The sequence below is a fragment of the Pseudomonas sp. DSV-1 genome, assembly GCF_035830915.1.
Classification (GTDB): domain Bacteria; phylum Pseudomonadota; class Gammaproteobacteria; order Pseudomonadales; family Pseudomonadaceae; genus Aquipseudomonas.
Map to the genome: position 1 here is coordinate 1,133,827 of NZ_JAYMYG010000001.1, position 112,400 is coordinate 1,246,226.

The following is a 112,400-nucleotide window of genomic DNA, read 5'->3' on the forward strand; positions in this document are numbered from 1 at the left end:
ACGCACCAGATCACGCTGCTGCTGGTGCTGTTGCTGTCGTCCAAAGGTGCTGCAGGCGTGACCGGTAGTGGCTTTATCGTACTGGCGGCAACCCTGTCGGCTGTAGGTCACTTGCCGGTTGCTGGTCTGGCGCTGATCCTGGGCATCGACCGCTTCATGTCCGAAGCCCGTGCCTTGACCAACCTGATCGGTAACGCGGTGGCAACCCTGGTTGTGGCCAAGTGGGTGAAAGAGCTGGACACTGACAAGCTGCAGGCAGAGCTGAACTCTGGCGGTCGCCCGCTGGACGACACGCGTCCGCAAGACGACCTGGGTGTGGCTGAAGGCCCGGCCCCGGTGTTGCTCAAGTAAGCTTGAGTGAATAAAAAACCCATCTTCGGATGGGTTTTTTTATGCCTGCTTATTCGACCCGGGTTTGGCCGCTGAAGACCAGTGTCTGGCGGCAGCGTCTGCACAGGTAACCGCGCCCCTGGTTGACCAGGGCATGGCGCTGGGCCGAGAACGCAAAGTCGCTCTGCGGACAAGGGCAGCGGTAGATGTAACGCGTGGCGCTGCGCCGCTTGATGGCGTAGGTATGGCAGCGATTGGGCGGCAATTCGTACACCCCGCGCATGATCAATTGCCATTCTTCGCCATGGGGGGCGATGCGGTCGCCAAACAGTTGGTGGGCGATCAAGTGGGCGACTTCGTGGGGGACAGTTTGCTTGAGGAAATCTTCGCTGTTTTCTCGGTACAACTGTGGGTTGAAGCGCAGCAGGTTTTCGTGCAGATGGGCGACACCGGCTTTTTGTCCGCGCAGCTTGAAGCTGACGACGGGGCGTTTAAAGGAGCGTTTGAAAAATACTTCGGCCTGTTGGAAACAGTCTTCGACGCGGGTATTGAGTGACTCGGGCATGCGGTTCGGTTCTCCAGAGCAGGCGATTATGCCGCAAGCGGTGGGGGTTCCGAAGTATCAAGGTGCCGAGTGGTCATGCGGCAAACGGTGTAGTCGCTGCCGCAGGCTGCGATGGGTTGCGAAGCGACCCGTTCTTAAAGGTCCTGCGGCCCTTATCGCAGCCTGCGTGCGCCATCTAGTTGGTGTAGACCGGCCCTACGCCCAGCCCCCAGACAATCACGGTAAACGCCATGATCGCCACCAGTACCACCAGGCCGACCGCCAGTACCGAACTTGAAAACAGAAAGCCTTCGTCAGGGTCAATGTTCATGAAGGTCGGCAGGCCCACGTAGAGTAAATACACGGTGTAGCAAATGGCTGCAGTGCCCACCATCATGCCCAGCCACATGTGCGGATAAAGCGCCGCCAGCCCCCCGATAAACAACGGTGTCGCCGTGTAGGTGGCAAAGGCCACGCAGCGCGGAAGGCTGGGTTGTGCATCGTAAGTGCGGGCCATCCAGTGAACAAACGCACCCATCACACCCACGCCCGCAAGCATTGCGACGTAGGACATCAGGGTCATCCACAACGCGCTGTCCAGGGTCAGCATCACCGGCGCGCGAGCACCGATAACCCAGCCCACCTGGGTGGTACCAATAAATGCGGAAATGGCCGGGATCGCAGCCAGAATCAATGTATGAGTGAGGTACATATGGCCGATGCTTTCTTCTGCATCGCCACGGATTTCGCGCCACTCTTTATCGGGGTGGGTGAAAAGGCCCACAACGTGATGGATCATGGCTTTCGCTCCTGTATGAGACGCATCGCCCCCAGCGGGACGCGTGCCGGTCGCGCAGCCAATACGTATCTAAGCGGTGGGAGTGCGGCCTTAAGCACCAGTATAGGGAACCTGTAGTCCCACAGAACCGGCCCTTTAGAGCATATTGTGCTGTCAGACTCAGGCTTATCGCATTGGAGTCTTTAGGCGGGCAAAGGGGTTCGTCGGCCGGGTTTTTTTGGGTAAAATCCCCGGTTTTGGTCTCGACTCGCGGAATCGAAGCGCTATGAGCACTCTTTCGGTCTTTCAAAACAAACTCCAGAAACGTCTGCGTCGATTGACCGGTGAGGCTGTAGCCGACTTCAACATGATTGAGCACGGTGACAAGGTGATGGTCTGTCTCTCTGGGGGCAAAGACAGTTACACGCTGCTCGATGTGCTGCTGCACCTGCAAAAAGTCGCGCCCATCCAGTTCCAGATCGTGGCCGTGAACATGGACCAAAAGCAGCCCGGTTTCCCCGAAGACGTGCTTCCGGCCTATCTCAAGTCCCTGGGCGTGGAGTACCACATTGTTGAAAAAGACACGTACTCGCTGGTCAAGGAACTGATCCCCGAAGGCAAGACCACCTGTTCGCTGTGCTCGCGCTTGCGCCGTGGCACTCTGTACACCTTTGCCGATCAAATCGGTGCGACCAAGATGGCCTTGGGGCATCATCGTGATGACATCGTTGAAACCTTTTTCCTGAACATGTTCTTCAACGGCACCCTGAAGGCGATGCCGCCCAAGCTGCGCTCCGATGACGGGCGTAACGTGGTGATCCGGCCCCTGGCGTACTGCAACGAGAAGGACATCCAGGCTTACTCCGACTGGCAGAAGTTCCCGATCATTCCTTGTAACCTGTGCGGTTCCCAGGAAAACCTTCAACGCCAGGTCGTCAAGGACATGCTCCAGGAGTGGGACCGCAAGACGCCGGGGCGCACCGAGAGTATCTTTCGCAGCTTGCAGAACGTGAACCTGTCGCAGTTGGCAGATCGCAATCTCTTTGATTTCGCGAGTCTGAAGATCGACGACACGGCCGCGTCGCGATTCGTTAACCTGCTAAACCTGTAATTTGCCGAGGAGAGGGCATGCGCGACTACAAATGGCTGCACGAATATTGTTTGAACCGTTTTGGTTCGTCAGCCGCACTGGAAGCCCAATTGCCCGTTCCGAGAACCCCGGAACAATTGCGCCAGATCAGCGATGATCGCTACCTGTCGACCCTGGCCCTGCGGGTTTTTCGTGCCGGGCTCAAGCACAGTGTGGTGGATGCCAAGTGGCCGGTGTTTGAAGAAGTGTTCTTTGGTTTTGACCCGGAAAAAGTGGTGCTGATGGGCGCCGAACATCTGGAGCGGTTGATGCAGGATGCGCGGATCATTCGCCATCTGGGCAAGCTTAAAAGTGTGCCGCGCAATGCGCAGATGGTGCTCGATATCGCACACGAACACGGCAGTTTTGGCGCGTTTATCGCCCAGTGGCCAGTGACCGATATCGTCGGGTTGTGGAAATACCTGGCCAAGCATGGGCATCAGTTGGGCGGTTTGTCGGCTCCACGCTTCTTGCGCATGGTTGGCAAGGACACCTTTGTGCCCAGCTATGACGTGGTGGCTGCGCTGAACGCGCAGAAGCTGGTGGACAAGGCGCCTACCAGCCTGCGGGACCTGGCGATTGTGCAAAATGCATTCAACCAGTGGCATGCCGAAAGTGGCCGGCCGATGTGCCAGCTGTCACAAATGCTGGCGTTTACGGTGAATCATTAAGCAGGTTTTGCGAGCGGCATAAAACCTGTGGGAGCGAGGCTTGCCCGCGATGGCAGCGCCTCGGTTTGACTGGCAAACCGAGTCGACTGCATCGCGAGCAAGCCCGCTCCCACACGCTCTTACGCGCCTTCACCACTCAGTCGCCGGTCCAGCTGGTAACGCCAGCGCACAAACAGCATCGCGCTGATGAACACGGCCACACTGGCGGCAATTTCCAGCAGGCCGAACACCTGGCGATTCGGATCGAACGCCGCCAACGCCCCCTTGATCAGGTACAGGTTGACCACGTAGCAGGTGAACGAATGCCCGCGCGGGCTGCCTTTGAGCATGCCCGGTACCAGAAACATCAGTGGCACCAGCTCGATCAGCAGAATCACCCAGGGACGCGCGCCATGCAGGTCAGCGAAGATCAGGTAATAAGCGCAGAGCAAGCCGATCAGGCCAAAGAAACACACCAGGCTCAAGACGCGCATCAGCCGCACTCGCGGCTCCAGCCACTCGATGGGCGGCAGCACTTTTGGCTTTTTAGCCACGGGTGGTCTCCAGTTTCAAGGCGATAGTGGCCAAGCGCTGACCCAAGGCACGGCACAGGGTGATTTCGTGTTCATCCAGCCCGCGCTTGCCGTCGGCGCCCGCGTGGTGACTCGGGCCATAGGGCGTGCCGCCAGCCGTGGTGTGCAGCAAGGACGACTCGCTGTAGGGCAGGCCGGTGACCAGCATGCCGTGGTGCATCAGCGGCAGGAGCATCGACAGCAGGGTGCTTTCCTGGCCACCGTGCAGGCTGGCGGTGGAGGTGAACACGCCCGCCGGCTTGCCGACCAGTGCGCCGGTCAGCCACAGGTTGCTGGTGCCATCCAGAAAGTATTTCAGCGGTGCAGCCATGTTGCCGAAACGGGTAGGGCTGCCCAGGGCCAGTCCCGAGCAGTTTTTCAGGTCGTCGAGGCTGGCGTACAGGGCGCCTTCTTCCGGAATGCTCGGGGCCACAGCTTCACATTCGGCGGAGATGGCCGGTACGGTGCGCAAGCGCGCCTCAAGGCCGCCTTGTTCGATACCGCGGGCGATTTGCCGGGCCATTTCGCCGGTCGAACCATTGCGGCTGTAATACAGAACCAGAATATAAGGCGCGCTCACGGCAGGATCTCCAGGACTTTTTCAGGAGGTCGGCCAATGACGGCCTTGTCGCCCACGACCAGGACCGGCCGTTCGATCAGCTTGGGATGGGCAGCCATCGCGTCGATCAACTGTGCCTCGCTGAGGCTGGCATCTGCCAGGTTGAGGGCCTTGTACTCGTCTTCGCCGCTGCGCAACAGTTGGCGTGCGCCGATGTTCAGCTTGGCCAGCAGGTCGCGAATTTGGGAGGCGTCCAGTGGCGTGTCGAGGTAGCGCACCACGGTGGGCGTCAGGCCTCGGGCTTCGAGGAGTTCGAGCGCACCGCGGGATTTCGAGCAGCGCGGGTTGTGATAAAGCGTCAGATCGGTCATGTGCGGGTCGCATCTTGCGTAAGGTGGCGGCTATTCTACCCGCCTGACGGGCGCGCCTGAACCGTATGCGGTAAATGGCCGCTCGCTGATGGCTTTTAGTATGTATTTAGCGAGAAGGATCAACACATGTTAAAGCGACTCATGGCAGTAGCTGCCGTCACGGTCACGTTATTGTTGGCCGGCTGCGGAAATGATTATGGGGTCGATCAGCACGGACAGAAGATCGCGTCGGAGCGTCTGGACAAACAATGGAAGGTCATCAACTACTGGGCTGAATGGTGCGGACCCTGCCGGATCGAGATTCCTGAGCTCAACACCCTGGAAAAACAGCTGCAGGGGCAATCCGTGGGGGTGTTCGGGGTCAACTTCGATGGTTTGCAGGGCAAGGAGCTGAGCGAAGCGAGTACCGCGCTGGGTATTACGTTTACCGTGCTGGCTCAGGATCCGGCAGAAGTGTTCGATCTGCCCCGCAGCGAGGCATTGCCGGTGACGTACATCATCGATGACAAGGGCAAGGTGCGTGCGACATTGATGGGCGAGCAGACGGCGGCCGGCGTGCTGGCCAAGATCAAGGAACTCAAGGGGGCTTGAGTCAAGGCCGTCGCGAGCAAGCCCGCTCCCACAGGCAGGGTACAAATGCTGTGGGAGCGGGCTTGCTCGCGATTCAGGCGCCGCAGCTTTTCAGCCTTCTTCAGGCCACAACCGCAACGGTTTGCCTTCAGCTGGCCAGAACCGCACCTGTTCAATCGGCGAGATGTCCCAGCTCTGTACGGTTTGCAGGGCCTCGAAGAATCGCTGCTCCTGCTCCATCAGTGCCGGGGCACAGGCTTTGCGGGTGCTGCCCACGCCACCAAAGGTCAGCGTGTTGCCGTCCAGGGTGTAAGGCGCGAACCAATGATTGCAACCGCCACTGCCATAGGCCCGGCCAGCATCGTCCAGGGTTACGGTCAGGTGGCTGTTGTCGATCAACGGTCGTTCGCCGATCCACTCCAGTACGTAGGTGTGGTTCTGCTGCAACTTGACCGGATCACCTGCGCAGCCGACCAGGCTTGCGCCCAGCAATGCCAGCAGGGCCAGGTGTTTCATGGCGCAGCCTTTTGGCATTGCGGGCACACGTGCTTGCTGCCTTCAGTGCTCCAGCCCAGCTCGGCAATACGCGCCGAGGCAGCAGGTTTTTGCGCCTTGGTGCCGAGTTTGGCGTCGACCGCGAACTCGAACTTCAACTCTTTGGCGCACGTGTCGCATTTGACCTGCCATTCATGAATCGCCAATTCGCCGAAAACCGGCCCTTTGGTGACGGCAACCCACTGGCCGCGGGGGTTGATCAGATGACGGACCTTGTCGACGGACAGGCGCATGGACAGGCTCTTGCTGCCCTTGAGGGACACAATCAGCACGTCGCCGGCTTGAATCGAGCCACCGTTACCGGTGACTTGATACAGGCCTGGCGCCAGGGCGCGGCATTCAATCAGGGTGTGCTGCGGGTTAAGCAGGCTGTAGCGAAAATCGTGTTCGACCATGGGTCCTCCAAATAAGTCGCTATGCTAGCACGCAGGCATCAAAGCCCAAGATCAACCTTCAATCAGGTTGTGCGGCGCACCGTTTTTCCAGGCCGCGATATTGCTCAATGTCGTGGACGCGATCGCACTCAGGGCTTCACGGGTCAAAAACGCCTGGTGGGCGGTGATGATCACATTGGGAAAGGTCAGCAGCCGCGCCAGCACGTCATCCTGAAGGGGCAGGTCGGAGCGGTCTTCGAAGAACAGCTGGGCCTCTTCTTCATAGACATCCAGCCCTAAATAACCCAATTGGCCATTTTTCAGCGCTTCGATCAGTGCCGGAGTATCGACCAGTGCGCCGCGCCCGGTGTTGATCAGCATGGCGCCGTGTTTGAGGGTCGCCAGGCTGGCGCTGTTGATCAGGTGCTTGTTGTCCGAGGTCAGCGGGCAGTGCAGGGAGATGATGTGCGAGCCGGCCAGCAGCTCGGGGAGGCTTACATACTGCGCGCCCAGGGCCAGCAGCTCGGCGTTTGGGTACGGGTCGAAGCACAGCAGCTTGCAGCCGAAACCGGCCATGATTTTGCCGAACGTGGCGCCGATCTGACCGGTGCCCACCACACCGACGGTTTTTCCTACCAGATCAAAACCGGTCAGCCCGTGCAGGGTGAAGTCGCCTTCGCGGGTGCGGTTGTAGGCGCGGTGCAAACGCCGGTTGAGCGCCAGAATCAAGGCCACGGCATGTTCGGCGACGGCATGGGGGGAGTACGCAGGTACGCGCACCACACTCAAGCCAAGGCGTTTGGCGGCTGGCAGGTCCACATGGTTGTAACCGGCCGAACGCAGGGCAATAAGCCGCGTGCGGCCGGCGGCCAGTTGCTCCAGGACCGGAGCGCTCAGGTCGTCATTGATAAACGGGCAGACCACTTCGTAGTCATGGGCCAGCGCTGCAGTGTCCAGGGTTAGGCGCGCTGGCTGGAAGTGCAGCTCGTTGCCGTCGGGTTGTTCGGCTGCGGTGAAACTGTCGCGGTCGTAGGTCTGGCTGCTGAAAAGAATCGTGCGCATGGGTCTTCCTTGGCTGTAACCACACATCGGCTTTTGTGGGAGCGAGCAAGCCCGCTCCCCGTTATCTATGCAGCACTGCGTGCTTCTTTGGCCAGGCGGATGATGGCCCGGTCCAGTTCGTCGAGAGCTGCGTCGGCGTTGGGGCTTGTTTGCTTGAGCAGGGTTTCGCTGCGCTGGCAGGCGGCGCGCAATTGCGGAACGCCGCAGTAACGCGTGGCCCCGTGCAAACGGTGGACCCGTTCGATCAACCCGTTGTTGTCCTTGGCGTTGCGCGCCTGCTGGATGGCTTCGCGATCAGACTCCAGCGAGGCCAGCAGCATGGCCAGCATGTCGACGGCCAGGTCAGCCTTGCCCGCCGCCAGACGCAGGCCTTCCTCATGGTCGAGTACGGGTAATTGTGCGTTTTGCCGAACGGGTTCGTGGTGGTTGTCACTGATTTGATTGCGCAAGGCCAGCCCCGTCCACTTCAACACCACCTGCGCCAATTGACGCTCGCTGATCGGCTTGGTGAGGTAGTCGTCCATCCCGCTCTGTAGCAGGGCGCGTTTTTCGTTGGCCATTGCGTGGGCTGTGAGCGCCACAATCGGCAGCGCAGTGCAGTGGCGCTCGCTTTCCCACTGGCGCAGCACTTCGGTGGTTTCGCGCCCGTCCATGCCGGGCATCTGTACATCCATCAGCACCAGATCAAAGTCTTCGGTCTTGACCGCTTCAATGGCGGCATAGCCGCTGTCCACGGCTGTCACTTTGGCGCCCATGCCCTCCAGCAGGGTTTGCACCAGCAGCAGATTGGCCGGGTTGTCATCGACACACAGCAGTCGCGGTGCGCGGCTGGCCAGCGGCTCTCCGGGTTCGGCACGGGTTTGCCGCGGGCTGATCAGGTCAGCCAGGGCCCGGCGCAATTTACGGGTACAGGCAGGTTTGGCCTGCAACTGGCCGTGGGGGTTGGCCACCACGGTATTGAACAGCCCCTGCTCGGTGGTCGGGCACAGTACCAAGACCTTGCAGCCCATGTGCTCAAGGTCCCAGATGTGCTGGTTGAGGCGCTCGGGTGGCGTGTCGTTGGCCGTGACCCCGAGGACTGCCAGATCTATGGCCTGAGAGGTCTGATGGGCGCCGGTCACGCAGTTGGTGAGATTCTCAAGGGTGGTACACGGCGTGACATCCAGCCCGCAGTCTTCCAGCTGATGGTGCAGGGCCTGGCGGGCCAGATCGTGTTTTTCCAGAATCGCTACGCGACGGCCCAGCAAAGGGGCGCAGGGCAAGTCCTCGACGTCATCGCGGGCTTTGGGCAGTTTGACACTGATCCAGAACACCGAGCCTTCGCCGGGGGTGCTTTCTACACCGATTTCGCCACCCATCTGTTCCACCAGTCGTTTGGAAATCACCAGCCCCAGTCCGGTGCCCCCGGGTTGGCGTGACAATGAGTTGTCCGCCTGGCTGAAGGCCTGGAACAGGGCCCGGATATCCTGGGACGTCAGGCCGATGCCGGTGTCCTGCACGCTGATGCGCAGTTGTACGCTGCCATCGGTTTCGTTTTCGTCCTGGTCTTCCAGCATGGCGCGCACGGCAATGGTGCCTTCGCGGGTGAACTTGATGGCGTTGTTGACCAGGTTGGTGAGGATTTGCTTGAGTCGCAGTGGGTCTCCAACCAGTGACAGCGGTGTATCGCGGTACACCAGGCTGACCAGCTCCAGCCCTTTGTCATGGGCCGAAGGCCCGAGGATGGTCAGGGTGTCCTGCAACAGATCGCGCAGATTGAACGGGATATTGTCGAGCACCAGCTTGCCGGCCTCGATTTTGGAAAAGTCGAGAATCTCGTTGATGATTCCGAGCAGGTTGTCGGCCGATTTTTCGATGGTGTTCAGGTAGTCGAACTGGCGTGGGGTCAGCTCGCTTTTCTGAAGCAAGTGGGTAAAGCCGAGAATGCCATTGAGCGGGGTGCGGATTTCGTGGCTCATGTTGGCCAGAAACTCTGACTTTATCCGGCTGGCTTCCAGGGCTTCCTTGCGGGCCAGGTCGAGTTCCAGGTTCTGGATCTCAATGGTTTCGAGGTTTTGGCGCACATCTTCAGTGGCTTGATCGACGCTGTGTTGCAGCTCTTCCTGGGCATTGTGCAGGGTTTCGGCCATGCGATTGATGCCCGAGGCCAGTTCGTCCAGCTCTTGGCTGCCCAGTGGCGGCAATCGGGTTTCCAGATGCCCGTCCTTGAGTTGCGCCACGGCCTGTTTGATTTGGCCAAGAGGGGCATTGATCGTACGGCTCATGCGCAGCGCCAGCAGGGTGGTCAGCACCAGGCCGGTAACAATCAGCAGCAAGCTGGCAAACAGGTTGCGGTAGCTGCGCAGCAGCATGCCGTTGTGGGAGAGCTCAAGCTCGACCCAGCCCAGCAGGCGGTGGGCCTCGTTGGGAATCACATCACCGGCCAGATTGCGATGGCGGCCAAACACCGGCAGTAAATAACGGGTGGCATCGTTGTCAGTTCGTTGTTGCAGCTGGGTGCTGCTGCCCAGGGGGGCCTGGTTGAGCATGATCGGCCCGGCGTGGGCGAGGGGTTCGTGGTTGGCGTTGAGGAACGCTACGGCCCGCACATCCTGTTGCTCAAGGGATTCGGTGGCGATCCGCGCCAGAAGCGCGGTGTCATGGCGGCCCATTGCGGGGGCCACCAGCGGGGCGAGTTGTTCGGCGATCATTTCTCCGCGCTGCAATAGCTGCGATTGCAGCTCGGACTGTTGCAGCCAGGTGAAGTAGCCACCCAGTACGGTTGCCATCAAGCTGACGGGCAACAGCGTAAGCAGCAATACGCGGCCTTTGATACCGAGGTTTTTAAGCACGCAACTCTCCAGCCCTGCATTTTTAAGAGTGACCCGTGCATCCCGCCCAGGCCAGAACGCAGTGTAGCCACATGGTGACCGGCAAATCTTTGAAAATTTGCCATCAATTTCCGATTATCGGCGCCGCTAAAGCCCATGCCGGTTGCCCGTAGTGGCTCAATCTTGAATAATCAATGATTGAGAATTACTTGCAGACGCTAATGAATCCCGTAGCTGTTAGCCCTTCACGCCTTCTGACCATTGAAGATGACCCCGTCCTGGGTGCCTACCTGCACGAGCAGTTAGTGCGCTGCGGGTTTGACGTTATCTGGTGTCAGAACGGTCAGGAGGGTTTGGCCCGTGCCCGGCAAGAGCACTTTGATGTTGTCTTGATGGATATCCTGTTGCCCGGCATGAATGGTTTGCAGGTGCTCACGCAATTGCGCCAGACCCACGCCTTGCCGGTGATCCTGATGTCCGCGCTGGGCGCCGAGGCTGACCGAATCAGCGGGTTCCAGCTGGGGGCCGATGATTACTTGCCCAAGCCATTCAGCATGGCCGAGCTGCGGGTGCGGATCCAGGCCATCCTGCGCCGCGTGGCCCTGGACCGCATGCCGGATGCCCGCCTGGCGCAGGACCCCGCACCTGCCGAGAGCGGATTGCTGTTCGACGAAGACACGTGTGACGTGCGTCATGGCGAACAATGGGCGGGGTTGACCCGCAGCGAGTTCCGTTTGCTCGATACCCTGCAGCGCAATGCCGACGAGGTTTTGAGCAAGGCCTTTCTTTATCAGCAGGTGCTGCAACGGGGCTATGCGGCCCATGACAGAAGCCTGGACATGCATATCAGCCAGATCCGGCGAAAACTCAAAACGGTCGGCTACCACCAGCGCGAAGTGCGCACGGTGTGGGGCAAGGGTTATGTCTTGAGCGCCAGCGATGCCCTGTAAAGTGCCCGGCAAGAACTCTGTCTTCTGGAAACTGGCCTGTTTGCTGGTGGTGTTCTGTTTACTGATGATCTGGCTCAGTTGGTCCTGGGGCCGCTACATGGACAAACGCACCGGATTTCTCTCCGAGCAGGCCCACGGTACGCTGGTGCGCTACGCCGGTGAGGCCGAGCGCGCCTGGGAGACCGGGCAGCAAACAGCTGTCGACCAATGGCTGCAAGCAATGGGCAGCAGGGAGCCCGGCTGGGTCGGGGTGATCGGGCAGGACTTACAATCACTGAGCAGCTATCCGCTGAACGATCGCGAGACTGAGCGCCTGACCTTTCTGCGTGGCCTGGACTGGCCCATTAGCCATATCAAGACGGCGCGCCCGTGGATCAAGGTGCCATTTCCCAAGGATCCTGCTGCGGGCAGCCTGGTGATCGAACTGCCGCAACGTTTTATGCCGGGGCGCTCGCAGGTGATCTGGCGCATTGTCACCAATGGCGTAATCCCGGGTTTGCTGACCTTGCTGTTGTGCGTGGGTCTGTACCGCGTGCTGATCGTGCCGTTGAATCATTTGCGCGAGCAGGCCAACGCCTGGCGTGCCGATCAACTGGGTGCCCGGCTGTCGAGACAGACTACCGGCCGTCAGGACGAACTGGGTGAACTGGCCCGGGCCTTCGACCAAATGTCCGAGCGCCTGCAAAGCACGGTCTTGCAACAACAGCAATTGCTCCGTGACCTGTCCCATGAACTGCGCACTCCCTTGAGCCGCCTGCGGGTGGCGTGCGACAGCGAACAGGGGGTCGAGGCCTTGCGCGAACGCTTGAGCCGGGAAGTGGATGGCATGCAGCGGCTGGTCGAGGACACCCTGCAGCTGGCCTGGCTGGATGCCGAGCGCGGGCCGTTGCCGGTGGAAGACATCCAGGTACAGGCGTTGTGGGAGATGCTCACCGAAAACGCCCGCTTTGAAAGCGGCTGGCCGCAATCACGGTTGCCTTGCCTGGTGGATGAGCATTGCTGGGTGCGCGGGCACCTCAATAGTCTGGCCCAGGCGCTGGAGAACATTCTGCGTAATGCCATTCGCCACTCGCCGCCCGATGGCGTTGTCAGCCTGAGCGGGCACCGTGAAGGCGACGAATGGCATCTATGGCTCGACGACCAGGGTGGGGGTGTGGCGCCTGAAGAGCTTGAACGGATTTTTGCGCCTTTTACCCGGCTGGACGGTTCAAGGCCTGGCGACGGGGGCTTCGGTCTGGGCCTGAGCATTGCGCGCAATGCCCTGCGGTTACAGGGCGGCAGCTTGTGGGCCGAGAACCATGGGGGTGGATTGCGGGTGCATATCCGCTTACCAGCCAAATAGACTGCTCGTCAGCTGCTACGGGTTCGAGTGTGCCTCAAACCCTGGCTTATAGCCTTTAGCCATAAGCACCGCACTTTGCGTGATATGGGCTGTCCGCGTTTGTCGGTATGATGTGCGGCCCCGCGGTCTGGATTGCGAATACGCCATGACATTGCAGTACCCAACTATCGCCGATTGCGTCGGCAACACTCCTCTGGTGCGCTTGCAGCGCCTGGCTGGAAATTCCACCAACACCTTGTTGCTCAAGCTCGAAGGGAATAACCCTGCAGGCTCGGTCAAGGACCGTCCGGCACTGTCGATGATTGCCCGTGCCGAAGCGCGCGGCCAGATCCAGGCTGGCGATACCCTGATCGAAGCCACCTCGGGCAATACCGGTATTGCACTGGCGATGGCCGCTGCGATCAAGGGCTACAAGATGATCCTGATCATGCCCGACAACTCCAGCGCCGAACGCAAGGCGGCCATGACCGCCTATGGCGCGGAGCTGATTCTGGTCTCTCAGGAAGAGGGCATGGAAGGCGCCCGTGACCTGGCCGACAAGATGCAGGCCCAGGGCCTGGGCAAGGTGCTCGATCAGTTCGCCAACGGTGACAATCCCGAGGCTCATTACACCGGCACCGGTCCTGAGATTTGGCGCCAGACCAACGGTACGATCACTCACTTCATCAGTTCGATGGGCACCACCGGTACCATCATGGGTGTGTCGCGCTACCTCAAGGAGCAGAACCCGGGCGTGCAGATCGTCGGCTTGCAGCCGATGGAAGGCGCAGCCATTCCGGGTATCCGTCGCTGGCCGACCGAGTACCTGCCGAAAATTTACCAGGCTGACCGCGTTGACCGCATCGTCGACATGGCCCAGCGCGAAGCCGAAGACGTCACCCGTCGCCTGGCCCGCGAAGAAGGCATTTTCTGTGGTGTGTCCTCGGGCGGGGCGGTAGCTGCCATGTTGCGCTTGAATCAGGAAGTCGAAAACGCGGTGATGGTCGCGATCATTTGTGACCGCGGCGACCGTTACTTGTCGACCGGCATTTACGATGCGCCCAACTGATGGCTAAGCAAGAGAGAGGCCTGCGCTTCCAGCCTGCTGGCGGCACCAAGGCCCCGCAAGTGCCTGCGGGCAAGAAACAGCGTTTGAACATCGAGCGTTTGGCCAACGACGGCCGGGGTATTGCCTTTATTGAAGGGCGTACCTGGTTTGTGTCGGGAGCCCTGGCCGGTGAAGAAGTTGAAGCCCGGGTGCTGGGCGCTCACGGCAAAATCGTTGAAGCCCGTACCGAGCGCGTGTTCAAGGCCAGCGACATCCGCCGCGTGGCGCCCTGTGCCCACGCGGGCAAGTGTGGCGGTTGCAGCGTGCAGCATTTGCCCCATGAGGAGCAGCTTGCACTGAAACAGCGCATGTTGACCGAGCAACTGTCCCGTGTGGCCGGTGTCGAACCTGAAGAGTGGGCGCCCCCCCTCGCAGGTCCGGAATTTGGCTATCGCCGCCGTGCACGCATCGCCGTGCGCTGGGATGCGCGGGCCAAGCGTCTGGAGGTAGGTTTTCGAGCGGCCGGTAGTCAGGACATCGTCGCCATTGATCACTGTTTGGTCCTGGTACAGGCTTTGCAACCTATCATGACGGGGCTGCCCGCCATGTTGCGCCAGTTGAGCAATCCCAAGGCCCTTGGCCATGTCGAGTTGTTCAGCGGTTCGGCAATTGCGGTGTTGCTGCGTCACATGGCGCCGCTCAACGATGGGGACATGAAAATCCTGCAGGATTTCTGCCTCACCCATGACGCCCAGTTGTGGCTGCACGGTGAAGGTGAACCTCAACCGGTCGATTTGACCCGGACCCTGGGCTACCGTTTGGAACAGTGGGATCTGGAGCTGGCGTATCGTCCCGGTGATTTTGTCCAGGTCAATGCTGGCGTCAATGAAGCCATGGTGGCTCAAGCAATAAAGTGGCTTGCTCCACAAGCTGACGAACGGATTCTTGACTTGTTCTGTGGGCTGGGTAACTTCGCGTTACCACTGGCGCAAAAAGTCCGCGAAGTGGTGGCAGTTGAAGGTGTTGCGACCATGGTCGAACGCGCAGCGCAAAACGCGGTCAGTAACAACCTGCAAAATGCAGTGTTTTTTCAGGCTGACTTGTCACAGCCGCTGGTGGATGCAGCCTGGGCCAAGGATGGGTTTTGTGCCGTGCTGCTCGACCCGCCCCGTGACGGCGCCTATGAAGTGGTACGCAAGCTGTCTGGCCTGGGAGCCAGGCGTTTGGTGTATGTGTCGTGTAACCCGGCCACGCTGGCACGGGATACGGTTGAATTGATGAAACAGGGTTACCGGTTAAAACGTGCCGCAATCCTCGACATGTTTCCGCAAACAGCGCATGTCGAGGCGATGGCGTTATTTGAAGCAGACTAGGACGGTCTGTCTATTTCGACGGGCCCGCAACCCGCGCAGTGATGCCCTGTAGCGCGCGGTTGGGATTAGGGCCTGTGATTTCGGCGCATTGAATCTGCGCTGTAGGGAAGGTAAGCAAGATGGTACAGGTCAGAGCACACCAGCCGATCAACACCGACGGCAGTCTCAACCTCGAGGCATGGCTCGATCATGCGGTGAGTGTCGATGTGGCGCTGGACCGTGAAGCCTTGAAAGAAGCGTGCGAGTTTGCGCGCGAGGCCGAGCAGCAAGCCAACGCGGCGAAAAACCTGTGGGCCGAGGGCACGTCGAGCTTTCGCACAGGGTTGGAAATCGCCGAAATACTGGCCGATCTGAAACTGGATCAAGACTCTCTGGTTGCCGCGATTCTCTATCGCTGCGTGCGCGAAGGGCAGGTCTTGTTGCCTGCTGTCAGCCAGCGCTTCGGTCCGGTGGTGGCCAAGCTGATTGATGGCGTGCTGCGCATGGCGGCCATCAGCGCCAGCCTCAGCCCCCGCCAATCCATGGTTCTGGGTACCCAGGGCCAGGTCGAAAACCTGCGCAAGATGCTGGTCGCGATGGTTGATGACGTGCGCGTTGCACTGATCAAACTGGCCGAACGTACCTGCGCGATTCGTGCTGTCAAAAATGCCCCGGACGAGAAGCGCAACCGCGTCGCCCGTGAGGTATTCGATATTTATGCGCCATTGGCGCACCGCCTGGGTATCGGTCATATCAAGTGGGAGCTGGAGGACTTGTCCTTCCGCTACCTGGAGCCCGAGCAGTACAAACAGATTGCCACCTTGCTGCATGAGCGCCGCCTCGATCGTGAGCGCTTTATCAGTGATGTGATGAACCAGCTGCGAACCGAGCTGGTGGCCACCGGCGTTGATGCCGATATCAGCGGCCGGGCCAAGCACATCTATTCCATCTGGCGAAAAATGCAGCGCAAGGGCCTTGCCTTCAGCCAGATCTATGACGTGCGTGCGGTACGGGTACTGGTCCCGGAAATGCGCGACTGCTATACCGCGCTGGGGATTGTCCACACCCTGTGGCGGCACATTCCCAAAGAGTTCGACGATTACATCGCCAACCCCAAGGAAAACGGCTACCGCTCGCTGCACACTGCCGTGATCGGGCCTGAAGGCAAGGTGCTGGAGGTGCAGATCCGCACCCACGCCATGCATGAAGAGGCCGAGCTGGGGGTGTGTGCGCACTGGCGTTACAAGGGGACCGACGTCAAGGCAGGTTCCAACCAGTACGAAGAGAAAATCTCGTGGCTGCGCCAGGTACTGGAATGGCACGAAGAACTGGGTGATATCGGCGGTCTGGCCGATCAGCTGCGGGTCGATATCGAGCCGGACCGGGTGTACATCTTTACGCCGGACGGTCATGCCATCGACCTGCCCAAGGGCGCAACACCGCTGGACTTTGCGTACCGGGTGCACACCGAAATCGGCCATAACTGCCGCGGTGCCAAGATCAACGGGCGCATCGTGCCGCTCAACTACAGCCTGCAAACCGGTGAACAGGTCGAGATCATCACCAGCAAGCACGGCACGCCGAGCCGTGACTGGCTGAACCCGAACCTGGGCTACATCACCACCTCGCGGGCGCGGGCGAAGATCGTTCACTGGTTCAAGTTGCAGGCGCGTGATCAGAACGTGGCTGCCGGCAAAACCATGCTCGAACGTGAGCTGGGTCGCTTGGGCCTGCCAGCGGTGGACTACGAGAAGCTCGCCGACAAAGCCAACATGAGAACCGCCGAGGACATGTATGCGGCGCTCGGTGCCGGTGACTTGCGCCTGGCGCAGCTGATCAATCTGGCGCAGCAGCAGGTCGAGCCGGAGCGCGGCAGCGAACAGATGGAGCTGATTCCGCGCAAGGCCACGGGCTACAAGCCGGGCAAGCGCGGGGACATCCAGATCGAAGGCGTCGGCAACCTGCTGACCCAGATGGCCGGGTGCTGCCAGCCGCTGCCGGGTGATGCGATTGTCGGTTACATCACCCAGGGTCGCGGGGTGAGTATTCACCGTCAGGACTGCGCCTCGGTACTGCAACTGGGCAGCCGTGAGCCGGAGCGGATGATTCAGGTCAACTGGGGACCGATCCCAGTCTCGACATATCCTGTCGACATCGAGATTCGTGCCTACGACCGTTCGGGCCTGCTGCGTGACGTCTCCCAGGTTCTGCTCAACGAGCGGATCAACGTGCTGGCAGTCAATACTCGCTCGAACAAGGAAAACAACACCGCGTTGATGACCTTGACCATCGAGATCCCGGGTCTAGACGCGCTGGGACGTTTATTGGGACGCATCTCGCAACTGCCGAACATCATCGAAACCCGTCGGATCGGGCGTAGCGAAGCAAGATAACCTGTAGTCGCTGACGAGGTACGAGGCTGCGATAAGGGCCGAAGGACCTTCGCTTTGTAAAGCGGGGTCTCTACGCAACCCATCGCAGCCTGCGGCAGCGACTACAGGTTTCGGCCAAAGGATTACAGATGTACAACCTCGACGACCTGCTACACCTCATGACCCGTCTGCGTGACCCGCAGTACGGCTGTCCGTGGGACATCAAGCAAACCTGGGCCACCATCGTGCCCTACACCCTTGAGGAAGCCTACGAAGTCGCTGATGCCATTGAGCAAGGGGACTTTGAGCACCTACAAGGTGAACTAGGCGACTTGCTGTTCCAGGTGGTTTATTACAGCCAGCTGGCCCGCGAAGAAGGCCGGTTTGAATTTGCCGGGGTGATCGACAGCATCACCCGCAAGCTGATCCGCCGACATCCCCACGTGTTCCCCACGGGCGACCTGTATGCGCCGCTGGACATACCGCGCCTGAGCGAAGAGCAGGTCAAGTTGCGCTGGGATGAAATCAAGGCGCAGGAGCGCGCAGAAAAGTCCGTTGTTCCCCAGCAGCTCTCCTTGCTGGATGACGTGCCGGTGGCGCTGCCAGCCCTGTCCCGTGCCGCCAAATTGCAAAAGCGTGCCGCTCAGGTCGGCTTTGACTGGCCAGCGGCATTGTCGGTGCTGGACAAGGTCCGAGAAGAACTGGACGAGGTGCTGGAAGCGATGGCCGACAATGATTCGGCGGCCATCCATGATGAAATCGGCGACCTGCTGTTTTCGGTGGTCAACCTGGCCCGCCATCTTAAAGTGGACCCTGAAACCGCCTTGCGTGGGGCCAATGCAAAATTTGATCGACGTTTCCGGTTTATTGAGCAGGCATTGCGCGATACCCTGCGTCCCATTGAAAGTTGCACCCTTGAAGACCTGGACGCCCTGTGGGGCGAAGCCAAGCGTCAGGAAAAGAATTTGCCCAGCTGCGGCTGAGTTTGCCTAAGTGAGTAAGTAGATGAGCATTTCCCTACGCGACCAGTTGCTCAAAGCCGGACTGGTCAACGAGAAGCAGGCCAAGCAGGCCGGCAAAGAAAAGCAGAAGCAGCAACGTCTGGCCCACAAGGGGCAGATCGAGCTGGACGACACCCAGCAGCGTCTGGCTGCCGAAGCCAAGGCCGAGAAGGTCAAGCGCGACCAGGAGCTGAACCGTCAGCAACAGGAGAAAGTCGAGCAAAAGGCCCGCGCCGCCCAGATCAAGCAATTGATCGAAGTGTCGCGTCTGCCCAAGCTGACGACCGAGGATTACTACAACTTTGTTGACGATAAAAAGGTCAAGCGCCTGTCGGTCAACACGTTGATGCGCAACAAGCTGGCCAATGGCTCCTTGGCGATCGTGCAGCATCAGGGCGGCTACGAAGTCATCCCGCGAGAGGCTGCGCTGAAGATCCAGGAGCGGGATCCGCGCCGGATTGTGCAGTTGAACATCCTGGTCGAGCCGAAAACTCCGGAAGAAGATGATCCGTACGCGGCCTATCAGATCCCTGATGACCTGATGTGGTAACACCCGCTCCCACAGGGTTTTGCAGCAGGGCATACACGACAAACCCCGCTTCGGCGGGGTTTGTATTTTTCAAGTCTGTAGTCTCTGTCGTTCAGGCCTGGCGTTTCTGCGCTTCCAGCTTTTCCAGCTCAGCCTTGTAGCTGTGAGCGTCGCTTTCGCGGTGGAACATGCCAACCAGTATGTCTTCTTGATGCACATCCCACAGGTGAACACCGTGGGCTACCAGCTGGTGGAACATACGTGAATCGTCGCGCTCAGTTACTTTGATAGTCATCTGCTTGCTCCAAATTCTGATGAGGTCCTGCGGCAAGGCGTCGCAGGACTTCTTTATAGAATCTGTTAGCTTCCTAAGTAAATAGCTGATTGTCGCGCTGTCATGTTGTTAAAAACTTAAAAACTCTGGAGCCCTTGTAATACGGGGTGTTTACAGTTTTGTTCATAAGTTTTATGAATAAAGTTTCATGTTTGTATCGTTCAGCGGGCCAAAAAAAACCTCGCCGAAGCGAGGTTTTTTGACGCTTACGGTTTAGTTGCCCTTGACCGTTTTGCCATTCACCGTGCCGTCCAGCAGCATGATGTTGTATTCCTTGCCGTCTTTTTCGACCTGACGCAGTTTGACCAGCAGCGAATCCCAGTTCTTGGCGAACCACATTTCCGTGATGCGCTTGTTCTGAGTTGGATCGCGTACGCGCTCAACCTTGATTGCGTCTACCTTGCCAGCCTTGGTTTCGACCACTTCAGGGCCGATCACGCGAAAGTCATAGGTGTCGACGTCGTTACCATCAACCACCTGGTAGCTCATGGATTTTTTACCGGCTTCTACGTCACGCTGAAGCGCGAGCTGATAGGTGGACTTGTCGAGCATGCCAGTCAGCAACGGCACTTTGACTGCGTCGCCCTGGTCGGTGCCGGTGACCATTTTGGTCGCCCAGTCGAAATCCAGATCAATCTTTTTCGCTTTGCCCAGGCCGCCACGTTCAAAGTGGTAGGTCAGCGGGATCAGCGTGTTTTTATCGATCTTGAGGGTGCTTTCCTCGTTCAGGCTGGCCACCAGCATCGACGCCTTGAAGTTCAAGGTCCAGATACCGTTGTCGCTCTTGGTCAGGCTGCGCTCGGCGGAACCGCTCATGGGCAGCTGTTTCCAGTCTGCGGTGTAGCTGGCCTTGAAAGGCTGGAGTTCGGCCGCCTGCACTGCTGGGATAGCCAGCAGGCTGAGGGCGAGAAGCAGGGCACGACGCATATATTCTCCTAGGTTCGTATCAAGTGGCCGCTGGCCGCGAGTAATTGACCGTCCAATAATGCGCCTTGCTCGTCAAGAGACAAGCGACCTTCGGCAAACCAGCGCACTGCAAGCGGATAAATCCGGTGTTCCTGGACGTGGACCCGTTGCGCCAGAGCGTGCGCAGAGTCGTCGGACTCTACCGGTATCACTGCCTGTACGACCAGAGGGCCGCCGTCGAGTTCCTCGGTCACAAAGTGAACGCTACAGCCGTGTTCGCGATCTCCTGCTTCCAGCGCGCGCTGATGCGTGTGCAAACCTTTGTATTTAGGCAGCAGCGAAGGGTGGATGTTAAGCAGGCGACCCTGATAGTGACGCACGAAATCGGCGCTGAGAATGCGCATGAAGCCGGCCAGTACCACCAGTTGCGGTTTGAATTCGTCGATGATCTTGATCAGTGCAGCATCGAAGGCCTCGCGGCCCTCGAATGCTTTGTGATCCAGTACGCGGGTATCGATACCCGCGTCTTTGGCGCGTTGCAAGCCGTAGGCATCTGCGCGGTTGGAGATAACCGCGCGGATGTTTGCCGGGCTGTCCTTGACGTCATTGCTGTCGATCAAGGCCTGCAAGTTGCTGCCGGTGCCGGAAAGCAGCACCACTACATCACAGGTATCAGGCATTAGTGCGCCTTGAGGTTTTGCAGCTCAACTTGTGGAGCGCCTTCGGCGGCCGTTGCGATCTGGCCGATGACCCACGGTTGCTCGCCTGCTTCACGCAGTACGTTCAGCGCGGTTTCAACGTCAGCCTGAGCCACGCAGATCACCATGCCAACGCCGCAGTTCAGCACGCGGTGCATTTCGTTTTCGTCCACGTTGCCTTTTTCTTGCAACCAGTCGAATACAGCAGGGCGCTGCCAGCTGGCAACGTCAACAACTGCCTGGGCGCCTTTTGGCAGAACACGCGGGATGTTGTCGAGCAGGCCACCACCGGTGATGTGGGCCATGGCTTTGACAACGCCGGTTTCCTTGATCAGCTTGAGCAACGGCTTGACGTAGATGCGGGTTGGCGCCATCAGCAGGTCGGTCAGCGGCTTGCCGTCGAGCTGGATGTTTTCGATGTCGGCACCGGACACTTCGATGATCTTGCGGATCAGCGAGTAGCCGTTGGAGTGCGGGCCCGAGGACGGCAGGGCGAGCAGGGCGTCGCCGGCAGCAACCTTGGAGCCGTCGATTATTTCGGATTTTTCGACAACACCCACGCAGAAGCCGGCCAGGTCGTAGTCTTCGCCTTCGTACATGCCAGGCATTTCAGCGGTTTCGCCGCCTACCAGCGAGCAGCCCGACAGTTCGCAGCCAGCGCCGATACCGGTAACCACTTGGGTCGCGGTTTCTACGTTGAGCTTGCCGGTGGCGTAGTAGTCGAGGAAGAACAGAGGCTCGGCGCCGCATACGATCAGGTCGTTGACGCACATGGCAACCAGGTCGATACCGATGCTGTCGTGCTTGTTCAGGTTCAGTGCCAGGCGCAGCTTGGTGCCAACGCCGTCAGTGCCGGAAACCAGAACAGGCTGCTTGTAGCCAGCCGGGATTTCGCAGAGGGCGCCAAAACCGCCGAGGCCGCCCATCACTTCCGGGCGTGCAGTGCGCTTGGCCACGCTCTTGATGCGTTCGACCAATGCTTCACCGGCGTCGATGTCTACACCGGCGTCTTTGTAGCTCAGGGATGGTTGCTTGCTCATAATCCAGGCCTTTAGGGGGGATTCGGGGGTATCGACCGAGTTCAGGGGGCAGGCTTGCAAGTGCTCATCGAGTGCGTCAGAGCATTTGCAGGGTGCCCGGCTGTTGCCGGTCTGCGAAGGCGCGCGATTTTATCAGGCTTGAAGGGCAGCGGCCATCCTCGGGCCGACAGGCAGGGTTATATCTGTCGAAAAAAACCTTTTTTAGTCGTACTTGGGTCTGTGCGCGGGCCTGTATAAGGTATAGCGAATTACTTTTGAGTTTTTATGACCGAATGAAAACTGCGATACAGACGTGAATGATTTGGCTGTCGCCGTGTCAGAAGTCTGTTCGAGTGTTTTTATGGCGTCCTTTTAGGCTGCTTTTTGTGATCGGGAATCTTTCATGCGTCTGAGCCAATTTTTAGCCGTGGGCTGTTTGTCTTTTTTTAGCCTGGCGAGTCATGCCGAAATCCTGACCGGCCTTTATCAAGTGCGTGAACCGGTGGCCAGCCAGTCACCCGATGAACGTACCCAGGCCACGCAAAAGGCACTGGAAACCCTGGTGCTGCGTTTGACCGGGGACCCCAAGGCGATCCAAAACCCCGGGCTTGAGGCGATTCGCAAGGATCCCCAGCAGATCATCAGCCGGTACGGTTATGACGCTGGCCCGCCGGAAAGCCTGCAGGTGGATTTCGATCCGGTGAGCACTGACCGGGCGTTGCGCCAGGCCGGTTTGTCGATGTGGGGCAGTAATCGTCCCGCCTTGCTCGGCTGGTGGCTGAACGATTCGGTGGATGGTTCAAGCCTGGTGGGCGACGGTCAATCCGTGGCAGAGCCCCTGCGCCGTGCCGCGCAGCACCGCGGGTTGCCATTGCGTTTGCCGCTGGCAGACCTGAGCGAACAGTTGGTAGGCACGGCTGAAAACCTTGAGGGCAGCAATCCTGCTCCTTTGAAGGATGCTTCCGAGCGTTACGGCGCCGATGCCTTGCTGGCCGTACATGCCCGTGAAGAGGATGGGCAGTGGAGCGCCAAGTGGCGGTTGTGGGTTGGCGATCAGCAGGAGCAGGGCAGTGCTCAGGCACCGGATCAGGCGGCGCTGGCCGATGCCGTGATGCTTGCAGTGAGCCAGCGTCTGGCGCCGCGTTATACGGTCAAACCCGGGGTCTCGACGGAGCAGTTGCTTGAAGTGCAGGGCATGACGCTACCGCGCTATGCGCAATTGTGGCATTTGCTCGAACCTTTCGGCGCGCAACTAAAGAGCGTCGACGGTGATCGTAGTGTGTATCAGGTAAATGGCAGCGCCGAGCAGCTGCGCTCGCAACTCGGGTTGGCGCAACTGCAGGAAGTACCGGCAGAACAGGTACCCGCAGTGACAAGTGCAGGCCAGGCGCCCGGTGTTGCTTCAGCGCCGGCGGCTCAGCTTCGGTTTCGCTGGTAGGTTGTTGTCTTCTTTATATAGGGATGGGGTGGCTCATGGCTGATTCGCGACGGTGGGTGTGGTGGGGCGTAGGGCTGGGGTTCGCCCTGTTTGTGTATTTTCTGCATCCGATACTCACGCCTTTTCTGGTCGCAATCGTCCTGGCCTATATGTTCGACCCTGTGGTTGATCGGTTGGAAAGAGCCGGGCTTTCAAGAACCTGGGGTACGGTCGCGGTCTTCGGGCTGTTAACTGTCATTATGATGACGCTGCTCCTGGTGTTGGTGCCGTTGCTGGCCAAACAGCTGTTGAAGCTTTATCAGTTGGCACCGCTGGTGCTGGACTGGTTGCAGCACACGGCCATGCCGTGGGTGCAGGCCAAGCTCGGCTTGAGTGACAGCTTCTGGAAGTTTGACAAGATCAAGGCGGCAATCACCGAGCACATGGGGCAGGCCACTGACATTGTCGGCATCGTCCTGTCCCAGGCAACGGCATCCAGCCTGGCCCTGATCGGCTTTCTGGCCAATCTGGTGCTGATTCCCGTAGTGGCGTTTTACCTGCTGAGAGACTGGAACATCATGATGGCCAAGATTCGCGGCTTGTTGCCGCGGGCTCGGGCCGATCAGATTGTGTCGCTGGCCAAGGAGTGTCACGACGTGCTCGGCGCGTTTGTGCGTGGCCAGTTGCTGGTGATGCTGGCGCTGGGGGTGATCTACTCGGCGGGCCTGATGTTTGTCGGCCTCGAGTTGGGGCTGTTGATCGGCCTGATGGCGGGGGTGGCGGCCATCGTGCCGTATATGGGCTTTATTGTCGGCATTGGTGCGGCGTTGATCGCCGGGCTGTTCCAGTTTGGCGGGGATCTGTACCCGATGCTCGGGATCGTGGCGGTGTTTATGGTCGGTCAGGCGCTCGAGGGTACGGTCCTTACACCCTTGCTGGTGGGGGACAAGATCGGTATGCATCCGGTGGCTGTGATCTTCGCGATTCTTGCGGGTGGCGAGCTGTTTGGCTTTACCGGTGTGTTGCTGGCACTGCCGGTGGCGGCGGTGATCATGGTGCTGGTGCGTCACTTGCAGGATATGTACAAGGACTCCCATGCCTATAAAGGCAGCGAAGACCCGGAGCTGTAACGTCCAGGCACTGTGAAGGGCGGGCTCACCGGGCAGGTGGTCCCGCCTTTTTCATGTGCGTCAGCAGCACCTTAATCGTCAGGAAAAGATCAAACAATCCAAGACCTTAACGCAAACCTTTGATTTTGCTCGTGGTCTGTTACATTGTGTGCCCGGTTACACGGGTATAAACTTTTAGAACTTTACACAGAGGCCACTAACAGTTCGCTTGAACTGTTCAGTCAGCATGAAACCGATTCAGCTGCCCCTAGGTGTGCGTCTGCGTGATGACGCAACCTTCATAAATTACTATCCAGGCGCCAATGCCGCTGCACTCGGCTATGTCGAGCGACTGTGCGAAGCCGACGCCGGCTGGACTGAAAGCCTGATCTATCTCTGGGGCAAGCAGGGCGTAGGCCGCACACACCTGCTACAGGCTGCCTGCCTGCGTTTTGAGCAGATGGGTGAGCCCGCGGTGTACTTGCCTCTGGCCGAGTTGCTGGATCGCGGCATTGAAATCCTCGATAACCTTGAGCAGTACGAACTGGTTTGTCTGGATGATCTCCAGGCGGTGGCCGGACGTGCCGACTGGGAAGAGGCACTGTTTCATCTGTTCAATCGCCTGCGTGACAGTGGGCGTCGCCTGCTGATTGCAGCGTCTACCTCGCCCCGTGAATTGCCCATCAAGCTGGCTGACCTCAAGTCCCGACTGACCCTGGCGCTGGTTTTTCAGATGCGTCCCTTGTCTGATGAAGACAAGTTGCGTGCCTTGCAATTGCGCGCATCGCGTCGCGGCCTGCACCTGACCGACGAAGTCGGGCATTTTATTCTCACGCGAGGCACTCGCAGCATGAGTGCGTTGTTTGATTTGCTCGAACGGCTCGATCAGGCATCCCTGCAAGCGCAACGCAAGTTGACGATCCCTTTCTTGAAAGAAACCCTGGGCTGGTAGCTCACCCCTTTAAAACTGCGGTCTGCAGCCTTTTTCGGCAGTTTTCAGGCGCCAGAAACCCTGCGCGGCTCAAGAGCTTTGTGCGCAAAATCTATTGTCAGGGGTGTAAAGCCTTAGATGTCACGACAAAACCATCAAGTCACATTTTGATCGATTGAATTTGCAAATGAGGATCATAGAGGGCATAGTCGCGGCTACTTTTCTTACAAGCCACGGTCGTGCCCATGCTAAAGCGCTTCGCACCCCTCGTGCCTCTCGCACTCGTTACCCTGTTGTTTGGCTGCGCTGCCCACACGCCAGTGTCGCAGCAAGTTGTCGATCATCAGGTTCAAAAGTCATCCTCGGTATCGCAATCTTCCGCTCTTTATCAGGAAGAACTGGCCACCGAAAAAGAACTGGCTGAATTTTCCGCCAACAGCAAGCCTTACCAGTTGCCCGCCCTGGCTGACAGCATCCTCGAGCGCGGTATGTCCCTGATCGGTACGCGTTACCGTTTTGGCGGCACCTCTGAGGCAGGCTTCGATTGCAGTGGCTTCATTGGTTATCTCTTCAAGGAAGAAGCCGGCATGCAATTGCCGCGCTCAACCCGCGAAATGATCAACGTAAAAGCACCGTTGGTCGCACGAAACAACCTCAAACCCGGTGATTTGCTGTTCTTCAGCACCAATGGTCGTGGCCGTGTAAGCCATGCCGGGATTTACCTGGGTGATGACCAGTTTATCCACTCCAGCAGCCGCCGCAGCGGTGGTGTTCGGATCGATAACCTGGGTGACAGCTACTGGAGCAAGACCTTTATTGAGGCCAAGCGCGCCCTGGCGATGGCTCCTGCGAGCGTAGTAGCCCGCAAGTAAAGTTAATGTCTTACTTGAAGTTTGGCTGCTAAGGGCTAGAATTCAGTCGCATTGTTAAATCCTTGAAGCCGCGAAGGTGTCCCCTCTCGCGGCTTCAGGTTTCGCGGCCAGAGTTGCCGTATCCAGAATCAGGAACATTCTGTTTATGTCGACCATGGCCCGCGTTGCCCTCTTGACCTTAGCAGCACTGCTCAGTGCCTGCGCCAGCCACCCGCCACCTGTTGCGGTGGTCAAAAAACCAGTCGTGTTTGCCAACCCTTATGAAGAAACCTCGCCGATTGCCGCCGACGTGCTTTTTCGTGCCTTGGGTCTGGTCGGCACGCCTTATCGCTGGGGTGGCAATACTCCGGATTCAGGTTTTGATTGCAGTGGTCTGATCAAGTACGTGTACAACGACGCAGCGGGCATTTCGTTGCCGCGCACGACCCGTGAAATGATCGTGATGCAGGCGCAGAATGTTGGCCAGGACAAGCTGCAAACCGGTGACTTGCTGTTTTTCGCCACCAACGGTGGTTCCCAGGTCAGCCATGCCGGGATCTACGTCGGTGAAGGCCGTTTTGTGCATGCACCGGCCACTGGCGGTACGGTCAAGCTGGACAGTCTCAATAAAGCCTATTGGCAAAAAGCCTATCTGAATGCCAAGCGCGTTTTGCCGACCGAGCAGCATCTGGCGCGTCTGCCGTAAACCCGAACCTGCAGTGGGAGCGGGCTTGCTCGCGATGGATACAGCGCGGTGTAACTGCCACGCCGCGGTGATCCAATCGCGAGCAAGCCCGCTCCCACTGTTTCATTTGCTGGTTGGCTTTGCCGACACCCGCCAAACCTTGTTGCCGACATCATCGGCCACCAGTAAATCTCCCTGTTTATCGATCACCACGCCCACGGGTCTGCCCATGGCTTTCTCGTCAGCGTTGAGAAAGCCGGTCAGTACATCAACCGGCATACCGGCGGGTTTTCCGTCGGCAAAGGGTACAAAAATCACTTTGTAGCCACTGTGCGGCTTGCGGTTCCAGGAACCGTGCTGGCCAATAAACGCGCCTTGGGTAAAGTCGGGCAGTTTGCTGCCTTCGGCAAAACTCAGCCCCAGGGATGCAGTGTGCGGGCCGACGGCATAGTCCGGTGCAATGGCTTTGGCGACCAGTTCCGGATTTTGCGGGTTGACCCGTACATCCACGTGCTGGCCGTAATAGCTGTAGGGCCAGCCATAGAAGCCGCCATCCTGAACTGAAGTGATGTAGTCGGGCACCAGGTCGCTGCCGATTTCGTCGCGCTCGTTTACCGCTGTCCAGAGCTTGCCGGTTTTGGGTTCCCAGTCCATGCCATTGGGGTTGCGCAGGCCCGAGGCGAAAATACGGTGGTTGCCGGTGGCGCGATCAACTTCCCAGATCGCGGCGCGGCCTCCTTCCTTGTCCATGCCGTTCTCGCCCACGTTGCTGTTGGAACCGACGGTGACATACAGCTTGGTGCCGTCAGGGCTGGCGATGACGTTTTTGGTCCAGTGATGGTTCAGTGGGCCGCCCGGTAAGTCGAGCACCTTGACCGGATTGGCTTTGATGCTGTTTTCGCCCGCCTGATAGGGGACGCGTAAAAGCTTGTCGGCGTCAGCGATATACAACTCGTCGCCCACCAGGGCCATGCCAAAAGGCGAGTTCAGATTGTCGAGAAAGACCGTGCGGGTTTCGGCCACGCCATCGTGGTCTGCATCGCGCAACAGGGTGATCCGGTTCGCGCTTGGCACTGCGGCCCCGGCGCGGGCCATCACCTTGTCTGCGATCCAGCCTTTGATCCCCTTGCTGTCATCCGGTTTGGGCGGTGCGTTGGTTTCTGCGACCAGCACATCGCCGTTGGGCAAGACATAGAGCCAGCGCGGATGATCCAGGCCTTCGGCGAAGGCGGCGACCTCCAGGCCTTGGGCGGCAATGGGCGTGGTGCCATCAGCCCAACCGACCGCCGGGGCGATATTGACGGTGGGTATCAGGGTTTTGTTCGGTTCGGGTAATTTGGGCGAGGGGCCGGTGCCATCACTTACTTGCAGGGTCGACGACTCGCCGCAGGCAGCCAATCCTGCCGCAAGTACGATGACAATAGCGTGCTGGCGCTTGAGCATGTGAATCTCCATGAGGTTTTGGTCTTGTAAGTCATAGAGAAGCTTAGCGGGTTAAAGGTTCAGGCTGAATATCATGTCGCCAAGGCTGGCGGGGTATTAGTTTTTGATATCCGCGAGATAACCCGAACTCGTTGGGCATTATTGCCGACGGAGTTCATAAACCCTTCAAATGCAGCTATGAGGAGGGTAAGTCATGTTCCATTCAGCTAGAGGGAAAGTGATAGATAAAACAATTTTCAAACAGGTAGGGCAGTCAGTATCTGAGCGCGCTTTGCTTCATGACAGCGAAGGAACGCTGGATTGGTTCAGTTGGCAAATGCTGGCTGATCTGGATCTTTGGAGAATACCGGTGAGTTGTGAACTCGGTGGGTTGGGTGGAACCTGGGTCGAGTGTGCTGAGTGCCTGGATGAGGTGGCAAGGGAGTGTGAAGATCTAGGTTTCTTGATCACGAGCCTTGGTCATATTGGTTCCTTGCGACTGCTCTGCGATTACGGCACTGACGAGCAAAAACAGCGTTGGCTACCCCGGTTGTTGAGGGGGGATATTGCAGTCACCGCCATGACGGAAGCCAGTGGTGGGTCTGACCTGTCGAAAATGCAATTGGCTGCGGTCAAAGTGGGAAGCGGTTATCGGTTAAATGGCAAGAAAACCCATATTACGAATGCCCCTGTTGCAACAATGGGGCTTCTGGCGGGGCGTATTCCTGCCCTGGGAGTGAAAAAAGACATCACTCTATTTTTTATGGATCTGGATGTGCCAGGTGCCCGTATTGGTCCGGCAGAAAAAAATCTTGGACTTCGCACAAGTCCAACGGCAGATATTGAAATCGGCAATGTCAGCATTGAAACAGGCAATATCATTGGTGCTCCAGGTGCGGGTTTAAAGATTCTGCATGTGATTATTTCTTTTGAGCGGGCACTGTATGGAATTATTGCCGCCGGTCTTATCGACAGCATGACTCGATCAGCCATGCAGCGCAGTCTTTCCAGGCAGGCGTTTGGCCGTAATATTAGTCATTTCCAATACGTGCAGAGCAAGCTGGTGGGGATGAAGATGTCTTCGATTATCTGTCGAAGTTTGACCTATGAGGCCTTGCGGATGCTTGAAGAAAAAGAACCTGATGGGTCTTCTGTGTGTTCGTGCGTCAAATACCAAGCGGCAGAGCGTTTGATGGAGTCTGCGGATAGCCTGATGCAGATTTACGGTCACCTGGGTTATTCAGATCCGAAAATAGGAAAGTGCGTGCGCGATGCTGCCGGTATGAAGATAGCGGGTGGAACCAATGACATACAAAAGGTGAATATATTCAATCAAATGTTAAGCCTATACACCGTCAGATAATACGTGTTCCCGCGCGGTAGGCGGTTGCGATGGCGAATGCCAACCTGGTTAGTCGTGCATCTGCGTGTTCGGGGAGTTTTATGAAAAGTTTGGACGACGGCAGGGGAGGCAGTTGTTCATTGGTGATCATGTAGAGCCCTTGTGCAATAGCATGGGTCGGCATCACGCCTATGCCCTTGCCAGAGGCAATGAAGTCTGAGAGCACGTTGTGCTCAATGGCCGAGCAGATAACGGTTGAGGCGTGATCGCGGGCGCCGAATGCCTGTTGCGCGATCAACCGGATATGACTGCCTTCAGGAGGGAGGGCGAGAGCAATGGACGTGCCTTGATAGACAACGGTTCCGATTGCGGACACCCAGCTCAAGGGAACCGCTGCAATCTCAATACAGTCCGCAAGTTCTGTATGAAGAATAAAAGCCATATCCAGCTGACGCTGGTCGATCAGTTTTGACGCCTGATCCGACAGGACGCTCACAAAGTCATAATGGGTGGAAGCAATTGCAGTGTTGACGATTATCGTGCTGATCAAGTGTGGGTCGTAATGTTCAGGCAGACTTATTTTTAGCGCGTGCGGAGGAATGTCGCAGGTGAACAAGTTAACCAGGTCATCATTGAGTGTGAGTATTTTTAACGCGTATTCATAGACTTTCAACCCGGCAGGCGTTAAGCGGATTTCTTTGCCGCGCTCCAAAAGTTGAGTGTTGGTGAATTGTTCGAGTTTTTTTATTTGCAGGCTGATCGCAGATTGTGTTCGAAATAGTTGTTGTGCTGCTTTTGTGAACCCTTGTGCGTTGCTGACGTAAACCAGAGCTCGTAATAGATCGATGTCTATGTTGGTGAGTTTCATGGCTGCTTGCTACTGTTGGAAGATGAGTTCCTATTTTTTGTAAAGAAAGATTAGCGCGCAAGTAAGTGCTGTCTGCTTCCAGTGTAGGGCGCTTCTCGTCTCGTTTATAAGGTCAACTTGCAGGCTAAATCACGGGAACAGAGCACTGCTGATAGCCGTTGAGGCTATCAGTGCAGTTCGACTCAAGGCCTTGTGCGTTGCCTGCTCAGGTTTAACGAGCTTGTAAAAATAGCCAAAAGAACGATTGCCATGCCTGTCAATTCAACGGCCGTTAGCGTTTCATTAAGTAATGACCATGAAAGTACAGTCGCGATGATCGGCTGCAGGAGCAACACAATTGAACTGAAAGAGGCGGACAGCCCTTTTAGCGAGACAGCGACAAGCAGTTGACCAAAGACCTGCCCGCATAGAACCAGAGTCAACAGCAAGCCCCAAGTGCTCAATGTCGAAGGCCAGGGAGCACCTGACAAAATGAATGCGGGCAGCAAAATCAGGCTGCACCCCGTGGTGATAGACAGCATGATTACGGACGATGGGCAGTTATAAACGCGTACTTTTTTGATGGTTACTATGTAGGCCGCGTAAAAAAACGCGGCCAGCAAGGACAGTGCCTCTCCCCAAAAGTCGCGGTTGACGGGTTTGTCCAGCAGGCAAAGTACATACATGCCGCTCATGGCCAACAACAAGCATCCCACCTCCTGCAACTTGGGCTTTTCAACAATGCCGGCCAATCCCATCAGTACGATGAAGAAGGGGGCGCAGTTAGTCAGCAGTGTTGCAATAGCCACGTCTGTGCGCCGGATGGCGAAGTGCATGACGGTCAGGTCAGCGGAGAAAAATACAATCGCCAACAGGATCAACCAACCAAAGCGTTTGTCCTTGGGGCGCAGCGAGATTTTTCCATGTTTGAAAAAGCAAAGCATTGCCATGAACGGTATTGCCAGAAGCACTCGGTAAAATGCAGAAACCTCAGCGTCAAAGGGCAGGGCTTTGACGGTCACCGGTGCGATGCCCAATAAAGAAGCCCCCGTCACCAATACTATGATCAGTGAGCCTTTCTCGGGCAGTGCATAGGTGCCCCTCATGTATGTCTCCCGGCAATCTTGTTACAGATACGTTTTTCAAAAAAAGTGCGATCAACAATCGCCCTCGTGTGTGTGCCCTCCAAAATGGATTCAGTGCCATCTGTGGCCTGAATATCAAACACGATGCGTTTTGTCGTGGCGCTTACGACTGTGGCGCAGATGTGCACAGTGAAACCCTCCGGGGTCGGGGCCAGGTGCCTGTTGTTGTGTGCTGTGCCCAGGGTCATGCAGGCAGGGTCGATAAGCCCCTCCAGAGCTTTCATTGCAGCCAGTTCTGCCAGCCACAAGAGAATGGGCGTAGCCAATACTGGCGTGTCATTTTTCCAATGCGAGGCCAGATCTGTTGGCAACACGGTATGCACAATGACACCGGATTTTCCGATCAGGTCAGGCATAGACCGACGCCTTTTTTAAAACGTCAGGAGCGCTGTAAACGACCTCATTCAATAATGACAACATTTCATCCAGGGCATCCGCGGGGGTATTGAGCGGGGCCGCAAATATCAATGCATCACCGTGTTCGGAGGCTGCGAATCCGCTACTGGGATAGAGGTTCAGCCCTTTTGAAAATGCATGGTTCACGAGCCTTTGTGCGATTGCCGACGTTTTCTCAAAGGTCTTCTTCCCGGTTTTCTCTTTGACAATTTCCATGCCCCAGAACATACCCTTGCCACGTATGTCGGCTATCAAGGGGGAGTTAGCCAAGTAGTTGCGCAAATGCGGCTCAATGATCAATTCGCGCTCTGCGGATAACGTCACTAACGCCTCGTTCTCAATGACATCCAGTACCGCGTTGGCCACTGCCGCACCAATGGGATGGTTTGAGTGGGTATGGCCATGGGAGAAAATGCCGGAGCCCGATTCAATGGCCTCTTTGATGGCGGGGCAAACGAGTACGCCGCAAATCGGGAAGTAACTTGCATTCAAGCCTTTGCCCACAATGCAGATATCGGCCTGGACGTTGCCATGTTCAATGGCCAGCCATTTACCCGTTCTACCCATTGCTGTGAGTACTTCATCGGCAATCAGCAGGATGTTGTGGCGGTTGCAGATTGCGCGAATTGCTTCGAGGTAGCCCGCAGGGGGGACAATGGCCGCACCGGAAGCACCAGTGATGGGCTCTATCAGCACCGCTGCAATATGGTCGCTGCCTACTTCGCCCAGTTGCGTTTGCAGAGCATGGGCGCAGGCGAGTTGGCAGGTGTCAGGCGTTTTGCCATAGGGGCATCGATAGCAATAAGGCGTTGGCAGTGTAGGACGCTCTGCCGGGCTGCAAACACCCCGGCGGCGAGGCCAGTGGCCGGAAAGAGACAGAGTCGCTTTTGTTGAGCCGTGATAACTGATAGTCCTGCTCAAAATATGCTTTTTTTGCCCCAGCCCTTTTTCATCCCAGTATTGAACTGCCATGCGACACGCGGTTTCCACGGCTTCTGAGCCGCTGTTGACCAAGAAAGCACCGCCATAGCCCAGTTTATCGCACAGGCGGGCGGCAAGTTGCTCTGCCTGGACGTTGAGAAACTGTGTGCGATAGGTCGCGCTCAGTTGCTGTGCCTGTACGAGCATTTTGTCGATGATATGGGGGTGGCCGTAACCAAGAGAGCAGGAGATGGCTCCTGAACAGGCATCAAGTATTCGTCTGCCGTCATCGGTATAAATCACACAGCCTTCGCCACGACTTGCCATCGGCAACACACGGCGCACATCAGGTTTTATCAGGTGCATGGCCTTAACCTGTTTTTATTATTGGGTCTATGGAGTATTCACGGCCGTGTCTCGCCGTAAAATGAGTTTTTCTTGTGGGATGATTGGAAGTAATCATCGCGCTTTTTGGCGTGAACACTGACGGGCTTTAATTGACGCTCCCCCCCCAACCCTCTAACCTTCGCGGCTTGTTTCAGGTGCTCGGCAACGTAACGTTGGTCGAGTGAAACAGGGAAGCCGGTGAGGGCGTGTTTGTCCTGCACAACCGCCATGATCCCGGCGCTGCCCCCGCAACGGTAAACGAGTCAATGCCACGCCAACTGCCACTGTGATTGCTCACGGGAAGGCGCGTGGACAAGGGCGCCCTGTACAGGGCCGTCCGCTTGTGAGCCCGGAGACCGGCCTGATCCATCCACCACTCTCGCGGCGGGCGATGCAGTGTGTTTTTTATGAATTCCCCCCCGCCTCCCGTTTGCATCATTGAGCCCCAACGGAGAGCTGCCATGAACGAATCCCCCGAACGCGACGAACGTCATCAGGCGCGCATGCTGCGCAAAAAAGCCGTCATGGATGAGCGCATTGCCAGCTCGCCCAATGAGTGCGGGCTACTGCTGGTGTTGACCGGCAATGGCAAAGGCAAGAGCAGTTCCGCTTTTGGCATGCTGGCACGGGCCATGGGCCACGGCATGCAGTGCGGCGTGGTGCAGTTCATCAAAGGTCGCAACAGCACCGGCGAGGAGATCTTCTTCCGCCGCTTCCCCGAGCAGGTGCGTTATCACGTGATGGGTGAAGGCTTTACCTGGGAAACCCAGGATCGCCAACGCGATATCGCGGCCGCCGAAGCCGCCTGGGAAGTATCCCGCGAGATGCTGCGTGACCCGTCCATCGGGCTGGTTGTACTGGATGAGCTGAACATCGCGCTCAAACACGGCTACCTCGACCTTGAGCAGGTGCTCGCCGACCTGCAAGCCCGTCCGCCAATGCAGCATGTGCTGGTCACCGGGCGTGGCGCCAAACCTGAACTGATAGACCTGGCCGATACCGTGACTGAAATGGGTGTGGTCAAACACGCATTCCAAGCCGGGATCAAAGCCCAGAAAGGCATCGAATTGTGAGTGTTCAAGCATGAGAGAGTCGCGTCATTGCCCCGCGGTGTTGATCGCCGCACCGGCCTCCGGTCAGGGCAAGACCACCGTTACCGCCGCCTTGGCCCGATTGCATCGCAATCAGGGGCGCAAGGTGCGGGTGTTTAAATGTGGACCGGATTTTCTGGACCCGATGATTCTGGAGCGCGCCAGCGGTGCGCCGGTTTATCAGGTGGATTTGTGGATGGTGGGCGCGGATGAAAGTCGCCGCCTGCTGTGGGAAGCCGCTGGTGAAGCGGACCTGATCCTGATCGAAGGCGTGATGGGTCTGTTCGACGGTACACCTTCCAGCGCCGACCTAGCGCGCCATTTTGGGGTACCGGTGCTGGGTGTGATTGATGGCACCGCAATGGCCCAGACCTTTGGTGCGCTGGCCCTGGGCCTGGCCCGCTATCAACCGGACCTCCCGTTTGCCGGGGTGCTGGCCAACCGGGTTGGCACAGTGCGTCATGCACAGTTGCTCGAAGGCAGCCTGACCGAAGGCCTGCGCTGGTACGGCGCGTTGTCTCGCGAGACCGGGATCGAGTTGCCGAGTCGACACTTGGGGCTGGTTCAGGCGAGTGAGCTGAACGACCTGGATGCGCGTCTCGACGCGGCAGCCAATGCCCTGGCCAGCACCTGTGAGGTAGCGCTGCCACCCGCCGTTGAATTTGCAGCGCCCGAGCCTGTGCTGGTCGAGCCATTGTTGGCCGGGGTTCGGATTGCCGTGGCCCGGGATGAAGCCTTTGCCTTCACCTATGGTGCGAGTCTGGATCTGCTGCGGGCGATGGGAGCCGAGCTGGTGTTTTTCTCGCCGATTCGCCATGTCCGCCTGCCAGAAGCTGACAGCCTTTATTTGCCGGGCGGTTATCCCGAGTTGCATCACCTTGAGCTGTCGCGCAATACACCGATGCTGGAGGCGATTCGCGCCCATCACGCAGCCGGTAAACCGTTGCTGGCCGAATGTGGCGGCATGCTTTATCTGCTCGACGCCTTGACCGATGTCGACGGTCAGCGTGCCGAGCTGGTGGGTTTGCTGACGGGGGAGGCGACGATGCAAAAGCGTCTGGCCGCGTTGGCATTGCAATCGGTGGACATGCCCGAGGGGCTGCTGCGTGGTCACACTTACCATCACTCGCTGACCAGCACTGAGCTTGAACCTGTTGCCCGTGGCCTGAGCCCCAATGGCGGGCGCGGTGCCGAAGCGGTGTATCGCGAAGGGCGGATGACCGCCTCTTACGTGCACTTCTACTTTCCGTCCAATCCTCAGGCGATTGCTGCGCTGTTTGCGCCGTGCGCTGTGACGGCGCCATGACCGATAACGCCTTTAGTCCTGAAGAACGCGCAGCGGTGTACCGCGCCATCGCCGAGCGCCGCGATATGCGGCACTTCAGCGGTGGCAGTGTGGCACCTGAACTGTTGTCGCGTTTGCTTGAGGCGGCGCATCAGGCCCCGAGTGTGGGGCTGATGCAGCCGTGGCGGTTTATCCGCATCACTGACCGGGAACTGCGAGGCAGGATTCAGGGCCTGGTCGAGGCCGAGCGGGTACGGACCGCCGAGGCGCTGGGCCAGCGCTCCGATGAATTCATGACGCTCAAGGTTGAAGGCATACAGGACTGTGCCGAGGTGCTGGTGGCGGCGTTGATGGATGACCGTGAAAAGCATATTTTTGGTCGACGTACCCTGCCGGAAATGGACATGGCGTCGTTGTCGTGTGCCATTCAAAACCTGTGGCTGGCAGCACGTGTAGAAGGCTTGGGCATGGGGTGGGTGTCGTTGTTCGAGCCTGAGGCGCTGGCGAGCTTGCTGGGGTTGCCCCCGGGAGCCAAACCTCTGGCAGTGTTGTGCCTGGGCCCGGTCGAGGCTTTTTATCCCGCGCCCATGCTGGTGCTGGAAGGGTGGGCGCAAGCACGCCCACTGAGTGAACTGGTGTATGAGAATTATTGGGGAGTGAGTCCATGAGTGTGGCGTTGTTGTGCGTCGCCGGAGTGGCGCTGGATGCGCTGTTTGGCGAGCCCAAGCGCTGGCATCCGCTGGTTGCGTTTGGCCGAATGGCCGAGCGTATCGAACAGCGGTTCAATTCCGGCGGACGTGGCTGGCGCAGTCATGGTGTGACGGCCTGGGTGCTGGCAGTGTTGCCGCTGACGATCCTTGCAACGGCGCTTTCATGGCTGCCGTATATCGGCTGGCTGGTGGAAATTCTGGCGCTGTATTGTGCGCTGGGCATGCGCAGTCTCGGTGAGCACGTGCAGCCGGTTGCCGAGGCATTGCGTGCCAACGATCTGGAAGAGGCACGGACCCGGGTCGGCTATCTGGTCAGTCGCCAAACCAGCGAGCTGGACCCCACTGAAGTTGCCCGTGCGGCCACTGAATCTGTGCTGGAAAACGGCAGTGATGCTGTCTTTGCCACTATTTTCTGGTTTGTCGTGGCGGGAGCGCCGGGCGTGGTGCTCTATCGTTTGAGCAATACGCTGGACGCGATGTGGGGCTATCGCAACGAACGCTTTGAGCGCTTTGGCTGGGCTGCTGCCCGTATCGACGATGTTCTTAACTATATTCCGGCAAGGCTGGTTGCGTTGACCTACGCCGTATTGGGTAAAACCCGACTGGCCTTGAAATGCTGGCGCAAGCAGGCACCTCAGTGGGACAGTCCCAACGCAGGCCCGGTCATGGCCGCAGGCGCAGGGGCCCTGGGTGTGGAACTGGGTGGGCCGGCGATTTATCACGGCGAACTGCATGAGCGTGCGCAATTGGGCGAAGGCGTTCCAGCGGATGCGGACTCGATTGGTCGTGGCTGGCAACTGGTGCAACGTGGCGTATGGCTGTGGCTATTGATTCTGTGTGCGTGGAGTGAATTCTATGCTTGAACACGGCGGGCGTTTACGCAAAGCGGCGTTGCACTACGGCATTGACGAGGCTGACTGGCTGGATTTGTCCACTGGCCTTGCGCCCTGGCCTTTTGATATCCCGCAGATACCCGAGCGTGTCTGGGCGCGTTTGCCTGAAACCGACGATGGCCTTGAGCAAGCTGCCTGCGCCTATTACGGCGCATTGAGTGTGTTGCCGGTCCCGGGCTCGCAGTGCGCAATCCAGTTGCTGCCGCGCCTGCGCCGCAGTGGCAAGGTCGGTGTGCTGTCGCCGTGTTACGCCGAGCATGCGCATGCCTGGAGGCAAAGCGGGCACATCGTGCGTGAAATCATGGAGCAGGAAGTCGATTTCTACCTCGACACCCTGGATGTGCTGGTGGTGGTCAACCCCAACAACCCTACCGGGGTTAGGCACACGCCAGAGCGTCTGCTTGAATGGCATGCGCGGCTTGTGCAACGCGGTGGCTGGCTGGTGGTGGACGAAGCCTTCATGGACAACACACCCGCGTTCGGCCTGGCCGGGCACACCCAGCGTACCGGGTTGATCGTGTTGCGTTCATTCGGCAAGTTTTTTGGTCTGGCCGGGGTGCGGCTGGGTTTTGTGCTGGCCGAGCAAAAATTGCTCAAGTTGCTGGCCGAGCAAGTCGGGCCCTGGGCGGTGAGCGGACCGACACGCATTGTCGGCCAGGCCTGCCTGCTGGACACCGAAGGCCATGCTCGCCAGCGCGAGCGCAGTGAACTGGCCAGCGGGCGGCTGGAGCGATTGCTGGGGCTGCATGATGTGCCGCCCCAGGGCGGCTGCGCGTTGTTCCAGTGGTTGATCACGCCCCACGCCGACCGCCTTTACGAATTCATGGCGCACCGCGGCATTTTGCTGCGCCTGTTTGCCCACAACAGCAGCGTGCGTTTTGGCCTGCCCGCCGATGAGGCTGACTGGCAGCGGCTCGAGCTGGCGCTGGCGGCGTACACCAAGGAAACCACATGAGTACGTTGATGGTGCAGGGCACCACTTCCGATGCCGGCAAAAGCACGCTGGTGACGGCCCTGTGTCGCTGGCTGACCCGCCAGGGTGTAGCGGTGGTGCCGTTCAAGCCACAGAACATGGCGCTCAACAGTGCGGTGACTGCCGAGGGTGGCGAGATTGGCCGCGCTCAGGCGGTGCAGGCCCAGGCCGCCGGATTGGCGCCGCACACGGACATGAATCCGGTGCTGCTCAAGCCCAATAGCGACACCGGTGCCCAAGTGATCATTCATGGTCGTGCCGTCACCAGCATGAATGCGGTGGCGTATCACGACTACAAGGCCATTGCCATGCAAGCGGTATTGGCCTCCCATCAGCGTTTGAGTGCCGCGTATCCGGTGGTGATGGTCGAGGGTGCGGGCTCGCCTGCCGAGATCAATCTGCGGGCCGGTGATATTGCCAACATGGGCTTTGCCGAAGCGGTTGACTGCCCGGTGGTGTTGATTGCCGATATCAATCGCGGCGGGGTGTTTGCCCATCTGGTCGGTACCCTGGAGTTGCTGTCCGAGACCGAGCAGGCACGGGTCAAGGGTTTCATCATCAACCGCTTTCGCGGTGATATCGCCTTGCTACAGCCTGGCCTCGACTGGCTGGAGCAGCGTACCGGCAAACCGGTGATCGGCGTGTTGCCCTATGTGATGGACCTGCATCTTGAGGCCGAGGACGGCATCGATCAGCGTCAGACCGACAAGGTCGAGCAAGTGCTCAAAGTGGTGGTGCCGGTACTGCCGCGTATCAGTAATCACACCGACTTCGACCCGCTGCGCCTGCATCCGCAAGTTGACCTGCAATTTGTGGGGCCGGGGCAACCGATTCCTCCTGCAGACTTGATCATCCTGCCGGGCTCCAAGAGCGTGCGCAGCGACCTGGCCTACTTGCGTGCCAATGGCTGGGAAGGGGCCATCAGCCGACATCTGCGTTACGGCGGAAAGCTGCTGGGGATTTGCGGCGGCTTGCAGATGCTCGGCGAGCAGGTTCACGACCCGCTGGGCCTTGAAGGCGCAGCGGGTTCCAGTGCCGGATTGGGCTTGCTGGCGTTTAGCACCGAGCTTGCAGCCGAGAAACAGCTGCGCAATGTGCGCGGGCATCTGGTCCTGGAAAACGCGCCAGTCAGCGGCTACGAAATCCACGCGGGCGTAACCACGGGGGCGGCTCTGGAGCAGCCTGTGGTGCACCTGGATGACGGGCGCTGTGATGGCGCGCAAAGTGCGGACGGGCAAATTCTCGGCACCTACCTGCATGGTGTGTTCGAGTCGCCTGCGGCTTGCAGCGCGTTGCTGCGTTGGGCCGGTTTGCAGGATGTGCAAGAAGTGGACTACCACGCTCTTCGCGAACGGGATATCGAGCGGCTGGCGGATCTGGTGGAAAACCATCTGGATACCGCCTGCCTGCGAGCGTTGTGCGGGATTTGAGATTCATGGCGTCAATGGCCGCTAGAGGTTTAACACCATGCTGCAACTGATTCTGGGCGGTGCCCGCTCGGGTAAAAGTCGTCTGGCTGAAAAGCTGGCGGCCGAGTCCGGCTGTGCCGTCACCTACATAGCCACCAGTCAGCCGCTGGACAGTGAGATGAACGAGCGCGTGCGCCATCATCGCGAACGCCGTCCAGAACATTGGGCGCTTATCGAAGAGCCGATTGAACTGGCCCGCGTGCTGCGTGAAAACGCTCGCGCCGATACTTGTCTGTTGGTGGACTGCCTGACCCTGTGGCTGACCAACCTGCTGATGCTTGAAGATCTGCAGCGCCTGAATACCGAGCGCGATGCGCTGCTGGAATGCCTGGCTGATTTGCCGGGCGAAATTGTGTTTGTCAGCAACGAAACCGGAATGGGTGTCGTGCCGCTGGGCGAATTGACTCGCCGCTATGTCGATGAAGCCGGTTGGTTGCATCAAGCCCTGGCCGAGCGCTGTCAGCGAGTCGTGCTGACAGTGGCGGGCCTGCCCCTGACGTTGAAAGGAACTGCACTATGAGCACCCCTTGGTGGCTGAACCCCTGCAAGCCCGTTGACCGTGACATGCAAGCGGCCGCGGCCGAGCGTCAGCAGCAACTGACCAAACCCGCAGGCTCCCTGGGCCAGCTTGAGGCCCTGGCGGTGCAACTGGCCGGTTTGCAAGGGCGGCTCAAACCCCGTGTCGATCAGTTGTGGATCGGGATTTTTGCAGGTGATCACGGTGTGGTCGCCGAAGGTGTGTCGGCCTATCCGCAAGCGGTCACCGGGCAAATGCTGCACAACTTTGTCAGTGGGGGGGCGGCAATCAGCGTGTTGGCCCGCCAATTGGGCGCGCAGCTGGATGTGGTGGACCTGGGCACGGTGACGCCGATGCTGGATCTGGCGGGGGTACGGCACTTGCAGTTGGGTGCGGGTACAGCCAATTTTGCGACGGGCCCTGCGATGTCCGACGCTCAGGGTCTGAAAGCCCTGCAGGCCGGGCGCGACAGCGTGTTGCGGGCGCAGGCGGCGGGCAGCGAGGTGTTTATCGGCGGTGAAATGGGCATTGGCAACACGGCGTCTGCCAGTGCCGTGGCCAGTGCGCTGCTGGATTGCCTTGCCTCGCAATTGACCGGGCCAGGCACTGGTCTGGATGCAGCCGGTGTCAGCCACAAGGCGGGGGTGATTGACCGTGCACTGGCGTTGCATGCCGGTCACCTCGACGATCCATTGCAGACACTGTTTCGCCTGGGTGGCTTTGAAATTGCCGCCTTGGTCGGCGCCTATGTGGCCTGCGCACAGGAAGGCGTGGTGGCGGTGGTGGATGGCTTTATCTGCACGGTGGCGGCCATGGTCGCGGTGCGTATGAATCCTGACTGCCGCGCGTGGCTGATCTTCAGTCATCGCGGAGCTGAGCAGGGTCATCGCCATGTGTTGGAAAGCTTGCAGGCCGAGCCGTTGCTGGACCTGGGCCTGCGTCTGGGCGAGGGCAGCGGTGCTGCGTTGGCGGTGCCGTTGATGCGTCTGGCGTGTGATCTGCACGGGCAGATGGCGACCTTTGCCGAAGCCGCCGTGGCAGATCGTCCGGCATGACCGTGCAGCTCGATTTGCTGCGTCACGGCGAGACTGAGCTGGGTGGCGGTTTGCGCGGCAGCATCGACGATGCCTTGACGGCGCTGGGCTGGGCGCAAATGCGTGATGCCGTGAAAGGCCAGGGGCCGTGGGATCGCATCGTCAGCTCACCGTTGCAACGTTGCGCATTGTTTGCCCGAGAACTGAGTGAGCAGCTCGATCTTCCGGTGTCTATGGACAAGGATCTGCAGGAACTTCATTTTGGTGCGTGGGAAGGGCAGAGCGCGGCAGCGCTGATGGAGGTTGATGAGCAGGCCTTGGGCTTGTTCTGGGCCGACCCCTACGCCTTTACCCCTCCCGACGGTGAGCCAGTGCTTGAGTTCTCGGCGCGGGTGCTGTCAGCCGTCAGCCGTTTGCAGCAGGACTTCGCAGGGCAGCGGGTGCTGGTGGTATGCCATGGCGGGGTGATGAAACTGCTGCTGGCTCAGGCCCGTGGCTTGCCTCGCGAGCAGTTGCTGCAAGTGCCGGTGATCCACGGCGCACTGTTCGGGCTGCAGGTCGACGCCGATGGGCAGCTCACCGAGGCCAACAGGTGATGCTGCCTTTCTGGATTGCATTGCAGTTTTTAAGCAGCTTGCCGATTCGATTGCCGGGTATGCCGCAGCCTCAGGAACTGGGGCGTTCCCTGCTGTTTTATCCGCTGGTGGGTTTGCTGTTTGGCGGGCTGTTGTGGGGCCTGAGTGCGCTGCTGGCCGGTGCACCGCTGATGTTGCACGCGGCGTTGCTGCTGACGGTATGGGTGTTGCTCAGTGGCGGGCTGCATCTGGATGGCCTGGCTGACAGTGCAGATGCCTGGCTGGGGGGCTTTGGCGACCGCGAGCGCACCCTGACCATCATGAAAGACCCCCGCAGCGGACCGATCGCGGTGGTGACGCTGGTATTGGTGCTGTTGCTCAAGTTCTGCGCGCTGCTCGCACTGATTGAGCAGCAAAACAGCGCGGTGCTTCTGGTCGCGCCGTTGATCGGGCGCAGCGCTTTGCTGGCCGTATTCCTGACGACCCCGTACGTACGGGCCGGTGGATTGGGTCAGGCGCTGGCCGATCATTTGCCACGCAGGGCGGGATGGTGGGTGTTGGGGCTCAGTGCCCTGGGGTGTGTGGTGTTGGCCGGGTATGCCGGGTTATGGGCCCTGGTGCTGGCAACAGCGGGGTTTGTATGGCTGCGCCGGGTGGTGATGCGCCGTCTGGGGGGCACTACGGGCGATACCGCCGGTGCGCTGCTGGAGTTGCTGGAAGTGCTGGTGCTGGTGGGGCTGGCGTTGATCGTTGCTTGACCAGTTGCCAGTTTCACCAAGGTTGATCGCTCCGAGATAAATCTTGATTCTGTTTTATTGCGGGTATATACATACAAAATGTTACCAACTCAGTGTTTATGCACCAATCTGCGACGTGCTGCGCGTGGCGTGAGCAGGCATTACGACGGCGCTCTCGACGGCTTCGGGATCAACGTCGCCCAGTATTCTTTGCTGTGTAATCTCAAGCGGCTCGATCAACCCAGCATTTCCAGCCTGGCAGAAGCCATGGGGCTGGATCGCAGTACGTTGGGGCGTAACGTGCGGGTGCTTGAGGGCGCGGGTCTGTTGAAACTGATGGAGGGGGCTGATCAGCGTAATCGTCTGGTCTGTCTGACTCCGGCAGGGGACGAGTGTCTGAAGGCTGCCTTGCCTGCCTGGGAGGACGCTCAGCAGCGCTTGATGGATCGTTTGGGTGAAGCCAAGCGCGCACAACTGTTACAGCTATTGGATGAGTTGGCAGGCACTGACTAGAGTTCAGTCGCTCGATTATAAATGGGTATATACCCGCTCCCGGAGAACAACAATGACATCGGTGTGGCGCAACAGTGGATGGGTCCTTCTTGGCAGTGCGCTTATCCTGGCCCTGTCTTTGGGCGTAAGGCATGGGTTCGGGCTGTTTCTGCCTCCCATGAGCGCGCAATTTGGCTGGGGGCGTGAGGTGTTTGCCTTTGCCATTGCCTTGCAGAACCTGATCTGGGGCCTGGCTCAGCCTTTTACCGGGGCACTGGCAGACCGCTTTGGCGCGGCCAGGGTGGTGATCGTCGGGGGTGTGTTGTATGCGGTGGGGCTGCTGCTGATGGGGCTGTCGGATTCGCCGCTGTCACTGTCGTTGAGCGCGGGGCTGCTGATCGGGATCGGTCTGTCCGGTACTTCGTTCTCGGTAATCCTGGGTGTCGTCGGGCGCGCCTTGCCCGCAGAAAAACGCAGCATGGGCATGGGGATTGCCAGTGCGGCGGGGTCTTTTGGTCAGTTCGCGATGTTGCCAGGCACTTTGGGGCTGATTGGCTGGCTCGGCTGGTCGACCGCGCTGTTGGTCTTGGGTGTGCTGGTGGCGCTGATTGTGCCGTTGGTCAGCATGCTCAAGGATCGGCCGCTACCCAATCTGGGTGGGGAGCAAACTCTCAAGGACGCATTGCGTGAGGCGTGTTCGCACTCGGGCTTCTGGCTATTGGCGTTCGGGTTTTTTGTCTGCGGCTTTCAGGTGGTCTTCATTGGCATCCACTTGCCGGCATATCTGGTGGATCAGCATCTCCCCGCGACAGTGGGTACGACGGTGCTGGCGCTGATTGGCCTGTTCAATATTTTTGGTACCTACACCGCCGGTTGGCTCGGCGGGCGCATGTCCAAGCCCCGTTTGTTGACGGCTTTGTACCTGGCCCGGGCGGTAGTGATCGGGTTGTTCCTGTGGGCGCCAGTGACGCAGTTCAGTGCGTATCTGTTTGGCATGGTCATGGGCTTTTTGTGGCTGTCGACCGTGCCGCTGACCAATGGCACGGTGGCAACCATGTTTGGTGTGCGTAACTTGTCGATGCTGGGCGGGATCGTATTTCTGTTCCATCAGCTCGGAGCATTCCTGGGCGGCTGGATGGGAGGTGTGGTCTATGATCAGACAGGTAGTTACGATCTGATCTGGCAGGTCTCGATCTTGTTAAGTATGTTGGCGGCGGCGTTGAACTGGCCGGTGCGCGAGCGCCCGGTGGCCCGTTTGCAGGCGCAGGGGAGTATGGGGTGAATTCGACCTGGATATGGCTCGGCGCAGCCAGTACTGGAGTGTTGTTGCTGGCCCTGATCTGGTGGGGCTGGCATCAAGGCGGATTGGCGTTAATGCAGTTGGGCATGGGCGCTTGCTAGTGTGGTCTCGGGTGAGTAAGTTCTGAGCCTCCCTCTTTTTCAAGGACACCGATGATGCTTAAGCGCTGGATTGCGATGCCTGTACTGCTGTTAGCCTGCGCCGGTACGGTTTGGGCGGCGGACTGTCCACCCTTGCTGGAAGGCACGCTGCCTAAATTGCGGGCCAAGGAATCGATTGATCTGTGCCAGCGCTTTGCCGGTAAACCACTGTTGATCGTCAATACGGCGAGCTTTTGCGGCTTTGCGCCACAGTTCAAGGGGCTTGAGGCGCTGAACCAGCGCTACAAGGGCCAGGGGCTGGAGTTGATTGGTGTGCCGTCGGATGACTTCAAGCAGGAATCCAAAGATGGCGAAGAGACGGCCAAGGTGTGTTACGTCAATTACGGTGTGACTTTCACCATGATCGATCCGCAGCATGTGCGTGGGCCTGATGCGACGCACTTGTTCAAGGTGCTGGCAGAACAGAGCAGCGCGCCAAAATGGAACTTCTATAAATACGTGGTTGATCGTCAGGGCAATGTGATTGCCAGCTTCTCCAGCCTGACCAAGCCCGATAGCCCTGAATTGATAGAGGCGATCGATAAGGCGATTGCTTCAAAGCCCTGAAACGCACCCATTAAAAATCCCCGCCTCGGTAACGAGAGCGGGGATTTTTTTGATTCAGCGGGCGAGGCGGTTGGCCTCGCAGTGAATCAGAACTTGTAGGTTGCGCCTACTGCAAAGCCGTTTGCGCTGTTTTCATATTTGGAGCTGTAGTAGCTACCGATCTGAGGTTTGGCATCATCCACCTTGACCGACTCTTCCTTGAGGTAGGAGTAAGCCACGTCAATGCTCAGGTTGTCATTGACGGCATAGCCGGCGCCCAGGCTGAAAATCGTACGGTCGCCGGTAGGGATACGAGGCGAGCGATTTTCATTGTTGGTAGGCGACTGATCCCAGGTCAGGCCAGTACGCAGTACCCACTGCTTGTTCAGCTGGTACGAGGTACCGATGGCGTATGCCCAAGTATCGTGCCAGTTTTGCTCTTCTTTAATCGTGGAGAAAAGAGCTGGGGCTGCACCACCACCGGCTGCAGCAGTAACGCCCTCGTTCTGGACGGTGATGTCTTTCAGGCGGCTCCAGCGAGTCCATGTACTACCTGCATAGACCTTCCACGCATCATTGATCTCTTGAGTAACCGACAGATCCCAGGATTCAGGGGTGTCGATTTTCAGTGTGGCGTCATAGCGGTTGCTTTTCAGGCGGGCGGCAGTGAACGGGTCGCTGCTGGCTGTGACGTTAGTGTGGCCTTCGAGTTTGTATTTGACCTTGGAATGATAAGTCAAACCAACGCGCGTGGTATCAGTGGCTTGTACCAGGATGCCGGCGTTGAAACCTAGCGCGGTATCGTCACCCTTGATTTTTACATTGCTGTCGCCTGCCCCGGCCAGTGGGTTGGGGGTCAGTCTGACTTCGGACTCAAGCGTACCGGCGATGCGGTTGATGGTCGGACCGAAACCAATCGACACGCGATCATTGAAGGCATAGCTCACGGTTGGTTGCAGGGTAACAACCTTAACTTCGCTTTTGCTGCCAAAGCCGCGGCCCTGGAAGCTGCTTTCATAGTCTGTTACGAGACCGAAAGGTGCATAAACACCGAAGCCTACAGCCCACTCGTCGTTGAGCTTGTTAGTGTAAAAGCCCATAGGCACCGCAGTGAACGGAACCATGTCGCCTTTATTGGTGCCGGAGATACTGCCTCGGGCATCCTTGATGTCGGTCGAAGCGTCGATCACGGCGATACCGCCAGTCACTTGCTGGCCGCTCAGGCGGGACATACCGGCAGGGTTACCAAAAACGGTACTTGCATCGTCGGCAGAAGATGAACGACCTGCGAAACCGGTCCCCATACCGCTTACGCTTTGTTCGTTAAGTGCGAAGCCACTAGCGAAAATCTGGCTGGAAGCCAAAGTGACAGCGAGGCCAAGTGTGGTCTTGAGCATTACTTTTTTCATTATTAGAACTCCTTATGATCACCGGACGAAAACTACCAACATTTTTGTGGAAGCGCTATAGGCTAAATCGCAGAAGATAGCGATGTTTTGTAGGACAATCCGACCGGTTTCAGGCTTTTTGCAGATTATTGCAAGTGATGGAAATCTCAAGCCACTTGGTTGAGAGGTGTAACGCAGGTGCGCCAAGCATGGGCGAAATCTCGCAAACGTCCATGTGGCTCAAAGGCTTGGCGCCAAATTCTTGCCATGCCCAGCAGGTCATCTGCTGAGGGGATGGCTATTTTTTGCTGTTCGATCAGCAGCCAGGCAATGGCTGTGGCGTACCGCAAATTAACCGTGAGCTCCAGGTGAGGGCTGCACAGGAACGCATGCTGACTGGCCAGTCCACGTACCAGGCTCGCCAGGTCCGGGTCGTGGGCCAGGTACTGATCCCACAGGGCGGTATGGCGAGGTTCGCGTATGCAGTAGAGCCCGTGACCATGACGATCATGCAGGGCCGAGCCTAAATTTGACTGGCTCGCTGCAATACCCAGCAACAAAGCTTCTGCATCCGGGTTGTCCTGCCCCAGATACAGAAGCGTTGGTCGAATTACGTAACGGCTCAACTCCCTGGCGGCGATACCCATAAAGTCCTCGAGGCCCGAAATGACCAGCGATACCCCATGGCTTGGCAGCTGTGAATCGAAAGGGTTCGCTGGAAGCGGAACGTACCGCTCAAGTTGAAGTGTAGTGTCATATCTTTGCTGTAACGGCCTGTTTTTAAAACATTTAAAGCTTCGGGCCGTTGGCTATATATCCGCAAGGACTTAAGCGATGCCGAATGTTTCTTAAATAGGAGGCAACAAAAAGCCCTGCGGATCAGGCAGGGCTTGTTGTGTAACGCTCAAGCTTTCAGGCGATAAGGGCCTGACGAGTACGCTCGATCACAGCTTGCAGGGGTTCTGCGCTGGAGTATTGGTCAGGGTACAGGCGCTCGCTGTGACGCGCGATGCCGTGTTCGTTGACCAGGGTGAAGCTGAAGCATCCTTTGCGAGCGGCCATAATCAGGCAGTTCATTGGAGCAAAGGCGTTGGTTAGGGTGCGAATGGCATCCTGAGTATGGATTTGAGTAGACATAGTTATTAGGTGTTCCTACAAATGACACGGATTCAGATCCGTGCTGCGTTAAAACGTTCCAGTGACGTCGAGCCATTCTTTGGCTGGACGAAGAACCTGACTGGAACAAAGCCGCCAGTTGGAGCGCATTAATTATGTGGCGCTTGGGCTGGCAGGTAGGTACTTAGGAGGGCAGGCAATCACAACTGGAGCTAAGGTTCCGTGCTCCAGGTGAAGATCCTGATCAATTTGCAGGTTGGTTCGGTCAGAGTAAAAGAACTTCGCGATACCCTGTGCGTTTGTGCAAAGGCCGTATCGTCGCAAGTTTTACCTGGAAACCATCTAGGGGGTCGGTCCCGTTTTGTCAGCGCTGCTTTGCTTTACGCAAGGTGGCTGGGAGGATTTGTTCGGCCCGAATTGACTTTCAGCTTGGTACTAACGCTGCGGATACTAACGGCTTGAAATGTTAAACGCAAGTGTGCTAGAAAAAATACTTTCTGTAGCCTTGGTTCAAGATGGGATAAATCATCTGGCCGCAGCGTGATCAGGTAGCGTTTTTGTTTGGTAATAGTACATTTTTGGGAGTTTTCCTGGGGGCGTAAAGCTTGGATTGTTGCCCAAATATCTGCACAACATCGCTCTGTCGCGGTGCGCTGGCCGACAGGTTGTGCTCTTTAAAGGCCCGAATTCCTGCTCTGAATGTGAACTTGTGCACATTTGCAGTGCTGCGGGCAAAATCAGCGCAGATACCCGTGTGTTCGTCCTCCTAGCCTGTCTGGTAAATTTAAGTCAATGAAAAACATCGTTTTTTTTAATTGGTGAAAAAATCGACAGTTTGACCCGAGGCCCCGTAGGGTGGGCCTTTGCGGGGGTTAAACTTGGGTTGTCCACTGACTTATCCACAGGATCTGTGGATTGTCCCGAGCGCTTGCTCTAGATCAAGGGTGTAGACTTTTTTCGACTTTACCCAAAGAAAAAAAGGAGTAGAGTGGCGCGCCTTCTGTTCTGCCCACAGTGTCGTATGAAGTTCCGCACAGCTACTTCCTCTGTTACTCGCTCAAATACCTCCAATGATGCCCCCAAGCGCTTTTCTTTGCGGGTGGCTATCTGGTTGCTGGATAACCCGCGTCTGGGTGCCAACCCCAGCATCCAGCACGTTGCCGGACATTTGCTCAAACAGCCCGCGCGCCAGGGTGTCGTGCTGGCCCAGAGCCGATTGGGGCAATTGATGTGCCGTGAATGCGGCAGCGCCCGTGATCAGCGTATCGGCCATGAACTCTTGCGTCAGGCCGCCCGTGCTGGTGATCGTCTGGCACAGCAGGAACTGAACAAGACCGAAGACTGAACTGTCTTCGGTGCCGTCTGTTGAGTACCCTTGATCTTTTACCTCGCGTGGAGGGGTTATGGCCCTGGATCTGAGCAGTCTGTTGCTTGGCTTGGCAGTAGCAGGTGTGCCATTGCTGGCGCTTGTCTGGCAGTTGCAACGCCGTGCCAGCGGTCATCATGCTGAGCTTGCGTTGATCGGTGAGCGCTTGAGTACGGCTCAGTTGGCCCAGGAAGGCCTGAGTGCCCAACTGGATGCCTGTCGCGATGAGGTCAGTGATCTTGGGCATGCCAATGCAGCCAAGCAGGCAGAGCTGGCCGCGCTGCGTCGAGAGGTCGAGTTGTTGCAGGTTGAGCGCGATAACGGGCGCGATGCAGCCCACGCCTGGAACCTGGAGCGCAATCAAAAAGAAGTCGAGCTGCGTCGCCTGGATGCCCATGCGTCTGCGCTGGCTGCCGAGTTGCGCGAGCAGCAAGACAGCCATCAGCAGCGACTCAATGACCTGCAGGGTTCACGTGATGAGCTGCGGGCTCAATTTGCCGAGCTGGCGGGCAAGATCTTCGATGAGCGCGAGCAGCGTTTTGCGGAGACGAGTAATGAACGCCTTGGACAACTGCTCGATCCGCTGAAAGAGCGCATCCAGTCGTTTGAAAAGCGCGTTGAAGAGAGTTATCAGCAGGAGTCGCGAGAGCGTTTCTCCCTCGGCAAAGAGCTGGAGCGCTTGCAGCAACTGAATCTGCGATTGAGTGATGAGGCGACCAACCTGACTCGCGCCCTGAAAGGCCAGAAAACCCAGGGCAACTGGGGTGAGTTGATTCTGGAGCGGGTGCTGGAGCACGCAGGGCTTGAGAAAGGCCGTGAATATCAGACCCAGGTGAGCCTCAAGGGCCCCGACGGCGAGCGTTTCCAACCAGATGTGCTGATCATGTTGCCGGGTGACAAGCAGGTTGTAGTCGATTCCAAGGTTAGCCTGACGGCGTATCAACAATATGTAGCCGCAGATGACGACGTGATTGGGCAGGCGGCACTCAAGCAGCACGTGCTGTCGCTGCGCAATCATGTAAAGGGCCTGGCCGGCAAAGACTACAAGCGTCTGGAAGGGCTCCACAGTCTGGATTTCGTCTTGTTGTTCGTACCGATCGAGGCGGCATTTTCGGCGGCGTTGCAAGCCGAGCCGAACCTGTTCCAGGAAGCTTTTGATCGTCATATCGTGATCGTCAGCCCCACCACGCTGCTTGCCACCTTGCGAGTGATCGACAGCCTCTGGAAGCAGGAGCGTCAAGGCCAGAATGCCCGTGAAATTGCCGAGCGCGCCGGTTGGCTGTACGACAAATTCGTATTGTTTATTCAGGATCTGGATGAGGTAGGCAATCGCCTTCAGCAGTTGGACAAAGCCTACAGTTCAGCACGAAACAAGCTGACTGAAGGGCGAGGCAATCTGGTCAGCCGCAGTGAGCAGCTCAGGTTGCTGGGCGCTCGGGCCAGTAAAAGCTTGCCTGCCGACTTGCTGGAGCGAGCCATGACCGACGCTGATGGCGTGGCGCATCCTGCGGAGTAAGGCAAGCGCCCTTTCTGTCAAAGCGGCACATGCCTGCTCAGCAATGCTCTCAGAACCGCAGGCTTTACCGGCTTGGGCAGGTATTCAAGGCCTGCGGCATGCACCTCGGCAATCATCTCAGGGCGGCCATCGGCACTGATCACCACGCCGGGCACTGGTTCGCCCAATTGTGCCCGCAGCCAGCCCATCAGTTCTGTACCGACCTCGCCGTCATCCAGGTGGTAGTCAACCAATACCAGTTGCGGGCGCACGCCCTCGTTAAGCAGTGCCGCGCACTCTTCGCGGTTGCGTGCGGTCCAGACACGGCAGCCCCATCGAGTAAGCAGGCTCTGCATGCCGATCAGGATGCTGTCTTCATTATCGATACACAGCACCTGGGCGCCTGTCAGAGGTTGGCCATTCTGCTCGACGACGACGGGCTGCGGTGAGGCCTGGCTCTTTGCCATCGGCACGCGGACGCTGAACACGCTGCCAAAACCGGGCCATGAGCGCACTTGCAGGGTGTGGCCGAGCACCTGGCACAAGCCGTCGGCAATCGCCAGGCCCAGGCCCAGGCCTTTTTCGGCACGGGTCTGGTGGCTGTCGAGGCGTTTGAACTCTTCAAAAATGACCTGCAGTTTGTCTGCCGGGATGCCCGGTCCTCGGTCCCACACCTCAAGGCACAGTTCGCCGCCGCGTCGCCGTACTCCCAGCAACACAGGGCCTTTGGCGTAGCGAAAGGCGTTTGTCAGGAAGTTCTGCAAGATGCGGCGCAGTAACTTGATGTCGCTGTTGATCCGTACACGGCTGCCGCGAACTCTGAAGTTCAAGCCCTGTTCCTGTGCCTGGGCGGTGAACTCATTGCCCAGGGTTTCAAACAGATCGTTAATGGCGAAAGGCTTGATGTCGGGGGTGATCTTGCCGTTTTCCAGGCGCGAAATGTCCAGCAGGTCGCTGATCAGGTCTTCTGCGGAGCGCAATGAACTGTCCAGATGCTGCACCAGCTTCTGGGCATCCGCGCTCAAGCCATCTTCCTGATGAGAGAGGGCGGCCGAGAACAGTCGTGCGGCGTTCATCGGCTGCATCAGGTCATGGCTGACGGCAGCCAGGAACCGGGTTTTGGACTGGCTGGCAGTTTCGGCCACGCCTTTGGCTTCGGTCAGCGCCTGATTCAACTGCGACAGTTCAAATGTTCGCTCGGCCACCCTTTGCTCCAGGCCCTCATTGGCCTCGGTCAAGGCCTGTTCGGCTTCGCGGAACGCGGTGATGTCGGTAAAACTCATCACGAAACCGCCGCCCGGCATGGGGTTGCCGATCAGTTCAATCACACGGCCATTGGGAAACAGGCGTTCAGACGTGTGCGCCCGACCCTGACGCATCCAGTGCAGGCGACGGGCCACATGAACTTCAGCTTCGCCGGGGCCGCACAGGCCCCGTTCTGCATTGTGACGAATGATGTCTGCAATCGGGCGGCCTACGCTGATTAACCCGTCGGGGTAGTCGAACAGCTCAAGATAGCGGCGATTCCAGGCCACCAGTTTGAGTGACTGGTCGACTACGCTGATGCCCTGAGTAATGTTTTCAATCGCGCCCTGAAGCAGCGCGCGGTTGAACTGCAGCACTTCCGAAGCTTCATCGGCAATGCGTACCACGTCCTCCAGTTGCATTTCCCGGCCTTCAATGGCCGCTTTTACGACCGCGCGAGTAGATGACGCGCCAAGTACCCCGGCCAGAAGCCGTTCTGTGTGGGCGATCCACTCGCCGTTGGCGTTCTGGTTGGGGTTGAAGCCCTTGCCCTGACGGTACGCGAAGCGAATAAAGCTCTGGTGGGCGCGTTCTTCGCCGACAAAACGTGCCGCGAGGGCGAGCAGGTCGTTGACCTGTACCGAGAGCATGGAGCGGCCACTGGGGTGGCTGCTCAACTCCTGGCCGATAAAACGCCCGGCCTGCCAGTGCTCTGACACCCGGGTGCGCGACAGCACCGAGACCCAGGCGAACAGGGTGAAGTTGCCGGCCAACGACAGCACCACGCCTTGGGTCAGCGGGGTGATGGACAGGCCCAGCGGGTTGCTGTGCAGCCACGCCAGCCCCGGGAAGTGGCTCAGATGCCAGCCAAAGCTGTGGGCGATGATCGGCAGTACCAGGGTGTAAAACCAGATAAAGGTGCCTGTGGCCAGTCCGGCAAAAACCCCCCGGCGGTTGGCTTGCTTCCAGTACAGGGCGCCGAGCATGGCCGGGGCCAGTTGAGTGACGGCAGCGAAAGCGATCTGGCCAATGGTGGCAAGGCTGGCGGTCGAACCCAGCAAGCGGTAGCTGACATAGGCCAGCAGTAAAATCACCACAATCGATACGCGCCGGACCGAGAGCATCCAGTGGCGGAACACTTCGAACGGGCGCTCGGCGTTTTTGTGTCGCAGTAGCCACGGCAGGAGCATGTCGTTGGAGACCATGGTCGACAGCGCGACACTGGCAACGATCACCATGCCGGTAGCAGCCGATGCCCCCCCAATAAATGCCAGCAATGCCAGTGCCGGGTGAGCCTGGGCCAGCGGCAGGCTGATCACGAACGAGTCGGGCAATACTGAGCTGGGCAGCAACATTTGCCCGGACAGGGCAATCGGCACCACAAACAGGCCCGCGAGAATCAGGTAGGCCGGAAACACCCATTTGGCCAGTTGCAGGTCTTGGGGCTCGATGTTTTCAACCACCGTGACGTGGAACTGTCGGGGCAGGCAAATGATCGCCATCATGGCCACGCCGGTCTGGACCACCATCGAAGGCCAATTGATGGTTTCCTTCCAGTACTGCTCAAGTCGCGGCGCTAGCATGGCCTGGTTGAACAGGTCGTCGAAACCGTCATACAGGCCATAAGTCACAAAGGCGCCTACCGCGAGAAAGGCGAACAGTTTGACCAGCGACTCAAAGGCAATGGCCAGCACCATGCCCCGGTGGTGTTCTGTGGCGTCGAGGTTGCGCGTGCCAAACAAGATAGTGAACAGCGCCAGCACCAGCGTCACGATCAGTGCCGTGTCCTCGACCCGGGAGCCGGTGGCGTCGGCGCCAGCCCCGATCAGCAGGTTAACCCCGAGCACAATACCTTTGAGTTGCAGGGCGATATAAGGCAGCACTCCCACCAGGCAGATCAGTGCCACCACAATCGCCAGCGACTGGGATTTGCCGTAGCGGGCGGCGATAAAGTCGGCAATGGAAGTGATGTTCTCCTGCTTGCTGATCATCACCATCTTTTGCAGTACCCAGGGCGCGCATACCAGTAGCAGCACAGGTCCCAGGTAAATCGGCAAGAACGCCCAGAGCTGCTCGGCAGCCTGACCAACGGCGCCGAAGAAGGTCCAACTGGTGCAGTACACGGCCAGCGACAGGCTATACACCCACGCGCGAACCCGCGGCGGCAGCGGTTTGCTGCGCCGGTCACCATAAAAGGCAATGGCGAACATGATGGCCATATAGGCGAGGGCGACGGCGGCGATAAGCCCGCTGGACAACGACATGAACACTCCTGAACGTGTAAGACCCGAGCAATCCGGCTGCGGGAAGCTAGTCTCGCATGATGTTCGGAGCGCGTCAGTGTCGACCATGGTCTGAGCGTGGTCAGGTGTCGCAGAGGTTGAGATGGTGCAGAAAAGCTATATATAGGAAAAACAGATAACAGTTAGAGAGATTACCCGTTATATAGATATTCGATTTGGTTCTACTCTAGTCCTACCTCACTTGAGGAACAGGAGGAACCCATGACTTGCCCTAACAAAGCCAATGCCGGTTTTCGGCCATTCAGCCACTTGCAGCACCCTCGCGAAGTGATCCGCCAGTTCACTCCGAACTGGTTTGCCGCGACCATGGGTACGGGGGTGTTGGCGTTGGCCCTGGCCCAGTTGCCGGTTCATATCCCTGGCCTGCGTGCCTTTGCCGAGGGGCTATGGCTGTTCAATATCGGTTTGTTCATCCTGTTCAGCGTGCTGTATGGCGCGCGCTGGATGCTTTACTTCGACGAGGCGCGACGTATTTTCGGGCACTCCACGGTGTCGATGTTCTTCGGCACCATCCCTATGGGCCTGGCGACCATCATTAACGGCTTTCTGGTGTTCGGCGTGCCGCGCTGGGGCAGCGAGATGGTGCAGGTGGCCGAGGTGCTGTGGTGGATTGATGTGGCCATGGCGCTGGGCTGCGGCGTGCTGATCCCTTATCTGATGTTTACCCGCCAGGATCACAGCATCGACCAGATGACCGCTGTCTGGCTGTTGCCGGTAGTCGCAGCAGAGGTCGCGGCGGCCAGTGGCGGGCTGTTGGCGCCCTATCTTACGGATACCGCCGCGCAGTTCCATGTGCTGATTACCAGCTATGTGCTGTGGGCATTTTCGGTACCAGTAGCGTTCAGTATTTTGACCATTTTGATCCTGCGCATGGCGCTGCATAAGTTGCCCCACGAGAGCATGGCGGCTTCCAGCTGGCTGGCCTTGGGGCCCATTGGCACGGGCGCCCTGGGCCTGTTGCTGCTGGGGGCCGATGCTCCGGCGATTTTTGCCGCCCATGGCCTGGCGCGGATCGGTGAAATTGCGGAAGGTCTGGGGCTGATCTCCGGGGTTATTTTGTGGGGCGTTGGCTTGTGGTGGATCGTTATCGCGGCGCTGATCACGATTCGTTACTTCCGCTCGGGTATCCCGTTCAATCTGGGGTGGTGGGGCTTTACCTTCCCGCTGGGCGTGTACTCGCTGGCCACCTTGCGCCTGGGCAGCATGTTGCAGCTGACCTTCTTTGATGTGGCCGGTTGTGTGCTGGTGGTGGCGCTGGCGCTGATGTGGCTGCTGGTAGGGACTCGCACGGTGCAAGGCGCTTATCGTGGTGAGCTATTTGTGTCGCCGTGTATTGCAGGCTTGAAGAAGTGAGACTTGTGCTCGGGTTCTGTGGGGAAACGCTGAAAAAGGTGTAGCCGCAAACAGAACCCGAGCAAGGTTGTGTCCTGAGTGTTACAACGGCCCTCCAAAGAGAAAGCCTATCAGCGCAACGTGAGTACATGGACGATGAGCCACCCCTCGCAATTCAGTTTGCTAAGCAAGCGCCGCTTCCTGCCTTTCTTCGTGACCCAGTCCCTGGGCGCTCTCAATGACAACCTGTTCAAGCAATCCCTGATTCTGGCCATCCTTTATAAGTTGAACATCGAGGGTGATCGGGGAATTTGGGTCAACCTCTGTGCGCTGCTCTTCATCGTGCCGTTTTTTCTGTTCTCGGCGTTGGCTGGCCAGTTCGGTGAAAAATACCCCAAGGACCGCCTGATTCGTCTGATCAAGTTGGGTGAGATTGCGATCATGATCGTCGCGGCCATAGGGTTTGCCTTCGATCATCTGGTCCTGATGCTGATTGCCCTGTTTGCGATGGGCACACATTCGGCACTGTTCGGGCCGGTGAAGTATTCGATCCTGCCGCAAACCCTGCGTGAAGAAGAGTTGGTCGGGGGGAATGGCCTGGTCGAGATGGGCACTTTTCTGTCGATTCTGGCGGGGACCATAGGGGCCGGGATCATGCTGTCGTCGAGCAATTACACTGTGGTTGTTTCAGGGGTGATCATTGCCGTGGCGGTGCTGGGCTATGTGGCCAGCCGTGGTATTCCGGCCGTGCCGGCGGATACACCACAACTGCGGCTGAACTGGAATATCTTCAGCGAATCATGGGCGACGTTGCGCATGGGGCTAAATCAGACCCCAGCCGTGTCGCGTTCTGTAGTGGGGAACTCGTGGTTCTGGTTTGTCGGTGCGATTTACCTGACGCAGATCCCGGCCTATGCCAAAGACTGGCTGTATGGCGACGAGACCGTGGTGACGTTGATCCTCACGGTATTCTCGGTGGGCATCGCTCTGGGATCGCTGCTGTGCGAGAAACTGTCGGGGCGCAAGGTCGAGATTGGTCTGGTGCCCTTCGGCTCATTTGGCCTGACAGTCTTCGGTCTGCTGCTGTGGTGGCATTCGGGGCAGATGCCGCAAAACATTCAGGCCAACGATTGGCTGGGGGTGCTGGGGTTCAGCCAGGCCTGGTGGGTGCTGTTCGATATTCTCGGGCTGGGGGTGTTTGGTGGTTTCTATATAGTGCCGCTGTACGCACTGATTCAGTCGCGTACCTCGGAAAGTGAGCGGGCGCGGGTCATTGCCGCCAACAACATTCTCAATGCGCTGTTTATGGTGGTGTCGGCGCTCGTCACCATCCTGTTGCTCAGTGTGGCCAAGCTGACGATTCCCGAGTTGTTTCTCGTGGTGTCGTTGATGAATATCGCGGTCAACACTTACATTTTCAAAATCGTTCCTGAATTCAGCATGCGTTTCATGATCTGGCTGTTGAGCCATTCCATGTACCGCGTGCAGCACAAACATCTGGAACTGATCCCCGATGAGGGGGCGGCATTGTTGGTCTGCAACCATGTGTCATTTGTAGATGCCTTGCTGATAGGCGGGGCGGTACGTCGTCCAATTCGCTTTGTGATGTATTACAAAATCTACAATCTGCCGGTGCTCAACTTTATCTTCCGCACTGCAGGCACGATTCCCATTGCCGGGCGTGCTGAAGACGAAGCTATTTATGAGAAGGCGTTCGACAAGATTGCCCAGTATCTGAACGATGGCGAACTGGTGTGCATCTTCCCGGAGGGCAAACTCACCACGGATGGGCAGATCAATGAATTCAAGGCGGGAGTGAGGCTCATTCTGGAGCGCACGCCGGTGCCGGTAATTCCGATGGCGTTGCAGGGTTTGTGGGGCAGCTTTTTCAGTCGCGACCCGAACAAGGGTTTTTTCCATCGACTGTGGTCGCGGGTAACGCTGGTTGCCGGTACACCGATAGCGCCTGGTGACGCCACGCAAAAACTGTTGCGTGAACGGGTGATGGCGTTGCGCGGGGCGGTCAAATAGGGAACGCAAATGTGGGAGCGGGCTTGCTCGCGATGCAGGCGCTGCGGTTCTTCATTAAAACCGCGTCGATCGCCATCGCGAGCAAGTCCGCTCCCACCGTTTATTGTGTTATGCGCTGATTTTTAGACCTACCAGGCCAGCAATGATCAGTGCAACACTGGCCAGTCGGAACAGCGCCATCGATTCACCAAACAGGATGATTCCTGCGATGACCGTACCGACTGCGCCGACACCCGTCCAGATTGCGTAGGCAGTGCCCAGTGGCAGTTCTTTCATGGCCAGGCCCAGCAAGCCAAGGCTGATAATCATGGCGCCGACGGTCAGGGTTGTAGGTAGCGGGCGGGTAAAGCCTTCGGTGTATTTCAGGCCGACGGCCCAGCCAACTTCAAACAGGCCGGCGAAAAACAGAATGATCCAGGACATGGTTATCTCCATCAACTGACGGGGTCGTCCCCAGAATAATCACTCGATGAGTCGCGAGGTCGTCCTCGCAGTGCGCAGTATATTGCACATGATTATTCCGTCAGGCAACCCCGAAATTTCACTCAGTTGCAGCCTTGGCTGCTGCCAGGCGATCTTCTTTCTCGCTCATGCGACGGAAATACGTCGACAGCAACGCCCCCGAAATGTTGTGCCATACACTGAACAGCGCGCTGGGTACGGCCGCCAGCGGTGAGAAGTGTGCGCTGGCCAGTGCCGCGCCCAGCCCGGAATTCTGCATACCGACTTCCAGGGCCAGGGATTTACGCTGGGCCAGCGGCAGCTTGAACAGACGACCGGTAAAGTAGCCGAGCAAATAGCCGAAGCTGTTATGCAGCATGACCACGGCCATGATCAGCAATCCTGACTTGGCGATCTGAGCCTGACTGGCCGCTACAACGGCGGCGACGATGATCACGATGCTGACCACCGAGACCAGGGGCAGTACGTCGACGGCAAAGCGCACCCGTGCACCGAGCAGGCGTTGGGCCAGTACCCCCAGCACGATGGGTAACAGCACAACTTGCAGGATCGACCAGAACAACTCCATAAATGAAACCGGCAACCAGGCGGAAGCCAGCAACCAGATGAGCGCCGGGGTCAGCAATGGTGCGAGGAGGGTGGTCACGGCGGCAATCGCAACAGACAGTGCAAGATCGCCGCGTGCCAGCCAGGTCATGACGTTGGACGATGTGCCGCTTGGGCAGCAGCCGACCAGAATCACGCCAACGGCGATTTCGGGTGGCAAGTGGAACACTTGGCAGAGCAACCACGCCACGCCGGGCATGATCACGAAATGAGCGACCACGCCCAGTGCCACGCGCCACGGATGGCGGGCGACTTCGGCGAAGTCTTCGAGTTTGAGTGTCAGCCCCATACCGAACATCACGACACCCAACAGGGGCACGATGTAGCCTTTAAGGCCGACAAACCAGGCAGGTTCAAGAAACGCCAGCACGGCGAAAATCAGCACCCAGTAAGCAAAGGTATTACCGACAAAGCGGCTTAAAGCAGCAAGTGCGCGCATGGTGGTCCTTTTTATAGTTGTGTTGAACCTGTAGTCGCTGCCGCAGGCTGCGATGGTTGCGAAGCGACACCCCGCTTCCATTTATAGAAAGCGAAGGTCCTTCGGCCCTTTTCGCAGCCTTCGGCAACTGCTACGGGTGGCTAGTTTTTAGATCCCTTGTGGAATCTCTTCGCCGCCCAATGCTTCGAACAGCTGCGGCAAGAACTCGCCGAAGGTCAGCATCATCAGGGTGAAGCTGGCGTCCTGCTGGCCCAGGTCGTCGTCACCGCCGTCCTGTTCAGCCTGGTCTTGCAGCAAGTCTTCGAACTTGAGGCGTTTGACCACCAGTTTGTCGTCCAGCACGAACGACAGTTTGTCCTGCCACGCCAGCGACAGTTGGGTAACCACTTTACCGGTGCTCAAGTGCAGCTGGATTTCGTCGCTGGTCAGGTCCTGACGCTTGCAGCGAATGATGCCGCCGTCTTCATGGGTATCGCGCAGCTCGCATTCGTCGAGGACGAAGAAGTTGTCGGCGGCTTTTTGGGTCTTGACCCATTCGGTCATGACGGCGCTAGGTGCGATTTTGACTGCGAGAGGGCGAACGGGCAGCGAGCCGATCACTTCACGCAAGGTAGACAGCAGGTCTTCGGCGCGTTTTGGGCTTGAAGCATTGACCAGGATCAGGCCCTGCTTGGGAGCGATGGCGGCAAAGGTCGCCGAGCGGCGAATAAAGGCACGCGGCAGAAAAGCCTGGATAATTTCATCCTTGAGCTGATCGCGCTCCTTCTTGTAGACCTTGCGCATTTGCTCGGCTTCGATCTCTTCGACCTTCTCCTTCAAAGCATCACGTACAACGCTGCTTGGCAGGATACGTTCTTCTTTACGGGCGGCGATCAGCAGGAAGTCCTGGCTGACGTGAACCAGTGGCGCGTCTTCGCCTTTGCCGAACGGGGCAACGAAACCGTAGGTGGCTACTTCCTGGCTTGAACACGGGCGGGCCAATTTGGTGGCCAGTGCAGTTTCCAGCACCTGCGCATCAAAAGGCAGATCTTGGGTCAGGCGATAGATAAGCAGGTTTTTGAACCACATGGGGTGAATCACTCCTTTATACAAAGACGCATTATTCGCTTGATAGCCTTAATAGGCCAACCCTGCGCTAAGCCTTTGTCACCGTTAGAAAAATTATTTTAAAAAGTGCTTGCCAGACTATAGGTCGCTACGTAGAATGCGCGCCACACCGAGAGTGAAAGGGTGATTAGCTCAGCTGGGAGAGCATCTGCCTTACAAGCAGAGGGTCGGCGGTTCGATCCCGTCATCACCCACCATTCGCTCACAGTGTTACGCGCAGCGGTAGTTCAGTCGGTTAGAATACCGGCCTGTCACGCCGGGGGTCGCGGGTTCGAGTCCCGTCCGCTGCGCCATTTTTTGTACCACAAGCCCCTTGAACGCTTGTGGTTGGGCAAGCTCGCTGAATGCAGGCTTTCCTGAAAGGCTTCGATTTTGCAGTTCGCTGCAAAATCAAAGATGCAGGGCGTTGGAAACGGAAGTTTTTACCGGGTTTTGAAAAAAACTTGAATAAAAACAACCACTTACACAAAAAGTGTGAGAGAATGCGCCCCGCAACGAAAGTGAAGTAAAGGGTGATTAGCTCAGCTGGGAGAGCATCTGCCTTACAAGCAGAGGGTCGGCGGTTCGATCCCGTCATCACCCACCACTTACTTTCAATGTTACGCGCAGCGGTAGTTCAGTCGGTTAGAATACCGGCCTGTCACGCCGGGGGTCGCGGGTTCGAGTCCCGTCCGCTGCGCCATATTTTGAACACAAGCCCCTTGAACGCTTGTGATCAGCAAGAAGCCTGCCTAGTGCAGGCTTTTTTGTGCGCGTGTGTTTTTGTTGACGGTCAAAAACCCGTAGCAGCAGCCTCGTTCCTTCGGCAGTTGCTACGGTAACGCTTTTATCGTCTAGAAATCCCAGCGCGTTGTCACCATGACGTTGCGCGGGTCTCCGTAGTACGACGAGTTGTAAAAACCGATGTTGGTGTAATACGCCTTGTCGAACACGTTGTTGAGGTTGACGGTAGCCGAGAGGTTTTTTGAAATCTGATAGCGCGCCATCAAATCAACCAGCCAGTACGGATCCTGGGAGAATTTTTCCTCGACGCCGCCTTTGTTCCAGTTGGTCAGCACCTGCCAGCCCGTGCTTTGCCACCGAACGCCGCCGCCCAGGGTCAATTTGTCGAGATCACCGGTCAGCTTGTAGCTGGTATACAGGTTGATCTGGTCCTCAGGCTCCCATGTCGAAACCTTTTTCCCGCTCTGGTCACGCACCACCTTGTGTGTGTAGCCCGCCTGCAACTGCCAACCCGGCATCAGCTCCCCGGAGATTTCTGCTTCGTAACCCTTGGTCGTGGCTTTGATGCCTTTATAGGCGTAGTCAATGTCCGGGTTGGTTGGATTGCCGTTGTAGGCCGTATCTGCTTCAGGGCGGTTGTCCTGATGCACTTCGAAATACGCGAGGCTTGAGTTCAGGCGACCATCAAAGAATTCGCCTTTCAGCCCCAGCTCGTAGTTGGTGCCTTCATCGGGTTCAAGCATCTTGTTGTCGCGATTGCGGTAGTACGACTGTGGCAAGAAGATTTCTGTATAGCTGGTGTAGGCAGAAATAGTGTCGTTGATGTCGTAGATCAAGGCGGCATATGGGAGCACTTTGCCAGTGTCTTTGGCGTGGCTGGTACCAGTCAGTGTGTAGTTGGCCACTCGGGTGCCCAGCATCAGCTTCAAGTCGTCTGTCAGGCTGAAGCGGCCGGTCATGTAGGTGCCGACCTGGCGCGTGGTTTCATCATTGTATGAAGTCACGTTGCGCCAGTCCGGTTCCGGCGCGTCGCCTTTCCAGTTGTAGTAGTCGTAGGCGTTGTTGCCCATGTTGGCATTGGTGTAATCCTTGCCGGTCCAATGGGATCTGGATACCGAGCCGCCGACCACCAGTTCGTGCTCGCGCCCCAGCAGGCTGAAAGGGCCGGTGGCAAAAAGGTCGCCGCTGTCGCTGACGTATTCGCCGGTGTACTTGCGTGCAAGGATCGGCGCCAGGCCGGTGGTGGCGTCCGGGTCGAGCAGTGCGCCCAGTGGAGCGTTATAGCCGTTGATCTGGTGGTTGTACTGCCCTTTGACGACCCAGCCATTGTCGAAATTGTGTTCCAGGGTCGAGAACACGGTTCGGGTGTACTGCTTCCAGCTGCTCCACTTGGTACCGTTGTTGAACGAACGTGGGGTGCTGATGCGATCTCCGTTGGAGTTGAACAGCGATGCGCTGCCCGACCAGCTGGAGCCTTTTGGGTTGTTGTCCTGATAGTCGGCGCCAAGTGTCAGCAGGGTGTCAGGGCTCAGATCTACCTCAAGAATCCCGTAGTAGACCTCGCTGTCGCGCTTGTAATGGTCCATGAACGAGTGTTTGTCCTGATAGGCCGCCACAGCCCGGCCACGGACATTGCCGCTCTCGGTCAAAGGGCCGCTGACATCGATCTCGGAGCGGTAGTTGTTCCAGGAGCCAGCGCCTACGTCGATGTGTGCCTTGAATTCCCGGGTGGGTTTTTTACGCACCATATTGATCGTGCCGCCCGGCCCGCCAGCGCCGGTGAGCAGTCCGGTTGCCCCCTTGAGGATCTCGACCCGGTCATAGATCGCGGTGTCGGTCAGTGTGTGCCCGGCAGAATATTGCGGGTCTTGCAGAATCGGGATGCCATCGTATTGAAAGTTCTTGATCGCAAAGCCGCGGGAGTAATAGCTGGTGCGATCACTGTCGTAGGTGGCCACGGTGATGCCGGGGGTGTGGCGCATCACATCATCGATCGAGTTGAGGCCAAAGTCGTCCATTGCCTGGCGCGTCACTACGGAAATCGACTGCGGTGTTTCTCGCGGTGTCAGCACCATGCGTGTTGCGGTGGCGATGGAGCCTGGGGTGTAGGAACCGGAACCTTCGATAATAGTGCCCAGCTGATTGGCGCTGACCTGTGTGGCGCCCAACTCCAGCGAGCCGCCTGCAGCCGGTAGAGCGTCGAGCATATAGCCATTGGCGCTTTTAACCGCGGTGTAGCCGCTGCCACGCAACAATGCTTCGAATCCGCTTTGTTCGTTGTAGGTGCCATGCAGGCCGGGAGTCGACAGGCCTTCCAGGTTGCTTGACTGAAAAATGATTGCCACACCGGCCTGTTGCGCGAAGCGATTGAGCGCGTTGCTCAGCGGGCCGGCTGGAATGTCATAGGCTTGCACGGCCGCCGATTGTGCCTGAGCGGTCGAGGTGCAGAGCACTCCGGTCGCCGAGGCGACAATCAAGTGAATTGCCAGAGCCAGCGGCGTGCAGGTACGCGGGCCAAAGCGCCCGCGCAGGTTGGAGGAAGTCAGCATGGAAAGCGCAGTCCTTTATGAGTCGTTGTACCTACCTTGACGGCTGACTCGGGAAAAGCGGAACGAATGGGAATTATTATTTTTTAGGCGGCTGCAGCTGGCTGATCACAATGAGCCACGGGGTATAGGTCTTTATCTGCAGGGGCAGGGTTTCGGCGATCAGTTGCAGTGCCTGATCGGTATCGTCCAGAGGCAGCACGGCCGAAACGCGCAGGCTGGCCAGGGCCTCGCGATCAAACTGGAGATGGCCCCGTCGATGGCGGGAAATTTCGTCAAGAACCTGGGGCAGGGGCTGGTTTTCAACCACCAGTTGATGGCGCTCCCAGGCTTGATTGATGCTCGCGGCAGAGACCGTTCCCGAGAGCTCGACCGAGTCGCTGCGAATCAATGCCCGGGAACCGGCACCCACTTCCAGAGTTTGCTGCTCGTTTGCGCTCTGCGCCGCGACTCTCGACTGCAACATGCTCAAGACGGTGGTATCACCCTGGCGTTTGACCACGAAGCGGGTGCCCAGTGCGCGCATGCTGCCTTGAGCCGTCTGTACGAAAAAGGGGCGGGCGCTGTCGTGCGCAACGTCGACCAGTACTTCACCCTGCAGCAATTCAATACGCCGCTCTTGACCATCGAAATGCACGTTGACCGCGCTGGTGCCGTTGAGGGTAAGGGTCGAGTTGTCGGCAAGGCGCTGGGTCTTCCAGTCGTTGGGGCCGGTGCTGATATCGGCCATCCATTGTTCGGGATAAGGGCTTTTCATGACCAGCGTGACGGGGACTGCCAGGCAGCCGGCAATCAGCAGTGCGCGCAGGACCTGCTTGCGTTGGGTTGCAGGTTTGCGCCGATTGAACCCTGCGTTGAGGGCCGCTTTTGCCGGAGCCGAGTGTTCGCGCAAGGACTGCAGGCGGTTGATCACATCCTGCATGCGCAGGGCGGCGCCAGCGTGTTTCGGGCTTTGTTGCTTCCAGCGCTCGAACTCCTGGCGCAGTGATTCACTGAAGCCTTCTTCGTGCAGGCGCAAAATCCATTCGGCGGCTTGCTCGTCTATTGTCTGGCGCGGCTCTGGCATGGCGGTTTCAGGTATCCAGGCTGTGACTGCAGTGCAGCAGGGCCTGGATCAGATACTTGCGCACCGTACGATCAGATAACCCCAGTTGTCGGGCAATCTCACACTGGGTCAGGCCGTCCAGGTAATACAGCACAAACGCCTGGCGCGCCTTGTCCTGCATGCCCTCAAGGATAAACGCTATCTGCTCGAGGGCTTCCAGGGTGGCAAGGATCTGCTCGGGTGATTGAAAGTTCTCGAGTGTTTCTGCCGTGAGGGCCAGCTCCTGGAGGTAGGCGTTCTCTATTTGTTTGCGGCGCACCTGATCGATGATCAGTCGGCGTGCCGTAGTACTCAAGAAGGCGCGGGGCTCACGCAGAGTCGCCACCGACTCGCGGGCATTGAGAATTCGGGTGAAGGTGTCCTGTGCCAGATCCGCCGCATTGTGTGCGCAACCAAGCTTTCTGCGCAGCCAGCCAAACAGCCAGCCGTGATGTTCGCAGTACAGCTCAGTAATAGTTGCCTGGTAAGGGGGGTCACCCGAAGACATAGGACTTTGCCCAAACGTTATTGAGAATAATTACCAATTCTTAACGAAAGTCTGGGGTAAACGCAAGGTGGACGGCAGAAGATGTAGTCGCTGCCGCAGGCGGCGAGCTTTTGACTCAATCACCCAATCAAAAGCTCGAAGCCTTCGGCAGCGACTACGGGAAACGGATCAATTCTTGGCGATCAGATTGCCGGCATGCAGCCCGCATTCTTTCTGCGTGGCTTCTTCCCACCACCAGCGGCCTTCGCGCTCGTGCTGGTTGGGCAGGACCGGACGGGTGCAGGGCTCGCAGCCGATGCTGATAAAACCGCGCTCATGCAGGCTGTTGTATGGCAGTTCCAGCATGCGGATATAGCCCCAGACCTCTTCGCTGGTCATCTGTGCCAGCGGGTTGAACTTGTACAGGGTGCGTTCCGGCGTCGAGAACGCGCCGTCGATTTCCAGTGCTGCGACCTGGCTGCGGGTGCCCGGGCTCTGGTCGCGGCGCTGGCCGGTCGCCCAGGCTTTGACTGTCGACAGTTTGCGGCGCAGCGGCTCGATTTTGCGCACGCCACAGCATTCGCCATGCCCGTCCTTGTAGAAGCTGAACAGGCCTTTTTCCTTCACGAACGGTTCAAGCCTGGTTTGATCCGGCGAGATCAGCTCGATCTGAATCTTGTAGTGATCGCGCACTTGCTCGATGAACCGGTAGGTCTCGGGGTGCAGGCGGCCGGTGTCGAGGCTGAAAACCTTGACGTTCTTGTTGAGTTTCCAGGCCATGTCCACCAGCACCACGTCTTCGGCGCCACTGAAGGAAATCCAGAGGTCGTCACCAAAGTGTTCGAAGGCGAGTTTGAGTATGTCTTGCGGGGACTTGCTGGCGTATGTCGCGGCGAGTTCAGCGACGTCGAACGGATGGCTCATCAGGCGGCTTCCTACAGTAAATGGCGCTTGGCGCTCTCTAGTGACGCGATCTTAGCAAAAAGCGCGGGCTACAGGGTTCGCAGCGTATCGAGCAGTACCTTCACTTTGGTGATGGATTCCTGGTACTCGTCCTGCCAGTCGGAGTCGGCAACGATTCCGCCGCCGCCCCAGCAGCTGACCCGTCCGTCCTTGATCAGCAGGCTGCGGATTGCGATGGAGCTGTCCATTTCTCCGCGCACATCAAGGTACAGCAGTGAGCCGCAGTAAATGCTGCGGCGCGTGGGTTCCAGTTCATCGATGATTTGCATCGCGCGGATCTTCGGGGCCCCGGTAATCGAGCCGCCCGGGAAGCTGTCGCCGATCAGGTCCAGGGCGTTTTTGCCGTCAGCCAGCTCGCCGATGACGCTGCTCACCAGGTGGTGGACATTGGGATAGCTTTCGAGGGTAAACAGCTGCGGCACGCTCACTGAACCGGTACGGCACGTGCGCCCCAGGTCATTGCGCAACAGGTCGACGATCATCAGGTTTTCTGCTCGATCCTTGGGACTGGCGAGCAGTTCGGCGGCGTTCGCAGCATCTTCGGCGCTGTCTTTGCCCCGTGGGCGGGTGCCTTTGATCGGGCGCGTTTCCACATGATTGTGGCTGACACGCACAAAGCGTTCGGGGGACAGGCTCAAAATGGCGTTGCCGTCAGGCAGGCTCGCAAACCCGGAAAAAGGCGTCGGGCAGGCAGCGCGCAAAGCGCAATAGGCGGTCCAGGCATCGCCTTCGCACTGGGCGCTGAAACGTTGGGTGTAATTGACCTGGTAACAGTCGCCGGCCTGAATGTAGCGATGGATTCGGGCCAGGGCCTGCTCGTACTGGCTGGCGCTGATGTCAGGCTGCATCGGTGTTTTGAGCGAAAACGGGCCGTTGTGTAACGCTGCGGGCTGAGAGAACAGCTGGATCAGATGCTCACGCTCCAGCGGCTCGCAGCCTGGGTGAAACACCAGTTGGCTGGTTGATGCCTGATGGTCGCTGATCAGTGCCCAGGTATACAGGCCCAGTCGCGCATCTGGCAGGTTCAGGTCGTCAAGGGCGTGGGCGGGCAGCTGTTCGAGCTGTCGGCCAAAGTCGTAGCTCAAGTAGCCGATCAACCCGCCGGCAAAGGGCAGGTCGTATTCGGGCGGGAGTGTGGCATTGCCCATTTGTGTGAGGTTGTCACGCAGGCGCTGTAAGAAAGCGCGCCCTGATTCGCCGGGTTGCAGGGACAGTTCTGCCTGTGGCCGGGCACTCATCAGGTCGTAGCGTCCGCGGTCTGCGGTGGGGCGGCCACTGTCGAGCAGTACGGCGCCAGGCGCATGACGAATCACCGCGAAATAGTCAGCGGGATTGGCGAGATAGGGCAGCGGGTGTACAGAACAGGTCAACATGCGAAGCAAATCAGCCATCGGAGCGGGGTGCCGATTGTAGTCCTGTGCAGGACTGCAAATCTATGTGGCTTGTGGGAACTGTGGGAGCGGGCTTGTTCGCGATGGCGTCGATGCGGTCTGTCAGGCAAACCGAGTTGATAGCATCGCGAGCAAGTCCGCTCCCACAGGTTTTGAAACGCTTATTCGGGCTGGTGAATATGCCCGAACAGTTCCTGGGCAAAGCGCACGCGCTCTTCCGGGGTTTCCTTGATGCCTTTGGCTGCCAGCTCTTCGAGGTGAGCCTCGACCGCATGGGTGCGCAGGGTCAGGCCACAGTCGTTGGCGATCTGGATATTCAGGCCCGGGCGGGCGTTGAGCTCCAGAATCAGCGGGCCTTTGTCCTGGTCAAGCACCATGTCGACACCGATGTATCCCAGGCCGCACAGCTCGTAACATCCGGCCGCCAGTTTCATGAAACCGTCCCAGTTGGGCAGTTGCACGCCATCCACCGCATTGGTGGTGTCGGGGTGTTTGCTGATGATGTTGTTCAGCCAGGTACCGCGCAGGGTCAGGCCAGTGGCCAGATCCACGCCCACACCGATGGCGCCCTGGTGCAGGTTGGCCTTGCCGCCCGATTGACGGGTCGGCAAACGCAGCATGGCCATCACCGGATAGCCCATCAGTACGATGATGCGGATATCCGGCACACCTTCGTAGCTGATGCTTTTGAAGATCTGGTCCGGCGTAACACGGTACTCGATCAGTGCCCGGTCACGGTGGCCGCCCAGGGAGTAGAGGCCGGTCAGGATGCTGGAGATCTGATGCTCGATTTCTTCATGGCTGATGATCTTGCCCGAGACCGTACGAAAACGGTCTTCGAAACGATCGGCGATCACCAGAATGCCATCACCGCCCGCACCTTGTGCAGGCTTGATCACGAAGTCGCTGCGATCACCGATGATTTCATCAAGCTTGTCGATTTCTTTCTCGGTGGAAATCACGCCGTACATTTCGGGCACGTGAATGCCCGCTTTGATGGCGCGTTCCTTGGTGATGATCTTGTCATCCACAATCGGGTACAGGCTGCGTTTGTTGTACTTGAGTACGTAGTCCGCATTGCGCCGATTGATTCCCATGATGCCCTTGGCTTCCAGGGCCTTCCAGGTCTTCCAGAAGCCGAACATCAGGAGTCAGCCTTCAAGAACGCTTTGAAACGCACCAGCTCGGTCAGGCGGTAGCCGCGATAGCGACCCATTGCCAGCATAAAGCCAACCATGATCAGCAGGACTGCCGGGAAGGTAAACACGAAGTAGACCAGTTCCGGGATGCTCATCACCAGGTACGCCAGCGTGGCGGCGAACAGTGTGCCGATTGCGACTTTCATCGCATGCCCGCCACCTCGTTCTTCCCATGTGATCGACAGGCGCTCGATGGTCATTGTCAGAATCACCATCGGGAACAGTGCCACGGAAAGTCCGCGCTCCAGGCCCAGCTTGTGGCTGAACAGGCTGATGGCTGCGATCAATATCACCACGAACGTCAGCACCACTGACAGGCGCGGCAGCATTTGCAGTTTCAAGTGTTCAAGGTAGGAACGCAGCGTCAGCCCGAGTGCGGTGATCACTGTAAACAGGATGATCCCGAAGCCCAGCTGGGTTTCGCGGAAGGCCAGGGCGATCAGTACCGGGGTAAATGTACCCAGGGTTTGCAGGCCGATCAGGTTGCGCAGAATCAGGATCACCAGCACGCCAATCGGGATCATCACCATGATCATGAAGGTTTGCTGGGTCTGCAGCGGCAAGCCGTAGAGCGAGTACTCAAGGAAGTTGGCGTCGGTGTTTTCGTCTGTCAGCTTGGCCAGGCGAATGGCGTTCATTTCGCTGTTGTTCAGGCTGAAGGTGACGTTGGGTTTTTTACCGCCATCGACCGTGACCATCGGCTCGTCACCGATCCACCACAACAGGCGGTCATTCGGCAGGCCTTGCTCGCCGGTCTCGGGGTTGAAGTACAGCCAGTCGTTGCCGTTAAAGCTGCGCAGCCACAATTCCGGGCTTTGCGGCTGATCGGCCACCAGGCGGATGGTGTGGACCTTTTCCATCGGTACGTGGGCAATCGACAGCAGCAACTCGATGACCTGGGCCTTGTGTGCGGTCGACGGATCGCCAGCCAGCAGCAGCTTTACATTGTCATCATTGGGGTTGCTGACGCGTTTGATGGTCTCGCTGATAAAGGTTTCGACATCGGCAGAGTGCTGGCGGATCGGTGCGAGCAATGCTTCGGCAGCGATTTTTTCCGGGCCTTCCACGGCAATGCTGTCGCGGAATACCGGCCCTTTGATCTTGGTCTTGTCGCCCGAGTAGCGCTTGGTCAGCACCAGGCGATAGTAGAGGGTCTGCTTGCCACTGACCCGGCGTGCGGACCAGGTAACTTTGCGGTTGCCATCAACCCGGTTGACGCTCACCCCGTAGTTGTTGGAGATGAAACTCTCGTTGAGGCTGACGTAGTCGCGGTTCAGCGGCGGTACGAACATCTGGATCTTGACCGGGTCCTTGGAGCTGGCAACGAATTCGACCTTGGCGTCGATGTTCCAGAGGTCATCCGTAGCATCCTCGGTCACAGGTATGCCGAGGGCAAAAATCTGGTAGGCCGTAATCGAAATGCCCAGCACCACAAGGATGGTGATCAAGATTTTCAGGTGAAGGGTAAGAGCGCGCATTTCAATTACTCTGCGGTTTGAGCGTTAGCGGCGCAGGCAGGTTTGCCAGCAGCATATTTAAGACTTGGGTCAACCAGCGCATCAAAGCGTTTCAACGCTTCGGAGCCGATCAGCAGCGGGTATTGGAACGCACTTCTATCGGTCAAGTTCACTTCGATGGTGCGTAAAGCCTTGCCCATGCAGATTTCCAGGGAAATGACCGGGCGTGAGGTGTAGTTCTTGTCGGCCTGCGGGTCGTAGTCGCCAGAGCGGCGCTTGATCTTGCTGACCCGGGCCAGCGGGCGTTCGATGGGGTGCGAGTGAGCATCATCGATGGCCAGGTAAAAGCGTACCCAGCTCTCTCCGTCACGCTTGAAACGCTTGATGTCCCGTGCGCTGAGAGACGCGGTCTTGGCGCCGGTGTCGAGTTTGGCAGCCACCTGCAAGTTGATGCCTGCGAGTTCGGCGTATTCATTGAGGCCGTACACTGTTTTTTCGGCGCCAAGGCTCAAGCCCGGTACGCACAGCAGGCAAGCGAGGATGTAGATGGTGGGAAATTTCATAAATCGGGGCACGTCTCTTGCAATCTTCAGTTCAAGGCACTGGCAGTACAGAGCAAGTTTCCTCGTGCGGCTGCCCGGTGGATGGGGGCAGGGCTGATGCGGTCGGCATTCTAACATGATGGTTTTATGGCGCCAGCGCCGGGGTGCTTTGAACCGGGGGCAAGTCCTGTCGATTAAACCAAGGTCGTATTAGGCGATTGTCGACAATATCTATTTATTCTTTGACTCTTTGCGGCTAAATGGCTAATTTTGGCGCTATTGATTTTCAAGGTGTCGACAATATGCTGCAAGCACTGGAACCTGTCCCGATCACCCAAGACGACTCGGAAACCCTCTCCGAGAACGTGTTCCGGCGTATTCAGGCAGCTATTGTCAAAGGCGAGATCGCCCCGGGCAGCAAGATCTCCGAGCCTGAACTGGCGCGCACCTACGGCATCAGCCGTGGGCCATTACGTGAAGCCATTCATCGTCTTGAAGGCCAGCGTTTGCTGGTGCGCATACCCCATGTAGGTGCGCGGGTCGTGTCGCTGAGCCACGCCGAGCTGATCGAACTCTACGAAATTCGCGAGTCCCTTGAAGGCATGGCCTGTCGTCTGGCCGCCGAGCGCATGAGCGATGAAGACATCGCGGACTTGCGCCGGGTGCTCGAAACCCACGAGCGCGATGAAGCGTTTCAGGCGGGTGTCGGCTACTACCAGCAGGAAGGCGACTTCGATTTTCATTACAAGATCATTCAGGGCAGCGGCAACCGCACCCTGACGCAAATGCTCTGCGGCGAGTTGTATCAATTGGTGCGCATGTACCGCATCCAGTTTTCAACGACGCCCAATCGCCCGCATCAGGCGTTTGCCGAGCATCACCGCATTCTCGATGCCATTGCCGATCGCGACGGCGAACTGGCCGAGTTGTTGATGCGCCGACATATCGGCGCCTCGAAACGCAATATTGCGCGTCACTACCAAGACGACGCCCAGCAGACAGCCACTCCACGAGGTGAGTCATGAGCAATAAGAACAGTCCAGGCCAGCGTTTCCGTGATGCAGTCGCCAGCGAACATCCCTTGCAAGTGGTAGGCGCAATCAACGCCAACCATGCGTTGCTGGCCAAGCGTGCCGGCTTCAAGGCGATCTACCTGTCGGGTGGCGGCGTCGCTGCCGGGTCCTTGGGCGTACCGGATCTGGGTATTACCGGCCTGGACGATGTATTGACAGATGTTCGCCGCATTACCGATGTATGCGACCTGCCGCTGCTGGTGGATGTGGACACCGGTTTCGGCTCCTCATTCTTCAACGTGTCGCGCACCGTGAAGTCGATGATCAAGTTTGGCGCGGCGGCGATTCATATCGAAGACCAGGTTGGCGCCAAGCGTTGCGGCCATCGCCCAAACAAGGAAATCGTCTCGCTGCAAGAGATGGTCGACCGTATCAAGGCCGCCGTCGATGCCCGCACCGATGACAGCTTTGTGATCATGGCGCGTACCGATGCACTGGCCGTTGAAGGTCTGGAGTCTGCCCTGGAGCGTGCAGCGGCCTGCGTTGAAGCGGGCGCGGACATGGTGTTCCCCGAAGCCATCACCGAACTGGACATGTACAAGCTGTTCGCCAACCGGGTGAAGGCGCCGATTCTGGCCAACATCACCGAGTTCGGCGCGACACCGCTGTACACCACAGAGCAGCTGGCTGGCGCTGATGTCTCGCTGGTGCTGTATCCGCTGTCGGCATTCCGGGCGATGAACAAGGCGGCAGAAAACGTCTACACCGCCATCCGCCGCGACGGTACCCAGCAAAACGTGATCGACACCATGCAAACCCGCATGGAGCTATACGACGCCATCAACTATCACGAGTTCGAACAGAAGCTCGATGCGTTGTTTGCCTCAAAGAAATAACAAGACGCTGTGATCCTGTGGGAGCGGGCTTGCTCGCGACAGGGGCAGCGCAATGATTCAGGCAAACCGTGTTGCCTGAATCGCGAGCAAGCCCGCTCCCACCTGTACATTGAATAAAGAACTTGCCGAATCCCTAACAAATTCAAGATTGGAGAGCGCAATGGCCGAAGCAAAAGTATTGAGTGGTGCCGGATTACGCGGCCAGGTTGCCGGGCAAACAGCCCTGTCCACCGTAGGTCAAGAAGGTGCGGGCCTCACTTATCGTGGTTATGACGTACGTGAACTGGCAGCCGATGCCCGCTTCGAAGAAGTGGCTTACCTGCTGCTGTACGGCGAACTGCCAAGCCAAACCGAACTGGCTGCCTACACGGCCAAGCTGCAAAAGCTGCGTGATTTGCCTCAGGCATTGAAAGAGGTGCTGGAGCGCATCCCTGCCGACGCCCACCCGATGGACGTGATGCGCACCGGTTGCTCTTTCCTGGGCAATATCGAGCCGGAGAAGGACTTTTCCGAGCAGCACGACAAGACCGACCGTCTGCTGGCAGCCTTCCCGGCGATCATGTGCTACTGGTACCGCTTCAGCCACGACGGCAAACGCATCAACTGCGTAACCGACGAAGAGTCCATCGGCGGCCACTTCCTGCACTTGCTGCACGACAAGAAGCCGAGCGAGTTGCACGTCAAAGTGATGAACGTGTCGCTGATTCTCTATGCCGAGCACGAATTCAACGCTTCGACCTTTACCGCACGGGTGTGCGCATCGACCTTGTCCGACCTGTATTCGTGCATCACGGCGGCCATCGGCTCGCTGCGCGGCCCGTTGCACGGTGGTGCAAACGAAGCAGCGATGGAAATGATCGAGCGCTTCGGCTCGGCGCAAGAAGCGGTCGAAGGCACCCTCGGCATGCTGGCGCGCAAGGACAAGATCATGGGCTTCGGCCACGCGATCTACAAAGACAGCGACCCGCGTAACGAAGTGATCAAGGGCTGGTCGAAAAAACTGGCTGACGAAGTGGGCGACACCGTGCTGTTTCCGGTCTCCGAAGCCATCGACAAAACCATGTGGGAGCAAAAGAAGCTGTTCCCCAACGCCGATTTCTACCATGCCTCGGCGTACCACTTCATGGGAATCCCGACCAAGCTGTTCACCCCGATCTTTGTCTGCTCACGCCTGACCGGCTGGGCGGCGCATGTGTTCGAGCAGCGTGCCAATAACCGCATCATCCGTCCGAGCGCCGAGTACATCGGCGTAGAACAGCGCAAGTTCGTGCCAATCGAACGTCGCTGATCAAGCAGGCAGAGAGCCGACTGAAGGGTGGGAGCGGGCTTGCCCGCGATGGAATCAACGCGGTTTGACTGATAAACCCAGCGTCGGCATCGCGAGCAAGCCCGCTCCCACATGAGTCCTTTGCCCTTTTGTAACTACCGTGATCGAGTCCTGCGCCAATGAATACTGAATTTCGCAAAACACTACCGGGCACCCGGCTGGATTATTTCGACACCCGTGGGGCAGTCGACGCGATCAAGCCCGGTGCTTACGACACCCTGCCTTATACCTCCCGCGTACTGGCCGAAAACCTGGTTCGCCGCTGCGATCCTGCCACCCTGAATGCATCGCTGAGCCAGTTGATTGATCGCAAGCGCGATCTCGACTTTCCATGGTTCCCGGCACGTGTGGTGTGCCACGACATTCTGGGCCAGACCGCGCTGGTCGACCTTGCCGGCCTGCGTGACGCCATCGCCTTGCAGGGCGGTGATCCGGCCCAGGTCAATCCGGTCGTGCCGACCCAGCTGATCGTTGACCACTCGCTGGCTGTCGAGTGCGGTGGTTACGACCCCGAGGCGTTCGAAAAGAACCGCGCCATCGAGGACCGTCGTAACGAAGACCGTTTCCACTTTATCGAGTGGACCAAAAAAGCGTTCAAAAACGTCGATGTGATCCCGCCGGGCAACGGCATCATGCACCAGATCAACCTGGAGAAAATGTCTCCGGTGATCCAGGTGCGCGACGGTGTGGCATTCCCGGATACCTGCGTGGGCACAGACAGCCACACGCCTCATGTGGATTCACTGGGCGTAATCGCCATCGGTGTGGGCGGCCTTGAAGCCGAAAGCGTGATGCTTGGCCGTGCGTCGTGGATGCGTTTGCCGGAAATCGTCGGCGTGGAGCTGACCGGCAAGCTGCAGCCGGGCATTACCGCCACCGATATGGTGCTGGCGCTGACCGAGTTCCTGCGCAAGCAAAAAGTAGTGGGTGCCTGGCTGGAGTTCTTCGGCGAAGGCGCTGCGGCACTCACCCTGGGCGATCGCGCGACGATCTCCAACATGGCCCCGGAATACGGCGCCACGGCCGCGATGTTCTACATCGACCAGCAAACCATCGACTACCTCAAACTGACTGGCCGTGAAGACCAGCAAGTGCAGTTGGTGGAGAACTACGCCAAGGTCAGCGGCCTTTGGGCAGACAGCCTCAAGGGCGCGCAATACGAGCGCAGCCTGAGCTTTGACCTGTCATCGGTCGTGCGCAACATGGCTGGCCCGAGCAACCCTCACGCCCGTGTGGCCACCACTGACCTTGCCGCGAAGGGCATTGCCGGACAGTGGGACGAAGTGCCAGGGCAAATGCCCGACGGTGCGGTCATCATCGCGGCCATTACCAGTTGCACCAACACCAGCAACCCGCGCAACGTGATTGCGGCGGGGCTGATGGCGCGCAACGCCAACAAGCTCGGCTTGAGCCGCAAACCGTGGGTCAAGACCTCTCTGGCACCGGGCTCCAAAACCGTTGCCCTTTACCTCGATGAAGCCGGTTTGACTCACGAACTGGAAAAGTTGGGCTTTGGCGTCGTGGCGTTTGCCTGCACGACCTGCAACGGCATGTCTGGTGCGCTGGACCCTGCCATTCAGCAGGAAATCATCGACCGCGACCTGTACGCCACTGCCGTACTGTCGGGTAACCGCAATTTTGACGGGCGTATTCACCCTTACGCCAAACAGGCGTTTTTGGCCTCCCCGCCGTTGGTGGTGGCCTACGCGATTGCCGGAACCATCCGTTTTGATATCGAAAAAGATGTGCTGGGTCTGGATGCCCAAGGCAAGGAAATCCGCCTGAAAGATATCTGGCCCAGCGACGAAGAAATCGACGCGGTGGTCAAGGCAGCGGTCAAGCCCGAGCAGTTCCGTCAGGTTTACATCCCGATGTTTGCCATTCATGAAGACACCGGCCCGAAAGTCGAGCCGCTGTATGACTGGCGCCCGCAAAGTACTTACATCCGTCGTCCGCCCTATTGGGAAGGTGCATTGGCCGGTGCGCGTCCACTCAAAGGCATGCGCCCGCTGGCGGTGCTGCCGGACAACATCACCACTGACCATTTGTCGCCGTCCAACGCCATCATGCTCGACAGCGCCGCGGGTGAATACCTGGCGAAAATGGGCTTGCCGGAAGTCGACTTCAACTCCTATGCGACTCACCGTGGCGACCACCTGACCGCACAGCGGGCAACCTTCGCCAACCCGAAACTGTTCAACGAGATGGTGATCGAGGACGGCAAGGTCAAACAGGGTTCGCTGACCCGTCTCGAGCCGGAAGGCCAAGTGATGCGCATGTGGGAAGCCATCGAGACCTACATGGACCGTAAGCAGCCGCTGATCATCATCGCCGGTGCCGACTATGGCCAGGGCTCGTCCCGCGACTGGGCTGCCAAAGGTGTGCGTCTGGCGGGTGTCGAGGCCATTGCTGCCGAAGGCTTTGAGCGTATTCACCGCACCAACCTGGTGGGTATGGGTGTATTGCCGCTGGAGTTCATGCCGGGTACCAACCGTAAAACCCTGCAGATCGACGGCAGTGAAATTTACGATGTGATCGGCGAGCGCACCCCGCGAGCCACCCTGACACTGGTGATCACCCGCAAAAATGGCGAGCGCCTCGAAGTCCCCGTGACCTGCCGCCTGGATACCGCTGAAGAGGTATCGATCTATGAGGCGGGTGGCGTGTTGCAGCGCTTTGCCCAGGACTTCCTGGAATCAGCCACCGTTTGATCACTGCGCCGGGGTCACGTGCCCCGGCCTCAAGAGGACTGTGTGTTATGGCCTATGCAGCGCAAATCAGAATTCCCGCGACTTATATGCGTGGCGGCACCAGCAAGGGCGTGTTCTTCAGCCTCCTGGACCTGCCTGCCGCGGCTCAGGTGCCGGGTGCAGCCCGTGATGCCTTGCTGCTGCGAGTAATCGGCAGCCCCGACCCGTACGAAAAGCAGATCGACGGCATGGGGGCTGCCACCTCCAGTACCAGCAAGACCGTGATCGTGAGCAAAAGCCTGCACGCCGATCACGACGTGGATTACCTGTTCGGCCAGGTCGCCATCGACAAGCCATTTGTGGACTGGAGCGGCAACTGCGGCAATCTGTCGGCGGCCGTGGGTTCGTTCGCCGTCAGCAGCGGCTTGGTGGATGCGGCACGCATTCCCGATAACGGCACGGCCGTGGTGCGTATCTGGCAGGCCAATATCGGCAAGACCATCATTGCCCATGTGCCGATCACCGACGGTGCCGTGCAGGAAACCGGCGATTTCGAGCTGGATGGCGTGACCTTTCCGGCGGCTGAAGTTCAGCTGGAGTTTCTCAATCCGGCAGCGGATGAAGAGGGGGCGGGCGGCTCGATGTTCCCGACCGGCAATCTGGTGGACGACCTTGAAGTGCCGGGCGTTGGCACCTTGAACGTGACGATGATCAATGCCGGGATCCCGACGATTTTCGTTAACGCACGGGACATTGGCTATACCGGTGCGGAGCTGCAAAACGACATCAACAGTGACCCAAAAGCCCTGGCCATGTTCGAAACCATCCGCGCCCATGGTGCATTGCGCATGGGACTGATCGACACACTTGAAGACGCTGCCAAGCGTCAGCACACGCCCAAGGTCGCCTTCGTTGCGCCGCCTGCGGCGTATGTGTCGTCCAGTGGCAAGCCGGTGGCTGCGCAGGATGTGGACTTGCTGGTACGGGCCTTGTCGATGGGCAAATTGCACCACGCGATGATGGGAACCGCAGCCGTTGCCATTGGTACGGCGGCGGCGATTCCGGGCACGCTGGTCAATCTGGCGGCGGGTGGTGAATTGCGCAGTGCCGTGCGTTTCGGCCATCCGTCAGGCACCTTGCGTGTGGGGGCGCAGGCGCGCCAGGTCAACGGCGAATGGACCGTGACCAAAGCCATCATGAGCCGCAGTGCGCGGGTGTTGATGGAAGGCTGGGTGCGGGTGCCGGGCGACTCGTTCTAAACCCGGTGGGGGCGGGCCTGCCCGCTCCCACTGACTGACATCAGTATTTCAGAGCAGGCATTCAGATCTGCCATGCAACGACCCTGACCCTGAGGATGGAACACGACACCTACCCACTCTTTGGAGGCACCCCATGAGCGCCAACGTCGACCTCAACAACCGCCCCGACTATGACCGGGTTTTGCAGGGCATTGCCGATTACGTCCTGACCTACACCATCACCTCCCCCGAAGCCCTGAATACTGCGCGTAACTGCCTGATGGACACCCTGGGCTGCGGCCTGCTGGCGCTACGTTTTCCTGAATGCACCAAGCACCTGGGCCCCATCGTCGAGGGCACCGTGGTGCCGTTTGGCGCTCGCGTGCCGGGTACGTCGTATCGTCTCGACCCGGTCAAGGCAGCGTGGGACATCGGCTGCATCGTGCGTTGGCTGGATTACAACGACACCTGGCTGGCGGCTGAGTGGGGTCATCCTTCGGACAATCTGGGCGGCATCCTGGCGGTGGCCGATCACCTGTCGCAAAAGCGTATTGCTCAGGGTGAAACGCCGCTGACGGTACGGGCTGTGCTGGAAGCCATGATCATGGCTCACGAGATTCAGGGGGTGATTGCCCTGGAAAACTCCTTCAACCGTGTCGGGCTGGATCATGTGTTGCTGGTCAAGGTCGCTTCCACAGCGGTATGCGCCAAGTTGATGGGCGCCAATCGCGAACAGTTGCTGTCGGCGCTGTCCCATGCATTTGTGGATGGGCAGGCGCTGCGCACTTATCGCCATGCGCCGAATGCGGGGTCGCGAAAGTCCTGGGCGGCAGGGGATGCGTCGAGCCGTGGCGTGCGTCTTGCCGATATTGCGTTGCGTGGCGAGATGGGCGTTCCCGGCGTACTCACGGCACCGCAGTGGGGTTTTTATGATGTGCTGTTCAGCCATACCAACAAGGATCTGGCGCTCAAGCCCGAAGGTCGGCGCGAGTTCAGCCTGAGTCAGCCCTACGGCACCTATGTGATGGAAAACGTGCTGTTCAAGATCAGTTTTCCGGCTGAGTTCCATGCGCAAACCGCATGCGAAGCTGCAGTGACACTGCATCCGCAGGTCAAGGATCGGCTGCATGAAATCGAAAAAATTGTGATTACAACCCATGGATCAGCGATTCGGATCATTTCCAAGCAAGGCAAATTGGCCAACGCGGCTGATCGCGATCACTGCATTCAATACATGACTGCAGTGCCGCTGGCTTTTGGCAACCTGGTAGCGGAGCAATACGAAGATGACTTCCACGCCGCGAACCCGATCATCGATCAGTTACGGGAAAAAATGGTAGTGGTCGAAGACCCGCGCTACACACGTGAATACCTGGAGGCTGACAAGCGCTCGATTGCCAATGGGATTCAGGTGTTTTTCAGTGATGGCACCCATACCGGGCAAGTGGTGGTGGAGTACCCGATTGGCCATCGTCGGCGTCGTGCAGAAGGTATTCCGTTACTGGAAGACAAGTTCAAGGCCAATCTGGCGACGCGCTTTGCAGGCCAGCGTTGTGTCGGGATTTTTGCGCTGTGCAAGGATCAGGCAGCGCTGGAAGCAATGCCGGTTAACAAGTTTGTGGATTTACTGGTGATTTAGAGTGTTGTAGTCGCTGCCGAAGGCTGCGATAAGGGCCGAATGACCTTGAGGGTCGCTTCGCAACCCATCGCAGCCTGCGGCAGCGACTACAGGTTGATGCAGAACTTACTTGAACCGCCGCTCCACGCCTTTTTCGACCAGGATCTTGGCCGAGATTTCTTCAACCGAGAAATGCGTGGAGTTGATGTGCGGGATGTTTTCGCGCTGGAACAGGCGTTCGACTTCTCGGACTTCAAATTCGCACTGGGCAAAACTGGAGTAGCGGCTGTTGGGCTTGCGTTCGTTGCGAATGGCGGTCAAACGGTCCGGATCGATCGTCAGCCCGAACAGCTTGTGTTTGTGTTCACGCAGGGCCGCAGGCAGCTTGAGGCTTTCCATGTCGTCATCGGTCAGCGGGTAGTTGGCCGCGCGGATGCCGAATTGCATGGCCATGTACAGACATGTAGGGGTTTTGCCGCAGCGCGACACGCCCACCAGAATCAGGTCGGCCTTGTCGTATTTGTGGGTGCGGGCGCCGTCGTCGTTGTCGAGGGCGAAGTTCACCGCCTCGATACGCTCCATGTAGTTGGAGTTGTGGCCAATGGAGTGGGATTTTCCCACCGAATACGAGGAATGCTCGCCCAGTGCCTGCTCCAGCGGGGCCAGGAAGCTGGAGAAGATGTCGATCATGAAACCATTGGACGTGGCGAGGATCTCGCGAATGTCCTGATTGACGATAGTGTCGAAAATTATCGGGCTATAACCGTCTTTTTCGGCGGCGATATCGATTTGTTGTACCATTGCCCGCGCTTTGTCCACGCTGTCTATATAAGGGCGCGTGAACTTGCTGAAGGTCACATTTTCGAATTGAGCCAACAAACTTTGGCCCAGGGTTTCGGCAGTTATGCCCGTGCCATCGGAGATAAAGAAAGCAGATCGTTTCATTTGCGCCTGGGGCCTTAAGCTGGTGACGATTCTTGGATATGATAGGCGCGCTTTTGTCGCGCTACATGACAGGCAGTGTCACTTATTTTCCGGGTCCAGGCCACAATCGCTGCGATGACTCATGATGAGTATTCAGCGCCCTGAGCTTTTCCAACACAGTTAGTGGAGAGATCACCTTGGTAGAGTACGTAGTTTCCCTCGATAAGCTCGGCGTCCATGATGTAGAGCACGTAGGGGGCAAGAACGCATCCCTCGGCGAGATGATCAGTAATCTTGCAGGCGCTGGTGTTTCAGTTCCAGGTGGCTTCGCCACTACTTCTCAGGCATATCGTGATTTTCTTGAACTGAGCGGTTTGAACGACCAGATCCATGCTGCGCTGGATGCGCTCGATGTTGATGACGTTAATGCCCTGGCCAAAACCGGTGCCCAGATCCGTCAATGGATCATGGAAGCCGAGTTCCCGGAGAAGCTTAACGCCGAAATTCGTACCGCCTTCGCTGCTCTGTCCCAGGGCAATCCGGACATGGCCGTTGCCGTGCGTTCCTCGGCCACCGCCGAAGACTTGCCGGACGCGTCCTTTGCCGGTCAGCAAGAAACCTTCCTGAACATCCGTGGCGTTGAAAACGTGATTCGTGCGGCCAAGGAGGTTTTTGCCTCCCTGTTCAACGACCGTGCAATTTCCTACCGAGTGCATCAGGGCTTTGACCATAAACTGGTCGCTCTGTCGGCTGGCGTACAGCGCATGGTGCGCTCTGAAACCGGCACTGCAGGCGTGATGTTCACCCTGGATACCGAGTCGGGCTTTCGCGATGTAGTGTTCATTACCGGCGCCTACGGCCTGGGTGAAACCGTCGTACAAGGCGCGGTAAACCCGGATGAGTTCTACGTTCACAAGCAAACCCTCGAAGCTGGCCGCCCTGCGATTTTGCGTCGCAACCTGGGCAGCAAAGCCATCAAGATGATCTACGGCGACGAAGCGAAGGCCGGCAAGTCGGTCAAGGTGATCGACGTTGATAAAGCCGAGCGCGCACGCTTCTGCCTGACCGACGCTGAAGTCAGCGAACTGGCCAAGCAAGCGATGATCATCGAGAAGCACTACAAGTGTCCGATGGACATTGAGTGGGCCAAAGACGGCGATGACGGCAAGCTGTACATCGTTCAGGCCCGCCCTGAAACCGTGAAGAGCCGCAGCGCCGGCAATGTCATGGAGCGCTACCTGCTCAAGGAAACCGGTACGGTACTGGCTGAAGGCCGTGCCATTGGCCAGCGTATTGGCGCGGGCAAGGTTCGCATCATCAAGGACGTGTCGGAAATGGACAAAGTCCAGCCAGGCGACGTGCTTGTATCGGACATGACCGACCCGGACTGGGAACCCGTGATGAAGCGCGCGAGCGCCATCGTGACCAACCGTGGCGGTCGTACCTGCCATGCGGCGATCATCGCTCGCGAACTGGGTATTCCGGCCGTGGTGGGTTGCGGCAACGCCACCCAACTGCTGAAAGACGGCCAGGGCGTTACCGTGTCGTGTGCTGAAGGCGATACCGGGTTCATCTTCGAAGGCGAACTGGGCTTCGACATCAAGAAGAACTCCGTGGATGCCATGCCGGATCTGCCGTTCAAAATCATGATGAACGTCGGCAACCCGGACCGCGCCTTTGACTTCGCACAGCTGCCGAACGCCGGTGTGGGCCTGGCCCGCCTGGAGTTCATCATCAACCGCATGATCGGTGTGCACCCTAAAGCGCTGCTGAACTACGATGGCCTGCCTCAGGAAATCAAGGACAGCGTCGACAAGCGCATTGCGGGCTACAACGATCCGGTTGGCTTCTATGTAGAGAAGCTGGTTGAAGGCATCAGCACCTTGGCTGGCGCGTTCACACCGAAGAAAGTGATTGTGCGTCTGTCGGACTTCAAGTCCAACGAATACGCGAATTTGATTGGCGGCAAGCTGTACGAACCGGAAGAAGAAAACCCGATGCTGGGCTTCCGCGGTGCTTCGCGTTACATCAGCGAAAACTTCCGTGATTGCTTTGAACTCGAGTGCCGTGCGCTCAAGCGTGTGCGCAACGAGATGGGCTTTACCAACGTCGAAATCATGGTGCCGTTCGTACGTACCCTGGGTGAAGCGAGCCAGGTCATCGACCTGCTGGCTGAAAACGGCCTCAAGCGCGGCGAAAACGGCCTGCGCATCATCATGATGTGCGAACTGCCGTCCAACGCGATTCTGGCTGAAGAGTTCCTCGAGTTCTTCGACGGTTTCTCCATTGGCTCCAACGACCTGACTCAGCTCACCCTGGGCCTGGACCGCGACTCGGGTGTGATCGCGCACCTGTTTGACGAGCGCAACCCTGCCGTTAAAAAGCTGCTGTCCAACGCCATTCAGGCGTGCAACAAGGCTGGCAAATACATCGGCATTTGCGGTCAGGGCCCATCCGATCACCCGGACCTCGCGCTGTGGTTGATGGAGCAGGGCATCGAAAGCGTGTCGCTGAACCCGGACTCCGTGCTGGAAACCTGGTTCTTCCTGGCAGAAGGCCAAGCTCAGGCTTGAGTCGTTGAGCGAGGAGCAGGGTAGCCGTCAGGGCTGCCCTGCTCTTTATAGGCGGTAGGGCGAGTTCCTGTGTGAAGTCGCCCTTTTTTGTGCAAGAGCATTATGCAAAGCAGCAGTCTCCTTTTTCCCGTTGCCCTGATCAGCGCTGAGCGTCGGGGCGATCTGAGCGAAGATGTTTATCGCTTGAAGCCTGCCAACAGCCCGGATATTTCCGTTGAGCTGGTGGTCACTCGACTGGGAATGGCCGACGACACTCAGGTGCGTGGTGTGCCGGTCATTCTGTTACATGGCAGCTTTTCCAACCGGCGTTTTTGGTACTCGCCCAAAGGCGTAGGGTTGGGGGCATTTTTGGCCCGTGCCGGTTTTGATGTATGGCTGCCTGAAATGCGCGGTCATGGCCTTTCGTCGCGCAATATTGCCTGGAACAAGAACCGTGTTGCGGATTACGCCCGGTACGATTTGCCGGCCATTGCAGCGTTTGTCCGTGAACAGAGCGGGCAAGTTGCGCACTGGATCGGCCACTCCCAGGGCGCCATCAGTTTGGCGGCAGCCCTTGGCGGACAGTATCTGGACGATAAGGACGTCGCGTCGGCAGCGTTTTTCGGCTGTCAGATCAATCGTCGTTATTGGTCGCTGAAAATCCCGCCGGTGCAGTGGGGGGCTTATTTGTTGTTGAAGCGATTTGCGCAACTGTCGGGCACACGACTCAAGCGTGGCCCGGAAGACGAGCCGATCAGCATTGCCCTTGAAACACTGCGCTGGAACGGCTTTATGGGGCGCTTCAAGGACGCCGAGCGAGATTGGTGGGCCGGGCTGGCCGAAGTTCAGATCCCGTCGCTGGTGGTGGCAGCCGTGGGCGATCGGCAAACGCCGCAATGGGCTTGCCGCAAATTGTTCGATCAGTTGGGTGGCGAGCAGCGCAGGTTCGTGGCGCTTGGCCGCGAACATGGCTTCAGCTCTGACTTCAGCCATGTTGAAATGCTGGTCAGCCAGCCTGCCCAGCAGGAAGTGTGGCCGTTGGTGCGCAGTTGGTTGAACGAACTTTAGTGCTATCGTTGTTCTCTCTGCTGTGCCCACTCTGAACAGGAGCTTTCTCGTGAATCACTACATCACTCCCGATCTGTGCGATGCCTACCCTGAGCTAGTGCAAGTGCTTGAACCGATGTTCAGCAACTTTGGCGGGCGCGACTCCTTTGGTGGCGAGATCGTGACCATCAAGTGCTTCGAGGACAATTCGCGCGTCAAGGAGCAGGCCGAACTCAACGGGCAGGGCAAAGTACTGGTAGTTGATGGCGGTGGTTCTCTGCGCCATGCCTTGCTGGGCGACATGATTGCCGAGAAAGCCGCGAAAAATGGCTGGGAAGGGATCGTGATTTACGGCTGTATCCGCGATGTCGATGTGCTCGCGCAAACCGATCTGGGCGTGCAGGCTCTGGCCAGTCACCCGCTCAAGAGCATCAGGCGCGGTGTGGGGGATGTGAATGTGCCGGTCACGTTTGCCGGTGTCACGTTCCGCCCCGGAGAATTCATTTATGCCGACAACAATGGCGTTATCATTTCGCCCACGGCTCTGAAAATACCGGCCTAAAGGCAATACCACTAAGGATCACGGATGTTCGAGGACGAAAACGCTCAATGGGGGCTGGTGCATGCACTGGTATTGGATGGGGAAGGTGGTGCGCGTCCGATCGCACGTACCGAGCTGAACGATCTGCAGTTGCAGGCCCACGAAAGCATCTGGTTGCACTGGGATCGCAGTCATCCGCAGACCCAGAGCTGGTTGCGTGACTCGAGTGGTTTAAGTGATTTCAGCTGTGACTTGCTGCTTGAGGAAAACACCCGTCCGCGTTTAGTGCCTGTCCCCAACAATGAGCTGCTGCTGTTCATGCGCGGGGTCAACCTGAATCCGGGTGCAGAGCCTGAAGACATGGTTTCGCTGCGCATCTTTGGCAGCGCGCAGCGGGTGATCTCGCTGCGCATGCGTCCACTTCGGGCCACTGATGAACTGCTCGGTGAATTCTCCCAGGGCGAAGGTCCGAAAACCCCCTCTGAACTGATTCTTTATCTGGCACAGCACCTGACGTTGAAGGTGCAGGATTTGATCGGAGATCTGTCAGAAATCGTCGATGACGAAGAAGATAAGATAGATGCCGACGAACGGTATACCCCTGACCACAACTCCATTTTGCAGGTTCGACGACGGGCTGCCGCCTTGCGTCGTTTTCTGGCCCCGCAGCGGGATATTTTCGGCCAGCTCACGCGTACCAAATTACCGTGGTTCAGCGCCGATGATGCCGACTACTGGAACGAACTGAACAACAGCCTGACCCGTTATCTGGAGGAGCTTGAACTGACCCGCGAGCGCGTGGGGCTGGTGCTTGAGTCCGAAGACCGACGTTTGAACGTGCGCATGAGCCGCATCATGTATCGCTTCGGCGTACTCACCGGGATCTTTCTGCCGATCACGTTTATTACCGGTTTACTGGGGATCAATGTGGGGGGCGTTCCGTTCTCCAATGACTCTTATGGGTTTGCTGTGACGTGCGGTGTGATGCTGCTCATCGGGGTGGGGCAGTGGTGGTTTTATCGCCGACTGCAGTGGCTTTGAGTGAGCCTGATGTGACCTCGATAAATGTGCCTTCGTCTTTTACTGACTTACCGAGAGGTGCTTATGCACGATCCGTTTGAACAGTCCTTACGTGAAATGCTCAAGGCTCCTACGTCCAATCGTGACGACGACGCCTGCCTGGGTCGCGTACTGAAAACCGCCAACCGTCAGGTCGGCGCGGGAGATCTTTTCAGTCTGCTGGGGCGCTGGATGCAAGCACTGATGATTGCTTTGAATAGCGGTTCAGCTCATATTGCGCCCGTTTCGCGGCGCAAACCTGCTGCTCGCCCTGTTGATAAGGCTGATTGAACATGGAATTGAATGTCTGGACCCAGAGCCTGGTCGCGGCAATGACTGCCTTGTGGACTAAGATTGCGAACTTCATTCCCAACCTCTTCGGGGCGTTGGTGGTAGTACTGCTGGGCTTCGTGGTTGCAAAACTGCTCGATGCCCTGCTGTCCAAGCTGCTTGCCAAATTGGGCCTTGATCGCCTGATGGGTGGCACGGGCCTGACCAAAATATTGGCACGGGTCGGGATTCAAGTGCCGATCTCGACGCTGATCGGCAAGATCGTGTACTGGTTTGTGCTGCTGGTGTTCCTGGTTTCGGCGGCTCAGTCGCTGGGTCTTGATCGCGTTTCATCTGCGCTTGACCTGCTGACAGTGTATCTGCCCAAGGTGTTTGGTGCGTTGCTGGTCCTGTTGGCCGGCGTGCTGCTGGCACAGGTACTTAACGGCCTGGTTCGTGGCGCTGCCGAAAGTGTCGGTTTTGATTACGCCAGCGGGCTGGGCCGGGTGACTCAAGGCCTGGTCATTATCATCAGTATTTCGGTTGCCATCAGCCAGCTGGAGGTCAAAACCGACCTCCTGAACCATGTGATTGTGATTGTGTTGATTACCGTTGGTCTGGCCATTGCCTTGGCAATGGGGCTGGGCAGTCGGGAAATCGCGGGGCAGATACTTGCCGGCATCTATGTGCGTGAGCTGTATCAAGTTGGGCAGGAAGTCCGTGTGGGCGAGGTTGAAGGGCAGATCGAAGAGATTGGCACGGTTAAAACCACGTTGCTGACCGATGAGGGTGAGCTAGTCTCCATCTCGAATCGGATCTTGTTGGAGCAGCACGTAACCAGTCGCTGAGGCGGCAAACCCTGCTAATGTACGCCGCCGCAAAAAAGCCATGATTGATAGGCTGCGGCGGACATTGACCTGACTGCTGGCACAACTCGTTTTGAATAAAGCCCAATCGCTATCCATGCGCTACGACCCCCGCGAGCTCTCTGATGAGGAGCTGGTGGCGCGCTCGCATGATGAGTTGTTTCACGTGACGCGTGCTTATGAAGAGCTGATGCGGCGCTATCAACGTACTTTGTTCAACGTTTGTTCAAGGTATTTAGGGAACGATAGGGACGCTGATGATGTCTGTCAGGAAGTCATGCTGAAAGTGCTGTACGGTTTGAAGAATTTTGAAGGGAAGTCGAAATTCAAGACATGGCTATATAGCATCACTTACAACGAATGCATTACACAGTATCGAAAGGAACGGCGAAAGCGTCGCTTGATGGACGCATTAAGTATTGACCCCCTCGAGGAAGCGTCCGAAGAAAAGGCGCCGAAACCTGAGGAAAAGGGCGGACTTGATCGCTGGCTGGTGCATGTAAACCCGATTGATCGGGAAATTCTCGTGCTGCGTTTTGTCGCAGAACTGGAATTTCAGGAAATCGCGGACATAATGCATATGGGTTTGAGTGCGACAAAGATGCGTTACAAGCGCGCTCTAGATAAATTGCGTGAGAAATTTGCAGGTATTGCTGAAACTTAGTTCAGCGCAAATGGCTCTACGTGTAGGCAAGGTCTGATAGACTTGCCGCCGAGTTGTCCCCCGGTATGTGGGACTGCTTTACAATCACCAGATGGGGATTTAACGGATGAAACTGAAAAACACCTTGGGCATTGCCATTGGTTCCTTTGTAGCCGCAACTTCGTTCGGTGCCCTGGCACAAGGCCAAGGCGCGGTCGAGGGTGAACTGTTCTACAAAAAACAGTACAACGACAGCGTCAAGCACGTAGAAGACGGCTACAACCCAGGCGCATCGATCGGTTACTTCCTGACCGACGACGTTTCGTTGAACCTGACCTACGACAAAACCAACCACACCCGTTCGAATGACGGCACTGGCAACCAGAAAATCAAAGGCGACAACTTTGGTCTGAACGCTCAGTACCACTTCGGCACCGTAGGCGACGCTCTGCGTCCATACGTTTCCGGCGGTGTTGCTCACAAGAGCATGACCAACGTGATCGCAGACGGCCACAGCGGTCGTGACCAGTCGACTTTCCTGACTGCAGGCGCTGGTGTTAAGTGGTACATCACTGACAACCTGTTCGCCCGTGCTGGCGTTGAAGCTGACTACAAACTGGACAACGGCAAGTGGGACTACGCTCCTACCGTTGGTCTGGGTGTGAACTTCGGCGGCAACGGCGGTAAAGTCGCTCCTGCTCCAGTTCCAGCTCCAGCACCAATCGCTGAGCCAGAACCAGAAGCTCCAATCGCTGAAGTTGTTCGCGTTGAACTTGACGTGAAATTCGACTTCGACAAATCCAACGTTAAGCCGCAGTACGCAGCTGATATCAACAACGTTGCTGATTTCATGAAGCAGTACCCAGCTACTACCACCACTGTTGCTGGTTACACTGACAGCGTTGGTACCGATGCCTACAACCAGAAACTGTCGCAGCGTCGTGCTGACGCCGTTCGTGCAGCCCTGGTTAACCAAGGTGTTGCAGCTAACCGTGTAGACGCTGTCGGTCACGGTAAAGCCAACCCAGTTGCAAGCAACGCAACTGCAGAAGGCCGTGAACTGAACCGTCGCGTAGAAGCGACCGTTCAAGCAGAAGCTAAGTAATTATTTAGCTCGGCTGTTCAGAAAAACCCGGCTTAGGCCGGGTTTTTCTTTGCCTGTGATTTAGCGGTCCGCGCAGCTATAATCGCGCACTCTTCAAGTACCCCATTGAGTCCAATCAGCCCATGTATAACCTGGCCCGCCAGTTGCTCTTCAAACTCTCCCCTGAAACCTCTCACGATTTGTCCCTGGACTTGATCGGTGCGGGCGGCCGTCTTGGGCTCAACGGTTTGTTGTGCAAGGCGCCGGCAAGGCTGCCAGTGAAGGTCATGGGGCTCGATTTTCCGAACCCGGTCGGGCTGGCCGCAGGTCTGGACAAAAACGGTGCAGCCATTGATGGTTTTGCACAGTTGGGTTTTGGATTTGTCGAGATCGGCACGGTGACGCCGCGCCCTCAGCCAGGCAATCCCAAGCCACGCATTTTCCGACTGCCTGAAGCGCAGGCAATCATCAACCGCATGGGGTTTAACAACCTTGGGGTTGATCATTTGCTGACGCGGGTTCAGGCGGCCAAATACACCGGTATTCTGGGGATCAACATTGGCAAGAACTTCGACACGCCGGTAGAGCGCGCGGTCGATGACTACCTGATCTGCCTGGATAAGGTGTATGCCCACGCCAGTTATGTCACCGTAAACGTGAGTTCGCCCAATACTCCAGGCCTGCGCAGCCTGCAATTTGGCGATTCGCTCAAGCAGTTGCTTGAAGCCCTACAAGTGCGTCAGCACGAACTGACACAGCGTCACGGTAAGCGCGTACCGCTGGCAATCAAGATCGCACCTGACATGACCGACGAAGAAACCGTGCTCGTGGCTCAGGCGCTGCTTGAGACGGGTATGGACGCGGTCATTGCGACCAACACTACCCTGAGTCGCGTAGGTGTTGAGGGCATGGAACATGGCGACGAGGCTGGCGGCCTGTCGGGCGCGCCGGTGCGTGACAAGAGCACCCATACGGTCAAGGTGCTGGCAGGAGAGCTGGCAGGTCGTATGCCGATCATTGCGGCGGGCGGAATCACCGAAGGCAAGTACGCGGCTGAGAAAATCGCTGCGGGTGCGAGCCTGGTGCAGATTTACTCGGGTTTCATCTACAAGGGCCCGGCCCTGATTCGCGAATCCGTCGATGCCATTTCCGCCTTGGCGCGGTCATAAATCGGCAGGCAATAAAAAGGGCTCCCTGAGGAGCCCCTGGGCCGAAGCCCGCCGCCCGGATAGGACGGCATGGTTGAGTCATTGCATCTTCGAGGTGATGTCGGATTTGCCCAGAGTTAGCCGACGGCGTGAAGTTCGTTGAGTCTGTGGATGCCCGCAGTGCCAGTCATACCGTCCCAGTTGTCGCCGCGTCCTTCGCGCCAGCCGTTAATCCAGGCTTGGCGTACCGACGGTAGAGTAAAAGGGCAAAGCTCGCGGGATTTTCCATTAACACCGTATTGATATCCGCGTAAGAAAGCTTTTTCCAACGGATCACGCTTAAGTCTTCTCATAGGGTATTGCCCTCACTTGTTGACTGTTTTATTTAGCGTCGACCTTCTGAAGGTCGGGGCAGAGTGTTCTGCCGTTGGTGTGCTCGCTGCCGGCGTGGCGAGCAGTTCGTTATGGCCTGTGCGGCGATAACCTGAGTTGAGTTCTAACCAATGCGCCAAGGCGTGTGAATGATCGTTTTGTCATAAGCACGTAACGATATTGGTGTTATGGCCATAAGTAAGGTCGCTTTTCTGCTGCGAAATGCGACCAAAGCCTGTCAGGGCGAGTGTTTACAAATATGATGCGTTTCATTCTCCGCTGCGAATATCCCCCTGTTTTGCTGGGGCACTATTCGACGAAGGGTCTGAATATGACCAATTGTTTCTCGATGAATGACCTGCCTCTGCGTCTAAACTCTTCGTGCCTCAGGGCATGAAAAACGCATCGGTGGAACGGCACATTTTCGTGCCACACGAGCGCTCTTCAAGAAAAGCGCTTGATTGAAAACGGAGCAGGCAATGCGTTGCCTCTTCACTGATAGCTAAAAGCTCAGGAATCCCATGTCGGATCGTTACGAACTCTTCCTTACCTGCCCTAAAGGCCTTGAAGGCCTTCTCCTCGAAGAGGCCACCGGCCTTGGCCTTGAGGAAGCTCGCGAGCACACCTCGGCCATTCGTGGCATGGCAGATATGGAAACTGCCTACCGTTTGTGTCTATGGTCGCGCCTTGCCAACCGTGTGTTGCTGGTGCTCAAGCGTTTTCCGATGAAAGATGCGGAAGACCTGTACCACGGCGTTCTGGACATTGACTGGCATGACCACATGGTCCCGGATGGCACGCTGGCTGTTGAATTCAGCGGTCATGGTTCGGGTATCGACAACACGCACTTTGGTGCGTTGAAAGTAAAAGACGCAATCGTCGACAAGTTGCGTACGCCGTCTGGCGAGCGTCCGTCCATCGACAAGATCAGCCCGGACATTCGTATCCACCTGCGACTGGATCGCGGCGAAGCCATTCTGTCCCTGGACCTGTCAGGTCACAGCTTGCACCAGCGTGGCTACCGTCTGCAGCAAGGTGCTGCACCGCTGAAGGAAAACCTCGCGGCAGCCATCCTGATTCGTTCGGGCTGGCCACGTATGGCAGCCGAAGGCGCTGCCTTGGCTGACCCGATGTGTGGTGTGGGTACGTTCCTGGTTGAAGGCGCAATGATTGCTGCCGACATGGCGCCTAACCTGAACCGCATTCACTGGGGGTTCGATGCCTGGCTGGGCCATGTGCCGGCTATCTGGAAAAAACTTCATCAGGAAGCCACTGAGCGTGCAGAAGTCGGCATGGCCAAGCCGCCTCTGTGGATTCGTGGTTATGAAGCCGACCCGCGCCTGATCCAGCCTGCGCGCAATAACATCGAGCGCGCCGGTCTGAGCCACTGGATCAAGATTTACCAGGGCGAGGTTGCGACCTTCGAACCGCGTCCGGACCAGAACCAGAAAGGCCTGGTGATCTGCAACCCTCCGTACGGCGAGCGTCTGGGCGACGAGGCGAGCTTGCTCTATCTCTACCAGAACCTCGGCGAGCGTCTGCGTCAGGCTTGCTTGAACTGGGAGGCCGCGGTGTTTACCGGCGCTCCGGATCTGGGCAAGCGCATGGGGATTCGCAGCCACAAGCAGTACTCGTTCTGGAACGGCGCGTTGCCGTGCAAGCTGCTGTTGATCAAGGTTGTGCCGGATCAGTTTGTGACTGGTGAGCGACGTACGCCTGAGCAGCGTCAGATTGATCGCGAGCAGGCAGAGTCCGATCTGCCGTCGAACATCGAAGCGCCAGGTAAATACGAGAAGTTCAACAAGAACGGCAACCCGATCAAGCCAGTGCCGGTGGTGATCGAACAGCCGCGCTTGAGCGAGGGCGGGCAGATGTTTGCCAACCGCCTGCAAAAAAATCTCAAAGCGCTGAGCAAGTGGGTCAAGCGTGAAGGGATCGATTGCTATCGTGTCTACGACGCCGATATGCCGGAATATGCCATGGCGATCGACCTGTACCACGACTGGGTTCACGTTCAGGAGTATGTGGCACCGAAATCCATTGATCCGGAAAAAGCTTCGGCGCGCATGTTCGATGCCTTGGCAGCCATTCCCCAGGCGCTGAACATCGACAAGAGTCGTGTGATCGTCAAGCGTCGTGAGCGCCAGAGCGGCACCAAGCAGTACGAGCGTCAAAGTGCCCAGGGCAAGTTCACCGAGGTCAATGAAGGCGGTGTGAAGCTGCTGGTGAACCTCACGGACTATCTGGATACCGGTCTGTTCCTGGATCACCGCCCAATGCGCATGCGCATTCAGAAAGAGGCTGCAGGCAAGCGCTTCCTCAATCTGTACTGCTACACCGCGACCGCCAGCGTCCATGCTGCCAAGGGCGGTGCTCGCAGCACCACCAGCGTCGACTTGTCCAAGACTTATCTGGACTGGGCGCGCCGTAACCTGTCTCTGAACGGTTTTTCGGACAAAAACCGCCTGGAGCAGGGCGATGTGATGGTGTGGCTGGATGCCTGTCGTGAAGAGTACGACCTGATCTTTATTGATCCGCCGACCTTCTCCAACTCCAAGCGCATGGAAGGGATCTTCGATGTGCAGCGCGATCACGTGCAGTTGCTGGATCTGGCCATGGCGCGTCTGGCGCCGGGTGGGGTGCTGTATTTCTCGAACAACTTCCGCAAATTCATCCTCGATGAAAATCTGGAAGCGCGTTATGCCGTGGAAGAAATAACCGCCAGCACTATTGATCCGGACTTTGCCCGCAACAGCAAAATTCACCGTGCCTGGAAAATCATGGCCCGGTAATACCGGTGCTGTAAGGGTGGGGGCGGGCTTGTTCTCGATGGGCAGCTCGCAGTGTTGCCAGCGCGAGCAAGCCCGCCCCCATAAAAAAACGCCCCTGATCTTGCGATCAGGGGCGTTTTTTATTGCCTGGTCAACGCCTTACTGGGCTATGGAGACCGCACTGTTGGGGACTTGTGGCTGGCGATACAGATCGAGCAGCACTTGATCGAGAATGGCCGAGGCGCCCCACGGGCGAGGGTCGTTGAGGATGGCGACCACCGCCCAGGTATTGCCGTTGCTGTCGCGGCTAAATCCGGAAATGGCGCGCACTGTATTGAGTGTGCCGGTCTTGATGTGAGCCTGGCCGTTCATGGCGGTGGTTTTCAGGCGTTTGCGCATGGTGCCGTCTTTGCCGGCAATCGGCATGGAGCTGATGAATTCGGCAGCGTAGGGGCTTTGCCAGGCGGCCTGGAGCATCTGCGCCATTTCACGTGCGCTCACGCGTTCGGCCCGGGACAAGCCGGAACCGTTTTCCATGACCAGATGGGGTGCGGTGATGCCTTTTTTGGCCAGCCATTGGCGTACTACACGCTGTGCAGCTTTGGCGTCGTCACCGTCGGCGTCGTTGCGAAACTGTGCGCCCAGGCTCAGGAACAGCTGCTGGGCCATGGTGTTGTTACTGTATTTGTTGATGTCGCGAATGATTTCGGCCAGATCCGGAGAGAATGCCCGTGCCAGCAGTTTCGAGTTCTTCGGCACGCTGGCCTGGCGGTCCTGGCCTTGAATGCTGCCGCCCAGCTCTTTCCAGATGGCGCGTACAGCGCCGGCTGTGTAGGTCGCGTGATCAAGCAGGGACAAGTAGGTTTGCGAGTTGCAGCCGTCGGCCAGCTGTCCGCTCACGGTGACGAGTACCGAGCCGTCGGCTTGGGGTACCGGGTTGTAGCGCACGTCACCGGTGCATTGCTTGGCATTGACGGCCTTGACCTGATTGTCGATTTTGATGGTGGCAATCGGTGGTTCGACTGATATCAGGACTTTGCCCCCGTCGTTGCGGGCCACGAAGCGCAAGGCTTTAAGGTTGACCAGCAGCGAGTCGGGCTTGACCAGGAAGGGTTTGTTTTTATCGTTGCCGTCGTCGTTGAAGACGGGCAATTGCGGTTGATTGAAGAAGTTGCGATCAAGTATCAGGTCGCCGGTTACCTGTTGCACGCCATTGGCGCGCAGGTCGCGCATCAACAGCCATAGTTTTTCCATGTTCAGCTTGGGATCGCCGCCGCCCTTGAGGTAAAGGTTACCTTGCAGGATGCCGTTGTTCAGGGTGCCATCTGTGTAGAACTCGGTTTTCCACTGATGGGTGGGGCCGAGCATTTCCAGGGCCGCGTAAGTGGTCACCAGTTTCATGGTGGAGGCCGGGTTCATGGATGCATCGGCATTGAATACGGTTGGAATGCCCGGGCCGTTGAGCGGCAGAAGGACCAATGACAGTGCGTCGTTCTGCAGTTTATTGGTTTTGAGTGCTTGCTGAACTTTGGGCGAGAGCGTTGTGTTGACAGGGGCGGCGTTGGCGCCGAAGGCCAGTGGCAAAAGAAGACTGGCAAGAAGCAATGGCCGTAAAGATTTGATCATAAGAAGTAAAACCCTGCAGGCGAGGGAAAAAAATAAGAGGGATGATGAAAAGTTCCCTCAATGGTCTTAAAAGTGTTGGCATTATGCCCCAAGGTTGTTGGGCTTGTGCATCCACCTGTAACAGGGTTTGGCGGATTAAGTATAGAAAACGATGAACCGTTCACACGGAACCGGGCAAGCGTTGCCTTAAGCTGCTAAAGTGCCGCCCGTTATTACTTAAGAGGATTGTTCAATGGCTACTAATCGTTCCCAGCGTCTGCGCAAAAAACTGTGCGTTGATGAATTTCAGGAGTTGGGTTTTGAGCTGAACCTGGATTTCAAAGAAGACCTGTCGGAAGAGGCTATCGATGCATTCCTGGCAGACTTCCTGGCGCAAGCCATGGAAGCTAACGGCTTGGGTTATGTTGGCGGCGACGACTACGGTCTGGTTTGCCTGCAGAAGCGCGGCTCGGTCAGCGAAGAACAGCGTGCAGCTGTTGAATCCTGGTTGAAAGCGCGCCCAGAGCTGAGCAGCGTTGAAGTTAGCCCGCTGTTGGACGTGTGGTACCCGGAAAAGCCAATCAATCCGGTAGCCTGACGTCAAACGCAAAGGCGGCCCGAGCGGCTGCCTTTGTGTGTTACGCCCTCTGACCCGTCCCGGGTTTTGCAGCACATCCTTCCACTTTATTGCCCGCACTGATCTGCGTGATTTTTCGTGGGTGCCATTAACGTGTTCGGTCAGACACGTCGCGTCGCTTTTTATCGCGAGCACGCCCGCTCCCACAAGAGCGGTATTGATCACCCATTTTGGGTGCCTCAGTCGTAAATGGCTTTCTTCTTCCAGTCAGCATCCGCGTCGTCGGTTTTCAAGCCTTCAGTCAGTTCATTGACTTCACCTGTGGTCGGCTCAAGTGCGTTCAGCACCTGTGCGTTGGCGCGTGCAAGCTGGGTCTCGAAGTCCTTGATTTGTGCGTTGTACATGGCGGGTACCGGCTGCTTGCGCAAGTATTGCACCGCGCGCTCAAAAGCCAGGCGCGCCTGTGCGGGCTGATTCTTTTGCAGGGCGAGCTTGCCCAGGTTGTTGAAAAATTCGATATGCAGCACGACCAGCAAATTACGAATCTCTTTGATCCACTGCTTGGCTTCGTTGGTCGGTAAAAAACCATCCTGGGCCGCCCGGGTAATTTGCCCGTGCAGCGTTTCAAGCAAAAAGCGCACGTCTTTGGCTTTTGCTTCGCTCAGGACAGGGTTTGGCGGGTTGTTGACGGGGATAGACTCGCCTTTGGCAATCAGCCCGTTAAGCTCTGCAACTTGTGCTTTTAAAGCCGCACTGGATTTTTGCAGGAGCAGCAGGCGTTGCGTGGCATTGAGCTCAAGGCGCGTGAGCAGCAGCTTGAGGGCAGGGAACATCAACTGGCCGGGAAAGGTCTCGTTGACTTCGCTGCAGCGACGTATGCGGTCGTTGAGTTCGACCTTGAGTCGGGCTTTTTCCAGTTTGTTGTTTTCCACTACATGGTTCATGTAGACGATTGCGATCAGCAGTGCGATCCCGACGACGACAAGCAGGGCGATCATGGAGGGCGTCAACGTTAAAACCTCTTCTGAATGTGGGTGCGCTGTCTCGGTGAGGTCGGCGTGCCTGTCTATATAGAGAGGCTGGGAATAGGCGGGCAGCAATCTGCCATCACTGAGGTCGGGCCATCATAACCCCTTGTAGGGTGACGGAATATAGGCGCCAAGAGTTGGTCGACATACTGCGTAGGAAAGCGCCGAGAGAAGAGGGAAGTCATTGATTTCAATATATTTTCATATTGGGGTTGACGACTTTCAAATCCATCCCTAGAATGCGCGCCAATTGCAGCGTAAAGCGAACAGCCAAACGCATGTAACCAGTGAAGTTGTAGTGTGTCCCCTTCGTCTAGTGGCCTAGGACACCGCCCTTTCACGGCGGTAACAGGGGTTCGAGTCCCCTAGGGGACGCCATTGCGGGAATAGCTCAGTTGGTAGAGCACGACCTTGCCAAGGTCGGGGTCGCGAGTTCGAGTCTCGTTTCCCGCTCCATTTTTAAGCAGCTTCGCTTTCGGGCGGAGTTGAGTGAAAGCCAAGACATTAGCGTTAGTTAGTGATCTGGCACTGAAATGTACATGTACATTTCGGGCAACGTCCCCTTCGTCTAGTGGCCTAGGACACCGCCCTTTCACGGCGGTAACAGGGGTTCGAGTCCCCTAGGGGACGCCATTATTGCGGGAATAGCTCAGTTGGTAGAGCACGACCTTGCCAAGGTCGGGGTCGCGAGTTCGAGTCTCGTTTCCCGCTCCATTTTTAAGCAGCTTCGCTTTCGGGCGAGGTTGAGTGAAAGCCAAGACATTAGCATTAGTTAGTGATCTGGCACTGAAATGTACGTGTACATTTCGGGCAACGTCCCCTTCGTCTAGTGGCCTAGGACACCGCCCTTTCACGGCGGTAACAGGGGTTCGAGTCCCCTAGGGGACGCCATTATTGCGGGAATAGCTCAGTTGGTAGAGCACGACCTTGCCAAGGTCGGGGTCGCGAGTTCGAGTCTCGTTTCCCGCTCCAAATTTTGTTTTTTGGAGCTACGCAGTTTCAAAAAACACTCAGAAAGCAGCCCTAGGGCTGCTTTTTGCGTTTCCGGGTTTTGATTTCTGGCCCACCCCTCGCAATACATCTGCAACAAGGCTACGACCCGCATCCGTGCGAATGTTTGTGCCGCTCTCTTGAGTTCAGCAGCTACGCTGAAGACATCGCAACTCATATTTTCTCCGGCATTAAGCACTCTCGCAGGGAAGGCGACAGGCAAATTGCGTGCTCGGCGGCCCCTCCACAACCAGAGAATGCATATGTACAACCTTAAAAAGTGGCTCGTTGGATCACTGCTGGCATTTGGACTTGTCACCCAGCCAGTGTTGGCAGACAACTCGGGCGATCCCGTTCACTTTGGTGATATCACTTGGGAAAGCGGCAGCTTGATCACTGAAGTACTGCGTCTGATCACCGAAAAAGGCTACGGCGTAGCAACCGACACCTTGCCTGGCAGCACCGTAAGCCTGGAGGCTGCTCTGGCCAAGAATGATATTCAAGTGATCGGCGAAGAGTGGGCAGGGCGAAGCCCCGTGTGGATCAAGGCGGAGGCCGAAGGCAAGGTTTTCGGTCTGGGCGATATCGTCAAAAACGCTAGTGAAGGCTGGTGGGTGCCCGAGTATGTAATCAAGGGTGATCCGGAAAAAGGCATCAAGGCATTGGCTCCGGACCTGAAGTCAGTCAGCGATCTGGCCCGCTATAAAGAGGTGTTCCGTGATCAGGAGGACCCGACTCGTGGCCGCTTCCTTAATAGCCCCAGCGGTTGGACCTCCGAGACCGTCAACAGCCAAAAGCTCAAGGCCTATGGCCTGGACAAGGACTTCGTTAACTTTCGCACCGGTTCGGGCGCTGCGCTGGATGCCGAGATCAGCTCCTCGATCCGTCGTGGCAAACCGGTGCTGTTCTATTACTGGTCACCGACTCCGCTGATCGGGCGCTACAAGCTGATCAAGCTTGAAGAGCCGCCTTTTGATGCCGAAGCCTGGAAGACCCTGGCTGACGCCAATAACCCTGCTCCAAAGGGTACGCGCTCATTACCGGCAAAACTGGCCATTGGCGTATCGGCACCTTTCAAAGCCCAATACCCGCAGTTGGTCGAGTTCTATGAAAAGGTCGATTTCCCTATCGATTTACTCAACACCACCCTGGCCCGAATGAGCGAAAAACGCACCGAGCCGAGCAAGGCTGCTGAGGATTTCTTACGTGAGCAGCCGCAAATCTGGCATGCCTGGGTGACCCCGCAAGCGGCTGAAAAAGTCGATGCAGCGCTCAAATCCAAATAACTCACGGAGTACGGGCATTGCATGTTTCCTGACAATCTGACGTTTTCCATCGCAGGGTGGGTCAATGACGGGGTTGATGCACTGGTCAGCAACTACGGTGATGTGTTCCGGCATATCTCCGAGACTCTGCTGTGGGCCATCATCCACCTTGAGAACCTGCTGCGCATCACACCGTGGTGGCTGATGCTGGTCATCGTTGGGGCAATTGCCTGGCATGCCACACGCAAGATCCTCAGCACTCTGTTGATCGTCGGCCTGCTGTTTCTGGTAGGCGCAGTTGGGCTGTGGGACAAGCTGATGCAAACCCTGGCGCTGATGATGGTGGCCACGGTTATTTCGGTATTGCTGGGCATTCCCCTCGGGATTTTGGCCGCGCGCAGCAATCGACTGCGCTCGGTGTTGATGCCGCTGCTGGACATCATGCAGACCATGCCCAGTTTCGTGTACCTGATTCCTGTCCTGATGTTGTTTGGCCTGGGCAAGGTTCCGGCGATTTTTGCCACGGTCATTTATGCCGTACCGCCGCTGATCCGCTTGACCGATCTGGGTTTGCGCCAGGTTGATCGCGAGGTGATGGAGGCGATCAACGCATTCGGTGCCAACCCCTGGCAGCAACTGTTTGGCGTGCAATTGCCACTGGCCATGCCCAGCATCATGGCCGGTATTAACCAGACCACCATGATGGCATTGTCGATGGTAGTGATCGCTTCGATGATTGGTGCCCGGGGCTTGGGTGAGGATGTGCTGGTGGGTATTCAAACGCTCAATGTCGGCAAAGGCCTGGAAGCCGGACTGGCCATTGTCATTCTGGCAGTGGTGATCGATCGTATCACTCAAGCCTATGGGCGGCCTCGACGCGGAGGCCCGTAATGAGTGAGGTGGTGATCAACAAGATCGAAGTACGTCATGTATTCAAGGTGTTTGGCGGCCGTGATAAAGAAGTGATGGCCCTGATTCGTAAGGGTCGGACCAAGGACGAAGTCCTGGCAGCAACCGGTTGCGTTATCGGTATCAACGATCTGTCGCTGTCGATCCGAGCCGGTGAAGTGTTCGTCATCATGGGGTTGTCCGGCTCGGGCAAGTCCACTCTGGTGCGCCATCTGAACCGCTTGATCGACCCTACCAGCGGGCAGATTCTGGTGGATGGCGAAAACATCCTTGAATACGGCATGCCTGCCTTGCGCCAGTTTCGTCGGCAAAAAATCAGTATGGTGTTTCAAAATTTCGGCCTGTTACCCCATCGCAACGTGATCGAGAACGTGGCTTATGGTTTGAAGGTGCGGGGCGAGAGCAAGGTGCAATGCGAGGGGCGAGCCCGGCACTGGATCTCGATGGTCGGGCTGGAAGGCTATGAGCAAGCCTTTGTTCATCAACTGTCGGGGGGGATGCGTCAGCGTGTCGGGCTGGCCCGGGCGTTGGCGACGGATACCGACATCATTCTGATGGACGAAGCTTTCAGTGCCCTCGATCCGCTGATCCGTGCCGAGATGCAGGATCAGTTGCTGGAGTTGCAACGCACGCTGCAAAAAACCATCGTGTTCATCACCCATGACCTGGACGAGGCGTTACGTATCGGTAATCGCATCGCCGTGCTCAAGGACGGGCGCTTGATTCAGGTGGGCACCCCCCTGGAAATCCTGCAGTCCCCTGCGGATGACTACGTGGACCGCTTCGTCCAGCGCCGTCGCACCCGCATTTAGGCTGCTTGAATCGATCAGTTCAGATCGTAACGCACGGACAGCACGCCTTTCTTGAGGGTGACAGAAAGCACGTTGACCGCGACTAACTCGCCCAGAGAGCGAACATGGGTGCCGCCGCACGGATAGCTTGGCAAGTTTCCAAAGCCGACGGCGCGTTGACTGGATTCCAGATGAAGCTGGCGGGGTAAATCGGCATTGATCCAGTGCTCCAGTTGTTGCTGGATCGCTGGGGCTTCCAGTGGTTGGGCATCATCGCCAGGTGTGAAGCTGACCCGGCATTCGCCCGGCCAGTGATGTGCCTTGGTCGGCAGCCAGCCGGCCTGCTCACCGATCACTCCAATCAAGTGCCCGGCGCTATGCAGCCGTGCGTTGAGATGGCGGCGCGACGGGTCCACTTGCGCACGGGCAGGGCCAGGAGCAATGGCCCGGGTGACGTAATGCACGATGTTGTCTTGTTCTTGCAGCACCTTGACCACTTCACTGTCACCGATCAGGCCCAGGTCGCACGGCTGACCGCCGCCTTGCGGGTGAAAAGGGGTCGCTTGCACGGTAACGGCAAATCCGTCCTCGTGGGCGATGCAACTGATCACGTTAATGTCTGCAGTCAGTGCGTCATCGGTAAAAAAGAGGCGTTGGGTCATTGCTGTGTCCTGGTCGGTGTCTTTTTTTAGTATAGAGTTGCGCCTTGATCGTGATAATCCGCCTGAATTTCAATGGACCTGTGCGCTGTGAGCATAAATCTGCCGTTATCGTTGTTGGCCGAAATGGTGATGTTTGTGAAGGTAGTCGAGGCCGGGAGCTTCTCGGAAGTGGCGCGCCAGCTCGGCACCTCACCTTCTGCGGTCAGTCGCAGCGTATCGCGCCTGGAAAAAGCCCTGGCGATCCGCTTGCTGCAACGCACCACACGTAAATTACGTTTGAGCGATGATGGCGAAGAAGTATTCAAGCGGTGTTGTGAGGTGGCGGGTGCTGCCCAATCGGTGATGGATCTGAGCGGGCGTTTTACCCGCAGCGCCGAGGGCTTGATTCGGGTCAGTGTGCCCAAGGCCGTTGGGCGTTATGTGATTCATCCGCACATGCCCGAGTTTTTACGGCGCTACCCACAGGTCGATGTCCAGTTGATTCTGGAAGACCGCTATGTCGACCTGATTGATGACAACGTTGACCTGAGTATTCGTATCACTGACCAACCGCCACCCGGCCTGGTGGGGCGTCAACTGTTCCCGATCGAGCATGTGTTGTGTGCCACGCCAGCTTATTTGGCGGAGCACGGCACGCCGGCGCAGCCCGAGGATTTGCGTGGGCATAGCTGTATTTATCTGGGAGAGACACCTGCCGATGCACGGTGGAAATTCAAACAGGGCGCCAGGTCGGTGACCGTTGGAGTGCGTGGGCGCTATGCGGCCAACCACACCGGGGTACGGCTGGATGCGGTGTTACAGGATATCGGGATTGGTAGCCTGCCGTATTTCACGGCGCGTCAGGCTTTGGACCAAGGGCTGGTTGTTCGCGTATTGCCGGAATGGAATTTTATTGCTTCGTACCATGGCGGTGCGTGGCTGTTGCATGCCCCGTCGCGTTATTTGCCGCCAAAGATTCGTGTATTCATCGATTTTTTGGTCGAGCGACTGGCCTGGGAGCCGACCCTGGACATGTGGCGGGCACAGGATTCTGGCCACTCATAAAAAAGCCCGCCAGGTAAACCGGGCGGGCCTTGAGTATTGTACGTAGGAATCAGTGCTGTGTGCTGTCGTCGGAGACAGGCATCGCCATCAGTTGTTTTTCCTGGTTCCAGTCGAACGGTTCGTCGTTCAGTTCTGCTTCATGACGACGCTCTTCCAGCGCCTCATACATGTCCAGCTCTTCATCCGACAGGAAGTTGAAGCACGCACCGCCGAAGTACCAGAGCAGGTCACGCGGGACCAGGTGAGCGATCTGCGGGTAGCGCTCGATGACCTGGCACATGAGGTCCTGGCCCAGATACTGGCTATTGATCGGGTCAACCGGCAGCGAGCTGCGCATGTCGTCAAAGCGTTCCAGAAACAGGGCGTGGCTTTCCTCAGGGATCTGCTCAGCGTCACCGACAGCAACCAGGATGCTGCGCAGAATGTCGAGCAAGACAAGGTTGTGGTTCAGATCATTGGTGGCCATTGCGGGTGTCCTCTAGAGCAAAACGGGCGCGGGAGTATAAAGCCCCCGGCGCCCGCTGTCCCGTTATCGAATCTTTCCTTCGCTGTGGGTGAGTTCCTCTTTGGAGAAGTCATCCACATCAATCACCTTGCGTCGGGCAGCTTCAGCGGTGTGTAGCGCGTGTGCCTCGGCCGGTTGCAGTACACCGGCTTGCAGTGCGGCATCGATTGCCGATTCTCCCGCCCCCGGTTTTACCTGACCGCTTTTCAAGCCTTCATGGAGTTTTTTGTGCAGCGGACGTACTTCGTTCAGCAGGTCGCTGGCATGTTGCAGGGCGCCCACGGCGTCGTCTGGCGATTGCGGGCGATAGCAGCCCGCAAGCACTGCCTCTAGCGTTGGATCACCCTTGGCGCGACCCAAGACTGCGGCAACTTCGGCATCCAGCGCGTCCGACGGCCCGGTGTGGCGGCGGCCGAACGGGAACACGACGCCGCGCAGCAAAAAGCCCAGCGCGCGGCTCGGGAAGTTCTTCAGCAGTTCGTCCAGGGCGCGTTCGGCGTGGCCGAGGCTTTCTTCCATGGCCCATTTGAACAATGGGTTGAGGTGCTCCGGTGAATCCAGATCGTGGTAACGCTTGAGCGCGGCGCTGGCCAGGTACATATGGCTCAGCACATCACCCAGGCGCGCCGACAGGCGCTCGCGGCGTTTCAGTTCGCCGCCCAGCAGCATCATGCTCAGGTCGGCCAGCAGGGCAAAGGCTGCCGCCTGGCGGTTCAATGCCCGGAAGTAGCCCTGGCTCAGGGCATTGCCCGGCACATGCTCAAACCGCCCAAGGCCCAGGTTCAATACAAAGGTGCTGGCTTTATTGCTGATGGCAAAACCGATGTGCTTGAGCAACAGGTCGTCAAACTCCAGCAGCGCCTGATCCTTGTCTTCACGGCTGGCCAGGGCCATTTCCTTGAGTACAAAGGGGTGGCAGCGAATGGCGCCCTGACCGAAGATCATCAGGTTGCGCGACAGGATGTTCGCGCCTTCCACGGTGATGAAAATCGGCGCCCCCTGCCAGTTGCGCCCCAGGTAGTTGTTGGGCCCCATGATGATGCCCTTGCCGCCATGAACGTCCATGGCGTGGCTGATGCATTCACGGCCGCGCTCGGTCAGGTGGTACTTGAGTATCGCTGACAGTACCGAAGGTTTTTCCCCCAGGTCCACCGCGTTGGCGGTGAGCATGCGCGCGCTGTCCATCAACCAGGCGTTGCCGCCAATGCGCGCGAGTGCTTCCTGAATGCCTTCGAAGGCGGCCAGTGGCACATTGAATTGTTCGCGCACCTGGGCGTACTGCCCGGTCACCAGGCTGGTGAACTTGGCTGCGCCGGTGCCGACGGCCGGTAACGATATCGAGCGCCCGACCGACAGGCAGTTCATCAGCATCATCCAGCCCTTGCCGAGCATTTCCTGACCGCCAATCAGGTAATCCAGGGGGATAAATACGTCTTTGCCCGAGTTCGGGCCGTTCATGAACGCTGCGCCCAAAGGCAGGTGGCGGCGGCCAATCTCAACCCCGGGGGTGTCGGTGGGGATCAGCGCCAGGCTGATACCAAGGTCTTCCTTGTCGCCCAGCAGGTGTTCCGGGTCGTGGGCCTTGAATGCCAGGCCAAGCAGGGTGGCGACGGGCCCCAGGGTGATGTAGCGCTTCTCCCAGTTCAGGCGCAGACCGATCACTTCTTCGCCTTGCCACTGACCTTTGCAAATGATCCCGGTGTCGGGCATTGCCCCGGCATCGGAACCAGCCAGCGGACCTGTCAGGGCAAAGCAGGGGATGTCATCGCCACGGGCCAGGCGTGGGAGGTAGTGGTCACGTTGCTCGTCGGTGCCGTAATGCAGCAGCAGCTCGGCGGGGCCGAGGGAGTTGGGCACCATCACGGTGGAGGCGAGGTCGCCGCTGCGAGTGGCCAGCTTCATTGCGACCTGGGAGTGGGCGTACGCCGAGAAGCCCTTGCCACCGTAGGCTTTGGGGATGATCAGGGCGAAGAAACCGTGTTCCTTGATGTGCGCCCAGGCCTGCGGCGGCAAATCCATGGCTTGGCCGATCTCCCAATCGCTGACCATTGCGCACAGCTCTTCGGTGGGCCCGTCAATAAAGGCTTGTTCTTCTTCCGTGAGCTGAACTTTGGGATAGGCCAGAAGCTGGTTCCAGTCGGGGCGGCCGCTGAACAATTGGCCATCCCACCATACTGTGCCGGCGTCGATGGCATCACGCTCGGTTTGCGACATGGGGGGCAAGGTCTTCTGGAACCACTTGAACAGCGGAGCGGTAAACAGTTTGCGCCGAAGGTCTGGCAACAGCAGCAGGGCGGCAGGCGCTGCCAGCAACAGCCAAAGGATTGCCAGCAACCAGCCGGGCACATGGCCGATGACCCCCATGGCCAACAGGTAAACCGCGACAACAGCCAGGGTCGTCAGGGGGGCGATGCGGCGATGGGCCATATAGGCGATGCCAACAATCAGAACCAGTATCCACAACAACAGCATATTTAATCCTCCATGAAGCCAGGGGCGATAACTCTTGTGAGCTTAGTCGCAACTTCCGATCAAGGTTGTAAGGATAGTGACCTTGCGCTGGAGGCAGAGTTCGACATCCCGGCGTAGACTCCTTCGGCGTCTATCAACCAGGAGCCAGATCATGCTGAAAGTGTGGGGTCGCAAGAATTCGTCAAACGTGCGCAAGGCGTTGTGGTGTGTCGAAGAGTTGGCGTTGCCGTATAGCCGCGTAGAGGCGGGCGGTGCATTTGGAGTGGTCGACAGTCCTGAGTATCGATCGCTGAATCCTAACGGCCGGGTACCCATGATCGAAGAGGACGACGGCTTTGTTCTGTGGGAATCAAACGCCATCGTGCGTTACCTCACTGCCAGATATGGGTCAGACACGTCCTGGTATCCAACCGATGCCCGTGTGCGGGCTCAGGCTGACAAGTGGATGGACTGGACCAGTACCTCGTTTGCGGTCGAATTCCGTGCGGTGTTCTGGGGCGTTCTACGCACGCCTGCCGAGGAGCAGGACTGGGTGAAGATCAACGCGGCAATTAAAGCCTGCGATCAATTGCTGGCTGTTGCGGATCAGGCGCTGGCTGAAAAACCCTACCTGTCGGGTGATGAAATCGGCATGGGTGACATCCCGCTGGGATCCTTTATCTATGCCTGGTTTGAAATGCCCATCGAACGTGCGCACCTGCCGCACTTGAGTGCCTGGTATGAGCGCTTGAAGCAGCGTCCGGCCTATCGAAATGCAGTGATGACTGCGTTGACTTAATAGCCACTATTAATACGGGCGACTGTACTTGTGCGGCGAGGCCAAGCACCATACGGCCTTGTCGGACTTGCCCTACAGGTAGTTCGCCCTTACTTATACCTCCCTATTTCCCCATCTTGGTGCGTAATCCGATATGAGTTCCGCTCTGTCCATACGGCAGCTAACCAAAACCTACGGCAACGGTTTCCAGGCCCTGAGTGGTATCGATCTGGATGTTGCTGAAGGTGACTTTTTTGCCTTGCTGGGCCCTAACGGCGCCGGCAAATCCACGACCATCGGCATTCTCTCGACCCTGGTAAACAAAACCAGCGGTACGGTGAATATCTTTGGCCATGACCTTGATCGCAATCCGGCAGCCCTTAAGCGCTCGATTGGCGTGGTGCCGCAGGAGTTCAATTTCAACCAGTTTGAAAAGACCTTCGATATCGTCGTGACCCAGGCGGGTTACTACGGCATTCCGGCCAAAATCGCCAAGGAACGCGCTGAAAAGTACCTGACGCAGTTGGGGCTTTGGGATAAGCGCGACACACCTTCGCGCTCGTTGTCCGGTGGCATGAAGCGCCGCCTGATGATCGCCCGGGCCTTGGTGCACGAGCCGCGCCTGTTGATTCTCGATGAGCCTACTGCTGGCGTGGATATTGAGTTGCGTCGCTCGATGTGGAGTTTTCTCACCGAGCTGAACGAGCAGGGCACGACCATCATCCTCACCACTCACTATCTGGAGGAGGCTGAGCAGTTGTGTCGCAATATCGGGATCATCGATCACGGCACCATTGTTGAAAACACCAGCATGCGCCAGTTGCTTGGGCAACTGCATGTCGAGACCTTTTTACTCGACCTGAAGCACCCATTGCAGGCGGCCCCGAAGTTGATCGGCTATCCGAGTCAATTGCTCGACGCCAGTACGCTGGAAGTACAGGTCGACAAAGCCGTGGGTATCACCGGTCTGTTCACTCAACTGGCTGCGCAAAACATCGAAGTGGTGAGCCTGCGCAACAAAACCAATCGCCTTGAGGAGTTGTTCGTGTCGCTGGTCGAGAAAAATCTGGCAAAGGTGGCGATATGAGCTCGGAGCTGCGCCCCAATCTGATCGCGTTGAATACCATCGTTTACCGCGAAGTTCGCCGCTTCATGCGGATCTGGCCGCAGACACTACTACCGCCTGCGATCACCATGGTTCTGTACTTCGTGATCTTCGGTAATCTGATCGGTCGACAAATCGGTGATATGGGTGGTTTCACCTATATGGAGTACATCGTTCCGGGCCTGATCATGATGTCAGTGATCACCAACTCCTACGGTAACGTGGTCTCAAGCTTCTTTGGTGCCAAATTCCAACGCTCGATTGAAGAGCTGATGGTGTCACCGGTATCGCCCCACACCATTTTGATCGGCTTTACCGTGGGCGGGATTTTGCGCGGTTTGATTGTGGGCTTGATCGTGACCTTGCTGTCGCTGTTCTTCACCCAACTGCAAGTCCACCACTTGGGCCTGACCATCGTCGTCGTGGTACTGACGGCGACGATCTTCTCGTTGCTGGGGTTTATCAACGCCGTATTTGCGCGCAACTTCGACGATATTTCAATTATCCCGACTTTCGTGCTGACGCCGCTGACGTACCTGGGCGGTGTGTTTTATTCGATCACACTGCTGCCGCCGTTCTGGCAGAGCGTATCGCTGGCCAACCCTGTGCTGCACATGGTCAACGCATTCCGCTACGGCATTCTTGGGGTTTCGGACATCAAGATCAGCGTGGCCCTGACCTTTATGGTCGTGGCAACCATCGTGCTGTACTTCGGCTGTGCGAAGCTGCTGGTTAGCGGTCGAGGCATGCGTCAGTAGCATCCTGCTACTGACGAGGTACGAGGCTGCGAAATGGCCGAAGGACACTTCAGTGTCAGATAATGAAAAAGGCCCCTTTCGGGGCCTTTCTTATGAGTGCTTGTTTTTGCGTCCCTTCCATTTACGGCTGACCCACCAGCGCCAATAGAGCATGGTCAGGCAGTAGGCCAGCGCCCCAAGCACCACTCCGCACACCACAGAACCCAATAGAAAGGGCTGCCATACGGTCGACAATTGGCCGCTGATCCATTCCCAGGTCAGCTCATCCGGCAGGGTGCGTGCCGGTATGTTCATCAGCCAGGCACCCGTCTTATAGGTGATGTAAAACACCGGCGGCATCGTGATCGGATTGGTCAGCCATACCAGGCCCACTGATATCGGCATATTGGCGCGCGCGTTTACCGCCAGAAAAGCTGCAAGCAGCATTTGAAACGGCATGGGGATAAAAGCTGCAAAAATCCCTACGGCCATTGCTCGGGCCACGGAGTGACGATTGAGGTGCCAGAGGTTGGGGTCATGCAGTAAGGTCCCTAAAAATCGTAAGGACTTGTGTTCCCTGATCAGGGCCGGATCTGGCATGAAACGTTTGATTAAACGCCGTGGCATGGGCCTCTCCCTAGGTCAAGGGGGCAGTATGCCCAAATTCGACAGGATGCCTATTCAGACTTTGTGACAATTTCTTAAGCGCGGGTCCCGGATAACAACTAATCCGAGTCAAAGGGATAAGTTGAGTATAGGCATGCACACAGGGATGTTTGCGTTGGCGACGGGGCTTATTGCACTGCGGTTTTTACCCGTGTTGCCGTCGCCGGGGTGGTTGCTGCTGATGTTCATGGCGGGGCTGTTGCTGCTGGCTATTCGTGCCTGGCCGGTGGGGCTTTTTGTGCTTGGGCTGACGTGGGCTTGCGTCCAGGGACAAAGGGCGCTGGATGATCGCTTGCCCGCCGCGCTCGACGGCAGGACGCTTTGGGTCGAAGGGCATGTGGTCGGATTACCGCAGCAGACTGGCAGCGTCGTACGTTTTGAATTGCAGGATGCCCGCTCGCGCCACGGCGCATTACCCACGACCATCAGGTTGAGCTGGTATGGCGGGCCGTCGGTCAAGAGTGGGGAACGCTGGCGGCTAGCGGTCAAGCTCAAGCGCCCCAAGGGTTTGCTCAATCCTCAATCGTTTGATTACCAGGCCTGGTTGCTGGCGCATCGCATCGGTGCGACGGGCGTGGTCAAGGAGGGTCAGTTACTGGCTGCGGCGAGTCATGCCTGGCGCGATGGCTTGCGTCAGCGTCTGTTGCGTATCGATGGCAATGGCCGGGAACCGTGGCTGGCGGCGCTGGTCATGGGTGACGGTTCTGGTTTGAGCCGTGATGACTGGACGCTGCTGCAGACAACCGGAACCGTGCATCTGCTGGTGATTTCGGGGCAGCACATAGGCTTGTTTGCCGGATTGATCTACGGGGTGGTCGCCTTGCTGGCGCGCTATGGCCTGTGGCCGCGCTACTTGCCGTGGCTGCCTTGGGCTTGCGGCCTGGCGTTTGCGGGGGCCACGGGATATGGCCTGCTCGCCGGTTTTGAAGTACCGGTGCAGCGCGCGTGCGTGATGCTGGGGCTGGTGCTGATCTGGCGCTTGCGGTTTCGTCATCTGGGGGTGTGGTTGCCATTCCTGCTGGCGCTCAATGCGGTGCTGATTGTGGAGCCACTGGCGAGTTTGATGCCGGGGTTCTGGTTGTCGTTCAGCGCCGTGGCGGTACTGATTTTCACCTTCGGCGGTCGTCTTGGGGCCTGGGGGTGGAGGGCCGCGTGGCTGCGCCCCCACGGGCTGATCGCCCTGGGTTTGTTCCCGATGATGTGGATTCTCGGACTGCCCATCAGCCTGACGGGGCCGCTGGCCAATCTGGTTGCCGTGCCCTGGATCAGCCTTTTGGTGTTGCCGACGGCATTGCTGGGAACGCTGCTGCTGCCTGTGCCCTGGCTTGGGGAAAGCCTGCTGTGGCTGTCGGGTGGTTTGCTCGATCTGTTGATCAAGGGGCTGGCCCTGCTGGCCGATGTTTTCCCGCCCTGGCTGCCCCCGGTCGTGCCGATTTACATATGGCTGTTGAGCGCGCTTGGGGCGCTGATCCTGCTGCTGCCAGCCGGGATGGTGCTCAGACCGCTGGGGTGGCCACTGGTACTGCTGGCTGTCTTTGTGCCCCGCGAACAGGTCCCCCACGGCGAGGTTGAGGTGCTACAGCTGGATGTCGGGCAGGGGCTGGCGATTGTCTTGCGCACCCGTAACCACACGCTTTTGTATGACGCAGGCCCCAAGGTCCGGGATTTTGATCAGGGTGAACGAGTAGTGGTGCCTGTACTGCGTTCATTGGGGGTAGGCGAGCTGGATGTCATGCTGCTGAGCCACGCCGACTCGGATCATGCGGGCGGTGCGTTGGCGGTTCAGCGGGCAATCCGCGTTGCACGGGTGTTTGGTGGCGATGTGGCGGGGTTGCCAGAACCGTTGCGGGCGCAGCCGTGTACGAGCGGGGAGGGTTGGGAGTGGGACGGCGTGAAATTCTCACTCTGGCAGTGGCCGGGGGCGAGCAATAGCAATCAGAAGTCCTGCGTACTGCAGGTGCAAGCACGGGACGAACGGCTACTGTTGACGGGGGATATTGATACCCATGCCGAGCGGGCATTGCTGCAAAGTCCGCTGGCCGTTCCTGTCCGCTGGTTGCAATCGCCCCATCACGGCAGCAAGACGTCGTCGTCGATGGCTTTTCTCAAGGCACTGGCGCCTGAAAACGTGCTGATTTCCCGTGGGCACGGTAATAATTTTGGTCACCCGCATCCGCAGGTCATGTCGCGTTATCAAGCCTTGGGGGTGCAGGTGTGGGATAGCGCGGAGCAAGGGGCTGTGTGGTTTCGTTTGGGGGCGTCGGCACAGGTTAAGAGCATGGGTGGCCAGCGTCGGTTCTGGCGCGATTGATAGTGCTTGCGCAGGCGTTGGCCCCACAAGGTTAAGGGCAATCCTGTGGTAGAGTGGCGCACTTTTTCGAGGGGATTGTCACTGTGTGGGAACTGGTCAAATCAGGTGGCTGGATGATGCTGCCGATCATTCTGAGCTCTGTTGCCGCGCTGGGCATTATTGTCGAGCGTCTGTGGACCCTGCGTGCCAGTCGCGTAACCCCGGAACATTTGCTCGGGCAGGTCTGGGTCTGGATCAAAGACAAGCAGATGGACAAGGAAAAACTCAAATTGCTGCGCGCCGACTCGCCGCTGGGTGAGATCCTGGCCGCGGGCCTGGCCAACTCCAGGCATGGTCGCGAGATCATGAAAGAGTGCATCGAAGAGGCCGCTGCACGGGTGATTCACGAGCTAGAGCGGTATCTCAATGCGCTGGGTACGATTGCGGCAATGGCCCCGTTGCTGGGCCTGCTGGGTACCGTACTGGGCATGATCGATATTTTCAGCGCCTTCATGGGGACGGGCATGACGACCAATGCTGCCGTGCTTGCAGGCGGTATTTCCAAAGCACTGATCACTACCGCCGCCGGTCTGATGGTGGGTATTCCGGCAGTCTTCTTCCATCGCTTCCTGCAACGTCGTGTCGACGAGCTGGTGGTCGGGATGGAGCAGGAAGCGATCAAGCTGGTTGAGGTGATACAAGGCGACCGTGAAGTCGATATGGTCGGGAGCAAAGCGTGAAATTTCGCCGCAAGCCTCGGGAAACGGTTGATATCAACCTCGCGTCATTGATTGACGTGGTGTTTATCCTGCTGCTGTTTTTTGTCGTGACCACGACCTTTACCCGCGAAACCCAGTTGCGCGTTGATCTGCCAGAGGCTGCCAGCGGTTCGCCCAGCGAGGATCAAGGCGCCAGGCAACTGGACATCGCCATCAGCGCGGACGGAGTGTTTTCGGTGAACAACCAGTTGTTGCCGAAGAATGATCTGGCGAGCCTGATGGAGGCTCTGCAGAAAGAGTCTGGCGGCGATACCCGCTTGCCGCTGTCGATCAGCGCCGATGGCAAAACCCAACACCAGGCGGTCATCACCGCAATGGATGCGGCCGGGAAACTCGGTTTCAGCCATTTGCGCATGACGACTGTCGAGGCGCAGGCGGCGCCCTGATGGCCATGTCCGATCGCTTGTTGCGCGCCTGGTATGCCGGGCATCCGCTGCTGACCCTTTTGCGCCCGGTGGAGTGCCTTTACCGTCGAGTGGTTGAGCGCAAGCGGGCGCGTTTTGTGGCAGGGGAAGGCGAGATTTATCGTGCGCCGGTACCGTTGATTGTCGTGGGGAACATCACCGTGGGCGGTACCGGCAAAACGCCTTTGATCCTGTGGCTGATTGCGCATTGCCAGCAGCATGGCCTGCGGGTCGGCGTGGTCAGTCGTGGCTATGGCGCTTCCCCCCCTCAATTTCCGTGGCGCGTGAACGCTGATCAAAGTGCCGCGCAGGCGGGGGATGAGCCTTTGCTGATTGTGCAGCGCACCGGCGTACCCTTGATGATCGATCCGGATCGCAGTCGTGCGGTCAGGGCCCTGCTGGCCAGCGAGCAGCTGGACCTGATTCTGTCCGATGACGGCATGCAGCATTACCGCCTGGCCCGGGATCTTGAGCTGGTCCTGATCGACAATGCCAGAGGCCTGGGTAACGGTCGCTGCCTGCCTGCCGGGCCGCTGCGTGAGCCGGCTGAACGGCTGCAGAGCGTCGACGCGGTGCTGTATAACGGCGCTGCCAGCGACCCTCAGGGCGGTTTTGCCTTTCAGTTGCAGCCCACTGCGTTGGTCAATTTGATCAGCGGTGAGCGTCAGGCGCTGGACTATTTTCCTGCTGAACAAGCGCTGCATGCGGTCGCCGGGATCGGCAATCCGCAGCGTTTCTTCACGACCCTTGAAACGCTACACTGGCGACCAATTGCCCATGCTTTTGCCGATCACGCGCCCTACAGCGCCGAGGTGCTGAATTTTACGCCGCCCTTACCCGTGGTCATGACTGAAAAGGATGCGGTGAAGTGCCGTGACTTTGCGTCACCCGACTGGTGGTATCTGGCCGTTGACGCAGTACCCTCAGAGGCCTTTGTCCTGTGGTTTGATCAACAGTTGCTGGGTCTTTTGCCCGATCGTCTTTTGACTTGATCCATCTTTATCCAGGGGAACCCTAATGGACACCAAATTGCTCGATATCCTTGCTTGCCCTGTTTGCAAAGGCCCGCTCAAGCTCAGCGCCGACAAGACCGAGCTGATCAGCAAGGGCGCAGGTCTGGCCTACCCGATCCGCGATGGCATTCCAGTGATGCTGGAAACCGAAGCCCGTACCCTTTCTGCTGATGAGCGTCTGGATAAATGATTCCGGTTTTTACAGTCGTTATTCCGTCGCGCTTTGCCTCAACCCGTTTGCCAGGCAAGCCGCTGCAAATGATTGCCGGCAAGCCAATGGTCCAGCACGTCTGGGAGCAGGCCTGTAAAAGCAGCGCGCAGCGTGTGGTGGTTGCCACTGACGATGCGCGTATTGTCGACGCCTGCAAGGCGTTCGGCGCCGAGGTGCTGTTGACCCGTGCCGACCACGAG

Annotated in this window: 106 protein-coding genes, 10 tRNA genes and 1 riboswitch (2 of these 117 only partly in view); of the genes, 75 read left to right on the forward strand and 41 right to left on the reverse strand. The window is 58.0% G+C overall.

Annotated elements, in window-relative coordinates:
• A protein-coding gene (locus VSQ83_RS05390) for a dicarboxylate/amino acid:cation symporter (protein ID WP_019827758.1) crosses the window boundary here: on the forward strand, positions 1 to 351 show its 3' end. 984 nt of this gene lie to the left of the window's left edge; 351 of the gene's 1,335 nt are visible here — the last part of the coding sequence; its start codon lies beyond the left edge, outside the window; the stop codon is at positions 349 to 351.
• A 49-nt stretch (positions 352 to 400) separates the two neighbouring features.
• On the opposite strand, the gene VSQ83_RS05395 is transcribed toward VSQ83_RS05390, so the two are convergent.
• Together VSQ83_RS05395 and VSQ83_RS05400 are read right to left on the reverse strand one after the other, a co-directional pair.
• A complete protein-coding gene (locus tag VSQ83_RS05395) occupies positions 401 to 895 on the reverse strand; it encodes a SprT family zinc-dependent metalloprotease (RefSeq protein ID WP_133075767.1) in 495 nt (164 codons plus the stop codon).
• Between the two features lie 175 nt (positions 896 to 1,070).
• Positions 1,071 to 1,673 (reverse strand): Yip1 family protein, encoded by a 603-nt coding sequence (locus VSQ83_RS05400; RefSeq protein WP_019827754.1) that lies wholly within the window; start codon positions 1,671 to 1,673, stop codon positions 1,071 to 1,073.
• Between the two features lie 265 nt (positions 1,674 to 1,938).
• Between VSQ83_RS05400 and ttcA the strand changes: the two genes are divergently transcribed.
• A complete protein-coding gene (gene ttcA, locus VSQ83_RS05405; RefSeq protein ID WP_133075766.1) occupies positions 1,939 to 2,763 on the forward strand; it encodes a tRNA 2-thiocytidine(32) synthetase TtcA in 825 nt (274 codons plus the stop codon).
• A gap of 17 nt (positions 2,764 to 2,780) precedes the next feature.
• Complete coding sequence (locus tag VSQ83_RS05410) at positions 2,781 to 3,452, forward strand: DNA-3-methyladenine glycosylase I (RefSeq protein ID WP_219260742.1); 672 nt, start codon at positions 2,781 to 2,783, stop codon at positions 3,450 to 3,452.
• Between the two features lie 119 nt (positions 3,453 to 3,571).
• Here VSQ83_RS05410 and VSQ83_RS05415 read toward each other — a convergent pair whose 3' ends face one another.
• From VSQ83_RS05415 to arsC, 3 genes are read right to left on the reverse strand one after another with little or no spacing between them, the layout of a single operon-like run.
• Complete coding sequence (locus VSQ83_RS05415; RefSeq protein ID WP_326425603.1) at positions 3,572 to 3,985, reverse strand: DUF2069 domain-containing protein; 414 nt, start codon at positions 3,983 to 3,985, stop codon at positions 3,572 to 3,574.
• Positions 3,978 to 4,583: an NAD(P)H:quinone oxidoreductase gene (gene wrbA, locus VSQ83_RS05420; RefSeq protein WP_326425605.1), complete on the reverse strand. Its 606-nt coding sequence runs from the start codon at positions 4,581 to 4,583 to the stop codon at positions 3,978 to 3,980. Before wrbA ends, VSQ83_RS05415 begins: the two co-directional genes overlap by 8 nt.
• Positions 4,580 to 4,933: an arsenate reductase (glutaredoxin) gene (gene arsC / locus VSQ83_RS05425; protein ID WP_326425607.1), complete on the reverse strand. Its 354-nt coding sequence runs from the start codon at positions 4,931 to 4,933 to the stop codon at positions 4,580 to 4,582. The genes wrbA and arsC overlap by 4 nt, the downstream gene beginning before the upstream one ends.
• 126 nt (positions 4,934 to 5,059) lie before the next feature.
• Between arsC and VSQ83_RS05430 the strand changes: the two genes are divergently transcribed.
• Positions 5,060 to 5,524, forward strand: coding sequence for a TlpA disulfide reductase family protein (locus tag VSQ83_RS05430; RefSeq protein WP_219260739.1), 465 nt, complete (start codon positions 5,060 to 5,062; stop codon positions 5,522 to 5,524).
• Between the two features lie 90 nt (positions 5,525 to 5,614).
• Here the strand turns inward: VSQ83_RS05430 and VSQ83_RS05435 are convergent, their stop codons facing one another.
• The 4 genes from VSQ83_RS05435 to VSQ83_RS05450 form a co-directional block, all read right to left on the reverse strand.
• A complete protein-coding gene (locus VSQ83_RS05435) occupies positions 5,615 to 6,019 on the reverse strand; it encodes an META domain-containing protein (protein ID WP_133075760.1) in 405 nt (134 codons plus the stop codon).
• Positions 6,016 to 6,453, reverse strand: coding sequence for a hypothetical protein (locus VSQ83_RS05440; protein WP_326425610.1), 438 nt, complete (start codon positions 6,451 to 6,453; stop codon positions 6,016 to 6,018). Before VSQ83_RS05440 ends, VSQ83_RS05435 begins: the two co-directional genes overlap by 4 nt.
• Positions 6,454 to 6,504: 51 nt before the next feature.
• Positions 6,505 to 7,494 carry a 2-hydroxyacid dehydrogenase gene (locus VSQ83_RS05445; RefSeq protein WP_133075758.1) on the reverse strand — a complete coding sequence of 330 codons (990 nt, stop codon included), beginning with the start codon at positions 7,492 to 7,494 and terminating at the stop codon, positions 6,505 to 6,507.
• Between the two features lie 65 nt (positions 7,495 to 7,559).
• Positions 7,560 to 10,325: a response regulator gene (locus VSQ83_RS05450; RefSeq protein ID WP_326425612.1), complete on the reverse strand. Its 2,766-nt coding sequence runs from the start codon at positions 10,323 to 10,325 to the stop codon at positions 7,560 to 7,562.
• 200 nt (positions 10,326 to 10,525) lie between these two features.
• On the opposite strand from VSQ83_RS05450, the gene VSQ83_RS05455 reads away from it, so the two are divergent.
• The 7 genes from VSQ83_RS05455 (at position 10,526) to VSQ83_RS05485 (ending at position 18,898) form a co-directional block, all read left to right on the forward strand.
• Positions 10,526 to 11,254 (forward strand): response regulator transcription factor, encoded by a 729-nt coding sequence (locus VSQ83_RS05455; RefSeq protein ID WP_133075756.1) that lies wholly within the window; start codon positions 10,526 to 10,528, stop codon positions 11,252 to 11,254.
• Positions 11,244 to 12,596 carry a sensor histidine kinase gene (locus VSQ83_RS05460; RefSeq protein ID WP_133075755.1) on the forward strand — a complete coding sequence of 451 codons (1,353 nt, stop codon included), beginning with the start codon at positions 11,244 to 11,246 and terminating at the stop codon, positions 12,594 to 12,596. Before VSQ83_RS05455 ends, VSQ83_RS05460 begins: the two co-directional genes overlap by 11 nt.
• Positions 12,597 to 12,741: 145 nt before the next feature.
• Positions 12,742 to 13,644 carry a cysteine synthase CysM gene (cysM, locus tag VSQ83_RS05465; RefSeq protein WP_133075754.1) on the forward strand — a complete coding sequence of 301 codons (903 nt, stop codon included), beginning with the start codon at positions 12,742 to 12,744 and terminating at the stop codon, positions 13,642 to 13,644.
• Positions 13,644 to 14,996 carry a 23S rRNA (uracil(1939)-C(5))-methyltransferase RlmD gene (gene rlmD, locus VSQ83_RS05470; protein WP_219260737.1) on the forward strand — a complete coding sequence of 451 codons (1,353 nt, stop codon included), beginning with the start codon at positions 13,644 to 13,646 and terminating at the stop codon, positions 14,994 to 14,996. Before cysM ends, rlmD begins: the two co-directional genes overlap by 1 nt.
• Before the next feature lie 119 nt (positions 14,997 to 15,115).
• Entirely contained in the window at positions 15,116 to 17,368 is a 2,253-nt protein-coding gene (relA, locus tag VSQ83_RS05475) for a GTP diphosphokinase (protein WP_133075752.1), read from the forward strand.
• 128 nt (positions 17,369 to 17,496) lie between these two features.
• Positions 17,497 to 18,330, forward strand: coding sequence for a nucleoside triphosphate pyrophosphohydrolase (mazG, locus tag VSQ83_RS05480; RefSeq protein WP_326425614.1), 834 nt, complete (start codon positions 17,497 to 17,499; stop codon positions 18,328 to 18,330).
• 22 nt (positions 18,331 to 18,352) lie between these two features.
• The gene (locus tag VSQ83_RS05485; protein WP_019827734.1) at positions 18,353 to 18,898 is read left to right on the forward strand and encodes a DUF2058 domain-containing protein; all 546 of its coding nucleotides are present in this window, start codon (positions 18,353 to 18,355) and stop codon (positions 18,896 to 18,898) included.
• 91 nt (positions 18,899 to 18,989) lie between these two features.
• Here the strand turns inward: VSQ83_RS05485 and VSQ83_RS05490 are convergent, their stop codons facing one another.
• From VSQ83_RS05490 to purM, 4 genes are all read right to left on the reverse strand, one after another.
• Positions 18,990 to 19,172, reverse strand: coding sequence for a hypothetical protein (locus tag VSQ83_RS05490; protein WP_016779856.1), 183 nt, complete (start codon positions 19,170 to 19,172; stop codon positions 18,990 to 18,992).
• Between the two features lie 252 nt (positions 19,173 to 19,424).
• Positions 19,425 to 20,138, reverse strand: a complete 714-nt coding sequence (locus VSQ83_RS05495; RefSeq protein WP_133075750.1) for a DUF3108 domain-containing protein — start codon at positions 20,136 to 20,138, stop codon at positions 19,425 to 19,427.
• 8 nt (positions 20,139 to 20,146) lie between these two features.
• Entirely contained in the window at positions 20,147 to 20,797 is a 651-nt protein-coding gene (purN, locus tag VSQ83_RS05500; protein ID WP_133075749.1) for a phosphoribosylglycinamide formyltransferase, read from the reverse strand.
• A complete protein-coding gene (gene purM / locus VSQ83_RS05505; protein ID WP_019827729.1) occupies positions 20,797 to 21,855 on the reverse strand; it encodes a phosphoribosylformylglycinamidine cyclo-ligase in 1,059 nt (352 codons plus the stop codon). Before purM ends, purN begins: the two co-directional genes overlap by 1 nt.
• A 382-nt stretch (positions 21,856 to 22,237) precedes the next feature.
• Here purM and VSQ83_RS05510 point away from each other — a divergent pair, with 382 nt between their 5' ends.
• The 5 genes from VSQ83_RS05510 to VSQ83_RS05530 all read left to right on the forward strand — a co-directional run bounded on the left by VSQ83_RS05510 (position 22,238) and on the right by VSQ83_RS05530 (position 26,848).
• Positions 22,238 to 23,272, forward strand: a complete 1,035-nt coding sequence (locus VSQ83_RS05510) for a DUF2066 domain-containing protein (RefSeq protein WP_326425616.1) — start codon at positions 22,238 to 22,240, stop codon at positions 23,270 to 23,272.
• Positions 23,273 to 23,307: 35 nt separating this feature from the next.
• The gene (locus VSQ83_RS05515) at positions 23,308 to 24,381 is read left to right on the forward strand and encodes an AI-2E family transporter (RefSeq protein WP_133075747.1); all 1,074 of its coding nucleotides are present in this window, start codon (positions 23,308 to 23,310) and stop codon (positions 24,379 to 24,381) included.
• A 226-nt stretch (positions 24,382 to 24,607) separates the two neighbouring features.
• Positions 24,608 to 25,312, forward strand: coding sequence for a DnaA regulatory inactivator Hda (gene hda, locus VSQ83_RS05520; RefSeq protein ID WP_019827725.1), 705 nt, complete (start codon positions 24,608 to 24,610; stop codon positions 25,310 to 25,312).
• A 224-nt stretch (positions 25,313 to 25,536) separates the two neighbouring features.
• Positions 25,537 to 26,163, forward strand: a complete 627-nt coding sequence (locus tag VSQ83_RS05525; RefSeq protein ID WP_133075745.1) for a C40 family peptidase — start codon at positions 25,537 to 25,539, stop codon at positions 26,161 to 26,163.
• A gap of 145 nt (positions 26,164 to 26,308) precedes the next feature.
• A complete protein-coding gene (locus VSQ83_RS05530; protein ID WP_133075744.1) occupies positions 26,309 to 26,848 on the forward strand; it encodes a C40 family peptidase in 540 nt (179 codons plus the stop codon).
• Positions 26,849 to 26,950: 102 nt separating this feature from the next.
• On the opposite strand, the gene VSQ83_RS05535 is transcribed toward VSQ83_RS05530, so the two are convergent.
• Positions 26,951 to 28,270 carry a PQQ-dependent sugar dehydrogenase gene (locus VSQ83_RS05535; RefSeq protein ID WP_326425618.1) on the reverse strand — a complete coding sequence of 440 codons (1,320 nt, stop codon included), beginning with the start codon at positions 28,268 to 28,270 and terminating at the stop codon, positions 26,951 to 26,953.
• A 193-nt stretch (positions 28,271 to 28,463) separates the two neighbouring features.
• On the opposite strand from VSQ83_RS05535, the gene VSQ83_RS05540 reads away from it, so the two are divergent.
• The gene (locus VSQ83_RS05540) at positions 28,464 to 29,612 is read left to right on the forward strand and encodes an acyl-CoA dehydrogenase family protein (RefSeq protein ID WP_326425620.1); all 1,149 of its coding nucleotides are present in this window, start codon (positions 28,464 to 28,466) and stop codon (positions 29,610 to 29,612) included.
• On the opposite strand, the gene VSQ83_RS05545 is transcribed toward VSQ83_RS05540, so the two are convergent.
• The 4 genes from VSQ83_RS05545 to VSQ83_RS05560 form a co-directional block, all read right to left on the reverse strand.
• Complete coding sequence (locus VSQ83_RS05545) at positions 29,605 to 30,459, reverse strand: LysR family transcriptional regulator (RefSeq protein ID WP_326425622.1); 855 nt, start codon at positions 30,457 to 30,459, stop codon at positions 29,605 to 29,607. The genes VSQ83_RS05540 and VSQ83_RS05545 overlap by 8 nt on opposite strands.
• Positions 30,460 to 30,641: 182 nt before the next feature.
• Complete coding sequence (locus VSQ83_RS05550) at positions 30,642 to 31,544, reverse strand: DMT family transporter (protein ID WP_326425624.1); 903 nt, start codon at positions 31,542 to 31,544, stop codon at positions 30,642 to 30,644.
• Positions 31,541 to 31,939 carry a thioesterase family protein gene (locus VSQ83_RS05555; protein WP_219260725.1) on the reverse strand — a complete coding sequence of 133 codons (399 nt, stop codon included), beginning with the start codon at positions 31,937 to 31,939 and terminating at the stop codon, positions 31,541 to 31,543. The genes VSQ83_RS05550 and VSQ83_RS05555 overlap by 4 nt, the downstream gene beginning before the upstream one ends.
• Positions 31,932 to 33,266, reverse strand: coding sequence for an aminotransferase class III-fold pyridoxal phosphate-dependent enzyme (locus VSQ83_RS05560; protein ID WP_326425626.1), 1,335 nt, complete (start codon positions 33,264 to 33,266; stop codon positions 31,932 to 31,934). Before VSQ83_RS05560 ends, VSQ83_RS05555 begins: the two co-directional genes overlap by 8 nt.
• A 157-nt stretch (positions 33,267 to 33,423) precedes the next feature.
• Positions 33,424 to 33,666, forward strand: a riboswitch (cobalamin riboswitch).
• 82 nt (positions 33,667 to 33,748) lie between these two features.
• On the opposite strand from VSQ83_RS05560, the gene cobO reads away from it, so the two are divergent.
• The 14 genes from cobO (at position 33,749) to VSQ83_RS05630 (ending at position 45,070) form a co-directional block, all read left to right on the forward strand.
• On the forward strand, positions 33,749 to 34,360 hold the full coding sequence (cobO, locus tag VSQ83_RS05565; RefSeq protein WP_016779866.1) for a cob(I)yrinic acid a,c-diamide adenosyltransferase: 612 nt from the start codon (positions 33,749 to 33,751) through the stop codon (positions 34,358 to 34,360).
• 10 nt (positions 34,361 to 34,370) lie between these two features.
• Positions 34,371 to 35,684: a cobyrinate a,c-diamide synthase gene (locus VSQ83_RS05570; protein ID WP_326425628.1), complete on the forward strand. Its 1,314-nt coding sequence runs from the start codon at positions 34,371 to 34,373 to the stop codon at positions 35,682 to 35,684.
• On the forward strand, positions 35,681 to 36,331 hold the full coding sequence (gene bluB / locus VSQ83_RS05575; RefSeq protein WP_133075741.1) for a 5,6-dimethylbenzimidazole synthase: 651 nt from the start codon (positions 35,681 to 35,683) through the stop codon (positions 36,329 to 36,331). The genes VSQ83_RS05570 and bluB overlap by 4 nt, the downstream gene beginning before the upstream one ends.
• Positions 36,328 to 37,236 (forward strand): adenosylcobinamide-phosphate synthase CbiB, encoded by a 909-nt coding sequence (cbiB, locus tag VSQ83_RS05580; protein ID WP_219260721.1) that lies wholly within the window; start codon positions 36,328 to 36,330, stop codon positions 37,234 to 37,236. The genes bluB and cbiB overlap by 4 nt, the downstream gene beginning before the upstream one ends.
• Positions 37,229 to 38,221: a threonine-phosphate decarboxylase CobD gene (gene cobD / locus VSQ83_RS05585; protein ID WP_133075739.1), complete on the forward strand. Its 993-nt coding sequence runs from the start codon at positions 37,229 to 37,231 to the stop codon at positions 38,219 to 38,221. The genes cbiB and cobD overlap by 8 nt, the downstream gene beginning before the upstream one ends.
• On the forward strand, positions 38,218 to 39,669 hold the full coding sequence (locus VSQ83_RS05590; RefSeq protein ID WP_326425630.1) for a cobyric acid synthase: 1,452 nt from the start codon (positions 38,218 to 38,220) through the stop codon (positions 39,667 to 39,669). Before cobD ends, VSQ83_RS05590 begins: the two co-directional genes overlap by 4 nt.
• Positions 39,670 to 39,706: 37 nt before the next feature.
• A complete protein-coding gene (gene cobU, locus VSQ83_RS05595) occupies positions 39,707 to 40,228 on the forward strand; it encodes a bifunctional adenosylcobinamide kinase/adenosylcobinamide-phosphate guanylyltransferase (RefSeq protein WP_326398336.1) in 522 nt (173 codons plus the stop codon).
• Positions 40,225 to 41,280, forward strand: a complete 1,056-nt coding sequence (cobT, locus tag VSQ83_RS05600) for a nicotinate-nucleotide--dimethylbenzimidazole phosphoribosyltransferase (RefSeq protein ID WP_326425632.1) — start codon at positions 40,225 to 40,227, stop codon at positions 41,278 to 41,280. Before cobU ends, cobT begins: the two co-directional genes overlap by 4 nt.
• On the forward strand, positions 41,277 to 41,855 hold the full coding sequence (cobC, locus tag VSQ83_RS05605; protein WP_219260712.1) for an alpha-ribazole phosphatase family protein: 579 nt from the start codon (positions 41,277 to 41,279) through the stop codon (positions 41,853 to 41,855). The genes cobT and cobC overlap by 4 nt, the downstream gene beginning before the upstream one ends.
• On the forward strand, positions 41,855 to 42,592 hold the full coding sequence (locus tag VSQ83_RS05610; RefSeq protein WP_133075734.1) for an adenosylcobinamide-GDP ribazoletransferase: 738 nt from the start codon (positions 41,855 to 41,857) through the stop codon (positions 42,590 to 42,592). The genes cobC and VSQ83_RS05610 overlap by 1 nt, the downstream gene beginning before the upstream one ends.
• Before the next feature lie 78 nt (positions 42,593 to 42,670).
• Positions 42,671 to 43,084, forward strand: coding sequence for a MarR family winged helix-turn-helix transcriptional regulator (locus VSQ83_RS05615; protein WP_133075733.1), 414 nt, complete (start codon positions 42,671 to 42,673; stop codon positions 43,082 to 43,084).
• Positions 43,085 to 43,136: 52 nt separating this feature from the next.
• Complete coding sequence (locus tag VSQ83_RS05620; RefSeq protein ID WP_442800225.1) at positions 43,137 to 44,345, forward strand: MFS transporter; 1,209 nt, start codon at positions 43,137 to 43,139, stop codon at positions 44,343 to 44,345.
• The gene (locus VSQ83_RS05625) at positions 44,342 to 44,464 is read left to right on the forward strand and encodes a hypothetical protein (RefSeq protein WP_257622754.1); all 123 of its coding nucleotides are present in this window, start codon (positions 44,342 to 44,344) and stop codon (positions 44,462 to 44,464) included. The genes VSQ83_RS05620 and VSQ83_RS05625 overlap by 4 nt, the downstream gene beginning before the upstream one ends.
• Positions 44,465 to 44,518: 54 nt before the next feature.
• Positions 44,519 to 45,070, forward strand: coding sequence for a glutathione peroxidase (locus VSQ83_RS05630; protein ID WP_219260710.1), 552 nt, complete (start codon positions 44,519 to 44,521; stop codon positions 45,068 to 45,070).
• Positions 45,071 to 45,156: 86 nt separating this feature from the next.
• On the opposite strand, the gene VSQ83_RS05635 is transcribed toward VSQ83_RS05630, so the two are convergent.
• From VSQ83_RS05635 to VSQ83_RS05645, 3 genes are all read right to left on the reverse strand, one after another.
• Positions 45,157 to 46,458: an OmpP1/FadL family transporter gene (locus tag VSQ83_RS05635; protein WP_133075730.1), complete on the reverse strand. Its 1,302-nt coding sequence runs from the start codon at positions 46,456 to 46,458 to the stop codon at positions 45,157 to 45,159.
• Positions 46,459 to 46,604: 146 nt separating this feature from the next.
• Positions 46,605 to 47,084, reverse strand: a complete 480-nt coding sequence (locus VSQ83_RS05640) for a hypothetical protein (protein ID WP_133075729.1) — start codon at positions 47,082 to 47,084, stop codon at positions 46,605 to 46,607.
• Positions 47,085 to 47,349: 265 nt separating this feature from the next.
• Positions 47,350 to 47,574: a hypothetical protein gene (locus VSQ83_RS05645; RefSeq protein WP_019407963.1), complete on the reverse strand. Its 225-nt coding sequence runs from the start codon at positions 47,572 to 47,574 to the stop codon at positions 47,350 to 47,352.
• Between the two features lie 1,000 nt (positions 47,575 to 48,574).
• On the opposite strand from VSQ83_RS05645, the gene VSQ83_RS05650 reads away from it, so the two are divergent.
• The gene (locus VSQ83_RS05650) at positions 48,575 to 48,898 is read left to right on the forward strand and encodes a sel1 repeat family protein (protein WP_133075728.1); all 324 of its coding nucleotides are present in this window, start codon (positions 48,575 to 48,577) and stop codon (positions 48,896 to 48,898) included.
• A 172-nt stretch (positions 48,899 to 49,070) separates the two neighbouring features.
• Positions 49,071 to 50,435 carry a DNA recombination protein RmuC gene (gene rmuC / locus VSQ83_RS05655; protein ID WP_326427686.1) on the forward strand — a complete coding sequence of 455 codons (1,365 nt, stop codon included), beginning with the start codon at positions 49,071 to 49,073 and terminating at the stop codon, positions 50,433 to 50,435.
• Positions 50,436 to 50,452: 17 nt separating this feature from the next.
• Here rmuC and VSQ83_RS05660 read toward each other — a convergent pair whose 3' ends face one another.
• A complete protein-coding gene (locus tag VSQ83_RS05660; protein WP_326425637.1) occupies positions 50,453 to 53,923 on the reverse strand; it encodes a hybrid sensor histidine kinase/response regulator in 3,471 nt (1,156 codons plus the stop codon).
• A gap of 240 nt (positions 53,924 to 54,163) precedes the next feature.
• On the opposite strand from VSQ83_RS05660, the gene VSQ83_RS05665 reads away from it, so the two are divergent.
• Together VSQ83_RS05665 and VSQ83_RS05670 are read left to right on the forward strand one after the other, a co-directional pair.
• Positions 54,164 to 55,315: a TDT family transporter gene (locus VSQ83_RS05665; protein WP_326425639.1), complete on the forward strand. Its 1,152-nt coding sequence runs from the start codon at positions 54,164 to 54,166 to the stop codon at positions 55,313 to 55,315.
• A gap of 135 nt (positions 55,316 to 55,450) precedes the next feature.
• Positions 55,451 to 57,325: an MFS transporter gene (locus VSQ83_RS05670; protein ID WP_326425641.1), complete on the forward strand. Its 1,875-nt coding sequence runs from the start codon at positions 55,451 to 55,453 to the stop codon at positions 57,323 to 57,325.
• A gap of 108 nt (positions 57,326 to 57,433) precedes the next feature.
• Here the strand turns inward: VSQ83_RS05670 and sugE are convergent, their stop codons facing one another.
• The 3 genes from sugE to rdgC all read right to left on the reverse strand — a co-directional run bounded on the left by sugE (position 57,434) and on the right by rdgC (position 59,900).
• Positions 57,434 to 57,748, reverse strand: a complete 315-nt coding sequence (sugE, locus tag VSQ83_RS05675) for a quaternary ammonium compound efflux SMR transporter SugE (protein WP_133075723.1) — start codon at positions 57,746 to 57,748, stop codon at positions 57,434 to 57,436.
• A 118-nt stretch (positions 57,749 to 57,866) separates the two neighbouring features.
• Complete coding sequence (locus VSQ83_RS05680) at positions 57,867 to 58,832, reverse strand: bile acid:sodium symporter family protein (RefSeq protein WP_133075722.1); 966 nt, start codon at positions 58,830 to 58,832, stop codon at positions 57,867 to 57,869.
• A gap of 147 nt (positions 58,833 to 58,979) precedes the next feature.
• Entirely contained in the window at positions 58,980 to 59,900 is a 921-nt protein-coding gene (rdgC, locus tag VSQ83_RS05685) for a recombination-associated protein RdgC (RefSeq protein WP_095037579.1), read from the reverse strand.
• A 160-nt stretch (positions 59,901 to 60,060) separates the two neighbouring features.
• On the opposite strand from rdgC, the gene VSQ83_RS05690 reads away from it, so the two are divergent.
• The 4 genes from VSQ83_RS05690 to VSQ83_RS05705 all read left to right on the forward strand — a co-directional run bounded on the left by VSQ83_RS05690 (position 60,061) and on the right by VSQ83_RS05705 (position 60,621).
• Positions 60,061 to 60,136, forward strand: a tRNA-Val gene (locus tag VSQ83_RS05690).
• A gap of 19 nt (positions 60,137 to 60,155) precedes the next feature.
• A tRNA-Asp gene (locus tag VSQ83_RS05695) sits at positions 60,156 to 60,232 on the forward strand.
• Between the two features lie 217 nt (positions 60,233 to 60,449).
• A tRNA-Val gene (locus VSQ83_RS05700) sits at positions 60,450 to 60,525 on the forward strand.
• A gap of 19 nt (positions 60,526 to 60,544) precedes the next feature.
• Positions 60,545 to 60,621: transfer RNA gene (locus VSQ83_RS05705), tRNA-Asp, on the forward strand.
• Between the two features lie 151 nt (positions 60,622 to 60,772).
• On the opposite strand, the gene VSQ83_RS05710 is transcribed toward VSQ83_RS05705, so the two are convergent.
• The 8 genes from VSQ83_RS05710 to rloA form a co-directional block, all read right to left on the reverse strand.
• Positions 60,773 to 63,211, reverse strand: coding sequence for a TonB-dependent siderophore receptor (locus VSQ83_RS05710; protein WP_326425643.1), 2,439 nt, complete (start codon positions 63,209 to 63,211; stop codon positions 60,773 to 60,775).
• Between the two features lie 76 nt (positions 63,212 to 63,287).
• A complete protein-coding gene (locus tag VSQ83_RS05715) occupies positions 63,288 to 64,274 on the reverse strand; it encodes a FecR family protein (protein ID WP_326425645.1) in 987 nt (328 codons plus the stop codon).
• A gap of 7 nt (positions 64,275 to 64,281) precedes the next feature.
• Positions 64,282 to 64,800 carry a sigma-70 family RNA polymerase sigma factor gene (locus VSQ83_RS05720; RefSeq protein WP_326398327.1) on the reverse strand — a complete coding sequence of 173 codons (519 nt, stop codon included), beginning with the start codon at positions 64,798 to 64,800 and terminating at the stop codon, positions 64,282 to 64,284.
• Between the two features lie 168 nt (positions 64,801 to 64,968).
• On the reverse strand, positions 64,969 to 65,703 hold the full coding sequence (locus tag VSQ83_RS05725) for a phosphoadenylyl-sulfate reductase (protein ID WP_133075718.1): 735 nt from the start codon (positions 65,701 to 65,703) through the stop codon (positions 64,969 to 64,971).
• 68 nt (positions 65,704 to 65,771) lie between these two features.
• Positions 65,772 to 67,115, reverse strand: a complete 1,344-nt coding sequence (pabB, locus tag VSQ83_RS05730) for an aminodeoxychorismate synthase component I (protein WP_326427687.1) — start codon at positions 67,113 to 67,115, stop codon at positions 65,772 to 65,774.
• 179 nt (positions 67,116 to 67,294) lie between these two features.
• On the reverse strand, positions 67,295 to 68,278 hold the full coding sequence (locus tag VSQ83_RS05735; RefSeq protein ID WP_133075716.1) for an alpha-L-glutamate ligase-like protein: 984 nt from the start codon (positions 68,276 to 68,278) through the stop codon (positions 67,295 to 67,297).
• Positions 68,278 to 69,810, reverse strand: a complete 1,533-nt coding sequence (rloB, locus tag VSQ83_RS05740) for an osmotic stress tolerance membrane protein RloB (RefSeq protein WP_326398326.1) — start codon at positions 69,808 to 69,810, stop codon at positions 68,278 to 68,280. Before rloB ends, VSQ83_RS05735 begins: the two co-directional genes overlap by 1 nt.
• A 5-nt stretch (positions 69,811 to 69,815) precedes the next feature.
• Positions 69,816 to 70,352 carry a retropepsin-like aspartic peptidase RloA gene (rloA, locus tag VSQ83_RS05745; RefSeq protein ID WP_133075714.1) on the reverse strand — a complete coding sequence of 179 codons (537 nt, stop codon included), beginning with the start codon at positions 70,350 to 70,352 and terminating at the stop codon, positions 69,816 to 69,818.
• Positions 70,353 to 70,633: 281 nt separating this feature from the next.
• Here rloA and VSQ83_RS05750 point away from each other — a divergent pair, with 281 nt between their 5' ends.
• From VSQ83_RS05750 to prpD, 6 genes are all read left to right on the forward strand, one after another.
• Positions 70,634 to 71,356 (forward strand): GntR family transcriptional regulator, encoded by a 723-nt coding sequence (locus VSQ83_RS05750; protein WP_133075713.1) that lies wholly within the window; start codon positions 70,634 to 70,636, stop codon positions 71,354 to 71,356.
• A complete protein-coding gene (prpB, locus tag VSQ83_RS05755) occupies positions 71,353 to 72,240 on the forward strand; it encodes a methylisocitrate lyase (protein ID WP_133075712.1) in 888 nt (295 codons plus the stop codon). The genes VSQ83_RS05750 and prpB overlap by 4 nt, the downstream gene beginning before the upstream one ends.
• A gap of 160 nt (positions 72,241 to 72,400) precedes the next feature.
• Positions 72,401 to 73,528: a bifunctional 2-methylcitrate synthase/citrate synthase gene (gene prpC / locus VSQ83_RS05760; RefSeq protein ID WP_326425647.1), complete on the forward strand. Its 1,128-nt coding sequence runs from the start codon at positions 72,401 to 72,403 to the stop codon at positions 73,526 to 73,528.
• 158 nt (positions 73,529 to 73,686) lie between these two features.
• Positions 73,687 to 76,278, forward strand: coding sequence for a Fe/S-dependent 2-methylisocitrate dehydratase AcnD (gene acnD / locus VSQ83_RS05765; protein WP_219260698.1), 2,592 nt, complete (start codon positions 73,687 to 73,689; stop codon positions 76,276 to 76,278).
• Between the two features lie 47 nt (positions 76,279 to 76,325).
• Positions 76,326 to 77,516 (forward strand): 2-methylaconitate cis-trans isomerase PrpF, encoded by a 1,191-nt coding sequence (prpF, locus tag VSQ83_RS05770; RefSeq protein WP_133075709.1) that lies wholly within the window; start codon positions 76,326 to 76,328, stop codon positions 77,514 to 77,516.
• A 133-nt stretch (positions 77,517 to 77,649) separates the two neighbouring features.
• Entirely contained in the window at positions 77,650 to 79,134 is a 1,485-nt protein-coding gene (gene prpD / locus VSQ83_RS05775) for a 2-methylcitrate dehydratase (protein ID WP_326425651.1), read from the forward strand.
• Positions 79,135 to 79,239: 105 nt separating this feature from the next.
• Here prpD and ppsR read toward each other — a convergent pair whose 3' ends face one another.
• Positions 79,240 to 80,058: a posphoenolpyruvate synthetase regulatory kinase/phosphorylase PpsR gene (gene ppsR, locus VSQ83_RS05780; protein WP_133075707.1), complete on the reverse strand. Its 819-nt coding sequence runs from the start codon at positions 80,056 to 80,058 to the stop codon at positions 79,240 to 79,242.
• A 176-nt stretch (positions 80,059 to 80,234) separates the two neighbouring features.
• Between ppsR and ppsA the strand changes: the two genes are divergently transcribed.
• The 9 genes from ppsA (at position 80,235) to VSQ83_RS05825 (ending at position 89,268) form a co-directional block, all read left to right on the forward strand.
• A complete protein-coding gene (gene ppsA, locus VSQ83_RS05785; RefSeq protein WP_133075706.1) occupies positions 80,235 to 82,610 on the forward strand; it encodes a phosphoenolpyruvate synthase in 2,376 nt (791 codons plus the stop codon).
• 102 nt (positions 82,611 to 82,712) lie between these two features.
• Positions 82,713 to 83,657: an alpha/beta fold hydrolase gene (locus VSQ83_RS05790; RefSeq protein ID WP_133075705.1), complete on the forward strand. Its 945-nt coding sequence runs from the start codon at positions 82,713 to 82,715 to the stop codon at positions 83,655 to 83,657.
• Between the two features lie 49 nt (positions 83,658 to 83,706).
• Complete coding sequence (gene rraA / locus VSQ83_RS05795) at positions 83,707 to 84,198, forward strand: ribonuclease E activity regulator RraA (protein ID WP_133075704.1); 492 nt, start codon at positions 83,707 to 83,709, stop codon at positions 84,196 to 84,198.
• 24 nt (positions 84,199 to 84,222) lie between these two features.
• Positions 84,223 to 85,218, forward strand: a complete 996-nt coding sequence (locus VSQ83_RS05800; protein ID WP_133075703.1) for a CorA family divalent cation transporter — start codon at positions 84,223 to 84,225, stop codon at positions 85,216 to 85,218.
• 63 nt (positions 85,219 to 85,281) lie between these two features.
• Positions 85,282 to 85,527: a hypothetical protein gene (locus VSQ83_RS05805; RefSeq protein ID WP_019827671.1), complete on the forward strand. Its 246-nt coding sequence runs from the start codon at positions 85,282 to 85,284 to the stop codon at positions 85,525 to 85,527.
• Positions 85,528 to 85,529: 2 nt separating this feature from the next.
• The gene (locus VSQ83_RS05810) at positions 85,530 to 86,354 is read left to right on the forward strand and encodes a mechanosensitive ion channel family protein (RefSeq protein WP_016779913.1); all 825 of its coding nucleotides are present in this window, start codon (positions 85,530 to 85,532) and stop codon (positions 86,352 to 86,354) included.
• Between the two features lie 91 nt (positions 86,355 to 86,445).
• Positions 86,446 to 87,036: an RNA polymerase sigma factor SigX gene (gene sigX / locus VSQ83_RS05815; RefSeq protein WP_029611289.1), complete on the forward strand. Its 591-nt coding sequence runs from the start codon at positions 86,446 to 86,448 to the stop codon at positions 87,034 to 87,036.
• Between the two features lie 106 nt (positions 87,037 to 87,142).
• Complete coding sequence (locus tag VSQ83_RS05820; RefSeq protein WP_048358833.1) at positions 87,143 to 88,120, forward strand: OmpA family protein; 978 nt, start codon at positions 87,143 to 87,145, stop codon at positions 88,118 to 88,120.
• 122 nt (positions 88,121 to 88,242) lie between these two features.
• Positions 88,243 to 89,268 (forward strand): quinone-dependent dihydroorotate dehydrogenase, encoded by a 1,026-nt coding sequence (locus VSQ83_RS05825; protein WP_326425658.1) that lies wholly within the window; start codon positions 88,243 to 88,245, stop codon positions 89,266 to 89,268.
• A gap of 116 nt (positions 89,269 to 89,384) precedes the next feature.
• Here VSQ83_RS05825 and rmf read toward each other — a convergent pair whose 3' ends face one another.
• Complete coding sequence (rmf, locus tag VSQ83_RS05830) at positions 89,385 to 89,600, reverse strand: ribosome modulation factor (protein WP_095003125.1); 216 nt, start codon at positions 89,598 to 89,600, stop codon at positions 89,385 to 89,387.
• 540 nt (positions 89,601 to 90,140) lie between these two features.
• Here rmf and rlmKL point away from each other — a divergent pair.
• Complete coding sequence (gene rlmKL, locus VSQ83_RS05835) at positions 90,141 to 92,411, forward strand: bifunctional 23S rRNA (guanine(2069)-N(7))-methyltransferase RlmK/23S rRNA (guanine(2445)-N(2))-methyltransferase RlmL (RefSeq protein ID WP_133075701.1); 2,271 nt, start codon at positions 90,141 to 90,143, stop codon at positions 92,409 to 92,411.
• 138 nt (positions 92,412 to 92,549) lie between these two features.
• Here rlmKL and dacB read toward each other — a convergent pair whose 3' ends face one another.
• Entirely contained in the window at positions 92,550 to 94,016 is a 1,467-nt protein-coding gene (dacB, locus tag VSQ83_RS05840; RefSeq protein WP_326425661.1) for a D-alanyl-D-alanine carboxypeptidase/D-alanyl-D-alanine endopeptidase, read from the reverse strand.
• Between the two features lie 232 nt (positions 94,017 to 94,248).
• On the opposite strand from dacB, the gene VSQ83_RS05845 reads away from it, so the two are divergent.
• Positions 94,249 to 94,593 (forward strand): YggL family protein, encoded by a 345-nt coding sequence (locus VSQ83_RS05845; RefSeq protein WP_019827656.1) that lies wholly within the window; start codon positions 94,249 to 94,251, stop codon positions 94,591 to 94,593.
• Between the two features lie 218 nt (positions 94,594 to 94,811).
• Here the strand turns inward: VSQ83_RS05845 and VSQ83_RS05850 are convergent, their stop codons facing one another.
• Entirely contained in the window at positions 94,812 to 95,570 is a 759-nt protein-coding gene (locus VSQ83_RS05850; protein WP_219260692.1) for a hypothetical protein, read from the reverse strand.
• A gap of 332 nt (positions 95,571 to 95,902) precedes the next feature.
• On the opposite strand from VSQ83_RS05850, the gene VSQ83_RS05855 reads away from it, so the two are divergent.
• From VSQ83_RS05855 to VSQ83_RS05895, 9 genes are all read left to right on the forward strand, one after another.
• Positions 95,903 to 95,978, forward strand: a tRNA-Glu gene (locus VSQ83_RS05855).
• Positions 95,979 to 95,980: 2 nt separating this feature from the next.
• A tRNA-Gly gene (locus tag VSQ83_RS05860) sits at positions 95,981 to 96,056 on the forward strand.
• A gap of 101 nt (positions 96,057 to 96,157) precedes the next feature.
• A tRNA-Glu gene (locus VSQ83_RS05865) sits at positions 96,158 to 96,233 on the forward strand.
• Between the two features lie 5 nt (positions 96,234 to 96,238).
• Positions 96,239 to 96,314: transfer RNA gene (locus tag VSQ83_RS05870), tRNA-Gly, on the forward strand.
• Between the two features lie 101 nt (positions 96,315 to 96,415).
• Positions 96,416 to 96,491: transfer RNA gene (locus VSQ83_RS05875), tRNA-Glu, on the forward strand.
• Positions 96,492 to 96,496: 5 nt separating this feature from the next.
• Positions 96,497 to 96,572, forward strand: a tRNA-Gly gene (locus tag VSQ83_RS05880).
• A 281-nt stretch (positions 96,573 to 96,853) separates the two neighbouring features.
• Entirely contained in the window at positions 96,854 to 97,876 is a 1,023-nt protein-coding gene (locus VSQ83_RS05885; RefSeq protein WP_326425665.1) for an ABC transporter substrate-binding protein, read from the forward strand.
• Between the two features lie 21 nt (positions 97,877 to 97,897).
• Positions 97,898 to 98,746, forward strand: a complete 849-nt coding sequence (locus VSQ83_RS05890) for an ABC transporter permease (protein WP_326398317.1) — start codon at positions 97,898 to 97,900, stop codon at positions 98,744 to 98,746.
• The gene (locus VSQ83_RS05895; protein WP_326425668.1) at positions 98,746 to 99,576 is read left to right on the forward strand and encodes a quaternary amine ABC transporter ATP-binding protein; all 831 of its coding nucleotides are present in this window, start codon (positions 98,746 to 98,748) and stop codon (positions 99,574 to 99,576) included. Before VSQ83_RS05890 ends, VSQ83_RS05895 begins: the two co-directional genes overlap by 1 nt.
• Positions 99,577 to 99,590: 14 nt before the next feature.
• Here the strand turns inward: VSQ83_RS05895 and VSQ83_RS05900 are convergent, their stop codons facing one another.
• On the reverse strand, positions 99,591 to 100,217 hold the full coding sequence (locus tag VSQ83_RS05900; protein WP_133075695.1) for an alanyl-tRNA editing protein: 627 nt from the start codon (positions 100,215 to 100,217) through the stop codon (positions 99,591 to 99,593).
• A gap of 87 nt (positions 100,218 to 100,304) precedes the next feature.
• Between VSQ83_RS05900 and VSQ83_RS05905 the strand changes: the two genes are divergently transcribed.
• Positions 100,305 to 101,261 carry a LysR family transcriptional regulator gene (locus VSQ83_RS05905; RefSeq protein WP_133075694.1) on the forward strand — a complete coding sequence of 319 codons (957 nt, stop codon included), beginning with the start codon at positions 100,305 to 100,307 and terminating at the stop codon, positions 101,259 to 101,261.
• 49 nt (positions 101,262 to 101,310) lie between these two features.
• On the opposite strand, the gene VSQ83_RS05910 is transcribed toward VSQ83_RS05905, so the two are convergent.
• Positions 101,311 to 101,727, reverse strand: coding sequence for a PA2817 family protein (locus tag VSQ83_RS05910; protein WP_133075693.1), 417 nt, complete (start codon positions 101,725 to 101,727; stop codon positions 101,311 to 101,313).
• 63 nt (positions 101,728 to 101,790) lie between these two features.
• Positions 101,791 to 104,238 carry an acyl-CoA dehydrogenase gene (locus VSQ83_RS05915; protein WP_326425671.1) on the reverse strand — a complete coding sequence of 816 codons (2,448 nt, stop codon included), beginning with the start codon at positions 104,236 to 104,238 and terminating at the stop codon, positions 101,791 to 101,793.
• A 151-nt stretch (positions 104,239 to 104,389) separates the two neighbouring features.
• Here VSQ83_RS05915 and VSQ83_RS05920 point away from each other — a divergent pair, with 151 nt between their 5' ends.
• The 3 genes from VSQ83_RS05920 to VSQ83_RS05930 all read left to right on the forward strand — a co-directional run bounded on the left by VSQ83_RS05920 (position 104,390) and on the right by VSQ83_RS05930 (position 106,858).
• Entirely contained in the window at positions 104,390 to 105,016 is a 627-nt protein-coding gene (locus VSQ83_RS05920; RefSeq protein WP_133075691.1) for a glutathione S-transferase family protein, read from the forward strand.
• 133 nt (positions 105,017 to 105,149) lie between these two features.
• Entirely contained in the window at positions 105,150 to 106,082 is a 933-nt protein-coding gene (locus tag VSQ83_RS05925) for an ABC transporter ATP-binding protein (protein ID WP_219262530.1), read from the forward strand.
• A complete protein-coding gene (locus VSQ83_RS05930) occupies positions 106,079 to 106,858 on the forward strand; it encodes an ABC transporter permease (RefSeq protein ID WP_133075689.1) in 780 nt (259 codons plus the stop codon). Before VSQ83_RS05925 ends, VSQ83_RS05930 begins: the two co-directional genes overlap by 4 nt.
• A 90-nt stretch (positions 106,859 to 106,948) precedes the next feature.
• Here VSQ83_RS05930 and VSQ83_RS05935 read toward each other — a convergent pair whose 3' ends face one another.
• Entirely contained in the window at positions 106,949 to 107,464 is a 516-nt protein-coding gene (locus tag VSQ83_RS05935; protein WP_133075688.1) for a DUF2062 domain-containing protein, read from the reverse strand.
• Between the two features lie 133 nt (positions 107,465 to 107,597).
• Here VSQ83_RS05935 and VSQ83_RS05940 point away from each other — a divergent pair, with 133 nt between their 5' ends.
• The 6 genes from VSQ83_RS05940 to kdsB form a co-directional block, all read left to right on the forward strand.
• Complete coding sequence (locus VSQ83_RS05940) at positions 107,598 to 109,814, forward strand: DNA internalization-related competence protein ComEC/Rec2 (RefSeq protein ID WP_326425674.1); 2,217 nt, start codon at positions 107,598 to 107,600, stop codon at positions 109,812 to 109,814.
• 83 nt (positions 109,815 to 109,897) lie between these two features.
• A complete protein-coding gene (locus tag VSQ83_RS05945) occupies positions 109,898 to 110,533 on the forward strand; it encodes a MotA/TolQ/ExbB proton channel family protein (RefSeq protein ID WP_133075975.1) in 636 nt (211 codons plus the stop codon).
• The gene (locus tag VSQ83_RS05950; protein ID WP_133075687.1) at positions 110,530 to 110,958 is read left to right on the forward strand and encodes an ExbD/TolR family protein; all 429 of its coding nucleotides are present in this window, start codon (positions 110,530 to 110,532) and stop codon (positions 110,956 to 110,958) included. The genes VSQ83_RS05945 and VSQ83_RS05950 overlap by 4 nt, the downstream gene beginning before the upstream one ends.
• Positions 110,958 to 111,968: a tetraacyldisaccharide 4'-kinase gene (gene lpxK / locus VSQ83_RS05955; RefSeq protein WP_133075686.1), complete on the forward strand. Its 1,011-nt coding sequence runs from the start codon at positions 110,958 to 110,960 to the stop codon at positions 111,966 to 111,968. Before VSQ83_RS05950 ends, lpxK begins: the two co-directional genes overlap by 1 nt.
• A gap of 25 nt (positions 111,969 to 111,993) precedes the next feature.
• Positions 111,994 to 112,179 carry a Trm112 family protein gene (locus VSQ83_RS05960; protein ID WP_019827923.1) on the forward strand — a complete coding sequence of 62 codons (186 nt, stop codon included), beginning with the start codon at positions 111,994 to 111,996 and terminating at the stop codon, positions 112,177 to 112,179.
• Positions 112,176 to 112,400, forward strand: partial view of a 3-deoxy-manno-octulosonate cytidylyltransferase gene (gene kdsB / locus VSQ83_RS05965; protein WP_326425680.1) — the 5' end (the start) only. It continues 540 nt past the right edge of the window; only the first 225 of its 765 coding nucleotides appear in the window; its start codon is at positions 112,176 to 112,178; the stop codon falls past the right edge of the window. The genes VSQ83_RS05960 and kdsB overlap by 4 nt, the downstream gene beginning before the upstream one ends.

Coding starts and splice junctions, on each gene's coding strand:
- VSQ83_RS05395 (WP_133075767.1), bottom strand. CDS start 895: ATGCCCGAGTCACTCAATACCCGCGTCGAAGACTGTTTCCAACAGGCC.
- VSQ83_RS05400 (WP_019827754.1), bottom strand. CDS start 1,673: ATGATCCATCACGTTGTGGGCCTTTTCACCCACCCCGATAAAGAGTGG.
- ttcA (WP_133075766.1), top strand. CDS start 1,939: ATGAGCACTCTTTCGGTCTTTCAAAACAAACTCCAGAAACGTCTGCGT.
- VSQ83_RS05410 (WP_219260742.1), top strand. CDS start 2,781: ATGCGCGACTACAAATGGCTGCACGAATATTGTTTGAACCGTTTTGGT.
- arsC (WP_326425607.1), bottom strand. CDS start 4,933: ATGACCGATCTGACGCTTTATCACAACCCGCGCTGCTCGAAATCCCGC.
- VSQ83_RS05430 (WP_219260739.1), top strand. CDS start 5,060: ATGTTAAAGCGACTCATGGCAGTAGCTGCCGTCACGGTCACGTTATTG.
- VSQ83_RS05435 (WP_133075760.1), bottom strand. CDS start 6,019: ATGAAACACCTGGCCCTGCTGGCATTGCTGGGCGCAAGCCTGGTCGGC.
- VSQ83_RS05440 (WP_326425610.1), bottom strand. CDS start 6,453: ATGGTCGAACACGATTTTCGCTACAGCCTGCTTAACCCGCAGCACACC.
- VSQ83_RS05445 (WP_133075758.1), bottom strand. CDS start 7,494: ATGCGCACGATTCTTTTCAGCAGCCAGACCTACGACCGCGACAGTTTC.
- VSQ83_RS05455 (WP_133075756.1), top strand. CDS start 10,526: ATGAATCCCGTAGCTGTTAGCCCTTCACGCCTTCTGACCATTGAAGAT.
- VSQ83_RS05460 (WP_133075755.1), top strand. CDS start 11,244: ATGCCCTGTAAAGTGCCCGGCAAGAACTCTGTCTTCTGGAAACTGGCC.
- cysM (WP_133075754.1), top strand. CDS start 12,742: ATGACATTGCAGTACCCAACTATCGCCGATTGCGTCGGCAACACTCCT.
- rlmD (WP_219260737.1), top strand. CDS start 13,644: ATGGCTAAGCAAGAGAGAGGCCTGCGCTTCCAGCCTGCTGGCGGCACC.
- relA (WP_133075752.1), top strand. CDS start 15,116: ATGGTACAGGTCAGAGCACACCAGCCGATCAACACCGACGGCAGTCTC.
- mazG (WP_326425614.1), top strand. CDS start 17,497: ATGTACAACCTCGACGACCTGCTACACCTCATGACCCGTCTGCGTGAC.
- VSQ83_RS05485 (WP_019827734.1), top strand. CDS start 18,353: ATGAGCATTTCCCTACGCGACCAGTTGCTCAAAGCCGGACTGGTCAAC.
- VSQ83_RS05490 (WP_016779856.1), bottom strand. CDS start 19,172: ATGACTATCAAAGTAACTGAGCGCGACGATTCACGTATGTTCCACCAG.
- VSQ83_RS05495 (WP_133075750.1), bottom strand. CDS start 20,138: ATGCGTCGTGCCCTGCTTCTCGCCCTCAGCCTGCTGGCTATCCCAGCA.
- purN (WP_133075749.1), bottom strand. CDS start 20,797: ATGCCTGATACCTGTGATGTAGTGGTGCTGCTTTCCGGCACCGGCAGC.
- purM (WP_019827729.1), bottom strand. CDS start 21,855: ATGAGCAAGCAACCATCCCTGAGCTACAAAGACGCCGGTGTAGACATC.
- VSQ83_RS05510 (WP_326425616.1), top strand. CDS start 22,238: ATGCGTCTGAGCCAATTTTTAGCCGTGGGCTGTTTGTCTTTTTTTAGC.
- VSQ83_RS05515 (WP_133075747.1), top strand. CDS start 23,308: ATGGCTGATTCGCGACGGTGGGTGTGGTGGGGCGTAGGGCTGGGGTTC.
- hda (WP_019827725.1), top strand. CDS start 24,608: ATGAAACCGATTCAGCTGCCCCTAGGTGTGCGTCTGCGTGATGACGCA.
- VSQ83_RS05525 (WP_133075745.1), top strand. CDS start 25,537: ATGCTAAAGCGCTTCGCACCCCTCGTGCCTCTCGCACTCGTTACCCTG.
- VSQ83_RS05530 (WP_133075744.1), top strand. CDS start 26,309: ATGTCGACCATGGCCCGCGTTGCCCTCTTGACCTTAGCAGCACTGCTC.
- VSQ83_RS05535 (WP_326425618.1), bottom strand. CDS start 28,270: ATGCTCAAGCGCCAGCACGCTATTGTCATCGTACTTGCGGCAGGATTG.
- VSQ83_RS05540 (WP_326425620.1), top strand. CDS start 28,464: ATGTTCCATTCAGCTAGAGGGAAAGTGATAGATAAAACAATTTTCAAA.
- VSQ83_RS05545 (WP_326425622.1), bottom strand. CDS start 30,459: ATGAAACTCACCAACATAGACATCGATCTATTACGAGCTCTGGTTTAC.
- VSQ83_RS05550 (WP_326425624.1), bottom strand. CDS start 31,544: ATGAGGGGCACCTATGCACTGCCCGAGAAAGGCTCACTGATCATAGTA.
- VSQ83_RS05555 (WP_219260725.1), bottom strand. CDS start 31,939: ATGCCTGACCTGATCGGAAAATCCGGTGTCATTGTGCATACCGTGTTG.
- VSQ83_RS05560 (WP_326425626.1), bottom strand. CDS start 33,266: ATGCACCTGATAAAACCTGATGTGCGCCGTGTGTTGCCGATGGCAAGT.
- cobO (WP_016779866.1), top strand. CDS start 33,749: ATGAACGAATCCCCCGAACGCGACGAACGTCATCAGGCGCGCATGCTG.
- VSQ83_RS05570 (WP_326425628.1), top strand. CDS start 34,371: ATGAGAGAGTCGCGTCATTGCCCCGCGGTGTTGATCGCCGCACCGGCC.
- bluB (WP_133075741.1), top strand. CDS start 35,681: ATGACCGATAACGCCTTTAGTCCTGAAGAACGCGCAGCGGTGTACCGC.
- cbiB (WP_219260721.1), top strand. CDS start 36,328: ATGAGTGTGGCGTTGTTGTGCGTCGCCGGAGTGGCGCTGGATGCGCTG.
- cobD (WP_133075739.1), top strand. CDS start 37,229: ATGCTTGAACACGGCGGGCGTTTACGCAAAGCGGCGTTGCACTACGGC.
- VSQ83_RS05590 (WP_326425630.1), top strand. CDS start 38,218: ATGAGTACGTTGATGGTGCAGGGCACCACTTCCGATGCCGGCAAAAGC.
- cobU (WP_326398336.1), top strand. CDS start 39,707: ATGCTGCAACTGATTCTGGGCGGTGCCCGCTCGGGTAAAAGTCGTCTG.
- cobT (WP_326425632.1), top strand. CDS start 40,225: ATGAGCACCCCTTGGTGGCTGAACCCCTGCAAGCCCGTTGACCGTGAC.
- cobC (WP_219260712.1), top strand. CDS start 41,277: ATGACCGTGCAGCTCGATTTGCTGCGTCACGGCGAGACTGAGCTGGGT.
- VSQ83_RS05610 (WP_133075734.1), top strand. CDS start 41,855: ATGCTGCCTTTCTGGATTGCATTGCAGTTTTTAAGCAGCTTGCCGATT.
- VSQ83_RS05615 (WP_133075733.1), top strand. CDS start 42,671: ATGTTACCAACTCAGTGTTTATGCACCAATCTGCGACGTGCTGCGCGT.
- VSQ83_RS05620 (WP_442800225.1), top strand. CDS start 43,137: ATGACATCGGTGTGGCGCAACAGTGGATGGGTCCTTCTTGGCAGTGCG.
- VSQ83_RS05630 (WP_219260710.1), top strand. CDS start 44,519: ATGCTTAAGCGCTGGATTGCGATGCCTGTACTGCTGTTAGCCTGCGCC.
- VSQ83_RS05635 (WP_133075730.1), bottom strand. CDS start 46,458: ATGAAAAAAGTAATGCTCAAGACCACACTTGGCCTCGCTGTCACTTTG.
- VSQ83_RS05640 (WP_133075729.1), bottom strand. CDS start 47,084: ATGGGTATCGCCGCCAGGGAGTTGAGCCGTTACGTAATTCGACCAACG.
- VSQ83_RS05645 (WP_019407963.1), bottom strand. CDS start 47,574: ATGTCTACTCAAATCCATACTCAGGATGCCATTCGCACCCTAACCAAC.
- VSQ83_RS05650 (WP_133075728.1), top strand. CDS start 48,575: ATGAAGTTCCGCACAGCTACTTCCTCTGTTACTCGCTCAAATACCTCC.
- VSQ83_RS05660 (WP_326425637.1), bottom strand. CDS start 53,923: ATGTCGTTGTCCAGCGGGCTTATCGCCGCCGTCGCCCTCGCCTATATG.
- VSQ83_RS05665 (WP_326425639.1), top strand. CDS start 54,164: ATGACTTGCCCTAACAAAGCCAATGCCGGTTTTCGGCCATTCAGCCAC.
- VSQ83_RS05670 (WP_326425641.1), top strand. CDS start 55,451: ATGAGCCACCCCTCGCAATTCAGTTTGCTAAGCAAGCGCCGCTTCCTG.
- sugE (WP_133075723.1), bottom strand. CDS start 57,748: ATGTCCTGGATCATTCTGTTTTTCGCCGGCCTGTTTGAAGTTGGCTGG.
- VSQ83_RS05680 (WP_133075722.1), bottom strand. CDS start 58,832: ATGCGCGCACTTGCTGCTTTAAGCCGCTTTGTCGGTAATACCTTTGCT.
- rdgC (WP_095037579.1), bottom strand. CDS start 59,900: ATGTGGTTCAAAAACCTGCTTATCTATCGCCTGACCCAAGATCTGCCT.
- VSQ83_RS05710 (WP_326425643.1), bottom strand. CDS start 63,211: ATGCTGACTTCCTCCAACCTGCGCGGGCGCTTTGGCCCGCGTACCTGC.
- VSQ83_RS05715 (WP_326425645.1), bottom strand. CDS start 64,274: ATGCCAGAGCCGCGCCAGACAATAGACGAGCAAGCCGCCGAATGGATT.
- VSQ83_RS05720 (WP_326398327.1), bottom strand. CDS start 64,800: ATGTCTTCGGGTGACCCCCCTTACCAGGCAACTATTACTGAGCTGTAC.
- VSQ83_RS05725 (WP_133075718.1), bottom strand. CDS start 65,703: ATGAGCCATCCGTTCGACGTCGCTGAACTCGCCGCGACATACGCCAGC.
- pabB (WP_326427687.1), bottom strand. CDS start 67,115: ATGTTGACCTGTTCTGTACACCCGCTGCCCTATCTCGCCAATCCCGCT.
- VSQ83_RS05735 (WP_133075716.1), bottom strand. CDS start 68,278: ATGTTCGGCTTCTGGAAGACCTGGAAGGCCCTGGAAGCCAAGGGCATC.
- rloB (WP_326398326.1), bottom strand. CDS start 69,810: ATGCGCGCTCTTACCCTTCACCTGAAAATCTTGATCACCATCCTTGTG.
- rloA (WP_133075714.1), bottom strand. CDS start 70,352: ATGAAATTTCCCACCATCTACATCCTCGCTTGCCTGCTGTGCGTACCG.
- VSQ83_RS05750 (WP_133075713.1), top strand. CDS start 70,634: ATGCTGCAAGCACTGGAACCTGTCCCGATCACCCAAGACGACTCGGAA.
- prpB (WP_133075712.1), top strand. CDS start 71,353: ATGAGCAATAAGAACAGTCCAGGCCAGCGTTTCCGTGATGCAGTCGCC.
- prpC (WP_326425647.1), top strand. CDS start 72,401: ATGGCCGAAGCAAAAGTATTGAGTGGTGCCGGATTACGCGGCCAGGTT.
- acnD (WP_219260698.1), top strand. CDS start 73,687: ATGAATACTGAATTTCGCAAAACACTACCGGGCACCCGGCTGGATTAT.
- prpF (WP_133075709.1), top strand. CDS start 76,326: ATGGCCTATGCAGCGCAAATCAGAATTCCCGCGACTTATATGCGTGGC.
- prpD (WP_326425651.1), top strand. CDS start 77,650: ATGAGCGCCAACGTCGACCTCAACAACCGCCCCGACTATGACCGGGTT.
- ppsR (WP_133075707.1), bottom strand. CDS start 80,058: ATGAAACGATCTGCTTTCTTTATCTCCGATGGCACGGGCATAACTGCC.
- VSQ83_RS05790 (WP_133075705.1), top strand. CDS start 82,713: ATGCAAAGCAGCAGTCTCCTTTTTCCCGTTGCCCTGATCAGCGCTGAG.
- VSQ83_RS05800 (WP_133075703.1), top strand. CDS start 84,223: ATGTTCGAGGACGAAAACGCTCAATGGGGGCTGGTGCATGCACTGGTA.
- VSQ83_RS05805 (WP_019827671.1), top strand. CDS start 85,282: ATGCACGATCCGTTTGAACAGTCCTTACGTGAAATGCTCAAGGCTCCT.
- VSQ83_RS05810 (WP_016779913.1), top strand. CDS start 85,530: ATGGAATTGAATGTCTGGACCCAGAGCCTGGTCGCGGCAATGACTGCC.
- VSQ83_RS05820 (WP_048358833.1), top strand. CDS start 87,143: ATGAAACTGAAAAACACCTTGGGCATTGCCATTGGTTCCTTTGTAGCC.
- VSQ83_RS05825 (WP_326425658.1), top strand. CDS start 88,243: ATGTATAACCTGGCCCGCCAGTTGCTCTTCAAACTCTCCCCTGAAACC.
- rmf (WP_095003125.1), bottom strand. CDS start 89,600: ATGAGAAGACTTAAGCGTGATCCGTTGGAAAAAGCTTTCTTACGCGGA.
- rlmKL (WP_133075701.1), top strand. CDS start 90,141: ATGTCGGATCGTTACGAACTCTTCCTTACCTGCCCTAAAGGCCTTGAA.
- dacB (WP_326425661.1), bottom strand. CDS start 94,016: ATGATCAAATCTTTACGGCCATTGCTTCTTGCCAGTCTTCTTTTGCCA.
- VSQ83_RS05845 (WP_019827656.1), top strand. CDS start 94,249: ATGGCTACTAATCGTTCCCAGCGTCTGCGCAAAAAACTGTGCGTTGAT.
- VSQ83_RS05850 (WP_219260692.1), bottom strand. CDS start 95,570: ATGATCGCCCTGCTTGTCGTCGTCGGGATCGCACTGCTGATCGCAATC.
- VSQ83_RS05885 (WP_326425665.1), top strand. CDS start 96,854: ATGTACAACCTTAAAAAGTGGCTCGTTGGATCACTGCTGGCATTTGGA.
- VSQ83_RS05890 (WP_326398317.1), top strand. CDS start 97,898: ATGTTTCCTGACAATCTGACGTTTTCCATCGCAGGGTGGGTCAATGAC.
- VSQ83_RS05895 (WP_326425668.1), top strand. CDS start 98,746: ATGAGTGAGGTGGTGATCAACAAGATCGAAGTACGTCATGTATTCAAG.
- VSQ83_RS05900 (WP_133075695.1), bottom strand. CDS start 100,217: ATGACCCAACGCCTCTTTTTTACCGATGACGCACTGACTGCAGACATT.
- VSQ83_RS05910 (WP_133075693.1), bottom strand. CDS start 101,727: ATGGCCACCAATGATCTGAACCACAACCTTGTCTTGCTCGACATTCTG.
- VSQ83_RS05915 (WP_326425671.1), bottom strand. CDS start 104,238: ATGCTGTTGTTGTGGATACTGGTTCTGATTGTTGGCATCGCCTATATG.
- VSQ83_RS05920 (WP_133075691.1), top strand. CDS start 104,390: ATGCTGAAAGTGTGGGGTCGCAAGAATTCGTCAAACGTGCGCAAGGCG.
- VSQ83_RS05925 (WP_219262530.1), top strand. CDS start 105,150: ATGAGTTCCGCTCTGTCCATACGGCAGCTAACCAAAACCTACGGCAAC.
- VSQ83_RS05930 (WP_133075689.1), top strand. CDS start 106,079: ATGAGCTCGGAGCTGCGCCCCAATCTGATCGCGTTGAATACCATCGTT.
- VSQ83_RS05935 (WP_133075688.1), bottom strand. CDS start 107,464: ATGCCACGGCGTTTAATCAAACGTTTCATGCCAGATCCGGCCCTGATC.
- VSQ83_RS05940 (WP_326425674.1), top strand. CDS start 107,598: ATGCACACAGGGATGTTTGCGTTGGCGACGGGGCTTATTGCACTGCGG.
- lpxK (WP_133075686.1), top strand. CDS start 110,958: ATGGCCATGTCCGATCGCTTGTTGCGCGCCTGGTATGCCGGGCATCCG.
- VSQ83_RS05960 (WP_019827923.1), top strand. CDS start 111,994: ATGGACACCAAATTGCTCGATATCCTTGCTTGCCCTGTTTGCAAAGGC.